Annotated in this window: 108 protein-coding genes, 5 pseudogenes, 2 riboswitches and 2 other annotated features (1 of these 117 running past the window's edge); of the genes and pseudogenes, 28 read left to right on the top strand and 85 right to left on the bottom strand. The window is 37.6% G+C overall.

Annotated features, from left to right (window positions below; genetic code table 11):
- Nucleotides 1-1,331, top strand: partial view of a molybdopterin oxidoreductase family protein gene (locus tag H0173_RS05670; RefSeq protein ID WP_221845382.1) — the 3' portion only. It extends 718 nt beyond the left edge of the window; the window shows 1,331 of its 2,049 coding nt (coding positions 719-2,049); its start codon lies beyond the left edge, outside the window; the stop codon is at nucleotides 1,329-1,331.
- Between the two features lie 205 nt (nucleotides 1,332-1,536).
- Here H0173_RS05670 and H0173_RS05665 read toward each other — a convergent pair whose 3' ends face one another.
- From H0173_RS05665 to H0173_RS05535, 26 genes are all read right to left on the bottom strand, one after another.
- Nucleotides 1,537-2,256 carry a TerC family protein gene (locus H0173_RS05665; protein WP_260631075.1) on the bottom strand — a complete coding sequence of 240 codons (720 nt, stop codon included), beginning with the start codon at nucleotides 2,254-2,256 and terminating at the stop codon, nucleotides 1,537-1,539.
- Between the two features lie 328 nt (nucleotides 2,257-2,584).
- On the bottom strand, nucleotides 2,585-3,757 hold the full coding sequence (locus H0173_RS05660) for a phenylacetate--CoA ligase family protein (RefSeq protein WP_221845380.1): 1,173 nt from the start codon (nucleotides 3,755-3,757) through the stop codon (nucleotides 2,585-2,587).
- Complete coding sequence (locus H0173_RS05655; RefSeq protein WP_221845379.1) at nucleotides 3,757-4,545, bottom strand: ABC transporter ATP-binding protein; 789 nt, start codon at nucleotides 4,543-4,545, stop codon at nucleotides 3,757-3,759. Before H0173_RS05655 ends, H0173_RS05660 begins: the two co-directional genes overlap by 1 nt.
- A gap of 84 nt (nucleotides 4,546-4,629) precedes the next feature.
- On the bottom strand, nucleotides 4,630-5,802 hold the full coding sequence (locus H0173_RS05650) for an ABC transporter substrate-binding protein (protein WP_221845378.1): 1,173 nt from the start codon (nucleotides 5,800-5,802) through the stop codon (nucleotides 4,630-4,632).
- An 81-nt stretch (nucleotides 5,803-5,883) separates the two neighbouring features.
- Complete coding sequence (locus tag H0173_RS05645) at nucleotides 5,884-6,945, bottom strand: branched-chain amino acid ABC transporter permease (protein ID WP_221845377.1); 1,062 nt, start codon at nucleotides 6,943-6,945, stop codon at nucleotides 5,884-5,886.
- A gap of 4 nt (nucleotides 6,946-6,949) precedes the next feature.
- The gene (locus H0173_RS05640; protein WP_221845376.1) at nucleotides 6,950-7,834 is read right to left on the bottom strand and encodes a branched-chain amino acid ABC transporter permease; all 885 of its coding nucleotides are present in this window, start codon (nucleotides 7,832-7,834) and stop codon (nucleotides 6,950-6,952) included.
- Nucleotides 7,834-9,750, bottom strand: coding sequence for an AMP-binding protein (locus H0173_RS05635; protein ID WP_221845375.1), 1,917 nt, complete (start codon nucleotides 9,748-9,750; stop codon nucleotides 7,834-7,836). Before H0173_RS05635 ends, H0173_RS05640 begins: the two co-directional genes overlap by 1 nt.
- Nucleotides 9,751-9,773: 23 nt before the next feature.
- Entirely contained in the window at nucleotides 9,774-10,544 is a 771-nt protein-coding gene (locus H0173_RS05630; protein WP_221845374.1) for an ABC transporter ATP-binding protein, read from the bottom strand.
- 222 nt (nucleotides 10,545-10,766) lie between these two features.
- Nucleotides 10,767-11,462: a CDP-diacylglycerol--serine O-phosphatidyltransferase gene (gene pssA / locus H0173_RS05625; RefSeq protein WP_221845373.1), complete on the bottom strand. Its 696-nt coding sequence runs from the start codon at nucleotides 11,460-11,462 to the stop codon at nucleotides 10,767-10,769.
- Nucleotides 11,463-11,671: 209 nt separating this feature from the next.
- On the bottom strand, nucleotides 11,672-12,823 hold the full coding sequence (locus H0173_RS05620) for a thiolase family protein (protein ID WP_221845372.1): 1,152 nt from the start codon (nucleotides 12,821-12,823) through the stop codon (nucleotides 11,672-11,674).
- Nucleotides 12,824-12,837: 14 nt separating this feature from the next.
- Nucleotides 12,838-13,983, bottom strand: coding sequence for an acyl-CoA dehydrogenase family protein (locus tag H0173_RS05615; RefSeq protein ID WP_221845371.1), 1,146 nt, complete (start codon nucleotides 13,981-13,983; stop codon nucleotides 12,838-12,840).
- A 204-nt stretch (nucleotides 13,984-14,187) separates the two neighbouring features.
- The gene (locus H0173_RS05610) at nucleotides 14,188-14,715 is read right to left on the bottom strand and encodes an RNA polymerase sigma factor (protein WP_221845370.1); all 528 of its coding nucleotides are present in this window, start codon (nucleotides 14,713-14,715) and stop codon (nucleotides 14,188-14,190) included.
- A 16-nt stretch (nucleotides 14,716-14,731) separates the two neighbouring features.
- A complete protein-coding gene (locus H0173_RS05605; protein WP_260631042.1) occupies nucleotides 14,732-16,681 on the bottom strand; it encodes a DUF6449 domain-containing protein in 1,950 nt (649 codons plus the stop codon).
- Complete coding sequence (locus H0173_RS05600) at nucleotides 16,656-17,555, bottom strand: ABC transporter ATP-binding protein (protein ID WP_221845368.1); 900 nt, start codon at nucleotides 17,553-17,555, stop codon at nucleotides 16,656-16,658. Before H0173_RS05600 ends, H0173_RS05605 begins: the two co-directional genes overlap by 26 nt.
- A complete protein-coding gene (locus H0173_RS05595) occupies nucleotides 17,542-17,937 on the bottom strand; it encodes a GntR family transcriptional regulator (RefSeq protein ID WP_221845367.1) in 396 nt (131 codons plus the stop codon). The genes H0173_RS05600 and H0173_RS05595 overlap by 14 nt, the downstream gene beginning before the upstream one ends.
- A 498-nt stretch (nucleotides 17,938-18,435) precedes the next feature.
- Entirely contained in the window at nucleotides 18,436-20,493 is a 2,058-nt protein-coding gene (gene fdhF / locus H0173_RS22165; protein ID WP_396021187.1) for a formate dehydrogenase subunit alpha, read from the bottom strand.
- Between the two features lie 447 nt (nucleotides 20,494-20,940).
- A complete protein-coding gene (locus H0173_RS05580) occupies nucleotides 20,941-22,719 on the bottom strand; it encodes an L-lactate permease (protein ID WP_221845365.1) in 1,779 nt (592 codons plus the stop codon).
- Nucleotides 22,720-22,932: 213 nt separating this feature from the next.
- Entirely contained in the window at nucleotides 22,933-23,703 is a 771-nt protein-coding gene (locus H0173_RS05575; RefSeq protein ID WP_221845364.1) for an IclR family transcriptional regulator, read from the bottom strand.
- Between the two features lie 282 nt (nucleotides 23,704-23,985).
- Nucleotides 23,986-26,163 carry a malate synthase G gene (locus H0173_RS05570; RefSeq protein ID WP_221845363.1) on the bottom strand — a complete coding sequence of 726 codons (2,178 nt, stop codon included), beginning with the start codon at nucleotides 26,161-26,163 and terminating at the stop codon, nucleotides 23,986-23,988.
- A gap of 139 nt (nucleotides 26,164-26,302) precedes the next feature.
- Nucleotides 26,303-27,733, bottom strand: coding sequence for an FAD-linked oxidase C-terminal domain-containing protein (locus H0173_RS05565; RefSeq protein ID WP_396021190.1), 1,431 nt, complete (start codon nucleotides 27,731-27,733; stop codon nucleotides 26,303-26,305).
- A gap of 23 nt (nucleotides 27,734-27,756) precedes the next feature.
- Nucleotides 27,757-29,103, bottom strand: coding sequence for a (Fe-S)-binding protein (locus H0173_RS05560; protein WP_260631072.1), 1,347 nt, complete (start codon nucleotides 29,101-29,103; stop codon nucleotides 27,757-27,759).
- Between the two features lie 10 nt (nucleotides 29,104-29,113).
- Nucleotides 29,114-30,433 (bottom strand): FAD-binding oxidoreductase, encoded by a 1,320-nt coding sequence (locus H0173_RS05555; RefSeq protein WP_221845360.1) that lies wholly within the window; start codon nucleotides 30,431-30,433, stop codon nucleotides 29,114-29,116.
- 187 nt (nucleotides 30,434-30,620) lie between these two features.
- A complete protein-coding gene (locus tag H0173_RS05550; RefSeq protein WP_221845359.1) occupies nucleotides 30,621-31,922 on the bottom strand; it encodes a coiled-coil domain-containing protein in 1,302 nt (433 codons plus the stop codon).
- A 325-nt stretch (nucleotides 31,923-32,247) separates the two neighbouring features.
- Nucleotides 32,248-34,596, bottom strand: coding sequence for an FdhF/YdeP family oxidoreductase (locus tag H0173_RS05545; protein ID WP_221845358.1), 2,349 nt, complete (start codon nucleotides 34,594-34,596; stop codon nucleotides 32,248-32,250).
- A 142-nt stretch (nucleotides 34,597-34,738) separates the two neighbouring features.
- On the bottom strand, nucleotides 34,739-35,101 hold the full coding sequence (locus tag H0173_RS05540) for a Na-translocating system protein MpsC family protein (protein WP_221845357.1): 363 nt from the start codon (nucleotides 35,099-35,101) through the stop codon (nucleotides 34,739-34,741).
- A 120-nt stretch (nucleotides 35,102-35,221) separates the two neighbouring features.
- Entirely contained in the window at nucleotides 35,222-36,484 is a 1,263-nt protein-coding gene (locus H0173_RS05535; protein ID WP_221845356.1) for an L-lactate MFS transporter, read from the bottom strand.
- 342 nt (nucleotides 36,485-36,826) lie between these two features.
- On the opposite strand from H0173_RS05535, the gene fdhD reads away from it, so the two are divergent.
- Both fdhD and moaA read left to right on the top strand, forming a co-directional pair.
- Nucleotides 36,827-37,615 (top strand): formate dehydrogenase accessory sulfurtransferase FdhD, encoded by a 789-nt coding sequence (gene fdhD / locus H0173_RS05530; RefSeq protein WP_221845355.1) that lies wholly within the window; start codon nucleotides 36,827-36,829, stop codon nucleotides 37,613-37,615.
- A gap of 21 nt (nucleotides 37,616-37,636) precedes the next feature.
- Nucleotides 37,637-38,653 carry a GTP 3',8-cyclase MoaA gene (gene moaA / locus H0173_RS05525; protein ID WP_260631041.1) on the top strand — a complete coding sequence of 339 codons (1,017 nt, stop codon included), beginning with the start codon at nucleotides 37,637-37,639 and terminating at the stop codon, nucleotides 38,651-38,653.
- A gap of 241 nt (nucleotides 38,654-38,894) precedes the next feature.
- On the opposite strand, the gene H0173_RS05520 is transcribed toward moaA, so the two are convergent.
- From H0173_RS05520 to H0173_RS05480, 9 genes are all read right to left on the bottom strand, one after another.
- Complete coding sequence (locus H0173_RS05520) at nucleotides 38,895-39,755, bottom strand: DUF421 domain-containing protein (protein WP_221845354.1); 861 nt, start codon at nucleotides 39,753-39,755, stop codon at nucleotides 38,895-38,897.
- An 18-nt stretch (nucleotides 39,756-39,773) separates the two neighbouring features.
- Complete coding sequence (locus H0173_RS05515) at nucleotides 39,774-39,977, bottom strand: DUF1657 domain-containing protein (RefSeq protein WP_221845353.1); 204 nt, start codon at nucleotides 39,975-39,977, stop codon at nucleotides 39,774-39,776.
- A gap of 60 nt (nucleotides 39,978-40,037) precedes the next feature.
- Nucleotides 40,038-40,241 carry a DUF1657 domain-containing protein gene (locus H0173_RS05510; RefSeq protein ID WP_221845352.1) on the bottom strand — a complete coding sequence of 68 codons (204 nt, stop codon included), beginning with the start codon at nucleotides 40,239-40,241 and terminating at the stop codon, nucleotides 40,038-40,040.
- Nucleotides 40,242-40,411: 170 nt separating this feature from the next.
- Nucleotides 40,412-41,083 carry a GNAT family N-acetyltransferase gene (locus H0173_RS05505; RefSeq protein WP_221845351.1) on the bottom strand — a complete coding sequence of 224 codons (672 nt, stop codon included), beginning with the start codon at nucleotides 41,081-41,083 and terminating at the stop codon, nucleotides 40,412-40,414.
- A gap of 15 nt (nucleotides 41,084-41,098) precedes the next feature.
- Nucleotides 41,099-41,764, bottom strand: coding sequence for a GNAT family N-acetyltransferase (locus tag H0173_RS05500; protein WP_221845671.1), 666 nt, complete (start codon nucleotides 41,762-41,764; stop codon nucleotides 41,099-41,101).
- Between the two features lie 14 nt (nucleotides 41,765-41,778).
- On the bottom strand, nucleotides 41,779-42,639 hold the full coding sequence (locus H0173_RS05495; protein ID WP_221845350.1) for a carbon-nitrogen hydrolase family protein: 861 nt from the start codon (nucleotides 42,637-42,639) through the stop codon (nucleotides 41,779-41,781).
- Between the two features lie 300 nt (nucleotides 42,640-42,939).
- Nucleotides 42,940-43,857, bottom strand: coding sequence for a DL-endopeptidase inhibitor IseA family protein (locus tag H0173_RS05490; protein ID WP_221845349.1), 918 nt, complete (start codon nucleotides 43,855-43,857; stop codon nucleotides 42,940-42,942).
- Nucleotides 43,858-43,951: 94 nt separating this feature from the next.
- Complete coding sequence (locus tag H0173_RS05485; protein WP_221845348.1) at nucleotides 43,952-44,395, bottom strand: threonine/serine exporter family protein; 444 nt, start codon at nucleotides 44,393-44,395, stop codon at nucleotides 43,952-43,954.
- A 28-nt stretch (nucleotides 44,396-44,423) separates the two neighbouring features.
- Nucleotides 44,424-45,179 (bottom strand): threonine/serine exporter family protein, encoded by a 756-nt coding sequence (locus H0173_RS05480; protein WP_221845347.1) that lies wholly within the window; start codon nucleotides 45,177-45,179, stop codon nucleotides 44,424-44,426.
- 204 nt (nucleotides 45,180-45,383) lie between these two features.
- Here H0173_RS05480 and chrA point away from each other — a divergent pair, with 204 nt between their 5' ends.
- On the top strand, nucleotides 45,384-46,577 hold the full coding sequence (gene chrA / locus H0173_RS05475) for a chromate efflux transporter (RefSeq protein WP_221845346.1): 1,194 nt from the start codon (nucleotides 45,384-45,386) through the stop codon (nucleotides 46,575-46,577).
- A 34-nt stretch (nucleotides 46,578-46,611) separates the two neighbouring features.
- Here chrA and H0173_RS05470 read toward each other — a convergent pair whose 3' ends face one another.
- From H0173_RS05470 to H0173_RS05455, 4 genes and pseudogenes are all read right to left on the bottom strand, one after another.
- Nucleotides 46,612-47,211, bottom strand: a complete 600-nt coding sequence (locus H0173_RS05470) for a sensor histidine kinase (protein ID WP_260631070.1) — start codon at nucleotides 47,209-47,211, stop codon at nucleotides 46,612-46,614.
- 21 nt (nucleotides 47,212-47,232) lie between these two features.
- Nucleotides 47,233-47,637 (bottom strand): annotated as a pseudogene (locus H0173_RS22160) (PAS domain-containing protein); the annotation flags it as partial.
- Nucleotides 47,624-48,706, bottom strand: a pseudogene (locus H0173_RS05460) (hypothetical protein). The pseudogenes H0173_RS22160 and H0173_RS05460, both read right to left, overlap by 14 nt.
- A gap of 25 nt (nucleotides 48,707-48,731) precedes the next feature.
- The gene (locus tag H0173_RS05455) at nucleotides 48,732-48,932 is read right to left on the bottom strand and encodes a hypothetical protein (protein WP_221845344.1); all 201 of its coding nucleotides are present in this window, start codon (nucleotides 48,930-48,932) and stop codon (nucleotides 48,732-48,734) included.
- A 397-nt stretch (nucleotides 48,933-49,329) separates the two neighbouring features.
- Here H0173_RS05455 and H0173_RS05450 point away from each other — a divergent pair, with 397 nt between their 5' ends.
- Nucleotides 49,330-49,560 carry a hypothetical protein gene (locus H0173_RS05450; RefSeq protein ID WP_221845343.1) on the top strand — a complete coding sequence of 77 codons (231 nt, stop codon included), beginning with the start codon at nucleotides 49,330-49,332 and terminating at the stop codon, nucleotides 49,558-49,560.
- Here the strand turns inward: H0173_RS05450 and H0173_RS05445 are convergent.
- On the bottom strand, nucleotides 49,530-50,081 hold the full coding sequence (locus tag H0173_RS05445; protein WP_221845342.1) for a hypothetical protein: 552 nt from the start codon (nucleotides 50,079-50,081) through the stop codon (nucleotides 49,530-49,532). The two genes, H0173_RS05450 and H0173_RS05445, sit on opposite strands and share 31 nt — an antisense overlap.
- Nucleotides 50,082-50,348: 267 nt before the next feature.
- On the opposite strand from H0173_RS05445, the gene H0173_RS05440 reads away from it, so the two are divergent.
- Together H0173_RS05440 and H0173_RS05435 are read left to right on the top strand one after the other, a co-directional pair.
- Nucleotides 50,349-50,525 carry a hypothetical protein gene (locus tag H0173_RS05440; RefSeq protein WP_221845341.1) on the top strand — a complete coding sequence of 59 codons (177 nt, stop codon included), beginning with the start codon at nucleotides 50,349-50,351 and terminating at the stop codon, nucleotides 50,523-50,525.
- 64 nt (nucleotides 50,526-50,589) lie between these two features.
- Nucleotides 50,590-51,042 (top strand): DinB family protein, encoded by a 453-nt coding sequence (locus H0173_RS05435; RefSeq protein WP_221845340.1) that lies wholly within the window; start codon nucleotides 50,590-50,592, stop codon nucleotides 51,040-51,042.
- A 41-nt stretch (nucleotides 51,043-51,083) separates the two neighbouring features.
- Here H0173_RS05435 and trpA read toward each other — a convergent pair whose 3' ends face one another.
- The 8 genes from trpA to H0173_RS05395 all read right to left on the bottom strand — a co-directional run bounded on the left by trpA (nucleotide 51,084) and on the right by H0173_RS05395 (nucleotide 58,770).
- Nucleotides 51,084-51,869 (bottom strand): tryptophan synthase subunit alpha, encoded by a 786-nt coding sequence (gene trpA / locus H0173_RS05430; protein WP_221845339.1) that lies wholly within the window; start codon nucleotides 51,867-51,869, stop codon nucleotides 51,084-51,086.
- The gene (trpB, locus tag H0173_RS05425; protein ID WP_221845338.1) at nucleotides 51,866-53,068 is read right to left on the bottom strand and encodes a tryptophan synthase subunit beta; all 1,203 of its coding nucleotides are present in this window, start codon (nucleotides 53,066-53,068) and stop codon (nucleotides 51,866-51,868) included. The genes trpA and trpB overlap by 4 nt, the downstream gene beginning before the upstream one ends.
- Nucleotides 53,065-53,685, bottom strand: coding sequence for a phosphoribosylanthranilate isomerase (locus H0173_RS05420; protein ID WP_221845337.1), 621 nt, complete (start codon nucleotides 53,683-53,685; stop codon nucleotides 53,065-53,067). The genes trpB and H0173_RS05420 overlap by 4 nt, the downstream gene beginning before the upstream one ends.
- Nucleotides 53,682-54,476: an indole-3-glycerol phosphate synthase TrpC gene (gene trpC, locus H0173_RS05415; RefSeq protein ID WP_221845336.1), complete on the bottom strand. Its 795-nt coding sequence runs from the start codon at nucleotides 54,474-54,476 to the stop codon at nucleotides 53,682-53,684. The genes H0173_RS05420 and trpC overlap by 4 nt, the downstream gene beginning before the upstream one ends.
- Complete coding sequence (gene trpD, locus H0173_RS05410; RefSeq protein ID WP_221845335.1) at nucleotides 54,477-55,502, bottom strand: anthranilate phosphoribosyltransferase; 1,026 nt, start codon at nucleotides 55,500-55,502, stop codon at nucleotides 54,477-54,479. It lies immediately after the preceding gene.
- Entirely contained in the window at nucleotides 55,474-56,085 is a 612-nt protein-coding gene (locus H0173_RS05405; RefSeq protein WP_221845334.1) for an anthranilate synthase component II, read from the bottom strand. The genes trpD and H0173_RS05405 overlap by 29 nt, the downstream gene beginning before the upstream one ends.
- Nucleotides 56,069-57,466, bottom strand: a complete 1,398-nt coding sequence (gene trpE / locus H0173_RS05400; protein WP_221845333.1) for an anthranilate synthase component I — start codon at nucleotides 57,464-57,466, stop codon at nucleotides 56,069-56,071. Before trpE ends, H0173_RS05405 begins: the two co-directional genes overlap by 17 nt.
- Nucleotides 57,467-57,526: 60 nt before the next feature.
- Nucleotides 57,527-57,777, bottom strand: a binding site (T-box leader).
- 38 nt (nucleotides 57,778-57,815) lie between these two features.
- Nucleotides 57,816-58,065 (bottom strand) — a binding site (T-box leader).
- Nucleotides 58,066-58,125: 60 nt separating this feature from the next.
- Complete coding sequence (locus tag H0173_RS05395) at nucleotides 58,126-58,770, bottom strand: MOSC domain-containing protein (protein WP_221845332.1); 645 nt, start codon at nucleotides 58,768-58,770, stop codon at nucleotides 58,126-58,128.
- A 161-nt stretch (nucleotides 58,771-58,931) separates the two neighbouring features.
- Here H0173_RS05395 and bcbE point away from each other — a divergent pair, with 161 nt between their 5' ends.
- Nucleotides 58,932-60,194, top strand: a complete 1,263-nt coding sequence (gene bcbE, locus H0173_RS05390; protein ID WP_221845331.1) for a bacillibactin exporter BcbE — start codon at nucleotides 58,932-58,934, stop codon at nucleotides 60,192-60,194.
- A 176-nt stretch (nucleotides 60,195-60,370) separates the two neighbouring features.
- Here the strand turns inward: bcbE and H0173_RS22670 are convergent, their stop codons facing one another.
- The 6 genes from H0173_RS22670 to H0173_RS05360 form a co-directional block, all read right to left on the bottom strand.
- A complete protein-coding gene (locus tag H0173_RS22670) occupies nucleotides 60,371-60,454 on the bottom strand; it encodes a putative holin-like toxin (RefSeq protein ID WP_396021189.1) in 84 nt (27 codons plus the stop codon).
- A gap of 178 nt (nucleotides 60,455-60,632) precedes the next feature.
- The gene (locus H0173_RS05380; protein WP_221845329.1) at nucleotides 60,633-61,430 is read right to left on the bottom strand and encodes a DUF2935 domain-containing protein; all 798 of its coding nucleotides are present in this window, start codon (nucleotides 61,428-61,430) and stop codon (nucleotides 60,633-60,635) included.
- Between the two features lie 377 nt (nucleotides 61,431-61,807).
- Nucleotides 61,808-62,833, bottom strand: coding sequence for a polysaccharide deacetylase family protein (locus H0173_RS05375; RefSeq protein WP_221845328.1), 1,026 nt, complete (start codon nucleotides 62,831-62,833; stop codon nucleotides 61,808-61,810).
- A 469-nt stretch (nucleotides 62,834-63,302) separates the two neighbouring features.
- Complete coding sequence (locus H0173_RS05370) at nucleotides 63,303-63,800, bottom strand: DUF255 domain-containing protein (protein ID WP_221845327.1); 498 nt, start codon at nucleotides 63,798-63,800, stop codon at nucleotides 63,303-63,305.
- A 61-nt stretch (nucleotides 63,801-63,861) separates the two neighbouring features.
- On the bottom strand, nucleotides 63,862-64,293 hold the full coding sequence (locus tag H0173_RS05365; RefSeq protein WP_396021186.1) for a pyridoxamine 5'-phosphate oxidase family protein: 432 nt from the start codon (nucleotides 64,291-64,293) through the stop codon (nucleotides 63,862-63,864).
- Nucleotides 64,294-64,392: 99 nt separating this feature from the next.
- Entirely contained in the window at nucleotides 64,393-65,532 is a 1,140-nt protein-coding gene (locus H0173_RS05360) for a glycerate kinase (protein ID WP_221845326.1), read from the bottom strand.
- A gap of 188 nt (nucleotides 65,533-65,720) precedes the next feature.
- On the opposite strand from H0173_RS05360, the pseudogene H0173_RS22665 reads away from it, so the two are divergent.
- Both H0173_RS22665 and H0173_RS22660 read left to right on the top strand, forming a co-directional pair.
- Nucleotides 65,721-66,254, top strand: a pseudogene (locus tag H0173_RS22665) (protoglobin family protein); the annotation flags it as partial.
- Complete coding sequence (locus tag H0173_RS22660) at nucleotides 66,240-67,019, top strand: methyl-accepting chemotaxis protein (protein WP_396021188.1); 780 nt, start codon at nucleotides 66,240-66,242, stop codon at nucleotides 67,017-67,019. The pseudogene H0173_RS22665 and the gene H0173_RS22660, both read left to right, overlap by 15 nt.
- Nucleotides 67,020-67,150: 131 nt before the next feature.
- On the opposite strand, the gene H0173_RS05350 is transcribed toward H0173_RS22660, so the two are convergent.
- Both H0173_RS05350 and H0173_RS05345 read right to left on the bottom strand, forming a co-directional pair.
- Nucleotides 67,151-67,324, bottom strand: coding sequence for an asparagine synthase (locus H0173_RS05350; RefSeq protein ID WP_221845324.1), 174 nt, complete (start codon nucleotides 67,322-67,324; stop codon nucleotides 67,151-67,153).
- 101 nt (nucleotides 67,325-67,425) lie between these two features.
- A complete protein-coding gene (locus tag H0173_RS05345) occupies nucleotides 67,426-68,331 on the bottom strand; it encodes a MerR family transcriptional regulator (protein WP_221845323.1) in 906 nt (301 codons plus the stop codon).
- Between the two features lie 338 nt (nucleotides 68,332-68,669).
- On the opposite strand from H0173_RS05345, the gene H0173_RS05340 reads away from it, so the two are divergent.
- Nucleotides 68,670-71,720 (top strand): efflux RND transporter permease subunit, encoded by a 3,051-nt coding sequence (locus H0173_RS05340; RefSeq protein WP_221845322.1) that lies wholly within the window; start codon nucleotides 68,670-68,672, stop codon nucleotides 71,718-71,720.
- Nucleotides 71,721-71,766: 46 nt separating this feature from the next.
- Here H0173_RS05340 and splB read toward each other — a convergent pair whose 3' ends face one another.
- Together splB and H0173_RS05330 are read right to left on the bottom strand one after the other, a co-directional pair.
- On the bottom strand, nucleotides 71,767-72,795 hold the full coding sequence (splB, locus tag H0173_RS05335; RefSeq protein WP_221845321.1) for a spore photoproduct lyase: 1,029 nt from the start codon (nucleotides 72,793-72,795) through the stop codon (nucleotides 71,767-71,769).
- On the bottom strand, nucleotides 72,792-73,058 hold the full coding sequence (locus H0173_RS05330) for a transcriptional regulator SplA domain-containing protein (protein WP_221845320.1): 267 nt from the start codon (nucleotides 73,056-73,058) through the stop codon (nucleotides 72,792-72,794). The genes splB and H0173_RS05330 overlap by 4 nt, the downstream gene beginning before the upstream one ends.
- A 192-nt stretch (nucleotides 73,059-73,250) precedes the next feature.
- Here H0173_RS05330 and H0173_RS05325 point away from each other — a divergent pair, with 192 nt between their 5' ends.
- The 5 genes from H0173_RS05325 to H0173_RS05305 all read left to right on the top strand — a co-directional run bounded on the left by H0173_RS05325 (nucleotide 73,251) and on the right by H0173_RS05305 (nucleotide 78,546).
- Nucleotides 73,251-73,616, top strand: a complete 366-nt coding sequence (locus tag H0173_RS05325; protein ID WP_221845319.1) for a carboxymuconolactone decarboxylase family protein — start codon at nucleotides 73,251-73,253, stop codon at nucleotides 73,614-73,616.
- 125 nt (nucleotides 73,617-73,741) lie between these two features.
- Nucleotides 73,742-74,482 (top strand): YqcI/YcgG family protein, encoded by a 741-nt coding sequence (locus H0173_RS05320; RefSeq protein WP_221845318.1) that lies wholly within the window; start codon nucleotides 73,742-73,744, stop codon nucleotides 74,480-74,482.
- A 103-nt stretch (nucleotides 74,483-74,585) separates the two neighbouring features.
- Nucleotides 74,586-75,440, top strand: a complete 855-nt coding sequence (efeO, locus tag H0173_RS05315) for an iron uptake system protein EfeO (protein WP_221845317.1) — start codon at nucleotides 74,586-74,588, stop codon at nucleotides 75,438-75,440.
- Nucleotides 75,441-75,445: 5 nt separating this feature from the next.
- A complete protein-coding gene (gene efeB, locus H0173_RS05310; RefSeq protein ID WP_221845316.1) occupies nucleotides 75,446-76,717 on the top strand; it encodes an iron uptake transporter deferrochelatase/peroxidase subunit in 1,272 nt (423 codons plus the stop codon).
- A 92-nt stretch (nucleotides 76,718-76,809) separates the two neighbouring features.
- Nucleotides 76,810-78,546 (top strand): FTR1 family iron permease, encoded by a 1,737-nt coding sequence (locus tag H0173_RS05305; protein ID WP_221845315.1) that lies wholly within the window; start codon nucleotides 76,810-76,812, stop codon nucleotides 78,544-78,546.
- 216 nt (nucleotides 78,547-78,762) lie between these two features.
- On the opposite strand, the gene H0173_RS05300 is transcribed toward H0173_RS05305, so the two are convergent.
- The 4 genes from H0173_RS05300 to H0173_RS05285 are packed head-to-tail and all read right to left on the bottom strand — an operon-like array spanning nucleotide 78,763 to nucleotide 82,114.
- Complete coding sequence (locus H0173_RS05300; RefSeq protein WP_221845314.1) at nucleotides 78,763-78,930, bottom strand: hypothetical protein; 168 nt, start codon at nucleotides 78,928-78,930, stop codon at nucleotides 78,763-78,765.
- A gap of 45 nt (nucleotides 78,931-78,975) precedes the next feature.
- Nucleotides 78,976-79,425: a GtrA family protein gene (locus H0173_RS05295; protein ID WP_260631040.1), complete on the bottom strand. Its 450-nt coding sequence runs from the start codon at nucleotides 79,423-79,425 to the stop codon at nucleotides 78,976-78,978.
- Entirely contained in the window at nucleotides 79,379-80,416 is a 1,038-nt protein-coding gene (locus tag H0173_RS05290) for a glycosyltransferase family 2 protein (protein ID WP_221845313.1), read from the bottom strand. The genes H0173_RS05295 and H0173_RS05290 overlap by 47 nt, the downstream gene beginning before the upstream one ends.
- An 18-nt stretch (nucleotides 80,417-80,434) precedes the next feature.
- Nucleotides 80,435-82,114: a DUF6044 family protein gene (locus H0173_RS05285; RefSeq protein ID WP_221845312.1), complete on the bottom strand. Its 1,680-nt coding sequence runs from the start codon at nucleotides 82,112-82,114 to the stop codon at nucleotides 80,435-80,437.
- Nucleotides 82,115-82,286: 172 nt separating this feature from the next.
- Between H0173_RS05285 and galU the strand changes: the two genes are divergently transcribed.
- On the top strand, nucleotides 82,287-83,147 hold the full coding sequence (galU, locus tag H0173_RS05280; RefSeq protein ID WP_221845311.1) for a UTP--glucose-1-phosphate uridylyltransferase GalU: 861 nt from the start codon (nucleotides 82,287-82,289) through the stop codon (nucleotides 83,145-83,147).
- Nucleotides 83,148-83,149: 2 nt separating this feature from the next.
- Here the strand turns inward: galU and galE are convergent.
- The 4 genes and pseudogenes from galE to H0173_RS05260 all read right to left on the bottom strand — a co-directional run bounded on the left by galE (nucleotide 83,150) and on the right by H0173_RS05260 (nucleotide 85,513).
- Nucleotides 83,150-84,132 (bottom strand): annotated as a pseudogene (gene galE, locus H0173_RS05275) (UDP-glucose 4-epimerase GalE).
- Nucleotides 84,133-84,239: 107 nt separating this feature from the next.
- Nucleotides 84,240-84,704, bottom strand: a complete 465-nt coding sequence (locus H0173_RS05270; protein WP_221845310.1) for a YndM family protein — start codon at nucleotides 84,702-84,704, stop codon at nucleotides 84,240-84,242.
- A gap of 124 nt (nucleotides 84,705-84,828) precedes the next feature.
- Nucleotides 84,829-85,104 (bottom strand): YqhV family protein, encoded by a 276-nt coding sequence (locus H0173_RS05265; protein ID WP_221845309.1) that lies wholly within the window; start codon nucleotides 85,102-85,104, stop codon nucleotides 84,829-84,831.
- Nucleotides 85,105-85,171: 67 nt separating this feature from the next.
- On the bottom strand, nucleotides 85,172-85,513 hold the full coding sequence (locus H0173_RS05260) for a hypothetical protein (protein ID WP_221845308.1): 342 nt from the start codon (nucleotides 85,511-85,513) through the stop codon (nucleotides 85,172-85,174).
- Nucleotides 85,514-85,685: 172 nt separating this feature from the next.
- Here H0173_RS05260 and H0173_RS05255 point away from each other — a divergent pair, with 172 nt between their 5' ends.
- On the top strand, nucleotides 85,686-86,312 hold the full coding sequence (locus H0173_RS05255) for a LysE family transporter (RefSeq protein WP_221845307.1): 627 nt from the start codon (nucleotides 85,686-85,688) through the stop codon (nucleotides 86,310-86,312).
- Nucleotides 86,313-86,376: 64 nt separating this feature from the next.
- Here the strand turns inward: H0173_RS05255 and H0173_RS05250 are convergent, their stop codons facing one another.
- Nucleotides 86,377-87,753, bottom strand: a complete 1,377-nt coding sequence (locus tag H0173_RS05250; RefSeq protein ID WP_221845306.1) for an amino acid permease — start codon at nucleotides 87,751-87,753, stop codon at nucleotides 86,377-86,379.
- 140 nt (nucleotides 87,754-87,893) lie between these two features.
- Here H0173_RS05250 and H0173_RS05245 point away from each other — a divergent pair, with 140 nt between their 5' ends.
- On the top strand, nucleotides 87,894-88,037 hold the full coding sequence (locus H0173_RS05245; protein WP_221845305.1) for a hypothetical protein: 144 nt from the start codon (nucleotides 87,894-87,896) through the stop codon (nucleotides 88,035-88,037).
- Between the two features lie 45 nt (nucleotides 88,038-88,082).
- Here H0173_RS05245 and H0173_RS05240 read toward each other — a convergent pair whose 3' ends face one another.
- Nucleotides 88,083-88,577: a spore coat protein gene (locus H0173_RS05240; RefSeq protein WP_221845304.1), complete on the bottom strand. Its 495-nt coding sequence runs from the start codon at nucleotides 88,575-88,577 to the stop codon at nucleotides 88,083-88,085.
- A 194-nt stretch (nucleotides 88,578-88,771) separates the two neighbouring features.
- Here H0173_RS05240 and H0173_RS05235 point away from each other — a divergent pair, with 194 nt between their 5' ends.
- The 4 genes from H0173_RS05235 (at nucleotide 88,772) to H0173_RS05220 (ending at nucleotide 93,611) form a co-directional block, all read left to right on the top strand.
- On the top strand, nucleotides 88,772-89,284 hold the full coding sequence (locus H0173_RS05235; RefSeq protein WP_221845303.1) for a DUF3231 family protein: 513 nt from the start codon (nucleotides 88,772-88,774) through the stop codon (nucleotides 89,282-89,284).
- 161 nt (nucleotides 89,285-89,445) lie between these two features.
- Nucleotides 89,446-89,629: riboswitch (cobalamin riboswitch) on the top strand.
- A 165-nt stretch (nucleotides 89,630-89,794) separates the two neighbouring features.
- Nucleotides 89,795-92,077 carry a ribonucleoside-diphosphate reductase subunit alpha gene (locus tag H0173_RS05230; protein WP_221845302.1) on the top strand — a complete coding sequence of 761 codons (2,283 nt, stop codon included), beginning with the start codon at nucleotides 89,795-89,797 and terminating at the stop codon, nucleotides 92,075-92,077.
- Between the two features lie 35 nt (nucleotides 92,078-92,112).
- Entirely contained in the window at nucleotides 92,113-93,159 is a 1,047-nt protein-coding gene (locus tag H0173_RS05225) for a ribonucleotide-diphosphate reductase subunit beta (protein WP_221845301.1), read from the top strand.
- A complete protein-coding gene (locus H0173_RS05220; RefSeq protein WP_221845300.1) occupies nucleotides 93,156-93,611 on the top strand; it encodes a flavodoxin domain-containing protein in 456 nt (151 codons plus the stop codon). Before H0173_RS05225 ends, H0173_RS05220 begins: the two co-directional genes overlap by 4 nt.
- A gap of 52 nt (nucleotides 93,612-93,663) precedes the next feature.
- Here the strand turns inward: H0173_RS05220 and ilvD are convergent, their stop codons facing one another.
- Nucleotides 93,664-95,343, bottom strand: a complete 1,680-nt coding sequence (gene ilvD / locus H0173_RS05215) for a dihydroxy-acid dehydratase (protein WP_221845299.1) — start codon at nucleotides 95,341-95,343, stop codon at nucleotides 93,664-93,666.
- A 243-nt stretch (nucleotides 95,344-95,586) separates the two neighbouring features.
- The gene (locus H0173_RS05210) at nucleotides 95,587-95,976 is read right to left on the bottom strand and encodes a hypothetical protein (RefSeq protein WP_221845298.1); all 390 of its coding nucleotides are present in this window, start codon (nucleotides 95,974-95,976) and stop codon (nucleotides 95,587-95,589) included.
- A 309-nt stretch (nucleotides 95,977-96,285) separates the two neighbouring features.
- Here H0173_RS05210 and H0173_RS05205 point away from each other — a divergent pair, with 309 nt between their 5' ends.
- Both H0173_RS05205 and bioB read left to right on the top strand, forming a co-directional pair.
- Nucleotides 96,286-96,879: a biotin transporter BioY gene (locus H0173_RS05205; RefSeq protein ID WP_221845297.1), complete on the top strand. Its 594-nt coding sequence runs from the start codon at nucleotides 96,286-96,288 to the stop codon at nucleotides 96,877-96,879.
- Between the two features lie 27 nt (nucleotides 96,880-96,906).
- A complete protein-coding gene (gene bioB / locus H0173_RS05200) occupies nucleotides 96,907-97,902 on the top strand; it encodes a biotin synthase BioB (protein ID WP_221845296.1) in 996 nt (331 codons plus the stop codon).
- Between the two features lie 61 nt (nucleotides 97,903-97,963).
- Here bioB and H0173_RS05195 read toward each other — a convergent pair whose 3' ends face one another.
- From H0173_RS05195 to H0173_RS05180, 4 genes are all read right to left on the bottom strand, one after another.
- Nucleotides 97,964-99,349 (bottom strand): sensor histidine kinase, encoded by a 1,386-nt coding sequence (locus H0173_RS05195; protein ID WP_221845295.1) that lies wholly within the window; start codon nucleotides 99,347-99,349, stop codon nucleotides 97,964-97,966.
- Nucleotides 99,346-100,020 (bottom strand): response regulator transcription factor, encoded by a 675-nt coding sequence (locus tag H0173_RS05190; protein WP_221845294.1) that lies wholly within the window; start codon nucleotides 100,018-100,020, stop codon nucleotides 99,346-99,348. The genes H0173_RS05195 and H0173_RS05190 overlap by 4 nt, the downstream gene beginning before the upstream one ends.
- Nucleotides 100,021-100,192: 172 nt before the next feature.
- Nucleotides 100,193-100,372, bottom strand: a complete 180-nt coding sequence (locus H0173_RS05185) for an H-type small acid-soluble spore protein (protein ID WP_221845293.1) — start codon at nucleotides 100,370-100,372, stop codon at nucleotides 100,193-100,195.
- A 159-nt stretch (nucleotides 100,373-100,531) separates the two neighbouring features.
- The gene (locus H0173_RS05180) at nucleotides 100,532-100,744 is read right to left on the bottom strand and encodes a cold-shock protein (RefSeq protein ID WP_221845292.1); all 213 of its coding nucleotides are present in this window, start codon (nucleotides 100,742-100,744) and stop codon (nucleotides 100,532-100,534) included.
- A gap of 330 nt (nucleotides 100,745-101,074) precedes the next feature.
- Between H0173_RS05180 and H0173_RS05175 the strand changes: the two genes are divergently transcribed.
- Nucleotides 101,075-101,365 (top strand): DUF6509 family protein, encoded by a 291-nt coding sequence (locus H0173_RS05175; protein ID WP_221845291.1) that lies wholly within the window; start codon nucleotides 101,075-101,077, stop codon nucleotides 101,363-101,365.
- Between the two features lie 45 nt (nucleotides 101,366-101,410).
- On the opposite strand, the gene H0173_RS05170 is transcribed toward H0173_RS05175, so the two are convergent.
- The 4 genes from H0173_RS05170 to H0173_RS05155 all read right to left on the bottom strand — a co-directional run bounded on the left by H0173_RS05170 (nucleotide 101,411) and on the right by H0173_RS05155 (nucleotide 104,192).
- Complete coding sequence (locus H0173_RS05170; RefSeq protein WP_221845290.1) at nucleotides 101,411-101,815, bottom strand: cytosolic protein; 405 nt, start codon at nucleotides 101,813-101,815, stop codon at nucleotides 101,411-101,413.
- 93 nt (nucleotides 101,816-101,908) lie between these two features.
- Entirely contained in the window at nucleotides 101,909-102,109 is a 201-nt protein-coding gene (locus tag H0173_RS05165) for a cold-shock protein (RefSeq protein WP_057771058.1), read from the bottom strand.
- A gap of 123 nt (nucleotides 102,110-102,232) precedes the next feature.
- On the bottom strand, nucleotides 102,233-103,708 hold the full coding sequence (cshA, locus tag H0173_RS05160; protein ID WP_260631039.1) for a degradosome RNA helicase CshA: 1,476 nt from the start codon (nucleotides 103,706-103,708) through the stop codon (nucleotides 102,233-102,235).
- Between the two features lie 283 nt (nucleotides 103,709-103,991).
- Nucleotides 103,992-104,192, bottom strand: coding sequence for a cold-shock protein (locus H0173_RS05155; protein WP_221845289.1), 201 nt, complete (start codon nucleotides 104,190-104,192; stop codon nucleotides 103,992-103,994).
- A 584-nt stretch (nucleotides 104,193-104,776) separates the two neighbouring features.
- Here H0173_RS05155 and H0173_RS05150 point away from each other — a divergent pair.
- Nucleotides 104,777-105,565 carry a nucleotidyltransferase domain-containing protein gene (locus H0173_RS05150; RefSeq protein ID WP_221845288.1) on the top strand — a complete coding sequence of 263 codons (789 nt, stop codon included), beginning with the start codon at nucleotides 104,777-104,779 and terminating at the stop codon, nucleotides 105,563-105,565.
- A gap of 123 nt (nucleotides 105,566-105,688) precedes the next feature.
- Here the strand turns inward: H0173_RS05150 and glpK are convergent.
- Nucleotides 105,689-106,807, bottom strand: a pseudogene (gene glpK / locus H0173_RS05145) (glycerol kinase GlpK); the annotation flags it as partial.
- A gap of 113 nt (nucleotides 106,808-106,920) precedes the next feature.
- Entirely contained in the window at nucleotides 106,921-107,751 is an 831-nt protein-coding gene (gene ku / locus H0173_RS05140; RefSeq protein WP_221845667.1) for a non-homologous end joining protein Ku, read from the bottom strand.
- 141 nt (nucleotides 107,752-107,892) lie between these two features.
- Here ku and H0173_RS05135 point away from each other — a divergent pair, with 141 nt between their 5' ends.
- Nucleotides 107,893-109,734 (top strand): DNA ligase D, encoded by a 1,842-nt coding sequence (locus tag H0173_RS05135; protein WP_221845666.1) that lies wholly within the window; start codon nucleotides 107,893-107,895, stop codon nucleotides 109,732-109,734.
- 203 nt (nucleotides 109,735-109,937) lie between these two features.
- Here H0173_RS05135 and H0173_RS05130 read toward each other — a convergent pair whose 3' ends face one another.
- The 5 genes from H0173_RS05130 to ribD all read right to left on the bottom strand — a co-directional run bounded on the left by H0173_RS05130 (nucleotide 109,938) and on the right by ribD (nucleotide 114,778).
- Complete coding sequence (locus tag H0173_RS05130) at nucleotides 109,938-111,182, bottom strand: EAL and HDOD domain-containing protein (RefSeq protein WP_221845287.1); 1,245 nt, start codon at nucleotides 111,180-111,182, stop codon at nucleotides 109,938-109,940.
- A gap of 135 nt (nucleotides 111,183-111,317) precedes the next feature.
- A complete protein-coding gene (gene ribH, locus H0173_RS05125; protein WP_221845286.1) occupies nucleotides 111,318-111,788 on the bottom strand; it encodes a 6,7-dimethyl-8-ribityllumazine synthase in 471 nt (156 codons plus the stop codon).
- Nucleotides 111,789-111,803: 15 nt separating this feature from the next.
- The gene (locus H0173_RS05120) at nucleotides 111,804-112,997 is read right to left on the bottom strand and encodes a bifunctional 3,4-dihydroxy-2-butanone-4-phosphate synthase/GTP cyclohydrolase II (RefSeq protein ID WP_221845285.1); all 1,194 of its coding nucleotides are present in this window, start codon (nucleotides 112,995-112,997) and stop codon (nucleotides 111,804-111,806) included.
- 30 nt (nucleotides 112,998-113,027) lie between these two features.
- Nucleotides 113,028-113,681 carry a riboflavin synthase gene (gene ribE, locus H0173_RS05115; protein WP_221845284.1) on the bottom strand — a complete coding sequence of 218 codons (654 nt, stop codon included), beginning with the start codon at nucleotides 113,679-113,681 and terminating at the stop codon, nucleotides 113,028-113,030.
- Nucleotides 113,666-114,778 (bottom strand): bifunctional diaminohydroxyphosphoribosylaminopyrimidine deaminase/5-amino-6-(5-phosphoribosylamino)uracil reductase RibD, encoded by a 1,113-nt coding sequence (ribD, locus tag H0173_RS05110; protein ID WP_221845283.1) that lies wholly within the window; start codon nucleotides 114,776-114,778, stop codon nucleotides 113,666-113,668. Before ribD ends, ribE begins: the two co-directional genes overlap by 16 nt.
- A 119-nt stretch (nucleotides 114,779-114,897) precedes the next feature.
- Nucleotides 114,898-115,046: riboswitch (FMN riboswitch) on the bottom strand.
- Nucleotides 115,047-115,343: the final 297 nt, after the last annotated feature.

The raw sequence follows: 115,343 nt of genomic DNA, 5'->3' as shown, positions 1-115,343 counted from the left end.
TTGCTGATAATTTAATCGATGAAGCCTTTTTACATGAATTCACTGTCGGTCATCAAGAACTGCGCGAGCATGTTTTGCAATACGATCCAGCAACGGTTTCTGCCATAACAGGTGTTTCGGTCGACGATATTTATCAGCTTGCTAGAATGTATGGCAGCACATCTCCTTCCTATATCCGAATCGGAAATGGGCTGCAGCACCATGATAATGGCGGTATGGCTATTCGGACCATCGCCTGCCTCCCTGCTTTAACAGGTCAATGGCTAAAAAAAGGCGGCGGTGTGATTAAAGGAAATTCAGGTTATTTAGCTCATAACGATGTTAAACTGCAGCAACCTGATTTACTTGAAAAGAAGAACACTCGTGTTATTAATATGAATTTGCTCGGACAAGCCCTGCTTGAATTAGATCCGCCGATAAAATCAATGTTTGTATATAGCTGTAATCCTGCAGTTGTAGCACCAGAAGGCAATAAAGTGCGAAAAGGGCTTGAGCGTGACGACTTATTTATGGTTGTCCATGATCTATTTATGACAGAAACAGCCAAATACGCGGATATTGTTTTGCCTGCGACATCCTCTTTTGAAAATACGGATTTTTATAGCTCCTATTGGCATCACTATATGCAAATTCAGCAGCCGGTTATTGAGGCATATGGAGAAGCAAAATCCAATGTGGAGGTTTTCCGCCTGCTAGCTGAAGGAATGGGCTTTGATGAACCAGCCTTTAAAGAAACTGAGGAAGAAATGATCGCACAAGCGCTAGATAATCCAAATAATCCTTATTTGTCAGGCATCACTTATGAACGCTTAGTAGAAAATCAATATGTAAAAGCGGATATTCGACCATTATTTCCTGGTAAGCTTCCTACACCAAGCGGAAAAATTGAGCTCTACTCAGAAAGAATGACAGCGGATGGATTTCCTGCTTTACCGACATATATTCCAATTGTCGAAGATAGTGAATTGCCATTTTTATTCGTGCCGGCACCAAATCATAATTTCTTAAACTCGACATTCTCTAACAATGAGAAGCATGTGTCACTAGAGAAAGAAGCAAAAATTCATATGAATGAAGCAGATGCTCTTCAATTAAATATTGAGGATGGAGAAATGGTGCGTGTGTGGAATCACCGCGGCGAGTGCGTTTTGAAAGCTGTTATTGGAGAAAATGTCCTTCCAGGAGTGGTTGTTACTCAAGGACTATGGGCAGATGCTAAAGGCAAGAAGCAGCATGTTAACTCATTAACTCCAGATCGTCTATCCGATATGGGCGGCGGCGCAACATTCTTTTCCGGCCGGGTTGGGGTAGAAAAAATTCAATACTCATAAGAAGAGCGCAAGCGCCTTGATCACCCCCGACAAGCACAAGACGAGCCTCTCGGAAAGGTGTTCTTTACCTTTCTGGGAGGAACGGCTTGTGACCTCGAGGGGGTAGGCGCTGGAGCTAGACATTTCTCAGACTCGAAAGTTATTCTTTCTCTTTTTTTGAAAAATGGGTGCCATTCATACAATGAAGGCACCCATTCATTTTCAATTATTTTTCCTCAGCAGATGGCAATCCATCTTCTCCACGTTTTTTCTTATTAATATTATGGATAATAAATGTTCCGATAAAGGCTAAAATTAAAATCGCGAAAAATATTAAATGATGAAGCTCGAACCCAAAGACACTAGCAAACATTTTTGCTGAAATAATTGCAATTAGGATAAATGCGGTGTTTTCAAGTTCAGGTACTTTCTCAATAAGAACAAGAAAGACTTTGGCTACAGTTCGCATCATTAATATTCCAAGCATCCCGCCAATTAATAATATCCAAACTTCTTCAGATACGGCAAAAGCAGCTAAAATACTGTCTGCTGAAAACGCTAAGTCCATTATTTCTACTGAAATAACGGTTGCCCAAAACACTCCAAATGTGCGGGTTAACCAGCTTTCCTTTTTCATGCCGCTCGCTTCTTCATCTTCCTCACCAAGCCAGAAATGCTTGATGACAATCCACGCTAAATACGCCGCACCAAGTACTTTGATCCACCAAAACTTGATTAACAGCATCCCCAGACCGATAAAGATAAAACGGAAAAAATACGCTCCGAACAACCCATATGTTAATGCTTTCTTTTGCTGTTTCTTTGGAAGATGCTTAACCATTACTGCTAAAACTAAAGCATTATCCGCGGATAATAATCCTTCCAAAATAACTAATGATCCAATATACCCCCATGAAACTGGGTCAGACAAAACTTTGATCCACATTTCCCAATCGAAAAACGAAGCATACGTATCTAATAGGTGATTAAGAATTTGCACAATAAAAGACTCCTTTAACGTAATAAAAATCTATTTTATTCTGAGTAAAATCAATATCAAATTAATTAACCGTATCACACTTCTTTCTTAAGATGCCAAACCAATAAATTCATTATGCCCTATCGAAAGAAAAGAGTAAAACTCCGTATAAATTATTATAATGAAATATTAATTTATAGGCTAGTTTCAAGTAATAGGTCAAACTTAATAAAAGGTTAAAAATATAATCTATATAAAGAAAGCAATAAAAAAAGATGAGGCACACCCTCATCTTCTAACTGTTCTTTACTTCCATTATTCTTTTATCAACTATCCGCTTTTCTTTCCTGTTAATACTTCCAAGTGGAACTTTTTTAAGAATAGGTTTTATGCGGATGACGTCCTGAATTTTTCCAATTAGTTTAGTACTAAGTTCTTCCTCAGTCTCTATTAATAATTCAAATTCATCTTGGCCATGGACTTTTGTGACGATCCCTTGAAATGTATCGTAGCCGGCTTCTGATAAAACAAGTGTAAGTTGTCTTTCTCTCACAAACATTCCTTTTACTTTAACGCCATCACTTACCCTTCCAAGAATACCAGCTATTCGTTCTCCTTCATATCCTTCTACCCATCTGGACAGGTCTCCAGTGCCAAATCGAATGAGAGGGTAACTTTTGTCCAACAAGGTGACGACTATTTCTCCTTCACTTGAAACAACTGCTTCACCTGTTAGCGGATCACAAATTTGAACAATCGCGGAATTTGTGACCTTTAAGCCCGGTCCTGCCTTGTCCTCATAGGCAATACATCCGCAATCAGCTGTTCCATACCCTTCATATATCAATATTCCGTTTTCCTCACACCTTCTTTTCATATCGGCTGTAACCATTTCTGCTGTAAAAAAGACTTTATTTATGACAATCTCTTTTCCTATAGTCCAGCCTTTTTCCTCGATTGCATCTAAGAGAATTGAGAAAAAGCTTGGAGTTCCAGTATAACCCGTCACTTGCAAATCCTTCATGACTTGAATTTGAAGCTCTCTATTCCCCGTTCCTGCCGGAATGACAGCAGCACCTAATCTTCTAAGCGCGGAGTCAAACATAAATCCTGCTGGTGAAAGATGGTAGGAAAATGTATTTTGGACAATATCCCCTTTTCCAAAACCGGCAACTGCTAAAGCTTCAGAAAATCTCCAAAAATCACCCTCATGAGTTTGCGGATCATAAATCGGACCTGGAGACATAAATATTCTCGCCATTTCAGCTGCCTCTATCGTTGCAAATTTGCCAAATGGGAGATTTCTTGCTTGCAGCTCTGGCAATTGATCCTTTTTTAAGACAGGGATTTTATCAAGATCGTGGACTGTTTGAATATCATTTGGTGTAAGTCCAGATTCTGCCATGACTGCTTTGAAGCCTGCTGCATGATCATAGGCATATTGAATAACTGCCTTTAATGCATCCATTACAGCCACCTCTTTCTTCTTTTGTAGGACTTAATATTTTTATAGTTCTTTCTGCCCTTGTCGCTCATTCCTAAATAAAATTCGCGTACATCCTGATTAGCTAGTAATCTATCAACAGTTCCGTCCATCACAATGCGCCCGTTTTCCATAATATAGCCGTAATCAGCAATAGACAGCGCCACATTTGCATTTTGCTCAACTACTAAAATAGTCGTTCCCTCTTCTTCATTAATTTTCTTAATGATAGCGAAAATCTCTTTCACAAGAAGTGGGGCCAGTCCAAGGGATGGTTCATCTAATAGCAAAACCTTAGGCTTTGCCATAATTCCCCTGCCGATGGCAAGCATTTGCTGCTCACCGCCTGACAAATAACCTGCCTGCCGACTTTTAAGCATTTCAAGCTTCGGAAAATAGTGATAAACTTTTTGAATATCATTCTTAATATTTTTCCGGTCTTTCCGTGTATGAGCCCCAGCAATTAAATTTTCCTCTACTGTTAAATGTTCAAACACTCGGCGTCCTTCCATACACTGAAAGATTCCTTTTTTTACGATCGCTTCAGCGTCGCTGACATCGATTCTTTCTCCATAAAGTTCAATGAATCCGTCAGTCACTTCTCCATTCTCACTTTTCAGAAGTCCTGATATTGCCTTTAGGGTCGTTGTTTTTCCCGCACCATTACTCCCTAACAAGGCTACAATTTTTCCTTTTGGAACGACCATTGACATTCCTTTTAGGACGAGAATGACTCGGTCGTACATGACCTCTACATTATTAATCGTTAACATAGTATCCTCCTCAAAAGAAGCAAAAGTTTCAGTTAAAGTATGCATTTTCAAAAAGAGGGCGTCTTGTAAACGCCCTCCGCTTCTTTAATAGCCAATATAATCGGTAAATACGACAAATTTCCCATTTTCTACTTTTGCTAATCTAACTTGATTTGTTCCAGCATGATTATCTGGAGCAAATGAAACCGGTGCAGCTAAACCTCCTAAATCAAGGTTTGATAATTTTTCTAGCCCGCCTCTGATTCCTTCGCCAGTTGTTGGATCTTCAGCAAGCTTCATTCCTTCAACCATGATTTTGGCCGATACCCATCCCTGGATAAACTTTTGGTTCTTATCCTCTAACTTTTCACCCTTGCTCTCTAGGAATTCTTTAATTTCTGCTATTCCCTCAAGATCCTCATATGGAAATGCATGTGTAACTACTCCAATAAACCCTTCAGCCGCATCACCAGCTATTGGCAGAAGTCCTTCACCCGTTGCCCAGTTTAGTCCGATAAACTGTGTATTCAGCCCAAGCTTTTTAGCATCCTTTAAAATCGTTGCTGTAGCGCCCCAAGTTTGCTGAATGATGGCGTAGTCAGGATTTTTCTTTTCCATATTTAATAATTGAGACGTGGCATCCAGTGCTTGCAGTTCTACAATTTGCTCATCAACAACTTCAATTCCTATTTCCTTAGCAAAGTTCTTCGCATCCTCAATTGGTGATTTTCCAAATGCTGAATCATTATAAATTAAGGCAACAGTTGGTGTGCCGCCGCTATGATTGTCTTTAATCCACTTCAGAACAGATCTTGCCTGGTCAGAATATGATGCTGCAGCTAAGAAGTTATATGGGCTTTCCTTAATGTTTTTCAAGTTTTCAGAATAAGAGGCCGAAATATATGGCAATTTATCAGCTGCTACTTGCTGGCGAAGTGCCTCTGTATCACCTGTCCCCCAGCCCAAAACGGCAGCTACCTTGTCTTTTGATTTTAGTTTTTGATAAAGCTTCTGAGCTTCAGGAATCTTATATGCATAATCGTCACCGATCAGCTCAAGCTTATAGCCTTGGACATCTCCCTTTTTTGCGAAGAATTCAAAAAAAGCTTTTTCCCCTTCTGCATATGGTGTGCCTACGTCACCAGTACCGCCAGTAATATCAAATAATCCACCGATTTTAATAGTGCCCTTTGAACTTCCAGAGCTCTTCTCTCCACTAGAACATGCAGATAGCAAAGCAAGCATTAAAACTAATAGAACGGTCAATACTTTCTTCATTTTCTTCCCCCTCTTTTGTATTTTAATTTTATTAAAAATTCGGAATATTAATCGCTGAATACTTCCGATTTTTCAATCAGTCTAATATGAAAATGGCCATAATCTAAAATAGTCTTTAATGTTTTTCCATATTTTTGCGAGTCCCTGAGGTTCATAAATTAAGAACAGGATAATGACAAGACCAAAAACCACTTCCTTTAATCCATGCAGCACATTGGATATTTCAGGAAATACACCACTTAATAGCTCAACTCCTGAACGGAGGACAACAGGTAAAAGTGTAATAAAGACAGCACCATAAATAGATCCGAACACACTTCCTAATCCTCCAACAAGGATAATCGCCAAATACTCAATGGATACAGTAAAACTATAAAGCTCAGGGCTGACAACCATTGTATAATGACCAAGTAAAGCACCAGCAACTCCTACAAAGAAAGAGCTGACAATAAATGCTAGAACTTTATATTTAAATAAATCAATTCCCATTACTTCCGCTGCAATATCCCGATCTCTAACAGCTATAAACGCTCTCCCCACTCTTGACCGGAAGAGATTTAATGAAAACATCGCTGTAATAAGGAGGACGCCAAACATTAAATAGTAATAACTAGTCTCACTATTAAAAACAAAACTGCCAACCGCTGGTCTCGATAGAACCATTCCAGCTGTACCACCGGTTAGTGAATCCCATCTAGAAATCACAAATAGGATTATCACCTGAGCTGCCAAAGTGGCAATGGCTAAATAAAGTCCTTTTAATCGAAGAGATGGCAGACCGAATATTCCTCCAACAATGGCCGTAATGATTCCAGCAGTTGGCATAGCGATCCAGAAGCTTAATCCGAGCTTTGCTGTTAATATAGCGGAAGTATATCCGCCAACACCTAGAAATGCTCCAACCCCAATAGAGATTTGACCTGTAAATCCTGTTAGGATATTCAGCCCTATCGCACCGATCGCAGCAATTCCGCACAAGGTGGCAAGCCCCACGACATAATCCGAAGCAAACAGCGGAAATATGGCTAGAAGAGCAAGCATGATCAAAACACGTACTCGTACACGGGCGATTTTCCATATGGCCATATCTTGTTTGTAATTCACATAAAATTCGCCGCACCCCATTACAAATGGATTCCTCATCCGGTTACACCCTTTCGATTTCTTTTTTGCCAAATAGACCGTATGGTTTAAACATCAGAATAAAGACTAGGATGACAAATGGCATAACCTCTTTTAAGCCGCCACCAACCAATGGATCTAAATAGCCTCCTGTCATACTTTCAATGACACCGATAATGAGTCCCCCAATTATAGCCCCAGGAATACTGTCTAATCCTCCAAGAATCGCAACTGGCAATACTTTTAATCCGATTGCAGACAGAGAAGCATTAACACCATTTATATTTCCAAGCAGGATACCACCAACAGCTGAAACAACAGCTGCAATCGCCCATGCGACAGCAAAGATAACCTTTACACTGATTCCCATAGACATAGCTGCCTGCTGATCATCTGCAGTAGCGCGCATCGCAATCCCAAGCTTCGAATACTTGAAGAACAGTGTAAAAATGATTAGCATAACAACAACAATCAGGAGAGACCATAAATAAACTGGAGCGACAACAATTTCCCCTAAGCGAACTGGCTGTTCCGAAAAAATTTTCGGAAATACACGCGTTTCATGTCCCCAAATAATATGAACAAATCCTGCTAAAACGCTAGATAATCCAATCGTCGCCATAATCATTGAAATGACAGGCTCACCGATAAACGGCCGCAGCACAATTCTTTCAATGGCAAACCCTAATACAGCACTAAAGATGAGTGCAATCAGTAATGCAGCAATAAACGGAATATTATAAGCAGTAATCAACGTGAGACATACATATGTCCCTATTAATAAAAATTCACCTTGTGCGAAGTTAATCGCATCACTGGATTTATAAATTAGGACAAATCCTAACGCCACTAATGCATATACACTTCCGATGACAATACCCGTGACAAGCATTTGCAAAAAAAATGCCATTAAGCAGCTCCCTCTCCTTCATCCATGAAAATAACGCGAAGTGTTGTATGGATTGTTTGTTCATTTCCATCCCGATAGCGAATTTTTCCTTCGACTTTTATTTGTTCTTTCTTTGTATACATTCCTTCTATTAGAGATTCATATTTTTTAGCAACAAATTGTCTTCGTACCTTTTTCGTCCTTGTCAGCTCTTCATCATCCGCATCAAGCTCCTTATAAAGCAGTACAAACTTTCTAACACGGGCTTTTTCCGGCAACGTTTGATTAATTTCATTTACTTGCTTTTGGATTAGCTCTAGCACCTCTGGCTTCGATGATAAATCAGTATAAGTTGTATAGCTAATTTGGTTTTTCTCTGCCCATCTGCCTACGTTCTCCATATCGATATTAATCATCGCCACAACATAAGGACGATCCTTCCCGATCGCTACAGCTTCCTGGATATAAGAACTGAACTTCAATTTATTTTCGATAAATTGCGGTGAATACATCTCTCCTGAATGCAGCCGAATGACATCCTTTATTCGATCAATCACATATAAGTGCCCTTCCTCATCAATCCTGCCGGCATCTCCTGTATGAAGCCAGCCCGCGCGGATTGTATCTGTCGTAGATTCCTCATTTTTGTAGTACCCTTTACAAATACTGGAGCTCTTGATGAGAATTTCTCCTTCCTCTGAAATTTTCACCTCTGTACCAGGAATTGGAATACCTACGCTATCAAATTTAATATCTCCGTCCCGATGAACAATCGAAATTCCAGACACCTCTGTCTGTCCATAAATACTTTTGACGTTTACACCTATACTATGAAAAAATTCAAAGACATCTGGACCAAGCGGTGCACCGCCTGTATAGGCACGTTTCATTTTTAACAGGCCAAAATGATCCCGAATGGCACTAAACATTAAATAATCGGCTATTTTATATTTCATTCTTGTACTAAACGAAATTGGCTTGTTTTCAAAATGAGCTTTTGCTATCTTTTCTCCAATCGGCTTGCACCATTGATACACCTTTCTCTTTAGCCAACCGGCATCTTGTATTTTCACTTGAAATTTTGAAAGCATATCTTCATATATTCTAGGTGGTGAAAACATAACTTGTGGTCCAATTTCTCGCAGGTTTTCTAACACGGTGGAAGGTTCCTCTGGGAAGTTAATGGTCATCCCATTATATAATCCCATCGCCATGGTCATCATTTGTTCCCCAATCCAGGCGAGCGGCAAAAAGGATACATATTCATCCTTTTCTGATAGCGGGTCTATGGCAGAAAGATTTTTTGCCATATCTAAGAGGTTTTTATACGTTAGCATAGTTCCTTTCGGATTTCCGGTTGTTCCCGATGTGTATGAAAAAATCGCAACATCATTTTCATTGCCTTTTAATACTTCCGTTTGGAAAAAGTCAGGTGATAGCTGTCCAAATTCCTTTCCAAGCTCTTGGACATCACTGAAGCTTACTACCGATTTATCCTTATAGTTTCTCATTCCCCGAGGGTCATAATATATCACTTTTTTTACTTTGGGGATTTCAGCTTTTATTTCCAGCACTTTATCGACTTGCTCCTGATCCTCAACAACGACAATGGTAGCATCACAATGATCTAGAATAAAACTGATTTCGTTTGGAAGCGACTCTTGGTATATCCCGACAGAGATTCCTCCTAAACATTGTGCTGCCAGTTCACTCATTACCCATTCCGGGCGATTATCTCCAATAATTGCGAGCTTATCTCCTCTTTGGAGTCCAAGCTTAGCGAGTCCTAAGCTAAGGAACTTTACTTGCTCTAAATATTTCTCATACGTAATTTCATTCCAAATACCAAAATCCTTTTCTCTTAAGGCTATATTAGCCCCAGATATACTTGCCCACTCTAGTAATAATTTCGGAAATGTCTTGTTCGAGCTGGACATTTATTTATTACCTCCCCTAATCACTACCCAACATATTCTTCACCTAGATAAGCATCGATTACTTGTTGATTATTCTGGATTTCCATTGGTGTTCCATAACCAATCAATTTGCCAAAATCAAGAACAGCTATATGGTCAGAAAGATCCATCACGACACCCATATCATGCTCGATCAAAATGATCGTCGTATTCATTTCCTCATGAATATCCATAATATACCGTGCCATATCCTCCTTTTCCTCGTTATTCATCCCTGCCATCGGTTCATCAAGCAGCAGGATTTCTGGTTCCAAAGCGAGGGCTCGCCCTACTTCGACACGCTTCTGTAAACCATAAGAAAGTCTCCCAACAGGTGTATCACGAATATGTTCAATTTCTAAAAAGTCAATTACATTTTCTACTTTCTCCCGATGCTCTACCTCTTCTCTTTGCGCTTTTCCCCAATATAAACCGCCTGCTAATACACCTGTTTTCATCCTCACATGTCTGCCAAGCATTAGATTATCTAAAACCGATAAATGAGGGAACAATTCAATATTTTGAAATGCCCTTGCAATGCCAAGACTTGCCCGTTTATGCGGTTTATAAGAGGTAATATCTTCCCCTTTAAAGGAAATCAATCCTTCTGCTGGCCGATATAAACCGCTAATACAATTAAGCATACTTGTCTTTCCTGCACCGTTTGGACCGATTAATGAAAATATTTCCCCCTCTTTCACATGGTAAGAAACATTATCCAGTGCTACGACCCCTCCAAATCTTAACGTAATATTTTTTATTTCTAAAATCCCCACGTAGCAATCTCCCCCTAATTCCTGTAAAAAAAGAAGATAATTTCAAAATTTTGAATATTTACTATATTCTACATAAATATTAGGATTCCTTTTTTATATCCATCTTTTTATAAGACTAGGACCTATACCTTAATACTAATGAAATTTAATCCTTTTTATTCGCGACATTTTACGCAAAAAAAAGAGTGTAAAATCAAGATGATTTACACTCTTGCCGAACCATTATTCATGCTTTTTATTTTTCCCTTTAACAAACCGATAAGCAAGGTAGGCGATATAAAGAGGCGCTGCAATATAGATTAAGTATGGGAATTGCCCTTGGGTCCCTTTAATATAAATAATATAAAGGACACATCCTAAAAATACCGTAACAATCGTTCCGTATTTTGGAAGAGGGACCTCTTTAAGACTTGGAATTCGAATTTTACTTACCATTAAAAAACACATTCCTGTAAAAACAACCGTTGTAATAATGTGAGGAATTTTGTCCCCAAAAAGAGTCAGGATCGCTAGTATTCCCCCAGCTGCCGTAATAGGAACGCCAACAAAATAATTTAATGACGTCTTGTTAGAGCTAATATTAAATCTTGCTAATCGATAGGCTCCGAATAACGGGAATAATCCTGCTACAATCAATCCTAATTTACCGAATTGGAAGAAATATGTATAATAAACTAAAAATGATGGCGCTACCCCAAATGTAACGATATCGGCAAGTGAATCCAGCTCTTTCCCTAATTGACTGTCTACATTCAGCATTCTCGCCAGCCGCCCGTCCATGCTGTCGAGCATCATGCCGATTAAAATTAAAATGGCCGCGTTCTTAAACTGGCCGGTCGCAGCAAATCCGATCGATAGAAATCCACAATATAAGTTTCCGAGTGTGACCATATTTGGTATTGCTTTCGTTAATCTCACAAGCTTTTTCTCTCCTAATTGTTTTTTCTTTATCATATGTAAATTCATATTACATAGACAAGAATGAACCAACATATTATTTGTTATTTTGTTTTTAATTATGTGTTTTTACTTTTCAAGAAAGATTATAACACTTTTTTCCTTTATATGACTAAAACCTTTTGATAAAAAATAAAAAAGCATCGGTATGTAGCCCGATGCAAAGAAGCTTAATTAATTCGTTCGATGATTGTTGCGTTTGCCATGCCATGCCCTTCACACATCGTTTGCAAGCCATATCTTCCGCCGGTCCGTTCAAGCTCATGCATCATGGACACCATTAATCTTGCTCCGCTTGCCCCAAGTGGATGACCAAGGGCAATAGCTCCTCCATTTGGATTTAATTTAGCTGGATCTGCTCCAGTCTCCCTCAGCCAAGCTAGAGGAACAGGGGCAAATGCCTCATTTACTTCAAATACATCAATGTCGTGGATGGATAAACCAGCTTTCTTTAAAACCTTTTCAGTTGCAGGGATTGGTCCTGTAAGCATAAGCGTTGGATCTGATCCGACTACCGTCCTTGTTAGAATACTGAATCTTGGCTTTAGTCCAAGTTCTTCCGCTTTTTCTCGTGACATAATTAATAAAGCTGCAGCACCATCACTAATCTGACTAGAGTTTCCTGCATGGATGATCCCATCTTCTTTAAAAACTGTTTTAAGACTTCCAAGAGCATCAACAGATGTTTCTTTCCGCGGTCCAGCATCCTCTGACACCATAATCGTTACCCCGTCTGACATACTAACTTCTACCGGAATTATTTCTTTTGAAAAATAGCCATTAGCTTGTGCGTTTAATGCTTTTTGATGGCTTTCATATGAATATTGATCCAATTCTATACGAGTAAAACCATATTTTTCAGCAATTCTTTCGGCTGATAAACCTTGATGGATGATTTCATGCTTCCTCCTTAGCTTCTCGCTAAATGGAACTCCTTGGTAGCTTGAGCCAATCGGCACTCTAGACATATTTTCAACTCCACCAGCAATCACCACATCCATGTCACCGGCAATTATCGCTTGAGCAGCGAAATGAACAGCCTGTTGACTGGAACCGCATTGACGATCAATGGTTGTCCCTGGAACCTCAATTGGAAAGCCGGCAATTAGAGCAGCTACTCTAGCAATATCACCGCTTTGCTCACCAATCTGTGAAACACAGCCCAAGATTACATCATCAACAATTCCAGGATGGATTCCTGCCCGATCAATTAAACCCTTTAACGCTTCCGCTGCAAGCTCATCCGCTCTAAAATCTTTAAAATACCCGTTTCTCCTTCCAACTGGTGTACGAACTCCTTCAACGATTACTGCTTCACGCATTACAATTTTCCTCCTCACAGTCCGATGTTTTTGGCAATGATCGTTTTCATTATTTCATTTGTTCCTGCATAAATGCTGGCCACTGGGATATCTCGATAACGTCTAGCAATCTCGTATTCTTCCATATATCCATAACCACCATGAAGCTGCATGCACTCTACTGCTATTTTCCTTGCGTTTTCAGTGAGCTTCCACTTGGCCATTGAAACTTTTGTAACCACATCTTTTCCATTCATATGCTCCGTTATTAATTGATCCAGAAAAGTCCTCCCCATTTCAACATCGGTAGCTATTTCTGCAATTTTGAACTGAGTGTTTTGAAACTGACTTATCGAACGGCCAAATGCCTGTCGTGTTTTCACATAGTCGATTGTCATTTTCAGCATTTCTTCGGAGGCAACTTGAGCAGCGATCGCAACAATCAATCGTTCTTGCTGCAATTTTTCCATCATAAATTGAAAGCCTTGCCCTTCCTGCCCAATTAAGTTTTCCTTTGGAACGATACAGTCCTCAAAAATTAATTCTGCTGTGTCCTGACAATGAAGACCAACTTTGTTTAACTTTCTTCCTCTTGTAAATCCCAGAGCTCCCCTTTCTATTGCGAGTAAGCTTATTCCTTTATGAGCTGGAACTGCATCCGGATTTGTTTTGCAGGCTACGATAATGAGGTCAGCATGAATTCCATTCGTAATAAATGTTTTTTGTCCGTTGACAATGTAGTGTTCGCCTTCTAGTTTTGCTGTTGTCTTTATACTTGCTAGATCAGACCCTGTACCAGGTTCAGTCATAGCAATTGCAGTAATAATTTCTCCGGTTGCACAGCGGGGAAGCCATTTTTGTTTTTGACTATCAGTTCCGAAAGAGGATATGTAGGGAATGACAATATCATTGTGCAGTCCAATTCCAATAAGACCAGAGCCTACCCGCTCCAGCTCTTCATTGATAATAACTGAAAATCCCCAATCCACACCGCTTCCGCCATACTTTTCATCTAGATCAGGACATAGAAACCCTTGTTCCCCCATTTTCAGCCAAAACTCACGGGGGATAATTCTGTTTTCCTCCCATTGCTCATAGTAGGGATAGGCTTCTTTTTCGAGAAATTTGCGAAATGATCTGCGAAATATTTCATGTTCCTCATTTAAATACATAGCAGACATAAGGGGCTCCTTTCTACATCTGGTCATTTTTTCTGAACATTTAGTATTCATTTTATTATTTTTTAAAATCTTAATAGGAATCATAAGTGACTAATATTTATTTTCAATTCCAGTCAGTCATTCTCCTTCCTAATATTTAAGTAAAGCTGAATTATTAGCGCTAAAAAAAAGACCCATACAGTTATGGATCTTCCTAGTAAATATTTATGCTAATTCCTTCTCGAGCAGAATGGCCTTTAAAAACATGCGAATTCGATACAATTTAGTCTTTACTGTATTTTGATTTAATTTTAACATGTCAGCTATTTCTCTTTCTTTTAAGCCATAGTCAATTTTCAATAAAAATACGCTTCTTTGATCAGGAGAGAGAGAATTAATGACTTCTTGGATTTGTTCCTGTAGCATGTTGAACTCTACTTCCTGTTCCACGTTTTGATTACTTTCAATATTTGTATTTTCTAAATGGGTTATGGCCGCAAGTTTTTCAGATGTTTTTCGTTCTTTTCGAATAAAGTCTATGGCTGTTCTTGTTGCAATTGATGACAGCCAAGCACCCATTTTATCTTTATCTTGAATAGTATCGATTTTTTGATAGGCCTTAAGAAAGGTTTCCTGAACGACATCTTGGGCAAGGTAATAATCTCTTGTAACACCATATGCTGCATGAAAAACCCGCTTATAATATTGATCAAAAATTTCTTTCATTTCAATACAACCAGTATCCAAATTCATCCCTCTCCCTCACTTTCTATTCAAAGAATTGTTTTACAAATTCAGGAATCCTTGACGCACTAAAGGTCCTAACATCGGTATATCGGTCGTTTTTATAACGTAGGGCAATAATATACTGGCCATTAATATAGCTATGAGAATTTTCCAAAGTCATTTCCAGCTTATCCGGATCGGTCACCTTTAAAGCATTGCCCAGCTCTTCCATCTGTTTTAATACCTCTTCATGAGAGTACCCGCTAAAGTCAATATGAAGCTGATCCTTTGGCGCAATATACGCGAAGTCAATATCTGATGCGGTTAGTCTAGAATTTTCCAATAACCCTTTTTCATCTAGCCATTTTTCAAATTCTTTATAGGATGCGCGCCATTCCATCGAAACGGGTTCATCATTATTCTGAAGCATGAATCTAATAGCTGAATATGAATCCCGATCATCTTCCATTTCTTCATATGTCGCTTTGTTGATTTCGTCTTTTAGAATTGATATGGCTGCCTTAATATCGGAAGGGTCAACAATAGTTGCATGTTTATCTACAGGTCCATATGGCTGAATCGTTATCTTTTCAATCTCGTTTTCTTTCACCTGAAAGATAGGATTTGTTACCCTTTTATACTCTGGTGTCTCATAAATCAGCTTATAAAATTGGGCAAACTTGTTTTTATCAATTTCATAGTTTCTCACAATTTTCTTCCCATTTTTAAGTTCGTAGACAAAAAAGGCGGATTCCCCTTTACGATTTCTTTCTCCTTTATTTGCTACAATTTCCTTATGAAACCTCCTGATGAGCTCAATATTTTCTTTATCTTTAAGAAAATATTTGTTTTCAGCATCCGTATAGCGATAAAAGCTATTGCCGAAATGAACCTTTTCTACTTCATTTGTATAAGGGATATTCTTCTCATAATGAGTAAAGTCAAATTGAAATAAGATAACAAGAAAGGCCATAGCACAAGCATAAATAAGCAGGCCTCGAATATGAATCACAATTCTCCAAGATTTCTGTAAGACCATCTCAGCAATAAAATAACCAACAATCGCACCAAAGAGGTAGCCGGCAATTAGCCAAAATGTCCCGCTTTCCGTTCTCCCAAAATATGTTCCGCCTAATAACATCGCACAAAAGGTTGAGCCATATTTAAAAATGGGCTTCATGAATGGAAAAATAAGTGCCTGAGAAACAGCCTCCAGTTTCCGATGTTTATAAACCCATAAGGAAACAGCATAAAGAATAATAATTAGCAAAATATAAATCAGAATTTCTCCAAAGCCAACATTTTTACCGCTTAATTGGCTAAAAGCGACTAAAGGTGAGAAAGATTCAATATTATTTTGCATGAAATACTGCTCAGGAAAGCCATATAAGTAAAACGGCAAATTATAGCCAAGTAATACAATTAAGCCGATTGGCAGGAGAAGAAAAATATACGTTAACCCGCCTTGGACAACAGATAAGCCCGTTATCATGGCGACAAATACAGCCGCCATATAAACTACTAAATTAAACATAACTGTCATTCCGAGCCAATAAAACACATCATTGATCTTTAAAAATTCATCTAAGTGTAATGGTCCATAAATGATAAAGATGATGAGGGCATTAAGAATTACAGGTGTTATTAAAATTGCAGCCCCTAAAAGAGTATATATGTGATAAATTCTCTCTCTTTTGATTGGCATACTATGAATAAAGTCACTATACGACTTAACATGTAAAAAACGAAATAAGAAAATAGCAAGCAAAACTGGTAAGGCAATCGAAAATATATTCTGAATCTCAGCATTATATTGAAATAAGTTCCGAGCACTTACGAAGTATAGGTTATTTTCCCTTAGTGACTCAGACATTATGATTTCTAAAGGAACGAAAATAAATAAGCCAAGAAAATATAAAATCGATACCCAGCCAACACTTCTAAAAATAGTTTTAACGATTTCTTTATTAACCAAGGATATTTTGGACTGCATATCCAACATCCCCCATTTCATAAATAAAAATTTCTTCTAACGTAAGCGGTAGGATATCAAATATGACTGGATGGTGTTTTCGAATGTTAGCAGTTATCTCTTCTTCATTTCCTTTTACAATAAATAAAGAGACGCTTCCTCGTTTTTCCTTATGGAGAATTTTGGCATACTCCGAGAAAATATGTGGCGTTGGACCATTAAAGGCAACTTGAATTTTATGTGTGTCCGATTTAAGGTCATCCAGTTCTTTTTCAATAATTAATTTTCCTTTATGCATAATGCCAACCGTTTCACATAAATCTTCTACCTCTCTTAAATTATGAGAAGATATTAAGACAGTCATCTCACGTAGGGCTACATCTTCAATGATTAAGCTTTTCACTTTCTTCCTCATTACCGGATCTAGCCCATCCATTGGCTCATCAAGCAGCAACACATCTGGATGATTAGACAATCCCAGGATAAAGGCTGCCTGCCTTTGTAACCCTTTAGAAAATTTATGAACCTTTTTATGTATGTCCATATTAAAAGATTTTACTAGCTCTTCAAATCGATTTTGATCCCATGTTGGATAGATGCTTTCATAAAATTGAGCCATTTGCTTCACTGTATATTGAGGCAGGAAGTATGGAATATCCTGAATAAAAATAATTCTTTGCTTGATACTAGAATTCTCATAAACTGGCATTTCATCGATAGTAATTATCCCGTCATCTTGAACATAGATCCCAGCGATTAATTTTAATAGTGTTGTCTTACCAGCGCCGTTTGAACCTAGTAATCCATATATCGATCCTTTATTAACGGTAATATTCATACTTTCAACAGCTTCAATATCTTCAAATGACTTTTGTACATTTCTAATTTTGATCATTGTTCATTCCTCCCCCCACGGAAGCCTCGACCTCTCTAATGATTTTAAATAAATCATCTGCTGTCATTCCTAAATACATCGCTTCTGAAAGCAGTTTAATCAGCTCTGATTTCACTTTCATTAGCTTTTCAGCATTTGGTGAAGGGCTTGCCGGACTTACAAAACTCCCCTTCCCTTTAATGGAATATATGTACCCTTGAACCTCAAGCTCACGATATGCTTTTTGAATTGTATTCGGATTGATGGTCAGCTGCTGGGCAAGTGTTCTCACTGAAGGTAGCTGTTCATCTGCCTTCAATATTTCTGTTATTATCAGCTCTTTGAGCCGCTCGACGAGTTGTTCGTAAATTGGTTTGCGGCTTCTCACATCCAGTTCAAACATTTTTCATGCCCTCCAATCTGTACTTAGTGTACTACGATACATAGTACAGTTGATACAGTTAGGATTATATTATAAAAAAGTGGAAATGGGAATAGGTTTTTGGAAATTTTTTTTGGAGCATGATGGGAAATGTTTGGATTGGCGGATATAATCCGAATTTGGCGGATATATTGGGAATCCCGCGGATATATCCCGATTCTGGCGGATATATTCCGAATCTCGCGGATATATACCGATTCTAGCGGATATATTCCGAATCTGGCGGATATATTGTGAATTTAGTATAAATTTTTAAGGTTTTTTTAATAGGTTTTATCTTAATTTCTGATTTATTCATAAACTGACTATTTTTTTTACCAAATTGCCCGAAATTTCTTCCGAAGTAGAGTTCCTTATATTTAAATACACCTAAAAAACCATTTATTCCCTAAAAAATAATCAAAAAAAAGGAAAAGCCAATACCCTGCTTTTCCTTTTTTACTCTACCATTCTATTAAATTACAATGCTTTTATTTTCACAGCACATGCTTTATATTCAGCAGTTCCCGAAATTGGGTCAAACTCATTAATTGTTAGGACGTTCGTTGGGACGTCTTCAAAGTGGAAGCTCATAAAGACTAATCCAGGCGCAACTTGATCTGTAACCTTTGCCTTTACTTGGACGCTTCCTCTTCTTGAACTTACCTCTACTAAGTCTCCCGTCTCGATGCCTAATTTTTCGGCATCAGTTGGATGGATATCAGCTGTTTCTTCTGTTTGTTTAATTTTTACCCCAGTCGCATATAGATTTGTTTGTGTATGGGTGTTATACAATTCGTACCTTCGTCCGGTCGTGAGGGTAAATGGATATTCTTCATCCGGCCGTTCGATTGGTCCTGTATAATTGACTGGCTTAAAGGAAGAGGTCCGTTTATCTTCACTCTCATTATGAAATCTTGTATGAAGGACAAAGGTGCCTGGATGGGATTCATCAGGACAAGGATAATGAAGACTGTATTCCTTTTCTAATCTGGAATATGGCATGCCGCCATACATTTCCCAAGCTAACTTACGAATCTCTTCCCATATTTCTTCACTATCTCTATAATTCATCGGATAGCCCATTCGATTTGATAGTTCACAAAGAATTTCCCAATCATCCTTCGTATCCGGATGTGCGTCGACCGCCTTTCGGACACGCTGAATTCTTCTGTCCGTATTCGTATAAGTTCCTTCTACTTCACCCCAAGACCTTGCTGGGAGAACCACATCGGCTAGTTTTGCCGTCTCTGTTAGGAAAATATCCTGAACGACTAATAGATCCAGATCCTTTAATAGTTTCAGAGTGTGCTGTCTATACACATCTGCTACTAGTGGATTTTCACCTATGCAATATAGAGCTTTTACTTTACCTTCTTCCATTCTTTCAAATGCTCTTGTCTGAGTGTTCCCTGGCTCTGGATTGATCGTCACATTCCATGCCTTTTCAAATCTTGTTCGGTATTCTTCATTTAATAGACTAACAGCACCAGGCAGCATGTTCGGCAAGCATCCCATATCACCGGCACCTTGCACATTATTCTGGCCGCGCAACGGCATGATCCCGCAGCCTTCCCTGCCAATATGCCCTGTCAATAATGCCAGATTGGCGATATCAAATACATTATTAACACCGCAATGATGCTCCGTAATTCCTAATGTATAGGCAATCATTGCTTTATCTGCTTTCGCATACTCTCTTGCAGTAGCAATGATATCCTCTGCACTTACCCCTGTTATGGAGGCAGCAAATTCAGGAGTATACCTTTTTACATGTTCTTTTAACGTCTCGAAATCAACTGTAAATTTATCGATAAATAACGGGTTGTATAGTTTTTCTTCAATAATCACGTGAATCATTGCGTTCATTAGAGCAATGTCAGACCCGACATTAATTTGTAAATGACGGTGTGAGAACTTCACCATATCTATTTTTCTCGGATCAATCACGATGATTTTCAATCCAGATTTCACTGCCTTTTTCATACGGTTAGCAATGATCGGATGAGCTTCTGTCGTATTTGATCCCATAAGCAATAGTACTTCCGCACGATCAAAATCATCCAGCGTGTTTGTTGGTGAACCATTACCAAATACAGTTGCCAGACCGGCAACGCTAGGAGCATGTCAGGTTCGGTTACAGCCATCAATATTGTTGCTGCCGATCACCGCCCTCATAAACTTTTGTGTCACATAATTGACTTCATTTGTACTTCTTGCTGTCGCAAACATTGTAATGGCATCAGGGCCAAATTGTGATTTGATCCTTTTTAGCTTATCAGCAATAAAGGTATACGCTTCTTCCCACGTCGTTTCCACAAGCTCCCCAGCCTTACGGATGAGTGGTGAGGTTAATCGCCGGTTAGAATGGACATATTCATAGGCAAATGACCCTTTTACACATGTTTGTCCTTTGTTGACTGGTGCTTCCTTATCTCCGCGGATTTTGACAATTTTATTATCGTCCACTTCTACAACGAGTCCGCAGCCTGTTCCACAATAACCACAAACCGTTTTAACTTTTGCAGCTTCTCCCATTTTCATCCTCCCATTTGAATTTTTTAAGAAACTCTTTTTTAATACTATGTTTTAATTTTTGTTGATTTCCGCTGCAGGCACTTGCTTTCCGCGGGCGGTCCGGGAGCCTCCTCGTCGCTAACGCTCCTGCGGGGTCTCCCATTGACACGTTTTTCCCACAGGAGTCTCGTGCCTTCCGCTACAATCAACATCATAATAGCAGTATCAACATTGGCTTTAAACATAGCTATTGAAACTAAAGAGTATTCTTATGCAGCAGCAGCTCTTTTCCCCAGAAAGCTATATATTAATATCCCGCATAAACAACAATATTAAAATATTCAACTATTTTTCCAAAGAGAAATAGAGGCTGCAATCTAGAAGATTAATGCTTTCTTTATTGTATGCAAAGAGCCAGCGAAAACTCCCTGGCTCTTCGATATGTTTTTACAAATTGACTGTTTTTAATTATTTTTTGATTGAAGTGTCATGTGTTAGAAGTAAATTTGCTCTGTTTTTATTCGATGCTATGATGTATACTGCGGCAACTGCGATGAGTACAGCGATGAATGAGCCAATGTTGAGGATGCCTTTTTGAGAATACCATACAATTGAATATCCGACTGAACCCGCTAATAAGGCATAATATGCGAATGGGAATAGTGTTTTTCGGATGACCACTCCTTCTTTACCATAAAGTCCAACAACGGCGGAAGCGGCTACAACGTTATGAACACAAATCATATTTCCTGCTGCTCCTCCTACTGCCTGCAGAGCTACAACCCATGTGGGGTCAACACCAATTTGGGAGCCTACATCATATTGGAATAGTGCAAACATCATATTACTGACGGTATTACTTCCAGCAATAAATGCTCCGAGCCCGCCAATGAAGGTTGCAAATATTGGCCAGAATTCTCCTGCAAGTGCAGCGACACCATTTGCTAATTCAATTGGCATTCTTTCAAAGCCTGCTGCCCCTCCACCGGAATTCAAGAATACTTGAACCATTGGAACCGTAAAAATTAATGCAGTAGATGCAGCAACCGTTGTTTTGCCTGATTGCGCCCACGCTTTTTTGTAAGCGTTTCCACTCATTCCATGTACGAAGAAAGTCAGCATTGACACAACGATAAAGATCGTACCAGGTGAGAATAAAATTTCAAAGCTTGACGTAATACCGGAGTCAAAAATATTTTCAAATTTAATTACAACCGATTTCAGCCAAGTCCCTAGCGGCAATGTCTTTAGTCTCGTTAAAACAAGAAATAGCCCTACTAATATATATGGAGACCAAGCACGAACCATACTCATTTTACCGTTTCTATGTTCTTGAATTTTAATCTCCAGTTTACCAGACCATTCCGGATCCCATTTTGACTTTTCTTCAAAATCCCATACTTCGTCTTTAGGCATTAAGAAACCTTTTTTCGCTGCAAACACGACGATCGCTAATCCTGTTAAACCACCAACCATCGATGGAAACTCAGGTCCAAGTGTATTAGCAACGATCACATAAGGAATTGTCATAGCAAAAGCGGCAAAAAGTGCAAACTTCCAAACTTTAATTCCTTCCGAAAATGATTTGTTTTTCCCAAAAAACCTTGTCATTAATGCTACTACAAAGAGTGGAACGAGCGTCCCTGCAATCATATGCAGAATGGCAACCTTTCCGCCAATATGTGTTACTAAAGCAATCATATCGTTAGTAATTGTAGGGTCCGCTGATAAACCTGTGCTTGCACCTACAAGCATCGGCGTTCCAACTGCACCGAATGAAACTGGTGTACTTTGGATTACCATACCTGCTACAACGGCAGCCATTGCTGGAAAACCAAGACCAACCATTAGTGGTACCGCTACAGCTGCTGGTGTACCGAATCCTGATGCCCCTTCAATAAACGAACCGAAAAGCCACGCAACTATGATGACTTGAATTCTGCGGTCAGCTGAAATATCCGTAAATCCTTGACGTATCGTGCTTAGTCCGCCGCTTTCCTGCAATGTGTTTAGCAGAAGGATTGCACCAAAAATAATGTACAGTAAAGTAATGGCGACCACGATCCCATTAATTGAAGCAGCAGCCACATTGGCACCTGGCACTTTCCAAACAAATAATGCAAGTGCGACGGCAATGACATAAGAAATTGGCATTGCCTTACTTGCTGGCCACCTTAGACCAACTAAAAAAACTCCCACGGCAATGATTGGCAATAACGAAAGAATTGAAAGCATTCCCGTACTCATAAGACTTTTTCCCCTTTCTGTTTTATGATGACAAACATATAATAGCTGGTGTTGCTTATTGCGAAACAATGTTTTCTAAATTATCTCAGCCTAACTAATATTATACAGGCATTTGTAAGAATATCAATAATATTCGGAAAATTTAAAATAGGATATTTAACCATAAAAAAACTGCTGTAGTTACCGATTCGGCACTAATACAGCAGTTACGTTCTATTTTTCGTAAAATCCCATCCTGCTTGAAATTTGTTTTCCGATGCTGATTACTCTAGGTTTAAGCATTTGGAGTCTTTCCCTTGTCATTCTCATCGTTGGTCCTGAAATACTTACGGCTGCAATGACTTTTCCTAAATGATCAAATATCGGTACAGCAATACAGGTGATCCCATACTCGTTTTCTTCTAAATCTAATGCAAAGCCTTTTTTTCGTACTTCCACTAGCTCTTGAATAAATTGGTCCCTGTCAGTAATTGTATGATCTGTATGTACAGGCAACCCCTTTCGCTCTAAAATATCTGCAACAACGGCAGGAGGCAGATGAGCAAGAATCGCTTTCCCAACAGAGGTGCAGTGCATAGGGGCTCTTTTTCCTACCTTTGAATGCATTCGCAACGTTTCATTTCCGTCTAACTTTTCAATATAAACAACGTCCCCCTGATCGTAAACAACAAGATGAATTACCTCATTTGTTTCACTTTCGAGTTCCCTTAGATACGGCTTTGCTTCTTCTCTTAAATCCATTGATTCCAAAAGCCTCGAGCTTACCTCTAAAAATTTATATCCTAATTTATATCGTCCTGTTTCATTATCCTGTTCCACATAGCCATACTGAACAAGTGTTGAAAGAATTCTGTATACAGAACTCTTATTAATATCCATTTGATTTGCGATTTCCGTTACACCTAGTCCACCCTTTCTCATGCCGACAAAACTAATAATATCAAGGGCGCGGCTAACGGATTTTACCATATTCTCTCTTTCCAAATTTCCCTCTCCTCAAATAAAACCATCAATTTTTTTAATTTAATGGCTCTGTTAAAAGTAGCTGTTGATTTCCGCTGCAGGCACTCGCTTTTCGCGGACGGTCTGGGAGCCTCCTCGTCGCTAACGCTCCTGCGGGGACTCCCTTTGACTCGCTATTCCCGCAGGGTCTCGCGCCTTCCGCTGCAATCAACAAGTGCAAAAATCAAAATTCTGCCTTAACACAGCTAACCTAATTAAAATTGCATGGCCTTCTAGAAAAAATGAAGTGCCATGCAACTATTATCATCGTTTTACTGCAAATTTTGCCTTTGCTTCTAATCGGCGTTTATGCAGAATCGGCTCTGTGTAGCCATTCGGCTGATCATAGCCTTTAAAAACAAGATCACATGCTGCCTGAAATGCGACAGAACTTTCATAGTCATCAGCCATCGAATGGTAGGCAGGATCACCATTATTTTGCACATCTACGACTTTTGCCATTCTTTTCAGTGTTTCCATAACTTGTTCCTTCGTACAAATGCCATGATGCAGCCAGTTAGCGATATGCTGGCTTGAAATTCTTAATGTCGCGCGATCTTCCATCAAGCCAATATTATTAATATCCGGCACCTTTGAACATCCGACACCCTGCTCTACCCAGCGGACTACATAACCAAGTATCCCTTGAGCATTATTATCCAATTCTTGCTGAATTTCCTCTTCACTCCAATGCGGATTATCAGCAATTGGAATTTGCAGGATTTCATTATTTAAGTTCTTGATATCATTTAAAATATTTCTTTGAACCTCTTTGACATTAACTTCATGATAATGAAGAGCGTGCAGAGTTGCTGCTGTTGGTGATGGAACCCATGCTGTATTTGCACCTGCTTTTACATGGCCAATTTTTTGCTTCAGCATTTCTGCCATTAAATCAGGCATCGCCCACATGCCTTTACCGATTTGGGCCTTGTTCTGAAAACCGGCAGCTAAACCAGTTGTAACATTCGACTTTTCATATGCATGCAGCCATAGGGTTGTTTTCATATCATTTTTCCTAATCATTGGCCCTGCTTCCATAGAAGTATGGATTTCATCACCCGTGCGATCAAGGAAGCCAGTATTAATAAAAGCAATCCTTTCCTTTACTTCACGGATGCACTCTTTTAAATTTAAAGACGTTCGGCGCTCTTCATCCATCAGTCCAATTTTCAATGTGTTTCTCTTTACACGGATTAAATCCTCGACTCTGTTGAACAGCTCGTTAGCAAATGCAGCCTCCTTCGAACCATGCATTTTCGGTTTGACGATATAAACCGATCCCTTTGCGGAATTTGCGAAGGCTGTATTCCCAATTAACGAATGCTTTGCAATTAAGCTTGTTACAATCCCATCCAAAATTCCCTCGAAGATTTCGTCTCCATTCTCATCTAGAACAGCATTTATTGTCATTAAGTGCCCAACATTTCGAACAAACATTAAGGATCGTCCAGGAAGAGTGAAGCTTTCTCCGCTTGGTGCTAAATATGTCCGATTTGGATTCATCGTCCTTGTAAGGGTTTTGCCGTCCTTTTTAAAGCTTGCTGTTAAATCCCCCTTCATCAATCCAAGCCAATTCCGATAAACAAGGACTTTATCTTCTGCATCAACTGCAGCCACTGAATCCTCGCAATCCATAATTGTTGAAAGAGCTGCTTCTAGTAAAATATCCTTAACACCAGCTTTATCTGTTTTTCCTATGGGATGTGTACGATTTATTTGAATCTCTAAATGGAGGCCATTATTTTTAAGCAGTACCGCTGACGGATAATCCGCCTCTCCTTGATATCCTGCATATTTTTCTTCACCTAAAAGTCCAGTTTCTTGTCCATTTTCTAATACAGCAATTAACTTTCCGCTATTTACTTTATATTGAATGGTTTCATGATGAGATCCATCCTTTAATGGTACAGCCTGATCGAGAAAGTTTTTGGAAAATGCAATCACTTTTTCCCCACGAATTGGATTATAGACATCATTACGGGAAGCACCGTCATCCTCAGAGATGACATCAGTTCCATATAGAGCATCGTATAAACTCCCCCAACGGGCATTTGCAGCATTTAATGCATATCTTGCATTATTAACAGGAACAACTAGCTGAGGCCCAGCTTGAAGAGCAACCTCTTCATCAACGTTTTCCGATGAAATGCTGAAATCGTCCCCAGCTTCCTCTAGGTAGCCAATTTCCTCTAAAAAAGCTTTATAGCTAGTAAAATCAAACTCTTTATTCTCTCTGTGCCAAGTGTTAATCTTCCGCTGCAGCTCATCACGTATAGCCAGCAGTTCCTTATTTTTAGGGGTTAAATCTTGAACAATATTTTCAAAGCCGATCCAGAACTTTTCCGGATCAACTTCACTCCCTGGGAGAACTTCAAGATTAATAAACTCAAAGAGTTCGCTTGCCACTTGCAATTTTCCAACTTGCTTATAAGACGACATTTTATTTTCCTCCTCTATTGTTTATTTTTCTCCCTATCTCTCTGTTTGTTATGACAAAACACCGTTTCATTCTATCGTTAAAAAAAGAATAGCATAATCTCTATGATATTTCAATAATATTCTGAAAATAACGAAAAAATTATAAATTAACCGCTGCTTCTTTCATTTCTTTTTTTATTTCTGCGCAGCGGCTAGGTGTTGGAAACAGCTTACCCGCATTTAACAAATTATGCTCGTTAAAGACTTCACGAATATTGGTCTGGGCAATAATTTCTTCATCATTAAAAACAAACCGCATCTCTTCCTTTTTTTCTATTCCGACACCATGTTCGCCTGTAATGGTTCCCCCAACATCTGCACAAACCTTTAAGCAAGCACTACCCGCTTTTAAGGCCGTTTCAATTTCACCTGGCTTTCTTGCATCAAATAACACAAGCGGATGCAGATTTCCATCTCCTGCGTGAAATATATTCGCTATCCGTAAACCTGATTCTTCACTTATGTTACTTATTCGTCGCAAAACCTCCGGGAGTTTGCTGCGGGGAATCACACCATCCTGTACTAAATAATCAGGTGATATCGCGCCCATTGCACCAAATCCTGTTTTCCGGTTTGCCCACCAGCGTTCCCTTTCCTTTTCATCCTTTGCCGCGCGTACTTCACGAACATTACATCTTCTGCACACATCGAGAATTTGATTAATTTGCTCATCGATGCCCGCAGCAATCCCATCTACTTCAATCAATAAAACTGCTTCGATATCTTTCGGATGCCCAACAGGAAAAGCTGCTGCTTCCACCCCTTCAATTGCTACTTTATCCATCATTTCTAATGCAGCGGGTACAATGCCTGCAGAAATGATTTCAGATACAGCTTTGCTTCCATCCTCCACTTTATCGAAATAGGCAAGAACTGTTTGTTTGCCTTCTGGATTTTTTAAAATACGGACCGTTATTTTTGTTACGATGCCTAAAGTTCCTTCTGACCCGGTTAAAAGTCCGAGCAAATCATAGCCTGGCTCATCTAAAATTCCATTTCGGCCAATTTCTATAATTTCACCATTTGGCAAGACCACCTCAAGCCCTAAAATATGATTCGTCGTTACACCATATTTCAAGCAATGTGCCCCTCCGGCATTTTCTGCAACATTTCCTCCAATTGTACAGCAATATTGACTTGAAGGGTCTGGTGCATAATAGTACCCTCGATCTGATATTGAATTGGTAAGCTTTAAATTGACGAATCCCGGTTCGACGACAGCCTTTCTATTTTCCAAGTCAACACTCAGCAATTTTTTCATACGAACAAGGCTAATGATGACTTCCCCATTGATTGGAATCGCACCACCGCTTAATCCTGTCCCAGCTCCCCGAGCAAGAAACGGAAGATTGTGTGCTGAGCAATATTTGACAAGTGCTGCTACCTCTTCCGTGTTTTTAGGAAAGACGACAGCTCTAGGCAAATGCTTATGAAGGGTAAATCCGTCGCAATCATAGGCTATAAGATCTTCTTTGTGGTAAAGGATTGACTTTGATCCGCCAACTTTTTCGGCTAAACGATGAATATGCATATCGTCCGTGTTTATTTTTCCTTTCATTTCTGTTTTACCTCCTTTCCTTCCTCCTGATAAGCCCAATCTAAAAGCTGAACAGTATGAACGATTCTTTGATTTCTTCCGTACTTCTGCACCCCAACTGCCATCTGAAGCATACATCCGGGATTTCCCATCGAAATCATTTCTACATCTTCAGGGACATTTTCCATTTTACTTTCTAACACCGCACTAGCCATTTCCGGATTCGTAATATTATAAATCCCAGCACTTCCACAGCAACGGTCTGCATTTGGCATATGGATCATCTCTACTCCAGGAATATCTAATAATATTTCCCTAGGCTCCTTCCTTACACCCTGTCCATGTGCAAGATGACATGCATCATGATACGTAATCTTTGTTTTGAGCTCTGCTTTTGGTTTTTCATAACCTGTATCATGAAGATGTTTCGAAATATCTACAACCTTTTCGGAAAATTCCTCTGCTTTTTTCTTCCATTCGGGCTCTTCACGAAATAATTCTCCGTATTCTTTCATCATACAGCCGCATCCAGCTGCATTTACAATAACAGTTTCCGCATCCTTAAAAGCTTCAATATTTTGCTTTGCAAGCTTCCTTCCCATATCCCTGTCTCCTGCATGAACATGCAATGCGCCGCAGCACGTTTGGCCTGAAGGAATGTTCACATCATTTCCATTTCTCGTTAGGACATTAATAGTCGATTCATTAATATCACTAAACATAATATCCATAATACAGCCCGTAAGCATTGCTACTTCCCTTTTCGTTTCCCCTTTAGCCTTCATGACTGTTTGATTACGATATTTTTTGCGAACTGATTCCTTTACTTCAGGCATAATCGCTTCCATATCAACTAAATGCTGCGGCATGATATTAATTAGTTTCGTTTTTCGAACCACCTTCTGAATTCCGCTTTTTTGATAAAATTTCAAAAACCCGCCAAGTGTATTTAATCGGGTGTGGTGAGGAAATAATCCATGTAAAAAAAATTTATTCACTGTCCCCTTCCAGCCTTTTAATGGCATGGCCTGGCGTATTTGTCCCCTTGCCTCTTCGATTAAACCACCAACATCCACATCTGCAGGGCAGGCTGTCGTACATGCACGGCAATCCAAGCAGGCAAATACAGGATCCGTAAATTGTTCATTCACCTCGAGCTTTCCTTCTGCAACTGCCTTAATTAAATATACTCTGCCTCGCGGTGAATGCTGTTCCTGCCCTGTATGCTCATAGGTAGGACATGATTCAAGGCACATCCCACAATGCACACAGTCTGCCCACTTATTCTCATCAGGCGGATCCTTCCACAAGTAATTGCCTAAACTTGTAGCGCAAGGGGGTGTTTGTTTTGGCTCAGTCTGCATCACACTCACTTCAAATCCCTCCTACAAAACGTTTCGGATTTAATATTTTATTAGGATCGATTTTTGACTTTATCCCTTCAAGTAAAGAAAAATAAGCCGGCTTTTCTCCCCACGTATTTACTTCCATTCGAAGCAAATATGGTAAATGCTTCCCCACTGCATAGCCGCCCAATGGGTCTAAACTTTTTCTAATATGCTGGATCGAAGAAATAATATCTTCTTGACCGCCTTTTAACGTCATATGACAAACACCGTGACCAAGCCCCCCATGAGCTTCAATTGTCACTCCATATAAGTCCTGCAAACTCTCAGTTTCTTTTATAACTTTTATTACATCAAGGTTGACTACACCGATTTTTAATACGGCTGTTAATTCCCTTCCCACTGAGGACTTATCAGGATAAAACGAATAGAACTCTTTCCAAAAATGCTGTGCTTCACTTTGATTTAAAATGCCCATCTCCGCGTTAGATGGCCTAATGGATTTTACCATTTCCTCTTGATAGTGTACTGAGCTTTCAACATCCTCAAAGGCAATTACAATTGTATATTTCTTAACATCTAGTAATTTTTCAGCCAATGAGGGGCTTAAAAGTTCTATGCATACTGGCTCTAAAACAGAATCCAATACTCTTGTAGAGAAATCCTTTAGATTAGCTTCATTTCCGTCTGGAAAAGTAACAAAAACAAGAGATTCATATTTTGGAAGTGGCCTTAATTTAAATGTCACCTCTGTCATCACTCCGAGAGTACCCATAGATCCAATAAACAGTTTATTCATATCATATCCAGCTACATTCTTTACCACTTTTCCTCCGGAACGAATGACAGTACCATCCGGATAAACGGTTCGTATTCCAATAACTGAATCTCTGGCTGATCCGTATTTTAACCTTTTAGGACCACTGTCATTTGCTGCAAGTATGCCGCCAACTGTTGCTTCTGCTGGTAAAAAAGGATCAAGTGAAATTTTTTGATTCGTTTTTGCTAAGTAATCTTGCAGCTCTTGAAAGGGAGTACCTGCTTTAACGGTTACAGTCATATCACCAACAGTGTGCTCAATTACGCCTTTGTATTTTCCTAAAGAAAGAAGGAGATCATGAACTTCCTGCAATCCCCCGAAACCCCTTTTCGATCCATTTCCCATTATCGAGACTGATAGGCTGTTCTTGTTCGCAAATTTCAGCACTGTTGAAATATCTTCTTCTGAATACGGATAAACAATTGTTAGTCCACTATTCCCTAGTATATGATGATCGTTTTCTTCATTATATATTTGCTCCTTAGATAGAACGTCGGTTAGTTCATTAACCCATATAGCAGAATTCATATCCAGCTCTCCTTACTGTTTTGTAATAAGAAACAGCGTTTTTAATGTAGTTACTAAAATTTGTATTCAACTATAATTAAAACATTCTAATTGTATAAATTCAATAAATATTTAGAATTGATAGAAAATTACTAACAAAAAAACCTGACTATCTATAGAATGAAATCTATCATAGTCAGGTTTAATATTAAAATATACGAATAACGCGTCCATTAAATTTGCTTTGCCAATAGCCGCTGCTCATGTTAGCAATTGCTACACCTGTTGAGCTTTGAGAACCGATAAACTTACCGCCGCCAATATAGATGCCAACATGTCCATCTTTTTTATAAGTATCGAAGAATACTAGATCTCCAGGTCTCATATCACTAGAAGACACTTGTCTTCCTACACCTTTAAGTGACTCTGTATAGGCAGGCAGTTTAACTCCGGCTTGAGAGTACGCCCATGAAACGAAGCCAGAACAGTCAAATCTTCCGTTCGCAATATCAGAAGCCGTTCTGCCGCCGCCAAATACATAAACGGAGTTTCCGAAGTATTTGTAACCTGCTTTAATAACTGTATTCACATCTCCTTTAACTACAGGAGCATCGTTATTTTCTTGTTCGTTTTCAGTTGCTTCTGGTGCTGATACTTCTTTTGAAGGCACATTTGTGTTTGTATTTGTATTGTTGCTCACAAAATTTGTATTCGTTTTAACTGGCGCTTTTGTAGGTGGTGTATAGTTATAGCTAGCTGCTGCTAGTTTGGCTTGAATTTCCGCCTCTTTTGAAGCTAGAGTGCTATCTTGAATTTTTAAACTAGCTTTTAGTGCAGCTACTTCTTTTTCTTTTACGTTTAATTCATTTACTAATTGGTCATTTTGCTGTTTTTGTTCTTCCATTTGAGCACGCATACCCTCAAGCTCAACCTTCATGCTCTCTAAATCCGAAAGCTTGTTTTCAACGGAAGTTTTTTTCTCTTCTACTTCCTTCTTATCTGCATCATGCTGGGCAATAATATCTTGGTCTGCCTCAACAATTTTTGTTACTGCACCAACTCTTTCGATAAAATCGCCAAAGCTAGTTGATCCTAGTAATACTTCTACATATCCAATTTTGCTATTGCCATTTTCCTGGTATGCAATCGCACGTTCTTTTAAAATTTCATTTCTCTTGTCTATTCTCTCTTGAATCACAGCTATATCAGCTTTTAATTGCTCTACTTCAGCTTTTGTAGTTACAATATCTTTCTGAGTTTTACCGATTAAATTATTATTATCTGAAATGGCCTGTAATACTCTCTTAACTTGTGCGTCTAAGACTGCACGTTCTTCAAGTAATGCCGTTAATTGTTGATCAGCTTTTGAAAGACTTGATTGAACATCCTGTCTTTGCTTTTTAATTTGTGCTTTCTGACTATTTAATGACGCTGCATCAACTGAAGGAATGGCAAATGCCCCAAGTCCAAGCATAATTGTCGTATTTAGTACTACAAGTTTCTTTTTCATGTCTGTCCTGCCCCCAATTGTTTGTAGCTCTAGTTGCCCTTTGGCATATGTATAATGTAAGCGTAAACTTATATATCTTCCCTTATCACAAAAACATAAACTACTTATAAACTTATTTATAAATTGAATTATAGCACGCTTATTTAACAGGACTATTTTAGTTATATTACAAAAGTATTTCAAATGGACCCACTCGTATACTAATTAAGGAAAATATTAGTATATTTGCGGTCGTATGACATTTATTATTAACAAAATAAGGCTGAAAATGCATCAAATTATTATTGTTTGCATTTTCAGCCTATATAATAGAAGAAACTAGATTTTAACTCATACTCATTTCTAGCTCTTCAATTCTTTTTTCTACATATTTCCGATCCTTTTGTGCATGGAAGGTTTCAGCTTTTTCAAGAATAATCGTTGTGTTATATTCAGGGATTTCTGCATATTTCTCATATACTCCCTTTGGAAGCAGCACATTTCCTTCTGGCCAGAATACAGCGATATTACCAGATTTCACATTTTCAAATTTGGCTCTTCCCTGTAAAGTGCCAAAACCATTATAGGCAACAACTGCTTCTCCCTCTTTAATATTAAGCTTTTCTGCATCTACCGAACTCATTAGGATATCATAGCGATCAGCACCATTAAATGGATCGGTTTCACTATAGATCATGGAGTTAAATTGTTTACCTCGTCTTGTTGTAACATAGAATTGTCCCTCTGTTTTGCGCAGCTCTGGTATTTCAATTGCAAGCAGATTCCCTTTTCCATCAGGAGTTGGACAAACTCCACCTTCGCATAACCATGCACCGCCCCATTGAAATACATCTCCGCGATTTTTCAAATTCTGAATGCCATCATAATTTCTGTTCGCAATAGCAATTTCTTCACGAATCTCTTCTGTGCTCTTGAATTCAATTAAATGCTTTTTATCCGGGTAGACTCTTGATGCTAGGTCAACATATATTTCCCATTCAGCCCGCGCTTCCTCAATTCTAGGACCATTAATTTCCGGGCTAAAATAAACCATTCTCTCCGTACTTGTTGAAGTACCACCGCCAGGCTGTTCATATCGAGTCATGGCTGGAAGCACAATGACTTCCTCCTTTGCCTCCACAAGAGTCGAAGTGTTGAATATAATATCCTGATGAACGCGCAATTCAACATTTTCCAGAACCTCTTTAATAAAATGAGGATCTGGCATTGTTTCTAAGAAGTTTCCACCACTTGTATAGAAAAGCTTTACTTTTCTTTCATGATCTTCCGGCAGCATAATATTTTCCAGTGTTTGTCCTACTGTATCACCCTGCCATCTTGGTACTGCGAATCCCCAAATATAATCCATTCGTTTTGCATTTAATTCATCAAAGTCACTGCCTGGAAGTACAAATGGGTCGGCACCCATTTCGCCTGAGCCTTGTACACCGCTATGGCCACGAATTGGCATAACCCCACAATGCTTTCTTCCGAGAAAACCGCGAAGCATCGCTAAATTAGCTACTTGTGAAATATTATCTGTTGCAAAGCGGTGCTGTGTTAATCCCATACTCCAAATGAATACACCTGATTTTGATTTTGCCAGAAGTTGGGCAAATTCATACATTCTTTCCTTCGTTAATCCCGATGATTTTTCGAGAAGCTCCCAATCTTGATTTTTCATATGTTCCTTTAATTGATTAATGCCGTTTGTATGCTCATTAACAAAATCATGATCGATGGCTGAACCTGGTTCTCTTTCTTCCATTTCAAACCAATGCTTCATAACACCATTCATAAAGGCAATATCTCCACCAATATTAACTTGATACACGTCATCCACAATCTTTGTGCCAAATAGAGCACTTTCTGCTACTGATGGAATCCAATAATTCTCCATTGCCGGTTCACGATATGGATTAATCATAATAATTTTCGTTCCAGCCTTTTTGGCGGCATACATATATTTTGTTGAAACAGGCTGATTGTTGGCTGCAACTGAACCCCAGAAAATGAGGACGTCTGTACCAATCCAATCTTTATAATTACAGCTCGATGCTCCAATTCCTAATGAGCGCTTTAATGCTGTTTTACTCGGTGAATGACATATACGGGAGGCATTGTCAATATTATTCGTTCCGAGAAAACGGGCTACTTTTGCAGCTGTATAATAAACTTCATTCGTAATCCCTCTTGCTGTTAAATAAAATGCCAGCTGTTTTGGATCAATACTCTTTATTTTTGCTGAAATCCGGTCTAATGCTTCATCCCAAGAGATTCTTGTAAACTTCTTTTCTCCTTTTTTACGTGACAACGGGTATGGAATTCTCCCGAGCTTTCGAAGCTCTGTACTATCAAGCTCTTGCATTTTCTCAATATTCTCAAGCCAGGAAGGATCAATCGCAGGCATTGTATTTAAGCGCAAAACATTTAATCTTGTTGTACATAAATGTGGGCCTGTCAAGGTTTGATCATAAAGCCCTGACACACCAAGTGCACAGCCATCGCACACACCTTGAGTAAGAATTCTATATGCATAGCCTAAATTATCTTTATTATCCCATGCCACCTTCATCGTGTCCCGAATATGATGAGGCTTTACTTTACCAAGACCCATTGGCGCCATGCTTGCCCATAAAGATGGCTTTAAGGATGTATCCAGTTTAATTGGTCCAGTATGTTTCGTTGATCCCATTATTCTCTACTCCTTTAACTTAAGATTTAGAATGAATGCACTGAAAATTCAGGCAAAATAAAAACCACCAAACACAAATAAACCTTAATGTGTTGGTGGTTAGTCTTTAGCAGGGTCGCTACCAAGTGCCAACTTCCAAGTATTATTTAAAATTGAATTTTTCTTCAAGATTTTTATCAAAAACAAATACGGACATACCGAAATCTCTTTCTATGTCTATATCAACAAATAAATCTATTAGTTTGGCCTGCAAAAATTCCTCCATCTCTACCGGAGGGTTTTTTTTATACATTTCCTTCACCATTTCGGTTCTGGCAGCACGGAGCATTTGCTTTCCATCATCAGCGCTGGCAATAAATTTCTCAACAGGAGAGAGATTTCCTTCCATTTCGCAAATGGCCCAATTTTTGCAGAAAGTTGTTGTCACTTTACTCGGTCCCTTTCCCATATGCTTCTTCCGAAAGGAACGGACAAGATTGCTAAATTCTGCCTCATATTTATTCATGCGTTTTTCAACCCTTTAATTCCAGTATTATATCATATGCTTAAGAATCATTCTTGTTAGTAAATACTATATTAAAGATTGATTCTACTATCTTAAGTTAATCAATAATTGACAAAATTGTCAAACAGCAATTTCACTTGAATTTGCTTGTTTTTGCCTCATTTTTTTAATATCAAGGCGAATAAGGAGTGAAATTATTAATGCAACAGCAAACATACCTGTGAAAACCATTAGACTTTGGGAATAAGATCCTGTTGTTTCACGGATCCATGATGCAAACATCGGCCCTGCTAGTCCTGCAGCTGACCAAGCTGTCAGAATATACCCATGAATGGCACCAAGCTGCTTCGTACCGAACAAGTCACCAATATAAGCTGGAATCGCTGCGAAACCTCCGCCATAGCAAGTATATATAATCGCTAATAGAATTTGGAACATCAGCGGATTGCTAGTCATCGTCACTAATGGAAAGGCAATTACTTGTATTAAGAAAAATGTTGTGTATGTATTTGGTCTCCCAATAAAGTCTGAAACGGACGCCCAGCCTATTCGTCCAAGACCATTAAATGCGCCAAGCACTCCAACAAGAGCTGCTGCAGCAACTGCATTTAATCCGATGCTTTCTTGTGCAAGCGGTGAAGCAGCAGAAATAATCGCAATCCCGCATGTGACGTTAATGAATAACATCAGCCATAGATAATAGAATCTTTTTGTTTTAACCGCTTCATTTGCAGTTAATTGTGATAAATCTTGTTTAATTGCTTTCGTACCTGCTTTTATTTTTTCTTTAAAGCCTGCAGGGGCCCAACCTTCCTTAGGCGGCTCAAGGTATAAAGAGGATGCCATCATAATGATAAAATAGGACACTCCCAAAATGAAAAAAGTATTCGCGATTCCAACTGAATCAATAAGACTTTGCATTATCGGGCTACTAATTAGAGCAGCAAAGCCAAATCCCATAATCGCTAAACCAGTAGCGAGTCCTCTGCGGTCCGGAAACCATTTCACAAGTGTGGAAACTGGTGTAATATATCCTACACCTAAACCAATTCCACCTAAAACTCCGTAAAAAATATACAACATTGGTAATGATTCCAAAATAATTGCCAGTCCAGAGCCTGTAATTCCTACACCAAAAAATATGGCAGCGAGCATGCCTGCTTTTCTCGGTCCGTGTTTTTCAACGAAATGCCCTAGAAACGCTGCCGACAGTCCTAAAAATAAAATCGCTAAACTAAATGTCAAACTAATATCTGTTAATTCCCAGCCAAATTGATTAACAAGCGGCTTTGTAAAAACACTCCATGCATAAACTGAACCAATAGAAATATGAATCCCAACAGCTGAGGCGGCAATGAGCCACCTATTTTTTACCTTCTCCACTTTCTTATCACCTCATGATTTTAAAATAAATAAAACCGCCAACTTGCCCTAATATGTCATCATTAGGGAAAATTGACGGTTAGTAACCAGCAGGGTCGCTACTTTACACCAACACGTAATCGCTTACATATCATGTTATAATCATTATTAATCGATGACAGGATCGCTATCTCAAATTAACAAATGTTACAACTTTATGAACTTTTTCTAAATATTAACATTATTTAAACAGGCATTCAACCCTTTTTTAAGATTTTATAGTTTTAGTTTTTTTTCTATTGCTATACGAACATTTTATGCTACTATTTGTGTAATTAAGTTTATGACGGGCAGGTGAATAATTTGGCTGGGCAAATTAGCAATAATGGCTGGATTTATCGGTATGAGAATGGAAGTCTAATAGAACAGCAAGATGAAATCGTAATAGAAGAACCGCTGACAATTATGATTAATGGGGAAGAATTTGCTACAATGGTTTGTTCTCCTGAGGATTTGGAGGAGTTAACTATTGGCTTCTTAGCATCTGAAGGTTTTGTTCGCCATCTAGACGAAATTAAATCGATTCACATAGACGAAGGTAAAGGAATTGCATACGTGGATCTTCATGTTAAAGTTACAACTAGCCACGAATTTCACTCTAAGCGGATGATCGGGTCTTGCTGCGGAAAAAGCCGGCAATTTTATTTTCACAACGATGCACGTACAGCCAAAACTTCAACATCTGCAACAACCATTACACCAAACCAATGTATCTCTATTATGAAGCAGCTTCAGGAAAGCAGCACTGTTTTTAAAGAAACTGGCGGTGTCCATAATGCAGCTCTTTTTTCAGGCGAGGAACTCATTGTCAGCAGAACCGATATCGGTCGGCACAATGCTTTAGATAAAATTTTTGGATATTGTATTAAAAATAAAATTCCAGTAAAAGATAAAATTATTGCCTTTAGCGGCAGAATCTCGTCTGAGGTTCTACTAAAAGCAGCAAAAATCGGTGTAGGAATTATTCTATCTAAATCTGCTCCAACTAATCTAGCAATCAAGCTTGCCGAAGACTTAAACATTACAGCTGTTGGCTTTATTCGTGGAAATTCATTCAACGTGTATACTCACTCCTTTAGAATAATAGACTAATTAGAAAGGAGGTAAAAAATCTTGATTTTACAGGATAAAAGAAATAGACCGTTAAGAGATTTGCGAATATCTGTTACGGACAAGTGTAATTTTCGCTGTACCTATTGTATGCCCGCAGAAATATTTGGTCCCGATTATCCTTTCTTGAAAAAAGAGCAGCTGCTTTCGTTCGAAGAAATTGAACGGTTAGTGAAGATCTTTTCTAATGCCTTCGAGATTAAAAAAATCAGGCTAACTGGCGGAGAGCCATTGATGAGAAACTCATTGCCTGAGCTAGTTCGCAAGATTGCAAATATTGATGGAATCGATGATATTGCCATGACTACAAACGGGGTATTATTGCCAAAGTATGCAAGAGAATTAAAGCATGCTGGCTTAAAAAGGGTTTCGATAAGTCTTGATTCATTAGACGACGAATTGTTTGGAAAAATAAATGGCAGAGGCGTCAAGGTTCGAGATGTTTTGAACGGAATTGATGCGGCATCAGAAGCTGGGTTAAAGATAAAGATCAATATGGTTGTCAAAAAAGGCGTCAATGAACATGAAATTGTCCCGATGGCAAAATACTTTAAAGAAAAAGGACATATTTTGCGATTTATTGAATTTATGGATGTTGGCAATACAAATGAATGGAATATGGAATCTGTTTACGCCAAAAAGGAAATTCTCGCAGATATCGAAAAAGAATTGCCATTTGAACCAATATCGCCAAATTATTATGGTGAGGTCGCCTCAAGATTTAAATATACTAACAGCATTCAGGAATTTGGAATCATCTCTTCCGTCACAGAAGCGTTTTGTTCCTCTTGTAATCGTGCTCGGCTATCTGCTGAAGGGAAGCTATATACTTGTCTATTTTCTGGACATGGACATGACCTTCGAACTCTTATTCGAGCCCAATCTGATGATGCCCAGATTGAAGAAATAATCACCAACATTTGGAATAAACGGTCTGACCAGTATTCAGAAGATCGGGATCAGCTTCGAAAAAACAATAAAGACAGAAAAAAAGTCGAAATGTCACATATTGGAGGATAATTTCCAAAATCTAGTCAATCTATATAGGTTGGCTTTTTTATTTTCAAAATATAAAATCCCCCTGTTGAATTGCAGAGGGAAAATGCTATTTAGCATCGAATTACTACTGGAAACATTTAATAATTTACTGCAAAACAATTACCATTGTCTTTCCTAAATGCATTTCCCATATCTGTTGGATTTTGAAGAAGTCCTTTCATCACTAGGTTTTGGGAGTTAATATAGGTCCCATAAATATGGATTAACCATTTAGATATGGCTTAAGCTTGTCAATTACTACATTTAGCCTATTTGCATTTTTCCGATACATCATTTGTGCTTCGATTGAGTCTGTTTCCAATTCAAAAAGATCCATGTCAGCTTGGCATTTTTTAAGCATTGCTAGCAGAAGCGGTCGTGTTTGCGGTGAAGGCTGCTTCATTTTGTCATCAAAAAGATCAACGGTCAAATCTCCGTATGAGTCAACTTGCGCATAAAATACATTTTCAATCGTTACACCCAGTTTATCTAATTCATCAAACAACCATTTTCGAGTTTTTCCCGCAGAAGCGAGCGAATCATGTACAACACTGCCATCCCGAATAACTGTTTGTGGAACTTTATCATTTGCAACCTTCATATTTAAATCTTTTGGCGTTAATGGCCGATTTTCTTTCTTTAAAAGAACCGTTAAATCCCCCGTTGGTTCTAAAACAGCAAATTCAACATCTGCTAAATTGAATACATCCTTTTTTCGCAGAAGAGTTGTCAATTCATCTGTAGAATACTTCTCCTTCTTTAAATTATCCTCCATGATCTTCCCATCTTTAATAAATATAGTGCCTTTTCCATCAACAATATCACGAAACGAATTGCTTTTTAAAGAAATATAGCTAACTGCAATTGTTACCCCTGCGAATATGCCGATAGCTAATACACCATGCCAAATATTATTCGCTAAGCCCATGATCACTTCGCCTGCAATATCTCCAATTGTAATTCCACACACATATTCGAAAAATGTGATTTGGGATATTTGCTTTTTTCCCAGGATCTTAGTAATAACAAATAAGACAAAAAGAAATATAAAAGAACGTATAATGATATGACTCCACTCCGACATCTTGTCACCTCTATCCTATCATTGCTTATACTGCGGTTCTTCTACCATCATTTCATTTACTCGAATTTGGAGATCCTTTTTTATCTCATTCATTATGTTCATTGTTTCATGGAAGGTTCTTTGCGCTTCGGGATCGAGTGAATTTATTGCGAGTATTGATAACTGTGCTTCAATTCCCCTAATCGTTGACAAACTTTGCTTTACATTTGAAATAACAGTCATACCACATTCCCCTATCTAGAAATGGTGAAAAGGTTGGCTAAAAAGCCAACCATTTAAATGCTATTGATTGTATTGAGGCTCTTCTTGCAGGATTTGCTGAACTCGAGGCGTTACAGAATCAATAATGGATTGAGTTTGCTGTGCACAATCCTGGTATAACTTCTTAGCCTCTTGGTTATCGGTTGCTAATGCAAATGTTTCAAAACTAGCTTGCGCACTTTTTAGTCCAGCCATTGCTTGTTTTACCTGAGTACCTACTGTCATTCCTTTTTCCCTCATTTCCTGTAATAATGAACTTACAATAGGTATTATTTCATTATTTCCGAGCATTATTAATAATTGCTTTTGGTAAAATAAGTAGGAAGACCTAACGTATTAATTTTAAAAAAAGCTTTCCTATTGTGAGTACAAAATAGGAAAGCTTTTCATTAATATTAAAGCGGCAATAATTTAATTTCAGATTTATTATTAATATCCTCGATCATTTTTACCCATTCTTGTGGCTTATGAGATAAAACCGAGTAATAGGTTGTTAAAAAGTCTGATACTAACTGAGCAGGAATGTCAGTTACACTATCATCAGTTGGCATAAAGCAAAAATCAAGACCTCTTACTGCCTCACCATCATTTTTCCATGAAGGATGGACATAAGATATATCAAGTCGCTTATAACCAAGATGGGATAACACTTCACGGCGAACAAATGGGTTCATCGGCTTTACCCCGCCAAACTCATAATGGTCTACCTCATAAGGATCATAGATTTCGGCAAACATGCCAAATAATTCTTTTCCATTAGCCTTAGCTAATTCTTTCAAATCCTGCTCACGGCTTTGAGCTAGAAAACGGCCAAGGCTAAGACCGGGACGCCCAATAATTGTAAAGTCAGTCATTGCGATATTCCAATCCGGATAGTAACGATATTCCGTTGTCCCTACTACCTCATCTTCATGTACAGCCACAAAAACTCGAATTCCCGGATCTTCAAGAGGCTCTTTCCACAACTCAAATTCCAGCACCTCTTCAGGAGGAAATACCTCCTTCATTAAATCATGCATTTTAACAAATAACGGATCTTCAATGCTCGTTATTCTTTTATATTCCATTTCTTTTACTCCTCCCTATTTAAATGGATTTTTCCACTCCATTAACACAGCATGGTTAATGGATTCTTCGTCATCGAGATAGTTATCAATAATGGTGACTGGTGTCCTTCCGCAGCTCAGAAGAAAGGAAATAACCGGATCCCTCAACTCACCTTTCAGCACAGCATCTAAATATTTGTCCGGTGACATGCTTTCAGCCACTTTGTGATACCGGGGCATTCTGCCACCGCCAATCAATCGTTCAAGATTAAGCTGGATGACTACCTGATACATTGCTTGCATCATCATTTTACCTAATCCAAGTTTTCGATACTTCGGTCTGACACTTATGTCTACAATATAAAGTGAATTTCCTTGCGAATCATGATTTCGTATATACCCGCCGTCTGTAATTTCCTCCCATTTATGTGAAGGATGCTTTGAGTCAAATTGAACACAAACGCCTGTTAATGAGCCTGCAAGCTGTCCATTCACCTCTATGCAAAGAGCCCCTTCCGGGAACAATGTAACATGGTTATGCAATTGCTCTTTATTCCACCATAATTCAGACGGAAATGGCGGAGGAAAACATTCAGCCTGAATTTCAATAAGCTCGTCAAAATCGGCATGAGTATAATTTCGAATCACAACTGGGATCGGTTTTTCCTGATCAAAGGTATAAAATTCGCTGAGATAAGCCATTTTCTCTTTGCTCATTATTTTTCCCAATCCGGATACAAATCAACTCGGCGGTCACGCCATGTTGTAACAGAACCTCTCTCACGCACTTCGTATAGAAGAGAAAGGTCGAGATCAGCTGTTACAATCATGTCATCGTTTATTTCTCCTTCTACCATGATTCCTTTTGGAGGGAATGGAACATCATTTGGAGTAATAACGGCTGCTTGACCAAAGTTTCCTCTCATAAAGTCAACAGTTGGCAAGGAACCAACTGTACCTGTTACAACCACATATACTTGATTTTCTATTGCGCGCGCGTGGCATGTATATCGAACTCGATGGAATCCGTGACGGTCGTCGGTACAAGATGGACAGAAGATGACATCTGCACCTTTTGCCTTTGCCATTCTGACAATTTCCGGGAATTCAATATCATAGCAAGTTAGTATAGCAATTCTTCCTTTATCAGTATCAAAAACTTGAAGTCCTTCCCCAGCAGACATATTCCACTCTTCTACCTCTGTTGGTGTTATATGAAGCTTAGCTTGCTCGACAACTCGGCCATCTGGATAGAACATATGAGCAACATTATATAGGCGCCCATCTTTATTTATTACATGTGTACCAGCAATAATATGCATATTTGTTTCTTTAGCAAACCCGGTAAAGAGATTTTTGTATTGTTCTGTAAAGTCAGGAAGTTCATTGATGGATAGGCTTTCGCCATTTTCATTCCCGATTGATAGTAGCTGTGTCGTAAAAAACTCGGGGAACAAAATAAATTCTGATCCAAATTCCTGCGCTGTTTTAATATAATGTTCACATTGCTTTGCAAATTCCTCAAATGAATGAATAGTATGCAGATGGTACTGCACTGCAGAAACTCGAAGTTTCATTGTCATCCCCCTTATCAGTAAATAATTGAGATGAGTTTTTAACTCAATCTTAATTGATTATCTTTTATTTTCAAGTAAATAACAATACTCAAGTTAATAGATTTTTTCTTCAAATAAAGAAAACTCGCCGATTGACGAGCCTTGAAAAGGCGAAGACAGAGGCGTAGTTGCACTTATACTTTATTCCTAAAATTGGCGACTGCGTCGAATGAGCTTCTGCGCAGACAATTTATACTTCTTAAAGTGCAAAAAAGCGCTGCTAAAGGAACAGCGCCTCTTACTTATTATATTCTTGTGGTGTTACAAATTAGGCTCCATTGATGCACTGACAATTTTGAATTCCATTTCCCCAGTATTTTCGATTAAGAAATACATTTTATTAGTACCATTTTTCAATGAACCTTTATATCCTTTATCTAGTTCTGTAGTGAAGGTAACAGAAAATTCAACCTGCGATTTTGTTCTAGCTCTTTCATCGAGTGACTTGAATTCTACTTTCTTGATTCCCCGTTTAAATTGCTCGATATCAAAATCACCATAAAGGAATTGGTCAGCAGCTTGCTTCTGATCCACTAAAAGATATTTAAAGAAGATAAAGGCAGGATTTATATTTCCTGGAATATCTAAATTTACTGGCATATACGGTCTCTCGCTAATCTTCCAGCCTTTTCCTTGCAAATAAAGGACTTCCGTATGAAACGTTTGAGTTTCTTTTGATTCACCTACAGGGACGACCAATTTGTACATTCTGCTTTTGTTTTCGGTTTTCAAATATACTGCTTTTGCCTTATCCCATTGCAGCAATGATCCGCCATCAGCTTCAGGCTGAGCCATTTTCCCTTTATATTCAATAATTCCGCGTTCTTCAATAAATTGATTTGCCTGAGAGCGAGTCAGTGTGCCTGTTAAATATTTCATTAGCTTTTTCTTTGTCCCAATATCACTTGACAGATAACGGTAAGGCATATTTTCATATTGAAATGATTTATACTCGCCTTCTTTATATTTCCCGCCCATTTGAATATAAGTTTCATTTTTTTTCCACTTGCTAACTAAGGCAACTACTTGTTTTTCCGTAATACTATTTTCCTGACTAGGCTTTACAACGATCGAATTATTAGATTGATCTTTTGCCTCTGCATGATCAGTTAGTGTAAAAACCGGTATACTTAATAATGTCGCAGCAATACCTGTATATAACCATTTTTTCACTTTCATTTCTATTCCTCCATTAACTCGTTTTGCTTCGCTTCTAACTGAATTGTACTTTAGCAGTGAGTGTAAGGAGTTACAAAATGGTTAATAAAGTATTCTATTTTGGTAAAGGATTTCTTTTCCCAATTTTTAAAATTAATTGGTTTAATACTTCAGAAATAACAAGACCTACAGCGATTGCCCCTGATATCATAAAGGCCTTTGCTGCCAGTTGAATCGCCGTATTATAATCATTTTCTACAAAATGACGCATCGCATCATATGCACTTCCACCAGGAACTAACGGAATGATTCCAGAAATACTAAAGATAATAATAGGTGTTTTATACATTTTAGCGAAAATTTGACTAATGACAGCAATGATAAAAGCGGCTATAAAAGAGGCGATAACTGCATCATAATCATATTTAACAAGACTAATATATACAAACCAGCCTGCCATGCCAACAAAGCCGCATTTTATGAGTGACCTGCGTGGTGCATTAAATAATATAGCAAAAGCTGCAGTGGCAAAAAAACTTGTAATTAAATGTATAATCATCATAAACTCCTCCTAGAAAAGCCCCTTTCTAATAAAAAGCAACTACGACTGCAACTCCAGTACCAATTGCACAGGCTGTCAGAAAAGCTTCGGCCCCTTTCGACAATCCCGCTATTAAATGACCTGCCATCAGATCGCGCACTGCATTTGTAATAAGCAGGCCGGGTACAAGCGGCATGACAGAACCAATGATAATTTTATCAAGTTGCACCCCTATTCCTGTTTCAACAAATAAATACGCACTTAATCCAATTACTAATGCGGCTAGAAACTCTGAGAAGAATTTTATTTTTACTAAACGGTGTATATAAATAAAACAACTAAATCCCAATCCGCCGGTAATTAGAGCAGGAACAAAATCCTTCCACTGTCCTAAAAACATTAATAAGAAGCATCCGCTTGAAACTGCTGCCGCCAAAATTTGCTGATAAATCGGAAACGAATAGTCTGCCTTTTCAATGTCATTGAGTTTTTTAAAGGCTTCCTGTATTGATATTTCCCCGCTGCTAATCTTTCGCGATATGCCATTTACTAACGTTACCTTATACAGATCTGTTGTTCTTTCAGAGATCCTAATCAGCTTTGCAGGTTCTGTACCATCAATAGAAAAGATAATTCCTGTTGGAACGACATAGCTGTGTGAATGAGGAATGCCCAATGCTGATGCAATTCTTGTCATTGTATCTTCTACCCGATACGTTTCAGCACCGCACTGTAGCATAATTTTCCCTGCCAGCAGACATAAATCTATAACTTCAAATGTTTGAGGAAATTTATTTTCCACCCTTTTCCCCTCCCAGGATTTGAGAATTTTTCTATTTTAAAGTTCATATTAAACGAAATGATTACATTATATAAGTCAAAATTAATATTATGCAACATTTCTTCTATTTTTCAATGTAAAGGTATTGTAAATTTTCGATAAGAAAGGACCTTCTCTAGTAAAATTTGCTATGATATAAAGGATTTCAGCTAAAGGAGTATATAAATGAAACAAATAAATAAAAAGCTCACCTTTTTGTCTTTACTTGAAATTCTATTCGTTTCTACAAAGTTAGGATTAACTTCCTTTGGGGGGCCTGTTGCTCATCTTGGATACTTCCACAATGAATATGTAAAGAGAAGAAAGTGGATGGATGAAAAAAGCTATGCGGATTTAGTTGCTCTATGTCAGTTCCTCCCTGGTCCGGCGAGCAGTCAAGTTGGCATTGGAATCGGGGTTGCACGCGGCGGATTAATTGGCGGAATTCTAGCTTTTATCGGGTTCACTATGCCATCTGTTTTTGCTCTAATCCTATTCGCCAGTCTGCTTACGAACTTACATATTGAAACTGCAGCCTGGATTCATGGGTTAAAGATTGTGGCAGTTGCCGTTGTAGCTCATGCAATTCTTGGAATGGCCGGAAAGCTTGCACCAGATTTAAAAAGAAAAGCCATCGTTTTACTAGCCATAATTGCAGGGCTAGTATGGCAAACAGCCATTACACAAATTGCCATTATCCTTATTTCAGGATTGTTAGGCTATATATTCTATAGGAATACAAATGAAACAGTACAAGATTCTATACATTTTCCAATCTCCAAGCGATTCGCATTCTGTTGTCTTATCCTGTTTTTTCTATTACTTGGCGGACTTCCATTATTAAGAGAACTGATTCAATTACATTGGATTGCCCTTTTCGATAGTTTCTATCGGTCTGGTTCTCTCGTATTTGGCGGAGGACATGTTGTTTTGCCATTATTAGAACGTGAATTTGTTCCTTCAGGCTTGCTTAGTGGGGAAGCCTTTTTGGCAGGTTATGGAGCAACTCAAGCAGTGCCTGGACCTTTATTTACATTTGCTGCCTATATTGGAGCTGTCATTAACGGCTGGCAAGGCGGTTTACTTGCGACGCTTGCCATCTTTTTACCTGCATTTTTACTTATCCTTGGAACTTTGCCTTTTTGGAATGAGCTTCGCGCCAATCAAAAAGTTAACGGCGCTTTAATGGGTATAAATGCAGCTGTCGTTGGCATCTTGATAACCGCATTTTATCAGCCTATTTGGACGAGTTCCATTTTGACGCCTAAAGATTTTGCTTTTGCCGCAATCCTTTTCAGTATGCTCTCCTATTGGAAGCTTCCACCATGGATTGTTGTTCTAACAGGAGCATTTGGCGGAATATTACTTGGATTTCTATAATTAAAATGGCTGCACCATCTTGCAGCCATTTTGATTATAGAGGAATTTCTAAAATTATTTTTGTTCCTTTTCCTTTTACAGAATGAATCGTCATTGTACCGCCAGCTGCGCGAACTCTTTCCTCCATACTGAAAAGTCCGACTCCTCGTGATATTTCATCGATATCAAAGCCTTGCCCCTTATCCTCAATCATTACTCTAATCACATGATCCATCTTTCGGATCGTAACCGCCGCTTCTTCAGTCCCTGCATATTTTCTAATGTTCGTTAAGCTTTCCTGAATAATTCGATAAATAGAGATTTCTTTACTTGAATCTAGCCTGCAATCTAAATAGCAATCAAAATGCACATTAGTATGATAATGTTCAGCAAATCTGACTAAGTATGATCGGATGGCCGGAATCAAGCCTAAATCATCGAGTACAGATGGTCTCAGTTCCCATGAAATATCCCGCAAATCTTCGATAATCTCTGTTGCTTCATCCTTCATTTGCTCTAATAATGGATGGTCTGATTCAGCCTGAAGCCGATTGATCGTAATTAAATGACTATATAAATTTTGGCCAACTCCATCATGAAGCTCTCTGGATAATCTTCTTCTTTCCTCCTCTTGAACATCAATAATCTTTGTCATCATCAATTGCAGCTCTTCTTCAATCTGCTTTCTTTTCGTAATTTCATGGCGAATGGCCAAATATTGATAAGGCTTCCCATTTTCCCCAAGGAACGGGACGATTGTCGTATCGACCCAATAATAACTGCCATCCTTAGCCTGATTCCGAATTTCACCCTTCCAAACCTTCCCGGAAGAAATTGTTTGCCAAAGCTCCTTAAAAAATTCCTTCGTTTGCTGATAAGCGGTTACACCCTTCGGACACATTTTTCCAACTGTAACGGGCCAGTCTTATCGAGGTTCAACACCAATGATTTTATTTGAAACTGTATTTACTCGTAAATTCATGCCGCATTGCATCCCGCAATAGCTGCAGTGAGTTTTAATTAATTTTTCATTCGGATGGTTTAGATTTTCAATTTCTTTAAAAAACTTATCCCTTTGCATTTTGGTTGGCCTCCTTCACTTTTACCTGATGAGTAGGGAAACCGGAAAACTGGGCAATCCGGTATTTTCTTCGGCAATGGAGGCACATTTCCGCAAGATGATACCCTTCCTTTGTCATAAATTCGATGCTGTTTACACCAAGCACTTCGACATCATCCTTTGATTGTTCAGCTGATACGAAGCCTTCACCGCACACTTTACATTTTTTCATTTCTTGTTCTGCATAATGCTCCCGGTAGTTTCTTGCCAGCACACTCATTGGTCGGAAAGGAATATGCGCTAATTTTCCAAACGGCAGATATATGAGTGTAAAAATGACAGACCATTGATGAATTAATGACATGATTGGCTGTCCCGCTCCGTGTAAGAAAATGTTCATAAAGGTTAGGGCTAAACCGGTAATGCTCACTAATAACAGCATATAAAGCGGCAAGAAGTCATAAGAAACTTTTGTTCTGCTCGCGCCTGCATATTTTTCAAGCGGCGATATAGCGCCATGCAAACGCCTGCGATTACCATAACAGCGGTAATGTTCAAGGCGTTAAAAGATAAATTCGCAATAATTCCATCAGCTGGAACAGTCATTACCTTCATGCCTAGGGCGATACTATTGTAGTAGCCGTTTTCATCCATCGTGAAATACATCCAGCCCAAAACTAATGGAAAAGTTACGAAGCAAGAAAGGATGCAGTCCCATCCGATCAAGACGTGCTGTGTCCATCGGTAAATTCCCCTATTCCAGATGAAATTGTATGTATAGCCAAATGTTCTCCTGATGTTTTTGGCGTTGATTTTCGAAACAGCAGCTTGATTCCTTTTTTGATGATGATTTTTGTTGGAGGTCTTTCCCCCAAGATATAAATCGATAGAAGAAGCCTCCTAGGAAAACGATTGTACCAACCATATATCCATATAAATTGAGGTCCACATGGGTAAACATCCTAGTACCGATAAATGATAAGATAATAAGTCCTAAGACTGAAAGAAACATAGACTTTGCAAAATTTGACGCAAATGCATTATTAATTGAGTTCACTCGCTTCTTTTCAATCGCAGCCTTTGCCAGCATTTCTATTCCTCCTTGTACGAAACAATTAACTTACCTTTATTGTAGAAGGAGAACGCTTTTGAACCCATCGGGGAACTTCCCTATCTTGAGGGGGATCTTTTGAAATGGAGGATGACGGACTATTTGGAGTGCTTTTGAAGTTGAGATGGTCGTCATTACCTCCTTGACGGTCATCTTGACCTGCTTTTGAACCGGAGATGGCCGTCATCACCCTCATAACGGTCATCTTGACCTGCTTTTGAACCGGAGATGGCCGTCATCACCCTCATAACGGTCAACTTGACTTGCTTTTGAACCGGAGATGGCCGTCATCATCTCCATGACGGTCAACTTGACCTGCTTTTGTATCTGAGATGGCCATCATCTTCTCTATGACGGTCAACTTGACCTGCTTTTGAACCAGAGATGGTCGTCATCACCCTCATGACGGTCAACTTGACCTTCTTTTATACCTGAAATGGCCGTCATCACCTTCATGACGGTCAATTCTAACTTGCCAACAGACCTAAAAAGTCCGTCATCCTAACGATGCTGGACTTTTTAGCTACCATTTTCATTTTCATTAGCGCAGTGTGGGTACACTATGATAAAATAATCTAAATTTATTATTAGGAGTGATAAGCATGTCCAAATCAAAAGCGAAAAGAATGCGGGAAAAAGCTATGCGTGAGGGTAATCGGAATCCGGAGTTAAACAGAAGCCCTTTCGTATTTGCTGATATGAGAACAAGAACAACCAAAACGAAAAAAGACTATATTTATCGCAAAAAACATAAGAACCATACACTCAGTGACGGCAGTGATGGTTCTTTTTATTTTGGATATTATTGTGCTTTTAAATATTTTTCCCGATAGGAAATGTATGATTGTAAGCTTCCTTGATAAATTAAACGATGAGAGGATGCTTCTTTCAAATCTTGCGGAGTAATCATGCTGAGATGCTTATTGGTGTTGAGGAGCTGGCCTTCTTTTAACACCATGGCTACAAAATGAGAGCAGAAAAAAGCATGCTCCCTGTCAAATCTTTTATTGATTGCTATTGCAAATAATCCTAGCAGATTATAGCGGTATTTTTGCCGATTTAGATCCATTTCTTTAATTATATTTAACATTTTATTATATGTTTTTTCATTCACCGTAAAAACATACACAGCACAGGATGCATTTTTAAATAGCTCTGAGCGTATATCTTCCTTAACAAATCCTGCGAAAAATGGATTTCGCGGCCGTTTTCTCCCGAAGCTATACACTTCTGTCAACTCACAGTCAAATCCAATTGAAGCATGATTATGACATTGCCTTGTATATAGCTTTATCATTCTAGTCAACACTGTCCCTGTATCAGTAAGCAAAAGATAAACCTTTCTGTCCCCCATAAAATAACCCTCCTGCAAAAACAAGACTAATCAGAATATCTTAGTTCACATAATTTCCTGCTTCTATTAAATCAAATTCTTTTTACCTCCATAACAAGCTTGGGTATTAATTTTATGTAGGGCTTAAGACGTATCTGTAAGACATTGGAAAACCACATATCCAAATTATACAAAAAATAATTATTTTTGAGAAATGAGAAATGAATGGAGCTATGTTTTTTGAATATAGATGAAAAAGAGCACTCTAATTTACAAAGGGGAATTTTCATGTGGTTCTTGGTTTACATTTTTACCGTTATTGTGATCATCTTTTTGCTGGCAGAAGAAGCTATTTATTTCTTTGTCAATCGCTATGTCTTTGGGAAATCGAATTTAGAACGGAAATGTGGAAGCTGGATCAAGCAAGTTAGGGAAAAAATTAAAATTAAACGGAATGCATCATAATTGCAAATCTGGAAGAAGTATTAGACTATTATTTTGTTACATAAAAAATTGAGGAGGTAGAATCATGAGCTTAGTTAAACATTTTCTATCACACAGAACAGTTACGAATGACCTTGTAGCAAAAATTGAAGAAGATAATTACGGTTATAAGCCAACAGAAACATCGATGAGTGCACAAAAATTAGTTACCCATATGTATACGTCATATTATCAATTTGTTAAAACTGTGAAGGAAGGCAATAGTTCCCCATTTTTAGAAAAACTAGATGAGTCCGAAAAATCACTTATACAAATAGGTGAAGAATATACAGAAAAAACAAAGGATCTGCTTGCTTCCCTGACAGAGGAAGAGTTAAACCGAGAAATTGATATGACAAAAGTTTTCGGCATTAATGTTACAGGTCATTTTATGGTGGGAATGGCATTAGAGCACGAAATTCATCATAAAGGGAATTTATTTGTTTATGTTCGTGAAATGGGACATACTAAATTACCTCTTTTCATCAATATGAAATAAGAGGTACCGCTTCGATCTGTCGTCGAAGCGGTCTTTTAATACTATTGATTAATACTAGCTTTTTTAGAGGCTTGAATTAGTTCCTCGATGGTAGATAAGCTTCCCTGATTAAAATGCTCAATAATCTTACTTCCTACAATTACTCCGTCACAATATCGGTTCATTTCATGTACATGATCTGGAGAAGATATCCCGAAGCCAGCCAAAACTGGCAGATCACTAACACCCTTTACTCTCTTTAAATGCTCACAAAGCTGTTCATTAAAGCCTTTTCTTACTCCAGTTATACCATTCACTGTAACTGCATAGAGAAAACCGCGTCCCTTTTTAGAAATTTCTTGTATACGCTCAATTGGACTCGTTAATGTAACAAGTCGAATGATTTCAATTCCGGCTGCCTCTGCATAAGGGGCAATAATCTCTTCCTCTTCAATTGGCAAATCCGGCAAAATCAGCCCATCGACTCCTGACTTAAAGCATTCATCTATAAAATCCTTTACCCCAAACGCCATAATTGGATTCATATACGTCATTATAATTAATGGGATATGAATGATTGGGCGTATTTCCGCTAACGTTGCCAGAACATTTCTTAATGTTGTACCATTTTCTAATGCTCGAATCCCTGCTTGCTGGATCACTGGACCATCAGCCACTGGATCGGAAAATGGAATGCCAATTTCAATTGCGGTAGATCCGGCTTTTTCTAGAAACGCAATTCGTTCTGGCAAACTTTCCAATCCTCCATCCCCAGCCATGATATAAGGGACAAACGCTTTCTCTTTATTATTTGCTAATGCTTTCATAACTTTTTCTATCCGATTCATTCGTGGTTTCCTCCTAATCTTCCCCTTACTGTTTCAACATCCTTATCTCCCCTGCCAGATAAACAGACCACTAAGCCTTCATCTTCTTTCATTTCCGGTGCAAGCTTTAATGCATAGGCAATGGCGTGGGAGCTTTCTAAAGCTGGAATAATTCCTTCCAGTTTGCAAAGAAGCTGTAGGGCTTCCAGCGCTTCATCATCTGTAATGGACTCATATTGAACACGGCCGATTTGTTTTAAGTAACTATGTTCAGGTCCTACGCCTGGATAGTCTAGCCCTGCAGAAATGGAATGGGCTTCCTGAATTTGACCATCCTCATCTTGAAGCAAATACATCATAGCTCCATGTAAAATGCCAGGCTTTCCTTTCGTCATGGATGCAGCATGCTTTTCCGTATTCAAGCCTAATCCTGCTGCTTCTACCCCGTATAATCGAACTGATTCATCTTTAATAAATGGATAGAACATTCCCATCGCATTACTCCCGCCACCGATACAAGCAACAACCGCATCTGGAAGCTTTCCTTCTTTCTCTAAAAATTGCTGTCTTGTTTCTTTTCCTATCACACTTTGAAAATCGCGAACAATCATCGGGAATGGATGCGGTCCCATTACCGAACCAAGGATATAGTGCGTATCCTCCACATTCGTTACCCAATAGCGAAGGGCTTCATTGACGGCATCTTTCAGAGTCGCACTGCCTGACTCCACACTCACGACCTTTGCTCCCAGCAGCTCCATCCGAAATACATTCAGCTGCTGCCTGCGAATGTCCTCTGCTCCCATATAGATAATGCACTCTAAATTCAGCAGTGCACATGCAGTAGCGGTTGCTACTCCGTGCTGGCCAGCTCCCGTTTCTGCCACAATTTTTCGCTTACCCATTCTTGCTGCCAGTAAAGCCTGACCTAAAGAATTATTAATTTTGTGAGCGCCTGTATGGTTTAAATCCTCACGTTTTAAGTAGATTTTTGCTCCTTGAAGATGCTTTGTTAAATTTTCCGCATAATATAATGGAGTTTCACGACCAACATAATCCTTTAGAAGATAATCTAACTCGCTTTGGAATTCAGGATCTGCCATTGCTTTTTTATATTCTGTTTCAAGATCTAGTACTGCCTGCATTAATGTTTCCGGAACGTATCTTCCCCCAAAAGCTCCGAAATGTCCCCGTTCATCTGGTAATGTATATATAGTCATATGACTGCCTCCTCTTCATTTTTTGCCGCTTCAATAAATTTTTTAATTTTACTCTGATCCTTTTTTCCGTCAGTTTCGACACCGCTGCTTACATCCACCATATAGGGTTCTGCGATGTTAATTGCTTGTGCGACATTTTCAATTGTTAAGCCGCCTGCTAAAATAATTTTTTTATTCTCCAATTTTTTTTGCTTTAATAGACTCCAATCAAAGGTTACTCCATTTCCACCGCGATATTTGCCTTTTGGGCTATCTAGAAGAAAATAGTCACATGAATATTGTTCAAGCAGATTTAAATCCTCTGCTGTTTCAATGCTCAATGCTTTTATAACAGGTATAGAAAACTGCCTGCAAAATTCTGGTGTCTCGTCTCCATGAAGCTGAATAACATTAATCCCAGTTTCATTCACGATTCGATTTATTTCTTCAGCGGCCTCATTCACAAAAACTCCAACTTTGAGAACTTCGTAAGGTAATGCCCCAATAATTTCACGCGCGATGTCAGCTGTAATTTGTCTTTTGCTCTCTGCAAAGACAAATCCTAATGCATCCGCACCAAACCCGATTGCACTTAGAGCTGTATCTGTATCCTGTATTCCACAAATTTTTACTTTCATTTAAAAGACCTCTCTTTTAAAGGCTGTTTCATTCCTTTAAATAATGCTTCCAAGTTATCAGACCTCATGAAAGCTTCTCCTACCAAAATTCCATTTGCGCCTGCAGCCATTACCCTTTGTACATCCTCTTCGGTTTTTATGCCGCTTTCACTAATTAGGAAGGCTCCAGCTGCTTTTATTTGTGGTGCAAGCTTTTCTGTTACGCTTAAATCAACTGCGAAGGTTTTTAAATCACGATTATTGACACCGATGATTTGAGCTCCTGTCTGTAGTGCTTTTGCAAGTTCCTCCTCGTTATGAACCTCCATTAGAACCTCAAGCCCATTATTAACGGCAAATGTATATAGCTCTTTTAGGCGCTGTTCCTCTAAAGCGGCTGCAATCAATAAAATTAAATTAGCACCTGCAGATTTTGCTTTAAGGATCTGCACTTCGTCAATAATGAAATCTTTACAAAGGACTGGGACATCTACTGCTTCTCTAACCTCTGTTAAATCTTGAAAATTCCCTTTGAAAAATGATGTATCTGTTAGAACAGAAATGGCGTCTGCTCCATAATTTATATAGGATAAAGCTTGAGTTTTTGGATCTGAACTCAAATTTATATTTCCTTTGGAAGGAGATGCCCGCTTAAATTCAGCGATGATCGCAATGGAATCTCTTTCTTGTAATGTTTTTAAAAAAGATACCTGCTTATTAAGCGGTTGTTCTCCAATAAAAACGTCTTCCTCTTTTAACCTCTCTACTTCTTTCTCCTTTTCTTCCAAAATGATATTTAAAATGGTTGTCATTTAAATCACCTTTTCCTTTAAAGATCTGCTTTCTTGGATAAGCTGTTCGAGTTTAGATAAGGCTGCACCACCATCAATGCTTTCCTTCGCAAGTTCGATTCCCTCTCCGATCGACTCAGCTCGCCCGGCCGTAAATATCCCAATTCCAGCGTTGAGCAGGACAGTGTCCCTATAGGCTCCTTTTTCACCTTTCAACACATTTAACAGAATCGCAGCATTGTCTTTCGCATCCCCGCCGAGAATTGCTTCATTGTTATAAACCGGCAGGCTAACTTCTTCTGGGTGCAGGACTTTTTCAGTAATGATTCCATTTTCCAACACCACTAGATGATTCTCTCCCTGAAGTGAAGCTTCATCCATAAAACCCGCACCATTTAATACAACCGCGCGTTTTCTCCCTAATGCTTTTAGCACTTGGGCAAAAAGGAGAAGATAGTCACGGCGATAGATGCCTAAAAGCTGTGCTTCTAACTCAACAGGATTGGTAAGCGGCCCAATTAAGTTAAAAACAGTTGGTATTCGCAATTCTTTACGAACCTTCATGATTCTTTTCAGTCTCGGATGTACATTAGGAGCAAATAAAAAGGCAATTCCAACCTTTTGCAGTATTTCTTCTGTCCGTTCAGCCTCTAAATTTAACTCCACTCCAAGATGCTCTAAAACATCTGCACTCCCAGTTTTACTAGAAACACTTCTGTTTCCATGCTTGGCAATTGGAATCCCCGCTCCCGCCAACACAAAGGCCGATGTCGTACTAATATTGAAGCTCTTCGATCCGTCACCGCCGGTCCCACAATTATCCATAACATTCGGAATCTTCTTGCTAAATGTTAGGGATTTTCCCCTTAAAGCGCTTGCCAATCCTGCAATTTCTTCAACTGTTTCCCCTTTTGTCTTAAGACCAATTAAGAGAGCAGCAATTTCACTATCTGTGATTTCCTCTGTGAATAATTGGTCGGTAGCTTCCCTTATTTCCTGTTCATTTAATGACTTTCCTTCAGAGATTTTTTGCAAAATGGCTTTCATTTTGAATTTCCCTCCCTATACTCGTTAAAAAATTTTCTAAAATTTTCTTGCCATAATTTGTTCCGATCGATTCAGGGTGAAACTGCAAACCGTAAAGCGGATATTGAAAATGCTTAATCGCCATGATCTCATGATCATCCATGGATTGAGCAAGTATTTGAAAGGATTCTGGCAATGTTTTTTGTGAGATCACTAATGAATGGTATCGCATAACATCAATAGGCTGTGGCAAATACTCGAATAATGCCAAACCATTATGCTTTAGTTTAGATACCTTCCCATGCATAATTTGATTTGCTTTCGTGATCTCTGCGCCAAATGCATAGCCAATTGCTTGATGCCCAAGACAAATCCCTAAAATTGGGATTTCTTTATGAAGTGTTTGAATAACTTTTATACAGATTCCTGCCTCTTCCGGCCTTCCTGGGCCAGGGGATAAAACAATCGCATCCGGCTTTAATGCTGTAATTTCCTCTATTGATATTTTGTCATTTCTAACTACAAGAACCTCTTCCCCTAATTCGCCCAAATATTGATAAAGATTAAACGTAAATGAATCATAATTATCAATAAGTAATATCATCTTGACCCTCCAAAAAAGCTCTTAATTTATGAATCGTTTCTTCAAATTCCTTCTCAGGTACCGAATCGTAAACAATTCCTGCTCCAGCCTGTATATAAGCCTGCTGATCTTTAATAAGCATTGTCCGTATGGCTAAAGCAAAATCCATGTTTCCATTAGCGGAGAAATACCCGATCGCGCCTGAGTAAACCCCTCTTTTTACATCCTCCAGCTCATTAATAATTTCCATCGCTCTAATCTTCGGTGCACCGGATACCGTCCCTGCCGGCAAGGTAGCAATTAAAGCATCAATGGCAGACAAGTCACCCTTCAAAGTTCCGCTTATTTCTGATACAAGATGCATCACATGTTTGTACTTTTCAATTTTCATGAACTTATCTATCTGAATGGAACCGATTTTACATACACGGCCGAGATCGTTTCTCCCTAAATCCAACAGCATTTTGTGCTCAGCAAGCTCCTTTTCATCTTCAAGCAATTCTTTTTCAGTCATAATGTCTTCGAACTCTGTTTTCCCTCTTGGCCTTGTTCCTGCAATCGGATTCGTGGTCACTTTCTCACCATTTACTTTTATTAAGCTTTCTGGTGATGTTCCGGCAATTTTGTAATTACCAAAATCTAAGTAATACATATATGGTGATGGATTATGGATTCTAAGCTTACGGTAATATGAGAATGAATCACCGGTAATCGTTCCTTGAAGACGCTGAGAAAGAACAACCTGAAAGATATCGCCTTCTAAAATGTACTCTTTAGCCTTTTTGACTTTTTCAATAAAGTCTGCTCTCTTTGTTGAAGCCTTAAAGGTTGTAAGGTTTACATCCTCTAGTTCATGATCCACTTCTATTCCCCGACGGATCTCTTCCAGTCTCTTCTCATGCCTTGATTTTAGCCTAGGGAGGTCGCTGAATAATGGGACTGAAAGTATATAAACCTTTTGTTCCAAATGATCAAATACAACTGCTTCTTCGAAAAACATTAAATGAACCTCTGGAAGATTTAATTCATCTTTTGGAGTTTCTCCGATATTTTCATAGTGACGGATTACATCATAGCCAACGTAACCGACTGCACCACCACAAAATGGAAACCTGCTCATTATCTCTTGCTGATATTCGGATAGCAGCCCCTTCAATACTTCTAACGGCTTAGCCTGAACTATTTTTCTTTCTTCCGCCGATATGATCGTACTGCAATCTCCATCCCCAATTAGTTCAAGCACAGGTTCCACACCAATAAAAGAATATCTCCCTGCTTTTTCATGCTTAAGTGAGCTTTCAAATAGAAACTTTTTTTGTCCTTTCAGCCGCTGAAAGATAAGAATTGGCGTTAATGTATCACCTTCCATCTCACTAATTAAAAACTCATCCGTTTTTTGCATGTTCCAGTCTCCTTTAGCGTTAAAATAAAAAAGTCCCCTATACGCACAAGTAATGTGCATATAGAGGACGTATCTTTGACCGTGGTGCCACCTCAAATTCGGAGCAAACAACTGCTCCCTTATTCAGGTACGGATGAAATATTCATCATCGATACCCTATCCCAATAACGGTGGAACTCCGTGCCTCCCTACTAGCCTTCAAGAAGCCTCTCGTAAGTCCATTCCATTTGCTTTCTTGCGTACCGGCTCTCACCCTGCCCGGCTCTCTGTTACGCTTCAAACAATGTACTACTCTTACTCAGCGATGTATTTATTCTTTTTTAGAAAAACAAAAAAGGCCTCCCGTCAAAAAAAGGACGAGAGACCCGTGGTGCCACCTTTATTAGCTAAAAAATTAGCTCACTTAAACAGGTATCGAAATGTAACCATTTGAATACCTGTCTCTTGTAACGATGAGACTGTTCGCCAAAGCCTACTGCTTAAAAGGTTCGGTTTGGAGGCTCGGAAGTCCATTCGCAATTACGTTTACACTGATTCACACCACCCATCAGCTCTCTAAAGTACCCGTAAAAGTTACTCCTCTTCGTCAATGCCGTACGTTATATTGTTTTTTATATTATTCGTAATTATAAAAAAAGTCAAGCGGTATTTTTTAAAATTTATTTCAGCTCATTTAATGATTTTTTTAATCGATTTCGCCAAACTTCCGCCAGTTCTTCGAGTTCAATAAATTCTCGGATTGCTTCAAGATTTTTTCGATCATGAAACATAAGATGATTTCCTGCTAATACTGAAAACTTTTCCTGCTTCCGGTCAATGAGCTCAATAGAAGATTCTTCATTCACTAAACCTTCCTCAAGCACTCTAAAAAAATACCCCGTATATCCTGTTTCTACCACTCTGCCCAGCAATTGATTAACTCCATTATGCTTAGAAATGGAGGCACATGGAACTCGACCTTGAGACACTTGAATAATGGCTTCTCCAAGCTTAAAAGTATCTCCGATAAAAACATCCTTTTCCTGATGATTAGCTACACATATATTTTCACCGAAGGCTGGCCTCTTTAAAGATTTTTGAAACTCTTCTTCCCATTTTTGATAATGTTCTAAAGGATATAAACAAACCGCTCTGTCAGGTCCTCCATGAACTTCCCGATTTCCTACCGTATCTCCACGAAATCCATCCTTTGTAAGCATCACTTCTGTAACTGGCTTTTTCCCAATCGCAGAATTAATCGTTACCCCATCCCATAAATGGAGGTTTGCCCTGCCAATATTTAAAGCCAGAAGTTGTTCTCCCATTTTTTACACCTCTATTATTTTTTATTTTCTTTATGTATATAAATCATTATACTACGTAATTTTTTCCACAAAAAATAATTACCATAAAAAGAGGCTACTACTTTCCCGAGCATTGACCAATATTAAACTTAGGTATGATTATATATAAGGATGGTATGTCAATGGAACATGTTGAAAAAATAAAATTAGAAAGCCAGAAATCAGAGAAAAAAAAATCCGGTGACAAGGTTAATAATCAAAAGTGGGCTGTTCTTTCCCTCGCATCCATCCCGTTAGTGATGACACTGGGAAATTCCATGTTAATTCCTGTTTTACCATCAATGGAAAAGAACTTGAACATATCTTCATTTCAAACAAGTATGATATTAACAGTCTATTCAGTAGTAGCAATCTTATTAATTCCTATTGCCGGATGCTTATCTGATCATATTGGAAGAAAAAAGGTGATTATACCCAGCCTCATCATCGCGGGTATCGGAGGATTAATATCTGGATGGGCAGCATGGAAAGTTGCAGATGCTTATTGGATTATTCTCTGCGGCCGTGCTTTGCAAGGTGTTGGTGCGGCTGGAGCAGCTCCTATTGTCATGCCACTTATAGGAGATATGTTCAAAAGTGACGATGAAGTCAGCAGTTCTTTAGGGATGATTGAAACCTCTAACACATTTGGGAAGGTTTTAAGCCCGATTTTAGGTGCTTTTTTAGCAAGTTTCTTTTGGTTCTTGCCCTTTTTCGCATTTCCAGTGTTTTGCACATTATCGATATTACTTGTTATGCTCTTAATAAAAACACCTAAGGAACGGGAAGAGCCAATTCCATTTAAACAGTTTTTGCAAAATATAAAAAATACATTTAAACATAACGGAAAGTGGCTTTACGCAATATTTATCATCGGTGTTATTATGATGTTTGTCCTGTTTGGCGTATTGTTTTATTTATCAGACGTACTGGAAAACACATATAAAGTGAAAGATGTAAAAAAGGGGTTCCTGTTAGCCATTCCATTAGGGGCACTATGTATCGCCTCGTTTATTACCGGAAAAGTCATAAAGGAAAATAAAGTTTTAATGAAATGGATCATCTTTGGAGGATCTGCTTTAACCGCTATTTCAGTTGCGATACTAAATTTTTCAGATGGCTTATGGTTTATGCTCATTCTATTTACCTTTGGGGGAATTGGCATCGGTGTGGCTCTGCCATGTCTTGATGCATTAATAACGTGTGGTATCGAAAAAGAAGAACGAGGCACTATAACATCGATATACAGTGCGATGCGATTTATCGGAGTCGCTGCTGGCCCTCCAGTTATTGCACTTTTAATGGAAAGTACAAATAATATTATGTTTTACTTTTTAAGCGGTCTTACGGTCATTGCAATTATTGCCACATTTATGGCAATTAAACCCGATCCGGAGGAAGCTTGATGACCTCTTAGTGGTGACATTTATTCCTGTATATGATATTCTATTGTTAAGTTAATTCGTATTTAAAAACGACCGCAGGTGTTGGCGCACCGACGGTCATTTGCAATAGTCGTTCCCTGAGAGCGACGGCCAGTCCAAAGACTAGACCTCTCCTATATTTTCAGGTCAAGGGAGGTCTATTTTTTGTGGTTAAAAGACAAGACAGCAATGATTAGACTTGAAAAAGAAATCATAATCATAATTGTTTCGAATACTGTCAAGGCATCACCCCCTTTCAAATACGGGGTTAGCCGACCACCCTTGAGAATTCTCCTATTGCCACTCTATTATACCATATACTTGTCCAATATAAAGAACATACGTTCCCTTTTGTTAAAAATGATACTTATCTCCTATTTATACATAAAAAAACCACCTGTATGGTGGATGGTAAACATTTTATTCCTTTAATCTAGGCTTTGCTGGATTACAGTCTGGTGCCAACAAATTGGTTGACTGGGCAAGCTTTGTTAAGTAGTAGCATTCTTCTCTATACATATGATCTGCCATTAATGCTGAAAAAGTCCCTAATGCCTCTTTACTTAGCTCAAGCTCCTCAATTTCATCTAAAAAACTCATGAACAATTTCATTTCCAGTTCTACATCTTTATTAAATTTCTCTAGAGCTGGGAATGTAGTTAAATTTGTCCGCAGAAAGCCAGTCATCTCTATTGCTTTTAAATAAAATGCCTCAAAATCCTTCGTAAATCCATCACTCATTTTCTTTATTTTTTTCTCAACTTGTTCCATATTATCCGAAATAGCACCCGCATGTCCGGCGGCATCTAAAAGCCATAATAAATGATGATGAAGTTCATGAAAAACAGGTGGTACTTCCCCTTTTTTCAAATACTTTAAAAGCAATATATATTCATCAACCTCATTCACCATATGATTTATGAAAACTGGCCCTAAATGGATTTTAACCTTTCCGACAAGGTGCAGTTCAATAATGGTTAACTTAAGTTTCCTAATTTTTTGTGCCTCTTCTTCCGCCCTTTTGCTTAATTCTAATAAATTGTTAGTTTCTACTCTTCCTAGCAGCCCATCAAATACTCCAATAAAGTAATTAGCCTCATTTATTAATTCTTTTTCTTGCGGAGATAGAGCATCGTGAATAAAACGGGCATGGTCCCCTAATACTTGCAGCCAAAACCCATGCTCTAATTTTGCCGCTTTCTCAAAGCTAACAGACAAGCCGATCCCCTCCCTTCAAATTACTCTTAAAAGCTTATCGTTTTTTATGATTTTTTATGACAATTATTAGAAGGGTGTCATCATTGTTTATTGCATGTTAAACGTAAAAAACTTTAATCCAAAATGAAATGGATTAAAGTTTTTTTGTTAAGGCTTTTTTCGAATACTTTGTTGTTTTAAGACTGAACAGTGAACCGTTCCTTTCCGCTGCAGGCACTTGCTTTCCGCGGGGAGGAAGTCGAGCCTCCTCGCCGTTCCGTCTGCGGGGTCTCGACCTTTCCTCTATTTCCCGCTGGAGTCAAGTGCCTTTCGCTCCAATCCACTCTGTGTGTTTTCAATATTGTAAAAAAAACCAATCATTTTGACAAGAACCTTTGTTAAAAATGAAAAGCTGTCATCTGCTGATTCAAAACTTCTGATGAATATCCTTTGGCTTTTAAATAGGTTAGAAGCTCTGGTAAGTGCTCTGCTGTTGTTTTTCGATCATGCATTAGGATTACAATGGGACGATCTTTGTAGCGGAAATTTTCAATTTGATTAATGACCTTTTTAACATATTCACCGTTTTTAGATTTCCAATCCTCACTGTCAACAGTCCAGTCCCATAGCTGAAAGCCTGCATCTTCTACAGCCTTTTTATAAGATGGTTTCATATAAGGTGAAGACCCATAGGGGGTTCTAATTAAGGTCGTTCCTGTACCTGTCAGCTTCATTAAAGTCGATTGGGCTTTAGCCATTTCATCAACAACTGTTTTTTCTGATCTGTATATTTTGGATACAGTGTGTGTAACACCATGCAGAGCTGGAGTATGGCCATTATCTATAATCGCATGCAATTGTTTTTCATATGTTCTCATATTTGGTTCAAGCATGAAAAAAGTAGCCTTCATATCAAAGTTATTCAATGATTCTAGTATTTTTAAAGTATATGGGGAAGGACCGTCGTCAAATGTTAAATAGATTATTTTTTTGGGATTCTCCTCCACAGCATTTTCTTGCTTATCTGCGTTTGAATTACTAGCTTGTGGTGCTTTTTCAACTGGCTTACTTTGAACAATTTTATCTTTATTTTGTTCTACAGCATTTTCTACTTTCTCTTTCGTTTCTTCCTTATCTTGCATCTGTTTCTCTTTTTCTAGGGCTATTTTTGTATTTAATTGCTGAAAATAGTAGTATTTATGAGCAAGAGAACCGCTCATTTCTTCATATTGATTAACATCCTTTTGTGTAAGCAATGAATACATAATAATTATTGGCTGTGTTAAACTAGAAACAGCTGATGCTTCATTATGATTGCTTGATTTTACTGTAGTTAACACTAAAGACAAACATACAAGAAGTGAAATGAGTACTTTTGTGTACATTTTAAACATGTGATTTTTTTTCTTCCTTTTTTTTCTCATAGGGGTTCACCATTCCATTTCCTGAGAAGCTAATTTTTGGGGCAGTAGTGCCTTTAAGGGTATATTTTGAGGTATATATTATTAAGACGTTTTTATGTTAAAAAAAGTTGTCAAATTTCTCACTTACTTTACAAAACTATTAAATTTCCGCTACAAAACTTCTTTCTTTAAGATTACCTAATCTCTTAATCTTTTTCAATTCTTTCCAGAAATTATTATTTTTTTGTCTTTTTTGGTCGATATAATAAATAGATTGCACATAAAAATATAATATGATAAAATTTGATTAACAACATATAGTATGATGATTTCCACAAACACACTATATGTTGTTTCCGATTCTTGAACTTTTCTATCGATCCAAGGTCTCATTATTTTCCGCTTTTCATGAGCGGATTTTTTTTGTACAAAAAAAAATCTTGCCTATGGCAAGAGTGCAAATATCATCTTTAAGATCATATATTTCTTTCTAGTCTCCCTGATTAAATTTCAAAAAATAATTGGTATATACTTCAATAATTATTTCCTTAAATGTTTGTCCACCGTCCCGACTCTCTTTTGGCAAATAGTTTCCTGCAAATAATAGCCTCTGATCTGAAGATAGAAACATTGTTAATGGCAAACCAGCATTACCAGTTACTTCCTGGCGAATATTTAAGTATTTTGAGTAAATGTCCGGACGTTCTTCTCTGTCCACTTTAATCGAGATGAACCAATCATTTAAAAGCTTGGCGATTTCTGCATCTTCAAATGATTCACTTTTCATTACCTCACACCAATGACAGCTCCTACAGCCAATACTAATCATAACCAGCTTTCCTTCTCTTTTCGCCTTATCAAACGTCTCTTCTGTCCACTCCAGCCAATTAACTGGATTTTTCTCATACTGCTTTAAATATTGGCTTTTCGATACTTTAAGCCAATTATAATCTGGAGAATATCTGTCTTCTGATAAGAATGATTGCATATTCTCATACACTCCTTATTCGAGGGAGCAATAATATGCTCCCTTACAATCTGGCGTATTTTTATAGCTGTAGTTCTTGAGGCGGACTACCTTCGTTATTTAAAACACGAACAATTTCAGGCTTTATTTCCAAAAACACATAATTCGGATCTTCTGGACCATCAAACCATTTATTAAACGACTCATCCCAATATTGTTTTTTCAAGTTCTGTGAATCATTAATTGAAGATGTTCCCGAAATTTGAACATATGTATCCCCTAGACCCTTATTTTCAAAGCCCAATAGTACAGATACTGCTGGATTTTCTTTAAGTTCTTCGAGCTTTTCAGTATCCGCCTTTGTAGGTGTATACAAGGTTAAATCCTTATTAAAGAATGTCATATAACGTGAATGAGGCTTGTTATTTTCAACCGTTGCGAGAACCCCTGTCCGTTGATTGGAAATAATATTAACTACTTGTTTCTTTAACTCTTCTTGATTCAAGTTGCTCATTGAACTCTACTCCTTAACACGGTAAATTTTAAAGCCCTTTACTATTAAAGTCCCCTTCCATAATCCATTTATGTACTCTAATAGCAAGGAGGAGCATGATTAAAATGTTCGTTTAGCTAAGTAGGTTCTCATCACTTGTTCCGCTGTTTTTTCCAATAATTCTTCCGCATTTTCAATGGCTTCTTGAAGTGTCATTGGTGCATTCGTAATGCTATGAACACTTGTTATTCCATGCTCGTACAAAACTTCGATACCGTATCCAATTGAGCCGGTTAACGCAAAAACGGGAAGATTTACTTTTTTAGCAGCCTCTGCAACCCCCATTGGTGTTTTACCGCAAGCTGTTTGGAAATCGATCTGACCTTCTCCAGTAAATACACAGCTTGCTTCAGCTAAATGATCGGCCAGTTTGGAATATTCAATGACAATATCGATACCGCGTTTAGTAACAGATGGAAAAAAGGCTTGAAATGCTCCTCCAATTCCGCCAGCAGCCCCCGCTCCAGGTTTGTCATGCAAACGAATACCGGTTTTGTCTTCGATTAAATCAGCCCAATGCTCTAGGTTTGCATCCAAAATTTCAACCATTTCAGGGGTCGCACCTTTTTGTGGCCCAAATACATTAGAAGCCCCGTCTATGCCGATTAAAGGATTTTGTACATCTGTAGCTATTAAAAAATCACTGTTGAGAATTCGGTTATCAAATTCGCGGTCTTCTATTTTCATTAACCTGCCGAGCTCACTTCCCCCATAACCAATTGATGCTCCCTCCGAATCCAGCAGATTCATTCCAAGTGCCTGAAGCATCCCAGCCCCGCCATCATTTGTTGCACTGCCGCCAATCGCTAAAATAAATTTCCTGTAACCATCATCTAATGCTTGTTTAATTAGCTGACCGGTTCCAAATGTTGTAGTGTTCATCGGATTAAGTTCCTCTCGCTTAAGCAAACAAATTCCTGATGCATTAGCCATTTCAATTACACAAGTTTCCATATCTCCTAATACTCCATAGGCGGCTTGAACAGGTTGAAGAAGCGGCCCCTTGACTGTAACAGGAACGATCCTCCCATTTGTTGCAGCAACTAGACTTTCCATTGTTCCTTCGCCTCCATCTGCAACAGGAACTAAAATCGTAGTAATATTTGAAGAAACCTTTTTTATCCCTTTTTCCATTGCTTGTGCAGCTTTAATTGCAGTTAAGCTTCCTTTAAATGAATCAGGTGCAATGACTATTTTCATATTTAGACGCCACCTTTACTTTCATTTATAAATATTTTCAATTTTCTATCTACCAATATTATTATAATCTTTATTCTAATATTTGGCATAGCAAAGGAAAATTATTGTCAAAGAGAGATAAAAATGGCATAATCGTAACAACAATATACAAACATTTTACAAACTTTATACAACAGAGGAGAATTACTATGTTAACAATGTTTTCTAAATCTAAATCACCAAGATTTGAGGCAAAATTAAAGATTACTGATGGAAATTCTGTTACAGGCTTGGACCCGTTATTTACTTCGCGAGCAGAGTTTATGGGATTATCTAAGAAACATCTGGACGCAATAAAGGATATTAGTCCACTGCTGCTTGAAATGGCTGATGAAGGAATAGCAATGATATTAGACCATTTATCTACATTTCCAAATTTAAATGAAATTGCTACATCTAAGACAAGCAGAGAAAGATTACATAATGTTTTTAAAGCATATATTTCTACTATTTTAAATGGAAACTTTGATGAGTCCTATCATGCAATGAGAGAAAGAATGGGAAATATTCACCTTAAGGCCGGTTTGCCAATTGGCTGGTTTTTAGCTACTTTTGGAGCATTTCAATCACTTTTAATTCCGAAAATTATTGAGCATCTGCAAGATAATCCCGAACAGCTAGCTACTACATTACTCGCACTTAATCATTTATTTAATCTAGATGGCCAAATGGTTGTGGAAGACTATATGAATAGTAAAATTGCACAAATTGAAGAAACTCATACAAAGAATTTAGCTCTAAGAGATGAACTGCTTTCCATTAGTCAGGAGCTAGCCCTTTCTATGGAAGAATCAGAGGCTTCCATTGTAGAGACTGCCGCAAAGACACAAGAAATTAAGACGAATACGGTTCAAACGAGCAAAAGTAGTAAGAATCTTGTCAATTTAACTCTGCAATATGAAAAGCAAATTGAGGATATGAAGGAATCCTTTGATGGATTAGCAGAGAGAATTGAAAATTCCATCATAAAGACAGAAACACTTAAAGATATCTCAGGCCAAATCACCAATATGACGAATGAAATACAAAAAGTGGCTGACCAAACGAACTTACTAGCACTCAATGCTGCAATTGAAGCAGCAAGAGCTGGCCAGGAAGGCCGTGGGTTTACTGTAGTGGCAAACGAAGTACGAAAACTAGCGGAAAACTCAAAAAACATGAGTCATGAAATTGTAGAACTAATCACTCAAAGCACGCAAAATATCGAAGCGCTTGTTGAAATAATGAAGAGTATGAATGAACTCTCTTTCTCTTCAAAAGATAATATGAATCAGGTACGAACAGGAATTATGACGGTTAAATTTGAAATGAGCAATTTTCTCGAAATGTTTAATAAAAATGCATCAGACCTAGATTTTATTGCAGATGCGATTGAAGAGATTAATACTACAACACATAATCTAACAAAACTATCAGGTAAACTTTATGACAAGGCGGAAAATCTTTAAACTAAATATGCCAAAAAGAATCGATGAAACAAATGAAAGTCCTTGTTTCATCGATTCTTTTATAATTACTCCGATTTAATGATAAATAGGAAGAAAGCCGAGCTTTTTCAATGCTCGACTTTCCAAAAAAACTAACGACGATGTTCAATAAGGTCAATTACCCCTAATACTACGTGAGCTAAACCAAATCCGAAAACAGTATTTGCAATCATTTTATTTGACCCTCTGTTTTGTTTCATGGCATAGCCTGTTAAAGTAACAGCTGAACCTAATGCAGTTGGAATTAAGCCTTCACGAATATTCATAGTAAAATCCCCCTACATCGTTAGTTGGTGAATCACACCATTGTTATTGTTAAACGAGAAATTGATTTCTATACACTTGCTTTGATTGATCTTGTCACTATTTAAAGAATTTCGTTAACAGTGTCTGAAAAAATAATATTATCCAGGGATTTATCTTTTAAAAACTCTTCAGCACCTGGACCGCCAATATAGAACTGGATATGAGGATATTGCGCAGCAAACTCATCTAGGTCCTGAATGATTTCCGGATTTTTCTCAAATGGAAGCGTAGTAATAGCTGATAGAATAACTTTTCTAGGGTTTAACTGTTCAACACTTGATTGTATCGCACTCGGTGCAGGCGATGGTCCAAGAGCAACTGTTTTCCACCCATTTAACATACCTTCCAGTAAAATAATGTGGAGTGGAATTTCGTGTCTTTCCTCAGGCAGGCATGCTCCAATTATTATTGGCGCATTCTCATTAAAGTGAAAATTTCTCCGCAATTGGACGAGAAAATCTCTTATAGCCAAGCTAGATAAAGCTTCTTGATATTCTCCCCAGCGTCCATCACTCCATCTATTCCCAACTTCCTTTAAAAACGGAACAACAACTGAATAGAGAAACTTTCGTAGCCCTAAGGATAAATAAGCCTGCTGCAAAATCCGATTGATATTTTCTTCATGAAGCATAGCGCCTTCATGAAGCAAGGATATGACATGCTCATTCAATGTTTTTGGTGGTTCTATATAACCTTCTTTTGCTTTATGAATGATTTCTTCCTCATTCGATTGCTGCTGAACATGCATAGCAGCTTGTTTAACTGTATAGCCGTTTTCTACTAAAGACTTCACAAATAGAATCCGATTTACTTCATTATGAGAATAAATTCGATATCCATTGTCTAACCTTTGTGGATTTACAATACCGTACCGTTCTTCCCATTTTCTAATCACTTGTTTGGATAGCCCGCTAATATTTGCAACTTGCTGAATGCTATATGTTAATTCTTCTGAATATTGGGTCATGATAAATCCATCCCCTATACGAAATTAAATAATTTATTTTAACTTAATAACTGTCTTTTTTAATATATAACATGATTTCACTTTATACAATATAACCAAAAGATTATACATATATTTGACAAAGAACAAAAACTTAAATGGTTTACTATCACTTTGTATAATCTTTGTATAATATTTGATGAAAAACATTTTACAAAGTGACAATGTTAGAATATACTATTTTTAATTAAAGATAATGGCCGCTGCTCCATACATAGAAAAAATCGAAGTTCTATTCAATCATCTTTCTTGATAAGATTAACTACTTTTATCGTCTTTAATAAGTGGGAGGGATATTTATGGATTTTTTAACTCGTTTTAGTTTAAGAAATGCTGTCGCTATTTTTATAATTTCGTTTTTATTAATTTTAGGTGGGCTGTTTTCATTTTCAAAGCTGAAAGTTGATCTCCTGCCTAATATCGAATTCCCGCAGCTTTCCATTCAGGTATTTTACCCGGGAGCATCACAGCAGGATATTGATGAGCAAGTGACAAGTAAGCTTGAAATGAAGTTAAAAGGGCTTGAAGGAATCAAGAAGATGCAGAGCTCAACCTATGAAAGCATCTCCACTATCAGTCTGGAGTTTCCTTTTGATGTGAAATTAGATGATGTAGAGAATAGTGTAAAAGAGTTAATCAATGAAACTGATCTTCCGGATTCTGTACAGATTGAAGTTAATCGATTTTCTTTTGGATCATTTCCTATTTTTAATATTTCTCTTTTTTCAAAAGGCTCATCAGACTTACAAGCGCTTCTTGACAATGAAGTTGTGCCGGAATTGAATAAAATCCAAGGGATCAACAGTATTTCTATTGGCGGATTAACGGAAAACACTTTACAAATAACGATTAATAAAGAAAAAGCGAATCAGTATGGCTTAACACTTAGTGGAATCAAAGATCAAATTCTGCAAAAGCAGCTTTCTTTTCCAGCAGGAAATGTTAATGATAATGAAGTTGTGATCCCTATTCGTGTACAAGAGAAAACAGAAAAAATTGATGAACTAAAGAATATTGAACTTAAATCGGCATTTTCCCCAAATATGAATGCGGTAAAATTATCTGATATAGCTGAAATTGAAGAAATTTCATCGAAACCTGAAATTACTCGTTATAATCTGAAGGAATCATTATCAATGGCTGTGACCAAAAAACAGGATGCTAATACAGTAGAAGTCGCGGGGAATGTACTTAAAGTTCTTAACAGCTACAAAGACCAATTAGATTATTCGATTGGCTTTGATTCCGCAGAAGGAATTGAACAATCGGTTAATACATTAATAAAAGAAGGTCTGCTCGGAGCACTTTTCGCATCCATTTCTGTACTGCTATTCTTAAGAAACATTCGGGCAACTATCATTGCCATTGTCTCTATTCCACTTTCATTAGTCGTTTCATCTATTTTCTTATATCAGCTTGACATTTCACTTAATATTATGACATTAGGGGGAATGGCTGTAGCTGTTGGCCGTGTTGTGGACGATAGTATTGTCGTCATTGAAAATATATTCAGGCGCGTTCGCAAAGAAAAATCAGAAATGACTGATGATTTGATTCAACAATCAACGAAGGAAATTCTCAAAGCTATTACGTCATCTACCATTACAACGGTTGTTGTTTTCTTACCGCTAGGATTTGTAGGAGGGATTACGGGGGAATTTTTCCTTCCTTTTGCCTTAACAATTGTGTTTTCTTTATTAGCTTCACTGCTCGTTGCGATTACGATTGTTCCAATCTTGGCTAAGTTTTCATTCAAGAAAGTGCCAAAAGAAGAAAAAGAAAATGCACTTCAAAGACAATATGGCAAGCTTATTCAATGGTCTCTTAATCACAAATCGGCAATTATTATTATTTCGATTTTATCTTTAGCAGGCTCACTAGCTCTCGTTCCGCGCCTTGGCTTTACATTTATTCCGAATGAAGAACAAAAGCTACTCGTTGCATCTGTTAGGCTTCCGGCCTCGACATCGCTCGAGCGGACGAATGAAATATCACTGGAAGTAGAAAAAATGTTTGAAAATAATGCGGAAATTGATGAAGTTACAGCTGGAATTGGTTCAAGAGACTTTCAAACTGGATTAAAGCGACAAAATCAAGCCAATTATTTCATAAGCTTAAAGGATAATGTGAATGTTGCTCAATCCATAAAGGATATAGAAAAAGAAATCGAAGGAATCGTTCTTACAAAGGAACCAAATGCAGTAATTGGTATCCAGGAACAATCGACTGGCGGACCTCCTTCAAATAATAATGTGAATATTAACCTCTATTCTACAGATCTTAAAGCTTTACAAGAAGCTGCCAATCATGTTGAAAACTACATGCTTAAGCAGAAGGATTTAAAGTATGTTTCGAATAATTTTTCGGAAAAACAGAAGCAAATTCTCGTAAAAATCCAGTCAGAGAAAGCTTCACAGTATGGGATATCAGGCTATCAAATTTTAGCGACAGTCAGTGATCAAACAAAACCAGTCACTGTTGGTACATTAAATTTAGATGATCAAGATCGAAGTGTTCAATTATCCTATGATAAACAAACCGTTTCTTTAAGTGAATTTAAAAAATTAACAATACTTTCACCGCAAGGACCAGTTGCAATTACTGAAGTGGCTGATATCGAGGAAATCGATGCATTTACCTCCATCCAAAAGCTGGACGGCAAAGTTTTTGCACAAGTTTCTGCATTAATTGATTCAAATGACATCCGTTCCGTATCTGCAAGGGTCATAGACGGTGTCAATAACGATGTAGAGATACCGAAAAACGTGACGTTAGAAGGCGGAGGCGGAAGTGACGAAACAGTAGAAATCTTTATCCAGCTTGGCTTAGCGATGATCATTGCGATTGGATTAGTGTATTTAACATTATTAATTACATTTGGCAAGGCTCGGATTCCATTCATTCTTCTTTCATCACTTATTTTCGTTCCAATCGGGTCTATGCTTGGATTGTTTATTGCAAACGAACCAATGTCAGTTAGTGTCATGATTGGATTGCTCATGTTAATTGGCATTGTTACGACGAATGCAATCGTCTTAGTAGACCGGGTTGGTCAGAATCGCGAGGAGAAAATGATGTCCATTAGAGATGCACTCATAGAAGCTGGGAAAACTAGGCTCCGGCCAATTTTAATGACAGCCTTTGCTACTATTGCAGCTTTAATTCCTTTAGCACTGACCACCTCTACAGGAACATTAATTTCAAAAGGGCTAGCTATTACGGTAATCGGGGGATTAACCTCCTCTACCCTGCTTACCTTAATCCTGGTACCTGTTATTTACGAACTATTCTTCATTAGACAGCTAAAAAAAGAAAAACATTATAGCCAAAACACATTTCAAGTAAAATAAGATTTGCCCCTAGCGTTAAATTGGCTAGGGGCCATTTTCTTTTATACTAAGTAAAATACTCTAATTTTGCTTCCGGAAAAAATTTCTGCATATAGGAATGTAAATGAGTCTTCAAATCCTCTTCCTCTTCCTTTTGATATATATACTTGCCGATTCCATATTTTCCCCATTTATAACGTCTTTTCTCTTCATCCAATTCTAATTTCGTCATCGGATAGTTTTTTTCAATTACCTTTTTCGCTGGCTTCGTAAAACGATGCTGGATAAATTCAAATGTTAAATCCTTTTTCGCTTCTGGTGGAAGCTCTGCTTCTAGTCGTTCAAACATATGATAGTACCCTTCTTCCCAGCCCTCATGCAAATAAATTGGTGCAACAATAAAGCCAAGTGGATATCCCGCTCTAGCTACCTTTCCTGCAGCTTCGATCCGTTTCTCTAGAGGTGATGTTCCTGGTTCAAAGTTTTTTATCACATAATCGGCATTAACACTAAACCGGAAACGTGTTTTTCCATTATGCTTTGCATCTAGTAAGTGATCGACATGATGGAATTTTGTTACGAACCGAAGCTTACCGTATTGCGACTCGCCAAAGTGCTCAATCGCCCGTTTTAATGTATGAGTTAAATGATCAATCCCGACAATATCTGATGTACAGGAGGCCTCAAATCTAGTGATTTCTGGTGCCCTTTCCTCCATATATTTGTCCGCAGCTTCTAATATTTCATCCACATTCACATATGTACGAATATAGGGCTTGCTTCCCATTGTTGTTTGCAAATAGCAATAATGACAATGTCCCATGCAGCCTGTTGCAAATGGAATTGCATATTCAGCTGAAGGCTTGGACGTATCAAATTTTAATGTTTTTCTAATCCCTACCACTAATGTTGATTTAGCTACCCGATATTTCTGAAATTCATTATCTCCTGGAAGGTTTCTAACTTGGTTATGAGATGTTGTATAACGAATTTCTAAATCCATCTTTTCAAATTTTTCTTTTAGAGCTTTCCCTAAAGGGTAATCTAACGCATCAGGTTCGAAATATACTAATTTAGGCAGGAATGGATTAATCATTCGATCGTCCCCTCAGCTACATCACCATAGAAATAATGGTATGCCTGTTTTGCCTCATCTTCTGAAGCGTATACCGCCATTTCATCTGATAAAGGATAATATGTTTCATAGAGAAATAACGCTAGCTCGTTCGGATTTTCAGGATTTCTGACCACTGCTGCTTCTTGAATATTTGTTACATTTTGTATATGTGGATTACGGTAAAAAACATAAACAACATCTCCGGCATTATACTGTTGTTGGTAATTCGTAAATAAGTCCATTAGTTTCACCTATCTCTTCTATAGTCCTGTACCAAAAAGTTTAACTTATTATGATTTTGCCTATTGATATTGAAATTATGTTTTCTTAATTATGGAAGCTACATACTTTTAAAAAAGATAGTTTAATCCATGCAGAAAGGCTCATAATAATCTTGGGATGTTTATCTTTATAGAATTGGAGCTGATTTTTGCATGGATGTTCAAGGTATGAATTCAACAGAGGCAGCATTATATCAATATAAAGAGGGACTTGGGACTTTTACGAAAAAAATGCCGGAATTTGCAAGTCAATTCAACGCTTTTACAGAGGAATGCTTTAAAGAAGGTGCTCTATCTCAAAAAGATAAGCAGTTAATTGCACTTGGCATTAGTCTATTTTCCCGTGATGAATATTGTATAATCTATCATACAAAGGGATGCCTTGATCAGGGCTGTTCAGAGGAAGAAATTCTTGAAGCAGTTGGCGTTACAGCCGCTTTCGGCGGAGGTCCTGCAATGAGTCAGGCTGTTACTCTTGTTCAGGAATGTATGCATGAACTTAATCAAATAAAACAATAAACACTATTGAACAGGGAAGCTGATTATTATGCACCCTGTTTTTATTTTTCTTGTTCATTATAGACATTCACCTATCGTATCCAATCGCATAATTTAGGATTAGTAAAGATAGGAGTGGAATCTATATGAATTTATTTCATCATTCAGAGCTTGATGGGCTACCTTTAGAATCTTGGCAAAACATTGCCTATCTTCAATTTAAAGAGAAAATTACGGATAAAACAAATCCATTCCCTTGTATTCCAGCAGTCCTGGGATATACATTAGGTCACCTTCGATTTGGTTTCGCAGGCATTCCGGAAAGCCAAGAATCAGCAAAGGAACTTGCTTATATACTCAAAGATTATACGATAAACTATAAAAGCTTTGGAAAATTTACAAGTTTAATTGTTTTTTTCAATACCCCCCAAGAAAGGTATAAAAACTGGCAGGTTGAAGATTATTACCGCTTATTTTGGCAGCAGTTAGAGAATTTGAATAAGTACGATGAACAAGCTTGGCCAGAAAGCATTCCAATTGATCCAAATCATCCACTTTGGGAATACTGTTTCCACGGTACCTCTTATTTCATGTATTGCGCCACTCCAGCACATGAGAATCGTAAAAGCAGAAGCTTCCCTGCTTATATGCTAGCAATCACTCCAAGATCGGTTTTAATTGATTTTCTCGCACAAGAAAAACAGGCTGCAAATTTGAAAAAGAAAATCCGCCATAGGATTGAAAAATACGACAAACTTCCCATCCACCCCGCATTAAACTCATATGGTAATAGTGATAACTTCGAGTGGAAACAATACTTCCTCCCTGATGAACAAATTAATTTCTCAGAGTGCCCCTTTAAAAAAATGATTAAAAAGAGTCATTGAAAGCTGATTCAATGACTCTTTTCTATGTTTAAAAAAACATTGACTTTTTCATTGATAATGATTATCGTTATTAATGTGAAATTATATGAGACGGGGTATTATCATGAAATCTATAGCATTATTATCCAGTTCTATCATTTTAGCTGGCAGTCTTTTAGCTGGATGCAGCAGCAGTAATAACGCTGGAACTGAAGAACCTAAACAGGAAATCAAGGTAGTGGATTTATCTAAGGAACAGGAGGCTTATAAAGAATTTGCTCTTGACCAAATTGATCAATTCGTAATAAAGACTGACGAATTCGTTCAAGCCATCCTTGCGGGAGATGTTGAAAAAGCAAAATTACTTTATGCACCAGCTCGTATGTTTTTCGAACGTTCTGAGCCTGTTGCTGAAAGCTTTGGCGATTTAGATCCTCGAATTGATGCCCGCCTGGCTGACATTAAGGAAGAAGGCAAAGGTGAAGAGGAATGGTCTGGCTACCATAAGCTTGAATATGGGTTATGGGAAGAAAATACAACAAAGGGCTATGAAGAAGTTGCTACCCAGCTATTAAATGATACGAAAGAGCTTCGTGCGAAGGTTGAAACGGTTGAAATCACGCCTGATCTTATGATTACTGGTGCAATTGATCTTCTTAATGAAGTTTCCACTTCAAAAATTTCTGGTGAAGAGGAAATCTATTCTCACACTGATTTATATGATTTTAAAGCAAACATCGAGGGTGCTGAAAAAATCTTTGAGATTTTCAAACCTGCCTTAACAAAAAAAGACACCGAGCTTGTTAAGACATTAGAAAGTCGTTTTAAAGCAGTAAATGATTTATTAGCAAAATATGAAGATGGCAGAGGCGGTTATGTTTTATTTGAATCTCTGACAAACGAAGATACTAAAGCTTTATCAGAAGCAGTTGATGGGCTTGGAGAACCGTTAAGCCAAATGGCCATCGTTGTTGAGTGATCAAAATGAAGGAAGAATTACGAACTTCCATTTTAAATAAAGCAGTATCTAGACGCAATATATTAAAGGCAGCAGGAATTGGCGGTGTCGGTCTTGTACTTGGAGCGACTGGCATGGGCGGCGTATTAACAGCAATAGGAGCCAATCCTTTTACAGATGATAATCCAACTTCTAAAAATAAGGTTAACTTTTATGGAAGCTATCAATCTGGAATTCTAACAAAAAATCCGAAGCATGTTTATTTTGTGGCATTGAATTGCACAGCCTCATCGAAGGCCGAATTAAAGGAACTGTTTAAAATTTGGACAGAGGATAGTGTGCGCATGATGAACGGTGAAATGAAATTAGATTCTTCTAATACTCTTCTTCCCCCTCTCGATACGGGAGAAGCAAATGGACTTGATGCAGCAAATTTAACCTTAACTTTCGGAGTCGGGCCAAGTCTTTTTGAAAAACAAGAATTTGGCCTTCATAGAAAAAAGCCTAATGAGCTAAAGGATTTACCTCATTTTCCGAAGGATCAGCTTGACCCAGCTTATACTGGAGGGGATTTTTGCATCCAAGCTTGCGCAGATGATCCCCAAGTTGCCTTTCACGCTGTTCGAAACTTAATTCGATCAGCAAGAGGCAAAGTGACAATGAAATGGTCACAAACAGGGTTTAATTCTTATCCGCAAAAAAACGGAAAACTAGAAACACCGCGAAACTTATTTGCCTTTAAAGATGGTACTGGCAACCCTAATGTGGATGATGAGAAGGAAATGAATGAAGTAGTTTGGGTACAGCCAGGGGAATCAAAGGATTGGCTAACCGGGGGAACTTACTTAGTTGCCCGCAAGATTCAAATGCATCTGGAAACATGGGATCGTACAGCTTTAAAAGAACAAGAGGCGACATTTGGACGACATCGGGATACGGGTGCGCCAATCGGAAAAACAAATGAATTTGAAGATATGGATATAAACAGGACGGATGAAAATGGAAATAGTGTCGTGCCTGCTACTTCACATGTTTACCTTGCAAGACAGGTAAAGGACAAAATCCTAAGAAGATCATTTTCGTATTCTAATGGGGTACAGCAAGGAACAGGGGCATTTGATGCAGGATTATTATTTATCTCTTTCCAAAAAAGTCCAAAAAGCTTTATTAATATTCAAAATAGCTTTGGCAGAATTGACAAGCTAAATGAATATATCTCCCACCGCGGCAGTGCAATTTTTGCATGCTTCCCCGGTGTAAAAAAAGGAAGCTACCTCGGTTCTTCCCTTTTTGATTAAAATATTTTATAGCAAACTCTAAGAAGTGCAGGAACTTGACCGGTTCTTCCATTTCCTAGAGTTTAATTGATGTTTACTAAGGAGTCCTTCCCATGAAAAAAATAATTTTTATTCTAATACTTCTTATCTCGCTTATGTCCCCTGCCTACTCTTCCTATGCAGCAGAGAATAACTACAGCCACTTATATATTTCCGTTGGGGATGCCATCATGCAAACAAAAGCAGATAACTGGGCTGGTGCCGATGAGGCTTTTCAACAATTAAAACAAGACTGGGTTCAGATGGACAAAAGTGCTGGAAAAGAAGAAAAGGCAGTTACTCATGCTATAACAGAGACAGAAAAGGCTTTAAAAGCTGAAGACAAAACACTTATGTTAAAAAGGTTAACGGCAGTATCCAATTCCCTCGTTGCTTATGACAAAGCGATGAATCCAATTGATCATGTAGAGGAGCGCCAAAAATTTAAAACAGCCATAACCCCACCTCTTCAAGCACTCCAAAAGGACATTAACAATAAAGATGGAGCAAAGTTGGATGTAAACTATAAATTGCTGCTTTCTGCCTGGAATAAAAAAGAAAGCATCGTCCGAGAGCAAAGCGTTAATGCCTATGGGCAAATCGAAACTAAAATGGGTTTTTTACGTATCGCTATACTAAAAGAAGATAAAAATTATGACGATATCCAGGCTAAATTCAATGAACTTTCGTCAGCCATTTTTAACTTCGCGAATGGCGTTGATATGAAAGCAAAGACAGAAAATCATTATTCACTTCAAACGCTTATTGATTTATTAGATGTATCAATCGAAGCAATCCATGGGCAAGAACCGGAAAAGGCCATTCAGCCATTAGAGAAATTTCTATCTGTTTGGCCTTCTGTAGAAGGTGAAGTAATGACGAGGAATGGTGCTCTTTATAAAGAACTAGAAAGTAATATTCCTTTAATAGCAGGAAAGCTATCAAACTCTAAGACTAATAAAGAGGCATTAAAATCTCAGCTGTCAGAATATAAACTGGACATTCAGCTAATACAAAAGAAAAACTATACCTTTTGGGATGCTGCTCTAGTTATGCTTAGGGAAGGCATAGAAGCTTTACTTATCATCTCTGCACTTATTGCTTTTTTAAGAAAGACGAATAATGGGCAATTTCAAAAATGGATTTGGCTTGGCGCCTTTGCCGGCATCATTATGAGCGTTGCCGCAGCTATTTTGATTAATGCTGTTTTTTCTTCCGCGATGGCTGGAGCAAATCGTGAAATCATGGAAGGCATTACCGGAATCATTGCTGTCATTATGATGCTAGGAGTCGGAATCTGGCTTCATCAAAAATCAAATATTAAAGCGTGGAATGGGTTTATTAATAAAACGATGGGCTCCGCTCTTTCCAAAGGAAGTATATTTACAATGGCCTTCATCAGCTTCTTATCCATTTTTAGAGAAGGTGCTGAAACGATCATATTTTATGTGGGAATGGCCCCATCTATTTCACCAGCCAATTTATTCATTGGCATTCTCGTAGCTTTAGCTATACTGCTTATTTTCACAGTTTTATTTATTAAGTTCAGCACAAAAATGCCTATTACTCCATTTTTCAAGGTCGCCACAATCTTTATTTACTTATTAGCCTTTAAAATTTTGGGTATGAGTCTCCATGCATTACAGCTGACAAATGTCATTAAGACAAAAACAATTAAAGAACTGCCCGTACTAGACTTTATCGGCTTCTTCCCTACTTGGGAAACGATCATCTCGCAAATGCTTTTACTTGTCATTATTGTATTCACCGTTTTCTTTGTTGGAAAGAAACAAAAACAGCAAACAGTTTAACATAAAAGCCAAACTCATTTCTTTATTTGAAAATGAGTTTGGCTTTATAAAATTAGTAAGGTTATCGGACAAGAAAATTGAAGTTCCTGAAAACCTGTCCAATAACTGGCTTTATCGGACAAGAAATTCGAAATTCCCGAAAACCTGTCCAATAACCATCTTTATCGGCCATGAATATCGAAATTCCTGAAAACCTGTCCAATACCCTGGCTTTATTCACAACCCACCACAGGTAGGATTGGCATTTCCAGTTTGGCGATTTAACCTTTCTTCATCTGTCTCTTCCACAGATTCCAATCCATATCCTGTATTACTAATCTCATATTCACTTTCAATGTCTTTCACAAGTCCTCTCAGTAAATGTTCGCCCGCTTTCTTTTCCATTACAAACCCTCCAATTACTATATTGTAAAATTCCTAAAAACCTGATCAAATCACTTCAGCTTTTTTAAATACTAAGTATTTTTGCCCTAAGTAATTTAATACTGTATAAATGCATGTTCCCATTGCCACTGCTATATTTTCTGCAATAAGGGCGTTAGTTATTAGTGTATAATTTACAAAAAAATTCAAAACATGATGGCTTGTACTATATGCAACTAAATAACACCCAAGGATAACGAACATAAAGCGGAAAATACTTGTTTTGACAGAGACTTTACTTTGAAATGTAAAGCTTCTATTTAATATATAACTGAACGTAGCCCCGGCGGTATTACCAAGAAAGGTTGAATACCAATAAGACATCCCTGCTATATTTAAAAGAAAAATCATGATGGAAAATCCAATCAAGGTATTTAAAACACCTACAAATAAAAATCTAATAAAATAATTAGTTCGTTTCAGATAGTTTTGCATGATCATGGTTAAAGAGCCCATTTTCATTGCCTCCATCTGTCATTAAGTGGCGTGGGATTGGCAAAGTAAACATATCGATGTCCACAGCATACTTTGGTCTCCGTTTCGTTTCACTATAAATTTTCCCAATATATTCTCCTACTAACCCAATAGAAATGAGCTGGAGCCCCCCAATTAACCATATGGATGTTATTAATGAAGTCCACCCAGTTTGCGTTCTGCCTGTCATTTTTAATGTAAGGAAATATAAACCAAATAATAAACTGATGAAGAAAGAGACAATACCGGTAAACATGACAAGGCGTATAGGCATTACTGAGAATGAGGTAATGCCTTCAAAGGAAAATGAAAGCATCTTTTTCAGCGGGTATTTTGTTTCTCCTGCACTTCTTTCCTTACGATCATAATAGACTGAAGCAGATTTAAATCCTAATATAGGCACAATGCCGCGGAGAAATAAATTGACCTCTTCGAAACGTTGTAATTCATGGAGTGCCCGCTTGCTCATTAAACGAAAGTCCGCATGATTGTATACAAGGTCAACACCCATTTTATTCATAATTTTATAAAAGCCTTGGGCAGTACTCCTTTTGAAAAATGTATCCTTATCACGCTTGCGCCGAACCCCGTAAACAATGTCATTTCCTTCACGATATTTAATGATAAATTCTCGAATAACCGAAATATCATCTTGAAGATCAGCATCAATGGATATGACACAATCCGAAACAGATTTTGCTGTCATAAGACCAGCTAAGAGCGCCTTTTGGTGACCTACATTTCTTGCAAGTTTAAGTCCCCTAACAACATCATCATGTAGGCTTTGTTTATAAATGAGTTCCCAAGTTTTATCCCTACTTCCATCATCAACAAACAAAACTTTGCTTTTATTCGATATTAATCCCTCCTTCTCCAGTTCTTTTAAACAAGAGCATAGCTGCGGCATTGTTTCTGGGAGAACATCTTCTTCGTTATAACAAGGAACAACAATTGTGAGCACTGGATAATCCATTCTGATTCCTCCTGATGTTTAGATTGTTGTATATAAATAAATTTTCCAAGCTGAGCTGTCAGACTCAAAAGTCCGTTCCAGACTCAAGCTATTTTCAGCTGCATTGTCAATTGGAACAGCCGAAAAAATATATCTCCCTCCCATTTCTTTAAAAGGTTCAATATTTAGCTCCAAATTTTTCAAGCGTTTTTTAGTATTTTTTTTAAACATATATCTTTTTCCTAATTCAGCTGTAAAAATATAACAACGCCCCCCCCACTCATCAAAGTAAATCCGTATGGTTTTATTTTTCGCCAATTCCTTCTCAATAATTTTTCTGAATTGATATTTGTACGTTAACGGATAAAAATTGTTATATGTATCGAGAGTATAGAAGCCATTATACTGAGCAATCGCAGGATGGATCCCAATACTTGCTACTCGATATTCTTCCTGGGGAATTCCTATATAATCTTTTATTTCTCTAAATTGTTCCTCAGCAAAAAATTGTTTTACTGTGGGCTTCGTTTGATAAATGATTTCTTCATTCGTTAAGGCACAAACAAGTACTTGAGCTGCAACTAAAAGGGGAACTACTTTTTTCAACCACGAACGAAGTAATATTTTTAATGACAAAGCAAATAGCATATAGACGACAAGCGGCCTTAAAAAATGGTATCTTGCAAAATTAAATGTATCTAAAAAGTGGAATCGCTCTGTTAATGGAAGCCACCCCCTATAAAACCAAAAGGCATACCAGGCGGATAAGGCAAGGTTCAGAATAAATAAAAAGGTAAACATTCTTTCTGCTTTCCAAGCTTTTTTTCTCAACACAAGCAGAAAGGCTAATACCATAACAGGCAGAATAACTAAAGTGTGGATTGTTGCCGCATGATGATGGCCGTAAATATAATTTTTATATGTGAGCCTAATCGAACGCCAAAAGGATAATCTTGCATGAAAATATTCATCACGGCTATTCGGTTCATCATCAAATAAAAAAGAATATACCAATCGGTATTCCACTATAAAGAACATGACCGTCATATACACAATCGACAATAAAAAACGCCAATTCCAGCCCTTTCCTCTTAACACATCGGTCAGCCAGAAAATCCCCATAGCACTAAGGAGGAAAAAGAATCCTAAAACTATGCTTGAATAGAAAGGAAGAAGTGTTAAAGCTAGATAGCTTTTCCACATACTCTCCCTTTTTCGGATATTCAAAAATGCCCATAAAGCAAGAGGCATACCTAGGGTACTTAACATCCCTGAAGGCCAAACGGGTGTAAAAGAAAATGCAAGAGAGGTGCCGATATTTATTAATAAATGAATCCAATTATTCTCTTTCAATAAATGAGTTTTCAATAAAAGGTACATGCCAATAAAAGCAAAAACCCTCGTAATTGTCTGGCTGATAGCATAGGCTAGCATAGTTGGGAATAGTGCATACAGCCAAACGATGAGGCTAAATTCCGTTCCAAACGCATTGCGGCTCAATTGTCCGTTAATAATTTGCGGGATGACCGCATGTACAGACCCGGTTAACATTCCGCTTTCAGCGAGTACCTTATACCAAGCTAAATTAGAATCCAAATTATCATGTACTCGTATATGAGCATTTTCCCCTAATATGTAAAGCGGTGAAACAAAAATGGCTAATGCAATAAAAGCAAAAATGAGCAGCCACTTTTCTGCTTTATTTTCCTGAAACAGCATTATGTAAACACCTCATAAACTCGATGCTTTAATTTAACGTTCTTAAACTCATGTTATCTTTTAAGGTGTACTTTACTGTGAAAAATATTCCTTTTCACTTAGCAAATGGGATAATACAACCTCTTTCTTACATAGTAATGTTACCTAAGAGGTGAAAAAAGGGGGAACATTCATGATAAAAAAAGCAGTTATTCCAGCGGCCGGATTAGGAACACGGTTCCTGCCAGCTACAAAAGCTCAGCCAAAAGAAATGCTCCCAATTGTTGATAAACCTGCCATTCAATATATTATTGAAGAAGCAATTACCTCAGGAATTGAAGATATTATTATTGTTACAGGAAGGAATAAACGTGCTATTGAGGACCATTTTGATAAATCGATCGAAATGGAATTACTATTGGAAAGAAACGGAAAGGAAGATATGCTTAAGGAAGTCCGAAATATATCGGAAATGGCAGATATTCATTATGTTCGCCAAAAGGAGCCGCTTGGTTTAGGTCATGCAGTTCTATGTGCAAAAAAGTTTATTGGTGAGCAGCCTTTTGCTGTTCTGTTAGGTGATGACATTATAGATCATGAGGAGCCTGCATTAAAACAAATGATTGATCAATATAACAAATTAAGAGCAAGCATTATCGGCTGCAAAGAAGTCCCCCTCTCTGATGTAGGAAAATACGGAATTGTAGGCTATTCTGAACAAATTGGAGAATTATACAAGATTGACAGTCTAATAGAAAAACCTTCTGTTGAGAGAGCTCCTTCTTCACAAGCCATTATTGGAAGATATATTTTAACTCCGCAAATCTTCCCAATTCTTGAGGACATTTTGCCAGATAAAAATAATGAGATTCAGCTGACAGACGCGTTAGATTCCCTGAACCAACATGAATCAATTTTTTCATATATTATTAAAGGAAAACGGTATGATATCGGAGATAAGTTTGGTTTTTTGCAAGCATCGATTGATTTTGCATTAAAGCGTCCAGAATTAAAACAAAAATTATTCATGTACCTTAAGCGATTGGATTTTTAAATTTAGTGCCCTTCAGGATGGCGGTTATGCCAATTCCATGCATCTTTTATGATTTGTTCAATGGAAGATTTCTTAGGTGTCCAGCCTAAAATATGATTAGCTTTTTTCGAGCTGGCAATTAATTCTGCGGGATCTCCAGCTCTTTTAGTTCCGATCCTTACATTGATCTTTTTCCCAACAACCTTATTTGCTGCTTCGATCACCTCTTTTACAGAATATCCCGCAGAGTTCCCTAAATTAAATACATCACTATCTCCTCCATTCAATAAGTATTCATACGCTTTTACATGTGCGTCTGCTAAATCCTCTACATGAATATAATCACGTAAACATGTGCCATCCTTCGTAGAATATTCATCTCCGAAAATCGTCACATATTCTCTTTTTCCTAATGCAGCTTGCAGGATAATAGGGATTAAGTGTGTTTCTGGGCTATGATCTTCCCCTATTTCTCCTGTCTCTTTTGCACCCGCTGCATTAAAATACCGCAAGGAAACATACTTTGTATCATATGCTTTCCCCCACCAATGTATCATTTTCTCAACAGCAAGCTTCGTGTCACCATAAGGACTGGATGGATTTAGGGCCGAACTTTCCTTTAATGGCTGATTTTCACTTTCACCGTAAACAGCAGCAGATAAGAGAAAATGAAGTATTTAATTCCATGTATACTCATTGCTTCTAACAATACCTTCGTTCCGCTCACATTCACCTCATAATATTTTAAAGGATCCACCATCGATTCTCCGACTTGGGAACAAGCTGCAAAATGGAATACTGCCTCAATACCCTCATTCTCAAATATATCATTTAAAAAAGGCAAGGATCGAATATCCCCTTTGTAAAATTTTGCTGCAGGATGAACTGCCTTAAGATGACCCGTCTGCAAATTATCAACTGCTACTACACTATACTGATTTTCAATTAAACAACGAATCGTGTGTGACCCAATATACCCTGCTCCTCCAGTGACCAAAATAGACATGCAATCCCCCCAAAATCTTAATCTCCATTTTCTATATGCAAAGAAAAAAGAAAGTATTCGGGACCGAAAAAAACAAAAACGCCTGCCCATAAAAGCAGACGTGAATTTCATTCATTTGGATGATTCTTGTCCGTATCCTTTTTTAAATCGGATGTATCAGGCGAAAGCTCCTCTGAAGCTTCTGTTTGAAATTGCAGCATTCTCGGTGTTGCAGGATGAGTGTCCATATTCGTCATAATTACATTTGCCATATATCGATGAAAGATTATTTCGAACAGGGCCACTCCTGCTGCGGCTACAAGTGACATACTCACTATGTTTTCCCTAAGTGACAATGTGAAACTAAATGACCAAATAACGAAAAACGCAAATACAAAATCTACTACCGTTGCAATAAAATTATTGGACCGAGGTAAAACGATAAAATCCCCAACTGCATATGAGGATGCTGCTAGCCAAAATGAGATAAAAAATACCATGCCAAAGGACATTCCATATAATAATCCCAGTATCACATATAGGAGGATAAAACTAGGTATAAACTTTACAAAAAATGCTTTAACATGCTTCATAACATCAGCTCCTTTTAAGTCTATTTTGCTTAATTTAGTTCCTTCCTATTCAGCATCAATAGACGGAAAGATGATAAGCTGATTTTACATAAAAAAAGCGGTGACATAGCACGTCACCGCCTTTTCAATTACTTTTAACTCCATAAAGGATACAAGCAACTCCTCCAAAAATCCAGGCAATCTTTTTCAGGGAAATCTTTTCAGCTAATCCAAACAATCCGATTGTTGTTGTTGCGATTAAAATAATTGGACCAATTAAAGCAAGTGAACTGTTAACAACAAGTGCCTTTTCAACATCATTATATTTCAATATTAAAATCGCAGCGAAAATTTCCAAACTCCCTGAGATTACTCTTAAAAATGCCATGCCCATGATTGCTTTTTCTAAGTATTGAAACATGATAAATCCTCCCAAACAGTTTGCTTTTACTAATATATGCTGCAAACTGTGGGAAAAGGACAAGTTATTATTTTTTCTCCTTGCCTTTTGGTTCTGGATTATCATTCATTGTTCGGAAAAATTGAGTATGCATGCTTCCTTGAACGGTATTTTCCAAGAAAAACTGACCAACTATCTTTAAATATTCATCATCATCGAACATTTTCTTATTTTGCAATTCCATTTCTGCAAGTCCTTCATATGTCGCAATAATCGCATATGTATGATCACTACCGGTAATAGGCGTTAAAATTTCCACCTTATGGTTATAATTTTCATTTCGGTATTTCTTCATTTCTTGAAGGTTTTCAATTGCTTCCTTAAATTTATCCTGCTTGAGTTCAAAGTACTGGTAAACGATAACAGACATCAATATGCCCTCCAAATTTATAAATGAAAGAAAATTCAATTTTATTATTCTCCAAATGCATTTTTTTATTCTTCATAAATTTTAATATTATTTGCTTCAATAATTAGTCGTACAACCCATTGCTCCTGAATAGAATGTGTACAAACATAACTACATAACAAGGAGATTTAAAATGGGGCTTTTTTTTAGCTATGTCTTTCTTGGATTAACACTAGCGGCACCAATTGGGCCAGTAAATGCAGCACAATTAGATAAAGGAATCAAAAGTGGTTTTTGGCATGCTTGGCTAGTCGGTCTTGGGGCCATGATTGCTGATATCATATACATGTTGGGTGTATTTCTTGGACTTGTTCAATTTCTTGAAATCACGATTGTAAAAACCTTTCTATGGTCTTTTGGATTTTTCATTCTAATTTATACAGGGATTGAGAGTATTATAAGTGCTGGAAAGATTGAAACAAGTACAAGAAATAGAAATGAATCTGCAATGAAGTCTTTCTCCTCAGGATTTTTATTATCAATTTCAAATCCTTTAACGATTCTTTTTTGGTTAGGAATTTTCGGTTCAGTCTTAGCAAAAACAGCATCACAATTTGACCCAAATCATTTGTTTGCTTATAGTTGTGCTATTATTATTGGATTACTCATTTGGGATATTACAATGGCACTCATAGCAAGCAGCTTTAGAAGGTTTTTGTCAGGAAAAATCCTTGCTGGTATTTCTGTATTTTCAGGAATTTCTTTAATTGGATTTGGGATCTATTTCGGTTATGAGGCAGTTCTTTTATTGTTTTTTTAAGTTACCAATATCACAATAAATGTAAGGCTGTCTCTTCATGCTGACAGCCTTACATTTATTTATCCTATAATGCCCCCTGAGGATTATAGCCCTTGCTTTCTTTCCGCTTTTTTACTAAATTCATAATTATTAACACAGCTATTATGAACACAACAAATAAAAGACTCACAAAAAAACCTGGTCTGCTTGATTTTTGAAATAAGGTACCGCTGATTGCCAGTAGAATTAAGACCATGCCAGTAAATCGTTTGAAATGATCAAACCCTGTAGCTTTTATAATCCGCGGGAATGAGACTAAAATGAAAAACCAATTGTATAAAAGCATGAGCCCTGCAGCCGTCGTGATATATTCATAGACGCTATCAGGCATAACTAGCGCTAAGACGACAGACGTTAATAATCCGCCAATCGTGAGTGTCAATGCTAGTGGCGGAACCTTCAGCTTTCCTTTCTTAGAGAAGATTTTTGGTGCATCACCATCCTCTGAAAGTGTAACTAACATGCTAGTGACAGCAAATAACGATGCAGCCATTGTTGAAAAACCAGCAATAATAATTCCGCCTGTAAAAACATGAGGAAAAAAGTTAATATTATATTTCTCGAGAGCAATAACAAATGGACTTTCATTCGCTGTAAACTTATCGATCGCAGCTAACCCAGTTGCAAGCGCTAACGAAATAAAATAAATCGTAGCTAACATAACGATCATGACTGATCCTGATTTCCGGACATCTTCTTTCTTTTTTAACCGGGTAGCTAATATTCCCATGATTTCAATTCCGCCAAATGCATAAAATCCAAAAATAAGTGCAGACCAAATCCCATGCAGCCCTTTCGGCAAAAAGTCATCCTTATTAGTCGGTATTTTTAAGTCCTTTAAATTGCCACCAAAATAACCAAATAGAACAGAAATAGCTAATATGATAAACATAAAAATAGCTGCTATTTTAATAACAGCAAATATGTTTTGAGCCCTTTCAAAACCCTTTGTTCCAATCATGATGACGAATATTCCAAGCACCGCATAAATAGCGGAAAATACCCATAATGGAATATCAGGAAACCAAAAGCGGGTCAGTAAAGAGAGTGCTGTCAGCTGACTCCCAGAAATCAACATTTCAGAGAACCAATACACCCAGCCGCTGCTAAAGCCTGCCCACCTTCCATATGCCTTTTTCGCATACGATCGAAAGGCTCCCTTTTGAGGGTCCTTCGCTGCCATTTTACCTAGTGCATCGAACACAATATATGTGCCTAATGCGGCAAGAAGAAAGGCAATTATAATTGATGGCCCTGTCATCCGAACACCAATTCCAGAACCAACAAAATATCCAGTCCCAATAATACAGCCGACCCCGATAAGAGACAGCTGCCACCAAGCTAATTTTTTTTCACCGTCATCTTGGCTGCCTTGTTCTGCTGCTCGAGCTGGTATCTCCATCCTTATCCCTCCCTTAAAACTCCAAATTATTATTAACCCCACCTAGCTAAATATGTATCGAAAAATTGACAGCTACTCATAAAGAATAAATAAGCCATTCCCGTTCAAAATATAAACACCTATATATAAGGGGGATTGCGATGAGTCATCAGTGCTTTTATTGCAGCAATGAAACAAATGAAAAAGAGATTCACCAGGTAACTTTTCAAGTGTCAAATAAGGATAGAGATGAAATTCTCTGCAGAGACTGTTATCAAGACTGGCTACAAGGAATAAATGGATAATTATATAAAAAAAAGAGCCAATTATATGGCTCTTCTCATTTTTAATCAATATTTCATTGACAAAGCTTTTTGTGCTAAGTTTTGATCGTTATGCAATATTTGTCCAAAATCGTATGATGGGTAATAGCCCTTTTGGTACATATAGGTAAATATTCTTTCATGCAAATTAATTGCTCGAATTAATTGATTTAAAAAAACCTTTCTTAATTCGGGGGTAGCCGTTTCTGTTATGGCATTGGCATAATTACGGATTGAGGATTTGAATATACCTAATAAATCTCCTGCATAAAATGCTATATGATCACTTTTTGACTCGGTCACTCTTTGTATAGAGGGCGCAGATGGGTAAAATTGAAGCAGCTCATTTATATTTTTCTCCAAATCTTTAATAGCTCTTTGATAAATGACTTTCAAGTCTTTATCAGTAATTTTTCTGAATCCCATTTTCAACTTTATTAGTCCTGTCGATTGAAATGCAACCAATTCATGAATTTCCAATGTTTCATGCCAGGCTAAAGTTTTCCTGTAGTTATATACCATTTATATTAATCCTCCAATAGCATTAATACATACACAATATCCTATTCAAATTTTGATACCTAGACATTTGTCCAATTTACCAAATGAAAAATAAAATATTTAATACGGAAACGTTCATACTACTAAATGTGCACTTAAAGAAAGGTGGCACTATTTTTATGAACAAAATAAGCTATAGCTTGAGGAGGTTAACGATGGGAATTCTAAGCGGTAATCCAAAAGACGAGCCATTGCATTATGGTGAAGTGTTTGATATTTGGTCCTCTTTATTAGTTGCGAATGGGAAAATTGCCGGGTATCAAACGATGTTAAATCATGCTGGTGATGAGGATTTAAAGAAAATCCTACATGAAGCTTTAGAATTGTCAAAGCAAATGAAGAAGCAAGTTGAGGAATTATTAAAAGAAAATGGTGTTGGCTTGCCTCCAGCACCTCCTGAAAGACCGGAAGCATGCCTTGAGGATATTCCAGTTGGAGCTAGAATCCAAGATCCAGAAATTGCTGCTTCTTTAGGAGCAGATATGGCCGCTGGCTTAGTTCTATGCAGTCAGGTAATGGGAAAATGTATTCGGGAAGACGTGGGTATGATGTTCGGTCAATTCCATACTCAAAAAGCAGCTCTAGGTTTAAAGGTTTTACGAATGACTAAAGAAAAAGGATGGCTAGTTCCCCCTCCTTTGCATATTAATAAAGGACATGATTGTTAATTAAAAACGAAGTACTTGAAACTAGGGCAATTTTGTTTCTGCCCTAGTATTTTTCATTTTTCGATCTTTCACTAAAAAGGTTGTCAAATTTTTTCAAATGACTTATAATCGAACAAGTTACATATATAGTGTTTGCTATTCACACATAACACAATATACAGTGATAAACCAGTAAATATGGTGTCCATTTGGACTTAATAGGGAATCTGGTGAAAATCCAGAACTGTTCCCGCAACTGTAAGTGCTATCGAAATAAGTAGAAACCACTGTCTTTAATTAAGATGGGAAGGACTTAAAGTAGGCAAAGGCACAAGTCAGGAGACCTGCCATATTTATAGCGTGTTATCTTCTTCGGGAGCTGGGAAGGTAGAGCGAGGGTATTTTGATAGACTTTTTTTACAATCTATTAACTTATCAGCGTTTTTACAACCCATCCACTACATGAGTGATGGGTTTTTTATTTATTCTGCCCTCCCCTTCCCATATTACATTTAGAAAAGGGGAACAAGGATGAACACGGATACTGCATTCCATTCTGTATTAGAGGCAATACAGAGGGCTTCTGAGCAATATAAAATTGATGCCGCTCACCTTAAAACACTGTTGGAAAATCAAGAGACTACGGAAAATGAGGCTAATCAGTATGCATTGCAATATAGCTTAAACTGCATTTCAATGGAGCAGCCAAACTGGACCTACTTAGCTGCTCATTTATATCTTAATGATCTATATGCTCAAGCTGCTGATATGCGAAGGTACGAGGAGCAGCAACAATATGGCGACTTCTATCAGCTAGTCGAAAAGTTAACCGAAATCGGGATATACTCTGAGGACTTGCTTCGTCTTTACACAAAGGAAGAAATTTATGAAATAGGAAAGGCCATAGACCCGAGTAAGGATTATCTATTTACTTATGTAGGTCTATTCTTACTGGCAGACCGTTATCTTGCTAGGGATTATGAGAAACATACATATGAATTGCCACAAGAAAGATTCATGATTATTGCGATGACCTTAATGAAAAATGAAGAAAAATCGGAGCGCATTTCCTTAGTAAAAGAAGCCTATTGGGCACTTAGCAATCTTTATATGACTGTTGCTACTCCTACTCTTGCGAATGCTGGAAAAAGCTATGGGCAGCTTTCCTCCTGCTTCATAGATACAGTCGATGATTCACTAGACAGTATTTATTTAAACAATTGGGATATTGCAAGACTTAGCAAGGATGGCGGCGGGATTGGCATTTATTATGGAAAGGTTCGTGCGCTAGGCTCTGATATTAAAAAATTCAAAGGAAACTCCTCTGGTGTAATTCCATGGATCCGGCTCGTGAATGATACGGCCGTAAGTGTTGATCAGCTTGGCCAAAGACAAGGAGCTATTGCGATCTATCTTGATGTTTTCCATAAAGATATCATGAATGGATTTTTAGATTTAAAAACGAATAATGGTGATGAGCGCAGAAAGGCTCATGACATTTTTACTGGTGTTTCGATCCCAGACTTATTCATGGAAAAGCTTCAAGAAGCAGATGAAACCGGAAGAAGCATTGGTGAATGGCATACATTTTGCCCTCATCAGGTGAAACAAATTATGGGCTGGAAGGATGATCAGGGGAATCCGCTTGGATTAGAGGATTTTTACGATGAACGGGATGAAAAGCTCTTTACAAAAAAATATGAAGAAGCTGTTAACCATCCTCTCCTTCCTAGAAAAAAATATCGTGCTATGGATATTATGGCTAGAATTATGGTCTCCCAACTGGAAGCTGGTACACCATATATGTTCTACAGAGATGAGGTCAATCGCCAAAATCCTAATAAACATCTTAAAGGGTTAAGCAGAACGTCTATTTATTGCAGTAATTTATGCACCGAAATTATGCAGAACATGTCTGCTACAGTTATTCAAAATGAATATCAGGATGAAGAAGGCAATATCATTTTTGTCCGCAAACCTGGAGATTTTGTTGTCTGTAACTTATCTTCCATTCATTTGCCGAACGCTGTTAAGGCAAATGTACTTGAGCGGCTGATTCGCATACAAATGCGTATGCTTGATAATACAATTGATATTAATCAAATTTCTGTCGGACAGGCGAAGTGGACGAATCAAAAGTATAGAGCAGTCGGACTTGGGACATTTGGCTGGCACCATCTTCTCGCATTAAAAGGATTTCATTGGGAGTCAGATGAGGCAGTTCAATATGCTGATGACCTTTATGGAGAAATTGCTTATTTGACCATTCAGGCTTCGATGGAATTAGCAAAGGAAAAAGGAGCATACCCATTATTCCCGGGATCTGAGTGGGATAGTGGTGAATATTTTAATAGAAAAGGCTATACATCAGATAAGTGGAAAAATCTACAGCAGGAAATCAAAGCTTATGGAGTTCGAAATGGCTGGATGATGGCAGTGGCGCCAAACTCCTCTACTGCAAAAATCGGCGGTTCAACAGATGGTATTGATCCCCTCTATGCTGTCGAGTATGCAGAGGAAAAGAAGAATTTTAAATTTAAAGTGACCGCTCCTGATTTAAATCATCAAACGTACAATTATTATCGTCATGTTAGACATGAATTAGATCAATTATGGAGCATCAGGCAAAATGCTGCTAGACAAAAACATATTGATCAATCAATCAGCTTTAATCTATATGTTCGCCATGATATTAAAGCTAGAGATTTGCTTGGACTTCATATGGATGCATGGAAGCAAGGCTTAAAAACAACCTATTATGTTCGCAGTACCTCCCAGACCGAAATTGAGGAATGTGAAGCTTGCCATAGTTAAATAACGCCAATACTAATTTTCTTAAGGAGGAACTTATGTCAAATGTATTATTATTGTCCAAAATAAAACTGCTGAACCCGGATTTCCCTAATAAATCGACTGGTGTTGTTAATGGACAAGCATCAGGCATCTTAAACTGGAACGATATCCGCTATCCGCAAATGTACCGCATGTACCAAACATTGTTAGCTAACTTTTGGAAAGCTCAAGAAATTAATATGCAGGATGATATAAAACAGTGGGATACATTAACTCCCATCGAACAAGATGTCTTTCTGAGAATTAACACACAGCTCGCTTCTCTAGATAGTCTTCAGACACCTATGATGTCACAAGTGATGGATTATGTGACTGATCCAAGCTTTAAAGCGATTTTTGCAGTCATTTCACAGCAGGAAGCAGTTCATAATGAATCCTATTCCTATATTTTAAGTTCTCTTATCTCGATTAGTGATCAAATTGCACGCTTTAATCAGGCTAAAGATGATCCAATCGTTAGAAAACGGAATGGGCTGATTTTAGATTCCTACGAAAGATTTAGAGATAAGCCTAATTTACAGCATTTATTCGAGCTCGGCATTAATTCAATTAATTTAGAGGGAATTTATTTCTATGCGGGGTTTGCCTTCTTCTATCATTTAGCCCGTCAGCAAAAAATGCTGAAAACAAGTTCCATGATTAGCTATATTCAGCGTGATGAAATGCAGCATGCGTATTTTATTGCACAATTTATAAAAATACTTTTTACAGAAAATCCCGAATTACGAACCCATGAAAATATTCAATACATCTATGACACTATTAATGGAGCCGTACAACTGGAAAAGGAATGGGCTCAATATATATTAAAGGATATTGACGGAATTGATTTACAAGAGTTCCAAGGTTATGTTGAATATTTAGCAAATAAGCGTCTTCGACAGTTAGGGCTTGAAAATTTATATCAGGATCGAGAAAATCCGATGCCGTGGATTCATGTATTCAGTGATGAAATGATGAATGAAACGAAATCTGATTTCTTTGAGCAAAAATCGCGTACCTATACGAAGGTTTCACAGGATAATGGATTCGATGAACTATGAGAGCAGCCATTATTTATAGTTCAGTAACAGGAAACACAATGGAATTGGCATTATTATTACATGGGATGCTTGCTAGAAAGGTAGATCATGCTGATTTATTCAGTATTGAGGATTTTCCTGCAGGAAGAATAGATGAATATGATGCCATTGTAATTGGAACCTATACCTGGGGAGACGGGGAGATTCCTGAAGAAATGAAATCCATATACCGTTTGTTTGAAGTTAAGAGTAGACCCAATCTAGTCACAGCTGTATTCGGGACTGGAGATAGTTTTTATCCCCACTTCTGTGGTGCGGTTAATATTTTTCGAGATCTTTTAAAAACAAATACAAAATTAGCTGTAACACTAAAAGTTGAATTACTGCCTCAGCTACAAGATCATAAAAGATGTGTAAAATTTATTGATTTATTATTAGAACGCCTATATAGTAAAGAGTTACTTTCTAGTTAATAAATAAGCCGCCTAATGGAAATTATTCCTTGGCGGCTTATTTAAAGTATTATTAGATTTTCATTACTCCGCCTGTGCTAGCTGAAGTTACTAGCTTAGAGTAGCGAGCTAAATAGCCCTTTTTCACTTTTGATTCAAAGCCCTTCCAATTAGCTCTGCGTCTTTCCATTTCTTCATCAGAAACTTCAAGCTGAATAGTACGTTTCTTTAAATCAAGCTCAATCATATCGCCGTCTTCTACAAATGCAATTGGACCGCCTTCTGCTGCTTCAGGAGAAATATGTCCGATTGAGATACCTCTTGATGCTCCAGAGAATCGTCCATCAGTTATTAAGCCAACCTTTGCCCCAAGTCCTCTTCCAACAATTTGTGATGTAGGTGCAAGCATTTCCGGCATACCTGGTCCGCCTTTAGGACCTTCATAGCGGATAACAACAACATGGCCTTCTTTAACCTTTCCAGTAATGATGCCAGATAGAGCATCTTCCTGAGAATCGAAGCAAATAGCAGGACCTTTATGATAGCCGCCAACAGATTCATCAACAGCACCGACTTTAATAATCGATCCATCTGGAGCAAGGTTACCAAATAATACAGCTAATCCCCCTACATCAGAATGCGGATTATCTAATGGACGAATAACGTTCTTGTCCAAAATGTCACTGCCTGCAACATTTTCCCTGATTGTTTTTCCTGAGACAGTTAGGCAATCTCCTTTAAATGCACCGGGTTTCTTGAGAAGTTCATTAATAATTGCACTTACCCCGCCAGCATTATGCACGTCTTCGATATGATAATTTGAAGCAGGTGCAATTTTTGCTAAATGTGGAACCCGGGTTGCAATTTCATTAATGCGCTCCATTGAATATTCGATTTCTGCTTCATGAGCCAGCGCCAAAGTGTGAAGTACTGTATTTGTAGAACCGCCCATTGCCATATCAAGTGCAAATGCATTATCAATTGCATCAATCGTTACAATATCACGCGGTTTAATATCCTTCTTAATTAACTCCATTAATTGCTTAGCAGATTGTTTGACAAATTCTTTACGCTCTTCAGCAACTGCCAAAATCGTACCATTACCAGGTAGTGCAAGACCTAATCCTTCTGCAAGACAATTCATAGAGTTTGCTGTAAACATACCTGAGCATGACCCACAGGTTGGACATGCAAGCTGTTCAATTTCTGTTAATCTATCTTCATTAATTTTTCCAGATTGGAAAGCTCCAACGCCTTCAAAAACAGAAGTTAGATCTAAAGGATTTCCCTCTTTATCTTTACCTGCTTTCATGGGACCGCCACTGACAAATATTGTAGGAATATTCAGACGGAGAGCAGCCATCATCATCCCTGGAGTGATCTTATCACAGTTAGGGATACAAACCATTCCATCGAACCAGTGTGCAGCAACTACTGTCTCAACAGAGTCTGCAATAATTTCACGGCTTGGCAAGGAATATCTCATTCCAATATGCCCCATTGCAATACCATCATCTACACCGATTGTATTCATTTCGAATGGGACGCCTCCTGCTTCCCGGATTGCATCCTTTACAATTTTTCCGAATTCTTGTAAATGAATATGTCCAGGGACAATGTCAATATATGAATTGACTACCGCAATAAACGGCTTACCAAAGTCCTCCTCTTTTACACCAGCAGCACGAAGTAAGCTTCTGTGAGGTGCACGATCAAATCCTTGTTTAATCATATTACTGCGCATTTCTGACACAATGATCCCTCCACATTTTCATTTTTTCAATTACTTTAATCATATTATAGTAGATTAATATTATTTAATTATCCTAAATAATATTATAATTTAACACCAGTTCTTTAATAATGTAAAGGGAAAACTTAAAAGATTCAGTATTTTTATTATGTTTTTATTATATTACATCCTATTTCAGAATAATTTATACACCCCATCTTTTATGATTTTGCACAAAAAAAAGCAAGCTAATTCAGCCTGCCCTTATCTGTTCTCTTCCTTTGTAAAAGTTAAAAAGAAAAACAGCAAAAAACTTAATAATAATATAGATCCGCCTACGATATATAAAATAGTGTTTACTGCACTTGGAAGAAATTCCGGTCTAAAAATATATAAAGACATCCCTCCAGTTAATCCGATCGAGCCGATGACTGCTGTATACACATGCAATTTTGCAAGAATTCCAAGCTTAGGAGAAAAAACTTTATAATATACTGCCCATGCAAATAATGATAACCAGCCTACAACAAGTATATGTGCATGGATTGGTCTAAAGGCATAATCTCCCGCTCCAGCCATATGTGAACCTAAAAAAGCTCCAATTAAGCCAAATAATGCAGATAATCTTAATAGCAGCTTACTATAATTATTCATTTTTTGTCATCTCCCTATAAATATACTTTTCCAATTTATTCTAACAAATGTACACCTAGTAATATACCAATATCCTTATACAAAACGATTGTTTAAAAAAATGGTACTAGCACCTTATTTCTTTTCTCGAACCTATATTAACCTCCTATTATGAACGGAAGATGAACATAATTTTACAAACCAAAATATAGAGATATTTATTACTTCTACCAGTATTATTTGTTAACTAAAAATAAAATAAGTTGACATATATTACGTAATCCAATTATGCTTATTTTATAAGTACTAACAATTTTTGGAGGAAAGAAAATGAGAAAAGGATTACGGACAATAGATTTAACATTAGCTGGAATGTTTGTCGCCATGATGTGTATTGGTGCAAATATTACTACCTTCGTTCCCTTTCTGGTGATTGGCGGAGTTCCGATTACACTTCAAACGTTTTTTGCGATTTTAGCAGGAGCCGTTCTTGGCAGCCGGCTAGGTGCAATTACAATGGCTGTTTATGCATTTGTTGGTCTTGCAGGAGCCCCGGTATTTGCTAAATTTGGAGGCGGTTTATCATCTGTAGTTAGTCCAACGTTTGGCTTTATCTTATCTTTTATGCTTACTGCCTATGTAACTGGTAAAATAATCGAACTAAAAAAAAGCATGTCTATTTATATTACGGCTGCCTTAATTGGCTTGATCATTAACTATGTTTTCGGTACTAACTGGATGTATTTTGCCTATAAGCTATGGGCTGCTGCTCCAGATGGGTTTACATATAAAATGGCTTGGATGTGGATGGCTGTTCCATTGCCAAAGGATATTGTTCTAGCTATTTGTGCTGGAATTATGGCTAACCGCCTTGAGTATAAAGTGTTTGCCCGAAGCCAATTTAGAAAAATTGGTAATGTATAATTTGCTAAAATTAAGGAGGAGAAAGTATTGGGAAAATGGAGTAATCTTGCTCAACATGTTTTAGAAGGACATGAACTTTCAGAAGATGAAGCATTAAGCATTTTAAATTGTCAGGATGATGAGCTATTAGAGCTTTTACAAGGAGCTTATAAAATTCGCCACCATTACTATGGCAATAAAGTAAAGCTAAATATGATAATAAACACGAAATCAGGTCTTTGCCCAGAAAACTGCGGCTACTGTTCACAATCAAGTATATCAACTGCACCAATTGAGAAGTATCGCATGATGGATAAGGATTCTATCGTGAAAGGTGCGGAACAGGCATATAAAATGAATGTTGGCACATATTGTATCGTGGCGAGTGGAAGAGGTCCAAGTAATAAAGAAGTAGATCAGGTCGTTTCAGCAGTGAAGGAGATAAAAGACAAATACAATCTTAAAGTATGTGCTTGTCTAGGATTGCTTCAGCCTGAACAGGCAGCAATGCTAAAGGCGGCTGGTGTTGACCGTTATAATCATAATATTAACACTTCTGAAAATCATCATGAATCTATCACAACTTCCCATACATACGCAGACCGGGTTAATACAGTTGAATTAATTAAAGAACATGGAATTTCTCCATGCTCTGGAGTAATTGTAGGTATGCGTGAAACGAAGGAAGATGTCGTTTCTATGGCAAGAAGCCTAAGGATTTTGGACGCAGATTCCATTCCGGTTAATTTTCTTCACGCGATTGATGGAACTCCACTTGAAGGAACAAAGGAATTAAATCCGCGATACTGTCTTAAAGTATTATGTTTAATGAGGTTCATTAACCCTTCAAAAGAAATTCGGATATCTGGCGGCCGTGAGGTCAATTTAAGAAGCCTGCAGCCTCTTGGACTATATCCAGCAAACTCTATATTTGTTGGTGATTATTTAACAACAGCTGGACAAGAGGGCTCAGCAGACCATCAAATGCTTAAAGATTTAGGCTTTGAAATTGATTTTGTTCCTGTTGATGCAGCTACATGCTAATTGAAAAAAGCAATATTCAAAGTACAGGCAGAAGCTACCGGGGCTGCCTGTACTTTTTCGATTATTTTTCCAATGTTTTCGGTAAGGTCACAATAAAGGCGGATCCCTTCCCTTTCTCGCTCTGCACATTAATTTCTCCATTATGCATTTCCATTATGGAATATACAATAGACAATCCAAGACCTGTCCCTTCAACAGAACGGGTTCTTGAAGTATCCGCCCGATAAAACCTGTCGTAAATTCTTTCTATTTCAGCAGAGTCTAAACCTATTCCATTATCTTTAAAGGTAACTTCAATTTGGTCTGGCATTTCTTTCAAGGTTATTTCTATTTCACCGTTTTCACCACAATATTTAATGGCATTTGTTAATAAGTTTTCCCAAACGGAATAAAGCAAGCTAGGGTCACCTATATAAGATGCCTCAGGCAGAGAATAGCTGACCATCATTCCTTTTTCACTTAAAACCCATTGATATTGCCTAATCACTGTTTTTACCTGCTCGCTAATATTAAACCTCTTTTTATCCAGCAAATCTCTTTTGCTATCTATGGTAGATAATAATAAAAGCTGTTTTGTTAAATACGATAGGCGATTGACTTCTGAATCCACAACAGAAAAATATGTTTTTTCCTGTTCATTTAAATTTGCGCTTTTTAATAGCTTTAAATATCCTTTAATGTTTGATAATGGCGACTGGATGTCATGGGAAATATTCGTAATGAATTCCTTGCGCACTTCATCAGCTTTTTCTAATCTGTGAGCCATCGTTTGAAAGCTCGTCGCTAAATCCCCTATTTCATCTTTTCTTCTAATATCCAGCTCTATGCCATAATCTCCTTCAGCAATTAATGTAGTTGCCTTATTCAATTTTGATATTGGCTTTATGAGAAATTTTGTAATGATTAATACTAGGAACATACTGATAACAATAATTCCAATAACTAGCCATCCAAACATGAGATGCATTTCATTAAACAATAATTTTATATCCGGCCTAAGGAACAGAGCAAATCTTTCATTTTTAAATACGAAAGGAACTCCTACCGTATTCCTAAGCTCATTAGCAAAGAACCCTGTAACAAATGTTTTATGAGGAAACGCCGCTATTCCGTGATAAATCTCGCCTTGTAACACCTTTTTCGTTGATTTATCCGGAAGATTCTTTAATCTATATGCCGCCCCAAAATATTGCTGCTTCCCAGTTTCATTGATAATAAAAATTTGATAGCCTATTGAACCTAAATGATCGAAATAATCTTCCAGATTTATTTGGTCCTGTGATTGAATTAAGTCGGTAATTTCCAAAGCAATATTCGTCATTTTAACATCATTTTGTTTCTTTAAATTCTTTTGATAATAAACATTCGATAACAAAAATGAAAGTAACCCGCTTAAAAGCATAATGAGAATTGTAGTAATAGCAAATTTCGAATAAAGTGACTTCATTTATGTACCTCAAGTGAATATCCTATGCCTCTGATTGTCTTAATCGTAAAGTCATTTTCCGTCAAGGTAAAACGTTCTCGTAACCGTTTTATATGGACATCAACCGTACGTTCATCACCTTCATAGTCTAGTCCCCATACTTGTTCAATGAGCTGACTTCTGCTAAATACCTGATTAGGCTGGGATGCCAGATAATATAAGAGCTCGAACTCCTTTAAGGGCAGAATGTATGTTTTTCCTTTTAGCTCTACTTCATAGCTTTTTTTATTGATAAACATGGACCCTACGCGAATATTTGCTTCCATGACCTTTCCGTATCTTCTTAGCAATGCGTTTATTCTAAACAAAAGCTCTTTAGGCTCAAAAGGCTTTACAAGATAGTCATCCGTTCCAGATAAATATCCCTTTTCCTTATCTTCAATTTGTCCTTTAGCTGTTAATAGTATTATTGGAATATCATAGTTCTTTCTAATTTCTTCAGTTAATTTATATCCGTCCATTACAGGCATCATAATATCGACAATCGCCAACTGACAAATATAATTATTCAGCAATTCCAGCGCTTCCGCCCCATTGTCTGCCTCTATTATTTGAAACCCTTCTTTCATTAACAATTCCTTAATTAAATACCTGATATGCTGATCATCGTCGGCTACAAGTATAGTTTTCATTTCTCCACCTTCTCCCAAGAAGTTTCTGTATATATTTTAGTAAAACAACTATATAAAAACCAATGATTAAGTTTTTTCTACACAAAAAAAGGCTTCACCCCGTAATTCTCTTTTGGTATCCATTCACCAAATCAAGAGTGGGAGTCAAAAGCCTTCTTCCTTTTACATTGTATTACATTTCTTGGAGTTCAGTAATTTCGACAGTAGACCGTTCTTCTAGCGGGCCGCGTAAATGGACAGTCGCTGTTCTTCCATCTTCATTTAACCCATCGATCCAAACTGATGCACCATTATAAGTAACCTCTATATCAGCAGATGAAGAAAGGATTTGTTTAACCCGTTTAACATCCATATTTATTCACTCCCTAATAGTAATCATTATATTTTTTGTTTAGGAAGAAAATATTATGCCTGCTCTTTTATCCGCAGAAAAAGTAATTATTAACGTGAGAGAAGGCTTTATGAAAGCATATACAAAAAGAAAAGGACGATTGGAATCGCCCTTGTTATATTAATTATTCGAATAAATACTATTATTATTGACAACCTGTAATTCTCTAGTTGTCTCTTCCATTTCACTTTTACAAATTGGACAGAGTGGCTTCTCGCCGCTCTTAAAGTTATCTCTGACCCAGCAGTTACAAGAATCTGAACTACATTCCCACACTTTTACCTGTTCCATTTTAATTTCTTCTGTGTTTTTTCTTCCAAATCCCATTGCCATATAAAGGCACCTCCCAAAGGGTAGAACCGTATTTTTCCCTAAAAATAAAAACACCTGTTAAATAAAGGGATCATTCTAACCAACTCTAAATAACAAGTGTATTTGGGAAATTTATATACTATAAATAAGATCATAATTAGTATAGCATATTTTTCCTGATCAGTCAAAGCACTTTACTCCTTTTATTCATTAAACAATTAAAAACCAGGAAAACTGCAAATTATCAAAACTTTTTTTGAAAAACTAGTAATAGTATTACTTTTTATCGGGCAAGGTGTATAATGTTCTAGTTAAGCAACATTTAGGTTTGATTAAGAAAGGGTGAAACCTATGGAAATTACAAGTTATTCTGTGGAACAATTAAAAGACCCTACAGGCATATTATTAGGAGAACGTTTTGAATTCTTTTTAGATATTGCGGTCGATGAAGATGATGAATTATATTCTGAGAATGGAGTACAGCTCAGAGTTTTGTTTTATGGGCATGACGATGATTACCGGATATTAAATTATCACTTCTTAGCTGGAGATAAAATATTAGACTTCGCCTTAGAAGAAGATGAAGAACAATTGATCACAAAATTCTGTATGGATCATTACATAGAAGCTGAGCAAATTTAATGAAAGAAGCATTCGTCCATTAAGTGGCGAATGCTTCTTTCATTATTAAACTTCAATTGCTTTTCCATCTTGTACAATATGATACATCAAATGTGCTAAATGATGAATGGGGCTATATTCCTCTTCATCCTCATCCATGCTCTCATTCTCTTCTTGGAATTCTAAATCATTTAAGTGCAGAGCGGCAAATTGATAAAAATCCTTTAATTCAAAGGCATAGCAAGCACTTGGATCTTCATTTTCTTCTTCATATTGAAGTACCATATAGGACTCTTTCCCATTTTCATCAGTGGCATCAAAGAATATAAAAAAGCCAATATTTGTATCGAGTTCGAATAAATGTCTTGTACCACCCTCAGTTAAACGCTCAAAATCCGCTTCACTAAGTTTTTGTACTTTCATTGCTTCCACTTGGTCTTCCTTGTGAAATTGAACCGTAAATTCTTTCATGACTATTCCCCCTTTGTCTAGTTAACTAACATCTTATAACTTATTTTGCTAAAAGCATAATAAAAGAGCCTGGTTATGGCTCTTTTACTCGCGCTATGCTTTTGTTACATTTACTGCTTGAGGTCCGCGCTGACCTTCTTCTATATCAAAATTAACTTCCTGACCTTCTTCAAGGGTTTTGAAGCCTTCGCTTTGGATAGCGGAATAGTGTACGAAAACATCCTCTCCGCCTTCAACTTCGATAAATCCGAAGCCTTTTTCTGCATTAAACCATTTAACTTTTCCTGTTGCCATTTTAATCCTCCTAATATCACTACTGACAGAATATATTACCCTGCAATCATATTATGGGTAATTATTTAGGATTTTAACCAATTATGCTTGTAGTAATACATGGAATATCAAATTAAAGAAAAATTATTTACTGCGAGCACGGTTTCTTCTTCTATCTCTTGCTTCTCTGCTCTCTCTTCCTTCTCTACCTTCTCTGCCTTCTCTTCTATCTCTTCCGCCGCCAGCGCCTCTGCCACGATCGCTATAACGTTTACGATCTCTATCTGATCTCGGCTTACGAATACGGATAGGCTCAACCGCTGTTAATTTTACAGGGGTAACATCAATGTCCTTTGTTAATAATTTTAACGCAGCAGCCAATAATGATACTGAATCTGTATCTTCTAATAAATTCTCAGCGATTCTCTTATAATCATTATGTTCATTCTTTTCAATCACTGCTATTAGACGATTGATTGTAGCTTGCTGATTACCCGCAAGAACGTCTTTATAGCTTGGAACCGGTGTTTTAATCATTTTACTCTTTGTTACATTTTCGATGATTTTTAAATGATCAATTTCTCTTGGAGAAACAAATGTAACAGCTAATCCTTTATTTCCTGCTCGACCTGTCCGACCAATTCTGTGCACATAGCTTTCAGGATCCTGTGGGATATCAAAATTATATACATGAGAAACACCACTAATATCAAGACCACGTGCAGCTACATCTGTTGCAACCATAATATCAATCGTTTGTTCTTTAAAGCGGCGAATAACTTGATCACGTTTTGCTTGAGGAATATCCCCATGAATTCCTTCTGCCGAATAGCCGCGTTTAATTAATCCTTCAACTACTTCATCAACACGCTTCTTCGTACGGCCAAACACGATTGCTAATTCAGGAGATTGAATATCAAGTAAACTGCAAAGGACATCAAACTTTTGCTTTTCATGTACTTCCATATAATGTTGTTCAATATTTTTTACAGTCATTTCTTTTGCTTTAATTTTTACAAGCTCTGGATCCTTCATGAATTTCTCTGCAAGAGTTTGAATTCTTTTTGGCATTGTTGCTGAGAAAAGAAGGGTCTGACGCTCTCCCTTTATTTCACTTAAAATTCTTTCGATATCTTCAATAAAGCCCATGTTTAACATCTCATCTGCTTCATCTAAGACCACCATTTTAATATTGCCAAGACGAATTGTTTTTCTTTCAATATGATCAATCAATCTGCCTGGCGTAGCAGCAATAATATGTGGTTTATTTTTTAGCGCACGAATTTGGCGATTAATATCTTGGCCGCCATAAATCGGCAATGTTTTGACTCCTTTCACTTGCCCAATACGGTTTAATTCTTCTGCCACTTGGACTGCAAGTTCTCTTGTAGGTGCCAAAACTAGCCCTTGTATGCCTTCTTCAATATTAATTTTCTCAAGCAGCGGAACCCCAAACGCAGTTGTTTTTCCTGTTCCTGTTTGCGCCTGTCCGATCATATCTTTACCTTCAAGACCAATTGGAATCGCTTGTGCCTGAATAGGAGTTGGTTCTTCAAATCCCATATTAGATAGTGCTTTTACTATTTCATTGCTTAAATTAAATTCTGAAAAGGTTGTCAATGTGTAATTTCCTCCTTAAAGTGTTTACAATTATTTCCTAGCGTTTATTCTGTTCTTACATTAATAGGTTTTCCAGTTTGCATCTCTTTTTTACATTTTTAAAATGAGGATTTTCTATTTCTCATTTAGAAAAATGAACAATATTCAAATTTGAAAAGGTTATTCCCAAAAAGTAACTTTGAGATGGATTCTCTTTTGAGGAATGGATGAAGAATATACAAAGTGGAGAACGTAAAAAAGTGATGCATGAATGACATGCACCACTCTATTTTTTGCTCGTTAATTAAGCTTTATTTACGTTAGAAGCTTGAGGTCCACGGTTACCTTCAACGATTTCGAAAGTTACTGCTTGGCCTTCTTCCAATGTTTTGAATCCTTCAGATTGAATTGCTGAGAAGTGTACGAATACGTCTTGACCTTCTGAAGATTCGATAAATCCAAAGCCTTTTTCTGCGTTAAACCATTTAACTTTACCTGTGTTCATGATAATACCTCCAAAAATTTGTTTCACTATAAGTCTTTAATATATAACCTTAAACATAAAAAGATCGTAACTATAATAAATCGAGGAATAAAAATCGTCCACAATTTATTGTAGCTACGACCACTTATCCAAAAATATATATAACGAACTTTACAGCGTTAACCTTATAATAAATGAGAATCCTAATAATGTCAATATTAAAAGGGATATGATCTGCATTTATTTCATCTTGCCTACTTGGGAAAAACATCTTGCTCCAAGTATAACACCTAAGACAATGAAAGCCCTACCTCTCTTTCATCCTTACGGCTCCGAGACCGTGCCAGCGAGAATCAGGTATTTAAAAAATCCATTCTACTAATAAGAGAAAATTTGTATGATTTTTTGCAGAAACATGAAGTGAGACTGTCGGGTAATGTTAGAAGATAATTAAAGAAGAAATTAACTATTTTTACTACTAAACGATTAAATCTCAAGTAAGCAGATATTCATAATAACTAATAACCTATTTTTTGTCAATACCTACAAATGTAAATTTATAATTAATTTACCAACAATATAGTAATCGAAAAGAGGGGAAATACATGCATTATCATATACAAAACGTTTTAATGCAAATTGAAAAAGATTATGATTTGAAAATACTTTATGCCTGTGAAGCGGGGAGCCGTACATGGGGAATAGCTTCAAATGACAGCGACTATGATGTGCGCTTTATCTATATTCATAAGCAGGAATGGTATTTATCAATTGATCAGGAACGAGATGTAATCGAGATCCCAAAACATGATCATTTTTCCATTCCTTTGGATCCCCAGCTTGATCTAAGCGGCTGGGATATTACAAAGGCTCTAAAGCTGTTCAGAAAATCAAATCCCCCTTTATTAGAGTGGTTAGGTTCACCCATTATTTATTATGAAGAGAATAATTTTTTATCAAAGATAAAGTCGATGGCACCAGATGTTTTTTCCCCTATCTCTTGTATTTACCATTATTTAAATATGGCAAAGAAAAATTACAAGCAGTTTCTAACATGTGAGAAGGTGAAGGTAAAAAAATATTTTTATGTTCTGAGACCCATTTTAGCTGCCCGTTGGATTGCAAAATACAATTGTATACCTCCTGTCCTTCTGCAAGATCTCGTTGACGATATACTGTGTGAATCTTCTATGCAAGCAGAAATTCATAATTTAATACAACGAAAAATAGCGGGAGATACAGAAGAATCGAGGAATGAGAATCTTCTTCGCTATATTGAAGATGAATACATAACCTTGGAGGTCTATGCTAAAACACTTATTAATAAAATGAATGACCCCACTTCTAAGCTGAATGAATTTTTCAGAGACACTTTATATGAAGTGTGGGGGTAAAAAAAGCTCACTATGAGAGAGCTCCTTCATGGTCAATTGGATTTGTCGCAGCTTTTATTTCATTTTAAGCTTTGCCCATAATAGGACAGGCAGATTCCATTAGATGAATGGAGGCTTGAGGAACTATTTAAATGCCATTGCCGCGTTTACTGCTTTCTTCCAGCCGTTATATAAATGACTGCGATTCTCTGCATTCATATTTGGTGAAAATGAACGGTCAATTGCCCACTTTTCGGCAATTTCCTGCTGGCTATTCCAAAAACCTACAGCAAGACCTGCGAGGTAGGCAACACCTAAAGCAGTTGTTTCATTAATGATTGGTCGTTCTACTGGGACATTTAAAATATCCGATTGAAATTCCATTAGAAAATCATTCTTTACTGCTCCTCCGTCAACACGAAGCTTTTTTAAATGTATGCCTGAATCGGCTTCCATTGCCGAGAGTACATCTTTTGTCTGATATGCAAGAGATTCCAAAACAGCTCGAATAAAATGCTCCTTAGATGTCCCTCTCGTTAATCCAAAGACTGCTCCGCGTACATCGCTATCCCAATACGGAGTGCCAAGTCCGACAAATGCCGGAACTACATAAACACCGTCTGTTGAAGAAACTTTCTTCGCATAATCTTCACTATCATGAGCATGCTTTACCATTCTAAGCCCATCTCTTAACCACTGGATGGCAGAGCCAGCGATAAAAATACTTCCCTCTAATGCGTATTCCACCTTTCCATTTAATCCCCAAGCTATTGTTGTTAATAGCCCATGATCCGACCGGACTGCTTTGTCACCTGTATTCATTAGCATAAAACAGCCTGTTCCATAGGTGTTTTTGGCCATGCCACTTTCAAAACATGCCTGTCCGAACAGTGCTGCCTGCTGATCACCGGCAATACCAGCTATCGGCGCTTCCCTGCCAAAGAAGTGAAAGGCAGAGGTTAAACCATAAATGTCAGAGGAAGGTCTTACATCTGGGAGCATGGATTTTGGAACTCCTAGAACGGAAAGTAGATCTTCATCCCACTTTAATTCATGAATATTATATAAAAGGGTCCGAGATGCATTAGAATAATCAGTCACATGGCTTTTTCCGTCTGTTAGCTTCCAAATAATCCATGTATCGATCGTCCCGAATAATAATTCACCTTGTTCAGCCTTGACTCTTGCTCCCTCAACATGATCAAGTATCCATTTTACTTTCGTTCCAGAAAAATATGCATCAATCAATAAACCTGTCTTTTTTTAAAAAAGCGCAAAGATTCATTTCCTTATTATTACTATATTAGCAGTAACATTAAATTTTGCGGATTTAAAAAAAACGATTTTGCAAATACAAAATCGGTCTATTGGCTCTCTTATGCTTCCTTTTTTGCTTTTGCCACAGTTCGTTTCTTCTTTGCTGCAGGCTTTTTTGGTTTTGTCTTGTCAATAGAAGCCTGGAGAGCAGCCATTAAATCCGTTACATTTGTTGCAGGCTCTTTCTCTACTGGAGTAACAATTTCTTTACCGGTCCGTTTGGATTCAATGAGATCCAATAGTGCTGTCCGATATTCATCCGTATATTTTTCCGGCGCAAATTCAGAGGTTAGCTGATCAATTAAGAGGATAGCAGTATCAATTTCTTTTTCTGTCACTTTATCCTCAACAGGAACATTCGGGACATCTGCTGCTTTTCGTACCTCATCCGGATAGTGAATCGTCTCCATCACTAATGTATTTTCGAAAACACGAATAACTGCAAGCTGTTCCTTGGAACGAATGATAATTTTTGCTAATCCAACCTTTTCAGATTCGGTTAAAGCTTTTCGCAGTAATGAATACGCCTTGCTTCCCCCATCACCTGGTGACATATAGTAGGTGCGATCATAATAAATGGGGTCAATTTGCTCCATTTTGACAAAATCCATTATTTCCACAGCTTTATCTTCATTTTCTTTCTTAAGCTTTTCTAAATCATCCTCTTCCAGAACAATAAATTTCCCCTTCGTATACTCATATGCTTTAACAATGTCCTCGTTCTTCACTTCAACATCACAAACTGTACACTTTTTCTCATATTTAATCGGTGAATGACATTCTTTATGAAGATTTCTAAGCTTAATATCCTTATCTTCAGTTGCTGCATGGAGCTTAATTGGAATGTTGACAAGCCCAAAGCTAATACTTCCCTTCCACATTGTATGCATGATAAGACCCCAATCTGCTTTTTCCTTTAATTTGTGTGAAAATAACAGACTCATTCACTAAAACTTCTGGAAACTGAGTATCATTACATATGAAGGGAATTCTATAAAAACAACTGATTACCCTAGGAGAGGAAAATTATGATCAAACCTATGCTGCCTAGTTTATCTTTTGAAGCCCCAAAAGGCGAGGATTGGCAATACGAAGTGAAGTACGATGGATTTCGAGCCATATTAAAATGGAATCACCATGAAATAACATTAGAAAGCCGCAATGGAAAATCATTATTAGAAATTTTCCCGGAAATCAAAGCATTTCTACATTCACAATCTGAGCATTTCCGTCCTTTTCTGCCTCTCACTTTAGATGGTGAACTTGTTTTTCTTGAAAATGCATATAAAGCTCATTTTGGGCAAATTCAAGTTAGAGGCAGGATGAGATCAGAAAAAAGGATCCATGAAAAATCAAACTCTTCTCCATGTCACCTCCTTATTTTTGATATTTTGGAAACCCAAGGGAAATCAATCATACATGAAGATTATTTTTCACGAAAACAGAAATTAATGGAGATATTTCTGCAGTGTAATCTCCCACTTAAGCCAGATGAAAAAAGTAAAAAACTTGTGCAATACATTCCCTGCTATCAAAACTTTAACGAGATATGGGATAAGGTCACCTTATACAACGGGGAAGGAATCGTAGCCAAACAAGAGAAGAATAAATGGGAAGAAGGAAAAAGAACTACTTCATGGATAAAATACAAAAACTGGAAATTTGTTTCGTGTTTCATTACCGCATATGAAAAAACAAACGGCTACTTCTATGCAGGTGTATATAAAAATGATGAAATTTATCCTATTGGCCAATTTATTTTTGGATTAAAGCCAGATGAAAAAAAAGCATTATTTGAAATAATTAAAGCAAACAAATTAAATGAAGATCAACAGTATATTTATGTAGAGCCAGCCATTTGTGTTGAAGTCAAATATTTGGAAATTTACGAAGAGCAAATGCGAGAGCCTCATTTTCATTGCTTTCGCTTTGATTTAACTCCAGATGATTGTAGGTTTGAACAGTTTCTCAAGCAGCAGAAGAACTTTCCTACAGACATTGAAGTCACGCATCCTGATAAACCATTATGGGAAAATCCACCGATTCAAAAAATCGATTTCATTCATTATTTACGGGAGATTTCACCTTATATGCTTCCTTTTCTAGAAAATCGGATGCTTACGGTCATCCGCTTCCCGCATGGTATTTTCGGAGATCCCTTTTATCAGAAAAATTGCCCTGATTATGCACCCGATTTTGTCGAAACGAAAGAGGCTGAAGGCATTAATTATATTATATGCAATAGTCTAAAGACGCTGCTATGGCTTGGAAATCAATTATCGTTCGAATTTCATCTCCCTTTTCAAACCATAAATAGTATTGGCCCAAGCGAAATTGTCTTTGACTTAGATCCTCCTTCTAGAAATGAATTTTATTTAGCCATTAAGGCTGCTTTACTAATAAAAGAAGTCCTTGACCACCTTAAATTAATCAGTTTTGTCAAATTATCTGGAAATAAAGGGCTGCAAATATATATTCCGTTACCGGAAAACACTTATTCTTATGAGGATACCAGACTATTTACTGGTTTTATTGCGGAATATTTAATATCAAAGGACCCAAATTCCTTTACAGTGGAAAGAATGAAAAAGAATCGTGGAAATCGGCTTTACGTAGACTATATTCAGCACGCAGAGGGAAAAACCATCATATCGCCATATTCTCCACGAGGAACGAAAGAAGCGACAGTTGCAGCGCCTTTGTTCTGGGAGGAAGTAAAAGATGGATTAAAGGTTGAAGACTTTCAAATACCAACTATGATAAAACGCATTCATCAATTCGGCGATCCTTTTAGCACATTTTTTGAGACGAAGGAAATTCAAAACTTTTCACCTATTTTACAGTTTCTAAGAACAAATGCGCAAGCGCCTTGATCACCCCCGACAAGCACAAGACGAGCCTCTCAGAAAGGTGTTCTTTACCTTTTTGGGAGGATTGACTTGTGACCTCGAGGGGGTAGGCGCTGGAGCTGAACGTAAACAAAATTATTCACAACGCTATACACAGCATTCGAATTTATTATTTCCTACACAAAAAGCAAAAACCTGCCCTCAAAATAGCGGCAGGTTCACTTGTTTTACATAATTTTTTCCTCTATCACTAGTTCACTAGACCAATTTAAAGCCTCTGCATATAATTTAAACAAATCTTTTTCATCAATAGATAATTCCTTGCACATTTCACTAATGACGCTCCATTGTGCAGTTTCTACAGCAAGGACGAGATCAAGTACATCCTTTAATTTATTCTTCTTGCCATTTAAAGCATTACAAATATCCTCTTCAAGAGGTAGTTCCTGTAAGATAAATTTCATAGGAATCGATAAAATGGAATCCATTATTGAAAACATGCCTGTCATAAAATAACTTGGAGATGGTACTCTTTTCACAGCCATTTTTGCAATATCTTCACACATTTTTGCTCTCGTAAGGCTAATCTGGATCGTTTCTTGAGAAATATTTCTCTTATCAATAGTAGATTCTCTTACAGCTAAAACATAAATCCATTTTTCTAATTCAATTAATCCAAGCATCATAACTGCTTGCCGAATCGAATTAATTTTTTGCTTTGGTCTAAAGGCAGGAGAATTTATTAACTTTAATAATTTATACGAAAGAGAGATGTCTCTTTCTATTAATTCTGTTATTCGATCAATACTTGGCTCATTTGTTGCAAAGTTTTGAATCATTTCATAATAAGAATGGAAATAAGCAGGTACGTCACGTGTTGATAAAATACTCGGTTTAGCAAAGAAATAGCCTTGGAAATAATGATAGCCCCGCTTCCTTGCGTCTTCGAACTCCTCTCTCGTTTCCACTTTCTCAGCAACTAATTTCAAAGGCAATGTTTTAGCGATTAACTCAATCTTCTCTCTCATTTCCTTTGAAGTTAATAGAAAATCGACTTTCACAAAATCAGCATATTCCAACAGCTCATATGAATATCTATTTTCCTCATTAATAACATAGTCATCTAAAGCAATTTGATAGCCAAGTTCTTTCAGTTCTTTGCAAATTTCTACTATTTCAGCACTCGGTTCAACCGATTCCAATATTTCTACTACAATTTCACGAGGACGAAAATAAGCAGGAAGTCTTAGCTTAAGCAGCTTCTCAGTAAAATTAATAAAACAAGGCTTGCCATTTGATAGCCTATCAATGCCAATATTTAAGAAACTATTAACAATAAGCTCAGTTGTCGCCTGATCTCCATCTATTTCAGGAAATTCATTCATTTCCATATTCCTGCGATAGAGAAGCTCATATCCGAATACTTCTTCATTTGCATTAAAAATCGGCTGCCTAGCTACAAAAACCTCCATGAAATTTACCCCCGACAAATTCTGCGTATTTTATAGTTCTAATTTTATATAATATTTCTTATATAGTTTGTCGAATTTTGGAATAAGAGAAAAATATTATACATTTTTGTAAAAATTATTTAGTAGACCGAAATATTACTTAGATAGCTGTTTAAATAAATTCCCCATCTCTATTGCGCCAACTGCTGCTTCCCAGCCCTTATTGCCAGCCTTCGTACCAGCTCTTTCAATCGCTTGTTCAATCGTATCTGTTGTTAATACGCCAAATATAATAGGGATTCCACTTTGCATACCTGTCGAAGCCACTCCTTTTGAAACCTCATTACTCACAAAGTCAAAGTGAGGTGTTGCCCCTCTAATGACAGTGCCTAGCGTAATTATGGCATCATAGTTCCCTGCTTCTGCTAATTTTTTAGCTGTTAAAGGAATTTCAAATGCTCCTGGCACCCAAACAACTGTAACATCCTCTTCGTTTACACCATGGCGTTTTAATGCATCCTCTGCACCGCTTAATAATTTCCCCGTAATAAACTCATTAAAACGTGATACTACGATCCCTATTTTTAAGCCAGTTCCTACTAAATGTCCTTCGATTACTTTTTTCATTTTTCATCACTCCTGTTAAAATTTTAATAAATGACCAAGCTTTGCTTGTTTAGTTTTTAAGTATTTTTCGTTTTCAGTTTTTGTAGGAAGCTGCAATGGAACTCGTTCCGAAACCTCTAAGCCATATCCAGCTAATCCTGCAATTTTTCGAGGATTGTTTGTTAAAAGCTTCATTTTTTTCACACCAAGATCCCTTATAATTTGCGCACCTACTCCATAATCTCTCAGGTCATCGCCAAATCCCAATTTATGGTTTGCCTCGACAGTGTCATATCCTTCCTCTTGGAGCTTATACGCCTTCATCTTGTTAATTAGCCCAATTCCACGGCCTTCCTGTCTCATATAAAGCAGAATACCCTTGCCTTCCTTTTCGATCTGGGTTAATGCTGCTTCCAGCTGAGGTCCGCAGTCACATCTGTTGGAACCAAATACATCTCCAGTTAGGCATTCAGAATGAACTCTTAGGAGTACGGGCACATCAGGTGTAATCTCGCCTTTGACTAGAGCAACATGCTCTTTTCCATCTAGCTTGTTCGTATATCCTACTGCTCTAAATGTTCCGTATTCTGTTGGCAATTGGATATCTGCTTCCCTTGTAATAAGAGAATCATGTTCAAGTCGATATTCAATCAATTGTTGAATCGTAATCATTTTTAATCCGAACTTTTCGGCGATTGTCTTTAGATCATTCACACGCGCCATAGTGCCATCATCCTTCATAATTTCACAGATGATCCCAGCAGGCTTTGCACCAGCAAGACGCGCTAAATCAACCGCTGCCTCGGTGTGGCCAGCCCTTCTTAATACCCCGCCTTCCTTAGCAATTAACGGAAAAATATGACCTGGCCGATTAAATTCATCAGGATGTGCTCCATCCTTTAACATTCTTTCGATCGTAAAGGCTCTTTCGAAAGCACTTATCCCTGTAGTGGTATCTTTATGATCAATGGAAACAGTAAATGCTGTACCACGGGCATCCGTATTTCTTTCAACCATTGGGAGTAAGTCAAGTTTATTCGCTATCTCTTCTGAAATAGGAGTACAAATGAGCCCTCTTCCTTCTTTAGCCATGAAATTGATTGTTTCAGGGGTAACGAACTCTGCTATTGATAGAAAATCTCCCTCATTTTCCCGATCCTCATCATCACAGACAATAATGACTTTTCCTGCCTTTAAATCCTTTAGCGCTGCTTGTATTTCACTGAACATTGCAGTTACCTCCTATATCATTATTGAGCTCTACAGAAAGCCATTTGCTCTTAAAAAATCCTCAGACATTCCTTTGTTTTGTGAGCCACTGCTCTGACCCTTATTTACAAATGAATATAAATATTTTGCGAGCATATCGAATTCAAGATTTACGATGTCCCCAGCGTGCTTGATGCCTAAAACACTTTCTTTTGCCGTATGCGGAATAATCGAAACGGTCACTGAATGATCCGTAACGCCAAAAATCGTTAACGAGGTACCGTCAATCGCAATGGACCCTTTCATTAACAGTAGATGGCTGAATGTACGTGGCACCGAAATATCAATATAAATCGCATTTTCATTCGGTCTCTTTTTCAAAATTTGACCAGTTCCATCTACATGACCAGTTACAAAATGCCCGCCAAAACGGCCATTTGCCGCCATGGCCCGTTCAAGATTAACGAGAGCTCTTTCCTTTAACGACGACAGTGAAGTACTTTTGTACGTCTCTGGCATGACATCAACAGAAAATTCTCCGTGGTGAAATTCTGTAACCGTCAGGCAGACGCCATTGACCGAAATACTGTCACCGAGCTTGATATCCTGAATAATTTTAGAGGCTTTAATTGTTAATTGGATTGTATTTCCTAGCTGTGCAGCTTTTTTTACTATTCCTAGCTCCTCAATTATTCCTGTGAACATGATTTAGACACCTCCTCTATTGGCTTAGCAATAATTTTCAAATCGCAACCAATCGATTGAAAGGATTCGATTTTCAGGTTAGTCGCATGCTGAACGAGCTCAACTCCATTTCCTCCTACAAAGGGAATGGCCTCTTTGCCGCCAATAATTTTCGGAGCAATATATAAAATAATTTGCTGAAAAGCATTTCTTTCTATGAATGAAGCATGAATTTCAGAACCGCCTTCAACAAGCAGAGACATAATGTTCATTTTCCCTAGCTCTATTAATAGTTCTTGGATATCGATTTCGGGCTTGGATAATGGAAATATCTCAATTCCTAACTTTCGAAAAGACAGTGCATGCTCTGAATTGATTTCACTTCCTGTAAAAATGATTGTCTTTGCTTCCTTATCTTGCACAATATTTGACGTAATCGGTGTACGCAAATGCGTATCTAAAACAACTCGAATGGGATTTTTTCCACCTCGGGGCAGTCTGGTGGTTAGTTGCGGATTATCATGAATAATCGTATTAACGCCAGTCAAAATGGCATCGTGTTCATGTCTTAATTGGTGAACATCTAGTCTGGATTCTGGAGAGGTGATCCATTTACTGTCACCGGTCTTTGCAGCAGTCTTACCATCAAATGATGATGCTGCCTTTAATGTTACATAAGGAGTTTTCGTTTTAATATAGTGAAAAAAGGGTTCATTCATAGAATGTGCTTCAGCCTGTCCAACACCAATTTCAACCTCAATGCCTGCAGCCTTTAGCTTCTCAATACCTTGACCCGCTACTAGTGGATTTGGATCAAGTGTGGCCACAACTACTCTTTTAATGCCTGACTCTATGATTAAGTCAGCACATGGCGGTGTTCTCCCGTGATGGCTGCATGGTTCAAGCGTGACATATAAATCTGCATCAACTGCTTTTTCACCAGCTGCACCAATGGCATGTACTTCTGCATGTGGGGTACCCGCCTTTAAATGGGCTCCAAATCCAAGGACTTCGCCATTTTTGACAACTACCGCACCGACTTTTGGATTTGGACTTGTTTGTCCTGTTGTCGATCGGGCCATGGCCAATGCTAAGTCCATATAGGTTTTGTCTTGCATATTATCTCGTCTCTCCTTTCTTTATTTTTTCTCCAGAAAAAAACCCGTACAAGTCAATGTACGGGGCAAAATAGCAAAACTAAATAAGCGTAGAAAAAATAGCTTTTTTCACGCTATATTCATTCCTTCTCCCATCCAGACTTTCACTGTCGGCTTTGGAGTTTCACCAAATCCACCGTTTTCAAGTAATTGAAACCGGGTCACGGACTAAGAGGACACAGACCTCATCACCGCCGGTTGGGATTTTCACCCAGCCCCGAAGGAATCCTAATTCGATTACTGAAATAGTAACACTTCTTTTACGAATAAACAATTTTTATATTCAAAAATAAACAAAGAGAGTGGAACCCTTCTATTTTATTTGGCTATATTTGTAAACTTTGCTGTAATAGGACTAAACAGTGAACCGTTCCTTTCCGCTACAGGCTCTTGCTTTCCGCGGGGAGGAAGTCGAGCCTTAGTTATCATGAACGAAACTAGCTCCTTACTCGTAACATCGTAGGTTAATTTGGTTAGAATGTTTACTGAAAAAGACAAACCAAATCAGAGCTACATTACGGAAGGA

Origin of the sequence: Bacillus sp. S/N-304-OC-R1 (genome assembly GCF_019749375.1) — a bacterium.
GTDB lineage: Bacteria > Bacillota > Bacilli > Bacillales > Cytobacillaceae > Cytobacillus.
The sequence above is the reverse complement of the archived record's forward strand: the minus strand, read 5'-3'. Positions and strand labels throughout refer to the sequence as shown.

Coding starts and splice junctions, on each gene's coding strand:
- H0173_RS05665 (WP_260631075.1), bottom strand. CDS start 2,256: ATGTGGATCAAAGTTTTGTCTGACCCAGTTTCATGGGGGTATATTGGA.
- H0173_RS05660 (WP_221845380.1), bottom strand. CDS start 3,757: ATGGATGCATTAAAGGCAGTTATTCAATATGCCTATGATCATGCAGCA.
- H0173_RS05655 (WP_221845379.1), bottom strand. CDS start 4,545: ATGTTAACGATTAATAATGTAGAGGTCATGTACGACCGAGTCATTCTC.
- H0173_RS05650 (WP_221845378.1), bottom strand. CDS start 5,802: ATGAAGAAAGTATTGACCGTTCTATTAGTTTTAATGCTTGCTTTGCTA.
- H0173_RS05645 (WP_221845377.1), bottom strand. CDS start 6,945: ATGAGGAATCCATTTGTAATGGGGTGCGGCGAATTTTATGTGAATTAC.
- H0173_RS05640 (WP_221845376.1), bottom strand. CDS start 7,834: ATGGCATTTTTTTTGCAAATGCTTGTCACGGGTATTGTCATCGGAAGT.
- H0173_RS05635 (WP_221845375.1), bottom strand. CDS start 9,750: ATGTCCAGCTCGAACAAGACATTTCCGAAATTATTACTAGAGTGGGCA.
- H0173_RS05620 (WP_221845372.1), bottom strand. CDS start 12,823: ATGCGTGAAGCAGTAATCGTTGAAGGAGTTCGTACACCAGTTGGAAGG.
- H0173_RS05615 (WP_221845371.1), bottom strand. CDS start 13,983: ATGTCTGCTATGTATTTAAATGAGGAACATGAAATATTTCGCAGATCA.
- H0173_RS05610 (WP_221845370.1), bottom strand. CDS start 14,715: ATGAATTTGGATACTGGTTGTATTGAAATGAAAGAAATTTTTGATCAA.
- H0173_RS05605 (WP_260631042.1), bottom strand. CDS start 16,681: ATGCAGTCCAAAATATCCTTGGTTAATAAAGAAATCGTTAAAACTATT.
- H0173_RS05600 (WP_221845368.1), bottom strand. CDS start 17,555: ATGATCAAAATTAGAAATGTACAAAAGTCATTTGAAGATATTGAAGCT.
- H0173_RS05595 (WP_221845367.1), bottom strand. CDS start 17,937: ATGTTTGAACTGGATGTGAGAAGCCGCAAACCAATTTACGAACAACTC.
- H0173_RS05580 (WP_221845365.1), bottom strand. CDS start 22,719: ATGAGTACGGGAATGCTTTCAATTCTTTCGTTATTGCCAATCATTGCC.
- H0173_RS05570 (WP_221845363.1), bottom strand. CDS start 26,163: ATGTCGTCTTATAAGCAAGTTGGAAAATTGCAAGTGGCAAGCGAACTC.
- H0173_RS05565 (WP_396021190.1), bottom strand. CDS start 27,733: ATGCATATTCATCGTTTAGCCGAAAAAGTTGGCGGATCAAAGTCAATC.
- H0173_RS05560 (WP_260631072.1), bottom strand. CDS start 29,103: ATGCAGACTGAGCCAAAACAAACACCCCCTTGCGCTACAAGTTTAGGC.
- H0173_RS05555 (WP_221845360.1), bottom strand. CDS start 30,433: ATGAATTCTGCTATATGGGTTAATGAACTAACCGACGTTCTATCTAAG.
- H0173_RS05550 (WP_221845359.1), bottom strand. CDS start 31,922: ATGAAAAAGAAACTTGTAGTACTAAATACGACAATTATGCTTGGACTT.
- H0173_RS05545 (WP_221845358.1), bottom strand. CDS start 34,596: ATGGGATCAACGAAACATACTGGACCAATTAAACTGGATACATCCTTA.
- H0173_RS05540 (WP_221845357.1), bottom strand. CDS start 35,101: ATGAATAAATATGAGGCAGAATTTAGCAATCTTGTCCGTTCCTTTCGG.
- H0173_RS05520 (WP_221845354.1), bottom strand. CDS start 39,755: ATGTCGGAGTGGAGTCATATCATTATACGTTCTTTTATATTTCTTTTT.
- H0173_RS05515 (WP_221845353.1), bottom strand. CDS start 39,977: ATGACTGTTATTTCAAATGTAAAGCAAAGTTTGTCAACGATTAGGGGA.
- H0173_RS05510 (WP_221845352.1), bottom strand. CDS start 40,241: ATGACAGTAGGTACTCAGGTAAAACAAGCAATGGCTGGACTAAAAAGT.
- H0173_RS05505 (WP_221845351.1), bottom strand. CDS start 41,083: ATGGAATATAAAAGAATAACGAGCATTGAAGATCCGTTATTTGTTAAA.
- H0173_RS05500 (WP_221845671.1), bottom strand. CDS start 41,764: ATGGCTTATCTCAGCGAATTTTATACCTTTGATCAGGAAAAACCGATC.
- H0173_RS05495 (WP_221845350.1), bottom strand. CDS start 42,639: ATGAAACTTCGAGTTTCTGCAGTGCAGTACCATCTGCATACTATTCAT.
- H0173_RS05490 (WP_221845349.1), bottom strand. CDS start 43,857: ATGAAAGTGAAAAAATGGTTATATACAGGTATTGCTGCGACATTATTA.
- H0173_RS05485 (WP_221845348.1), bottom strand. CDS start 44,395: ATGATTATACATTTAATTACAAGTTTTTTTGCCACTGCAGCTTTTGCT.
- chrA (WP_221845346.1), top strand. CDS start 45,384: ATGAAACAAATAAATAAAAAGCTCACCTTTTTGTCTTTACTTGAAATT.
- H0173_RS05470 (WP_260631070.1), bottom strand. CDS start 47,211: ATGACAAAGATTATTGATGTTCAAGAGGAGGAAAGAAGAAGATTATCC.
- H0173_RS05455 (WP_221845344.1), bottom strand. CDS start 48,932: ATGACCGTTATGAGGGTGATGACGGCCATCTCCGGTTCAAAAGCAGGT.
- H0173_RS05450 (WP_221845343.1), top strand. CDS start 49,330: ATGTCCAAATCAAAAGCGAAAAGAATGCGGGAAAAAGCTATGCGTGAG.
- H0173_RS05445 (WP_221845342.1), bottom strand. CDS start 50,081: ATGGGGGACAGAAAGGTTTATCTTTTGCTTACTGATACAGGGACAGTG.
- H0173_RS05440 (WP_221845341.1), top strand. CDS start 50,349: ATGTGGTTCTTGGTTTACATTTTTACCGTTATTGTGATCATCTTTTTG.
- H0173_RS05435 (WP_221845340.1), top strand. CDS start 50,590: ATGAGCTTAGTTAAACATTTTCTATCACACAGAACAGTTACGAATGAC.
- trpA (WP_221845339.1), bottom strand. CDS start 51,869: ATGAATCGGATAGAAAAAGTTATGAAAGCATTAGCAAATAATAAAGAG.
- trpB (WP_221845338.1), bottom strand. CDS start 53,068: ATGACTATATATACATTACCAGATGAACGGGGACATTTCGGAGCTTTT.
- H0173_RS05420 (WP_221845337.1), bottom strand. CDS start 53,685: ATGAAAGTAAAAATTTGTGGAATACAGGATACAGATACAGCTCTAAGT.
- trpC (WP_221845336.1), bottom strand. CDS start 54,476: ATGACAACCATTTTAAATATCATTTTGGAAGAAAAGGAGAAAGAAGTA.
- trpD (WP_221845335.1), bottom strand. CDS start 55,502: ATGAAAGCCATTTTGCAAAAAATCTCTGAAGGAAAGTCATTAAATGAA.
- H0173_RS05405 (WP_221845334.1), bottom strand. CDS start 56,085: ATGATATTACTTATTGATAATTATGATTCATTTACGTTTAATCTTTAT.
- trpE (WP_221845333.1), bottom strand. CDS start 57,466: ATGCAAAAAACGGATGAGTTTTTAATTAGTGAGATGGAAGGTGATACA.
- H0173_RS05395 (WP_221845332.1), bottom strand. CDS start 58,770: ATGGGAGAACAACTTCTGGCTTTAAATATTGGCAGGGCAAACCTCCAT.
- bcbE (WP_221845331.1), top strand. CDS start 58,932: ATGGAACATGTTGAAAAAATAAAATTAGAAAGCCAGAAATCAGAGAAA.
- H0173_RS05375 (WP_221845328.1), bottom strand. CDS start 62,833: ATGAGAAAAAAAAGGAAGAAAAAAAATCACATGTTTAAAATGTACACA.
- H0173_RS05370 (WP_221845327.1), bottom strand. CDS start 63,800: ATGCAATCATTCTTATCAGAAGACAGATATTCTCCAGATTATAATTGG.
- H0173_RS05365 (WP_396021186.1), bottom strand. CDS start 64,293: ATGAGCAACTTGAATCAAGAAGAGTTAAAGAAACAAGTAGTTAATATT.
- H0173_RS05360 (WP_221845326.1), bottom strand. CDS start 65,532: ATGAAAATAGTCATTGCACCTGATTCATTTAAAGGAAGCTTAACTGCA.
- H0173_RS22660 (WP_396021188.1), top strand. CDS start 66,240: ATGGTTGTGGAAGACTATATGAATAGTAAAATTGCACAAATTGAAGAA.
- H0173_RS05350 (WP_221845324.1), bottom strand. CDS start 67,324: ATGAATATTCGTGAAGGCTTAATTCCAACTGCATTAGGTTCAGCTGTT.
- H0173_RS05345 (WP_221845323.1), bottom strand. CDS start 68,331: ATGACCCAATATTCAGAAGAATTAACATATAGCATTCAGCAAGTTGCA.
- H0173_RS05340 (WP_221845322.1), top strand. CDS start 68,670: ATGGATTTTTTAACTCGTTTTAGTTTAAGAAATGCTGTCGCTATTTTT.
- splB (WP_221845321.1), bottom strand. CDS start 72,795: ATGATTAATCCATTCCTGCCTAAATTAGTATATTTCGAACCTGATGCG.
- H0173_RS05330 (WP_221845320.1), bottom strand. CDS start 73,058: ATGGACTTATTTACGAATTACCAACAACAGTATAATGCCGGAGATGTT.
- H0173_RS05325 (WP_221845319.1), top strand. CDS start 73,251: ATGGATGTTCAAGGTATGAATTCAACAGAGGCAGCATTATATCAATAT.
- H0173_RS05320 (WP_221845318.1), top strand. CDS start 73,742: ATGAATTTATTTCATCATTCAGAGCTTGATGGGCTACCTTTAGAATCT.
- efeO (WP_221845317.1), top strand. CDS start 74,586: ATGAAATCTATAGCATTATTATCCAGTTCTATCATTTTAGCTGGCAGT.
- efeB (WP_221845316.1), top strand. CDS start 75,446: ATGAAGGAAGAATTACGAACTTCCATTTTAAATAAAGCAGTATCTAGA.
- H0173_RS05305 (WP_221845315.1), top strand. CDS start 76,810: ATGAAAAAAATAATTTTTATTCTAATACTTCTTATCTCGCTTATGTCC.
- H0173_RS05300 (WP_221845314.1), bottom strand. CDS start 78,930: ATGGAAAAGAAAGCGGGCGAACATTTACTGAGAGGACTTGTGAAAGAC.
- H0173_RS05295 (WP_260631040.1), bottom strand. CDS start 79,425: ATGGGCTCTTTAACCATGATCATGCAAAACTATCTGAAACGAACTAAT.
- H0173_RS05290 (WP_221845313.1), bottom strand. CDS start 80,416: ATGGATTATCCAGTGCTCACAATTGTTGTTCCTTGTTATAACGAAGAA.
- H0173_RS05285 (WP_221845312.1), bottom strand. CDS start 82,114: ATGCTGTTTCAGGAAAATAAAGCAGAAAAGTGGCTGCTCATTTTTGCT.
- galU (WP_221845311.1), top strand. CDS start 82,287: ATGATAAAAAAAGCAGTTATTCCAGCGGCCGGATTAGGAACACGGTTC.
- H0173_RS05270 (WP_221845310.1), bottom strand. CDS start 84,704: ATGAAGCATGTTAAAGCATTTTTTGTAAAGTTTATACCTAGTTTTATC.
- H0173_RS05265 (WP_221845309.1), bottom strand. CDS start 85,104: ATGTTTCAATACTTAGAAAAAGCAATCATGGGCATGGCATTTTTAAGA.
- H0173_RS05260 (WP_221845308.1), bottom strand. CDS start 85,513: ATGTCTGTTATCGTTTACCAGTACTTTGAACTCAAGCAGGATAAATTT.
- H0173_RS05255 (WP_221845307.1), top strand. CDS start 85,686: ATGGGGCTTTTTTTTAGCTATGTCTTTCTTGGATTAACACTAGCGGCA.
- H0173_RS05250 (WP_221845306.1), bottom strand. CDS start 87,753: ATGGAGATACCAGCTCGAGCAGCAGAACAAGGCAGCCAAGATGACGGT.
- H0173_RS05245 (WP_221845305.1), top strand. CDS start 87,894: ATGAGTCATCAGTGCTTTTATTGCAGCAATGAAACAAATGAAAAAGAG.
- H0173_RS05240 (WP_221845304.1), bottom strand. CDS start 88,577: ATGGTATATAACTACAGGAAAACTTTAGCCTGGCATGAAACATTGGAA.
- H0173_RS05235 (WP_221845303.1), top strand. CDS start 88,772: ATGGGAATTCTAAGCGGTAATCCAAAAGACGAGCCATTGCATTATGGT.
- H0173_RS05230 (WP_221845302.1), top strand. CDS start 89,795: ATGAACACGGATACTGCATTCCATTCTGTATTAGAGGCAATACAGAGG.
- H0173_RS05225 (WP_221845301.1), top strand. CDS start 92,113: ATGTCAAATGTATTATTATTGTCCAAAATAAAACTGCTGAACCCGGAT.
- H0173_RS05220 (WP_221845300.1), top strand. CDS start 93,156: ATGAGAGCAGCCATTATTTATAGTTCAGTAACAGGAAACACAATGGAA.
- H0173_RS05210 (WP_221845298.1), bottom strand. CDS start 95,976: ATGAATAATTATAGTAAGCTGCTATTAAGATTATCTGCATTATTTGGC.
- H0173_RS05205 (WP_221845297.1), top strand. CDS start 96,286: ATGAGAAAAGGATTACGGACAATAGATTTAACATTAGCTGGAATGTTT.
- H0173_RS05195 (WP_221845295.1), bottom strand. CDS start 99,349: ATGAAGTCACTTTATTCGAAATTTGCTATTACTACAATTCTCATTATG.
- H0173_RS05190 (WP_221845294.1), bottom strand. CDS start 100,020: ATGAAAACTATACTTGTAGCCGACGATGATCAGCATATCAGGTATTTA.
- H0173_RS05185 (WP_221845293.1), bottom strand. CDS start 100,372: ATGGATGTTAAACGGGTTAAACAAATCCTTTCTTCATCTGCTGATATA.
- H0173_RS05180 (WP_221845292.1), bottom strand. CDS start 100,744: ATGGCAATGGGATTTGGAAGAAAAAACACAGAAGAAATTAAAATGGAA.
- H0173_RS05175 (WP_221845291.1), top strand. CDS start 101,075: ATGGAAATTACAAGTTATTCTGTGGAACAATTAAAAGACCCTACAGGC.
- H0173_RS05170 (WP_221845290.1), bottom strand. CDS start 101,815: ATGAAAGAATTTACGGTTCAATTTCACAAGGAAGACCAAGTGGAAGCA.
- H0173_RS05165 (WP_057771058.1), bottom strand. CDS start 102,109: ATGGCAACAGGAAAAGTTAAATGGTTTAATGCAGAAAAAGGCTTCGGA.
- H0173_RS05155 (WP_221845289.1), bottom strand. CDS start 104,192: ATGAACACAGGTAAAGTTAAATGGTTTAACGCAGAAAAAGGCTTTGGA.
- H0173_RS05150 (WP_221845288.1), top strand. CDS start 104,777: ATGCATTATCATATACAAAACGTTTTAATGCAAATTGAAAAAGATTAT.
- ku (WP_221845667.1), bottom strand. CDS start 107,751: ATGCATACAATGTGGAAGGGAAGTATTAGCTTTGGGCTTGTCAACATT.
- H0173_RS05130 (WP_221845287.1), bottom strand. CDS start 111,182: ATGGAGGTTTTTGTAGCTAGGCAGCCGATTTTTAATGCAAATGAAGAA.
- ribH (WP_221845286.1), bottom strand. CDS start 111,788: ATGAAAAAAGTAATCGAAGGACATTTAGTAGGAACTGGCTTAAAAATA.
- H0173_RS05120 (WP_221845285.1), bottom strand. CDS start 112,997: ATGTTCAGTGAAATACAAGCAGCGCTAAAGGATTTAAAGGCAGGAAAA.
- ribE (WP_221845284.1), bottom strand. CDS start 113,681: ATGTTCACAGGAATAATTGAGGAGCTAGGAATAGTAAAAAAAGCTGCA.
- ribD (WP_221845283.1), bottom strand. CDS start 114,778: ATGCAAGACAAAACCTATATGGACTTAGCATTGGCCATGGCCCGATCG.